This is a genomic window from Bacteriovorax sp. BSW11_IV (assembly GCF_000447755.1).
Taxonomy (GTDB): domain Bacteria; phylum Bdellovibrionota; class Bacteriovoracia; order Bacteriovoracales; family Bacteriovoracaceae; genus BSW11-IV.
Genome location: NZ_AUNE01000003.1, coordinates 1 through 109,780, shown reverse-complemented (window position 1 = coordinate 109,780; position 109,780 = coordinate 1). Strand labels below are relative to the sequence as shown.

The following is a 109,780-nucleotide window of genomic DNA, read 5'->3' as shown; positions in this document are numbered from 1 at the left end:
AAGAACAGAACATCTGAAGAGGCCCAGGCCCTGGCAAAGAAATTACCTCTTGCTCTCAAGATGATTGAAACTGGTCTGGAACCAGCTCGCCAAGTGACACAAACATTGAAGCGTTCATTAACAGATAAATTAATATTAGGCCTTGAGAAAATAGAAAAAAACCTGGAGAACAGCCGTTATGAAAAGTAGAATCGTCATCACCGGTGTGGGCCTTACTGCACCAAATGGAAATAATCTTCTAGAATTCAGAAATGCACTCCTAGAAGGAAAATCAGGAATTACACGTACCGAAATTCGTCACATGGGAATGTTGCCAGCAGGTCTATGTACTTTTGATGAAGGTAAGTACCAACCCAAGAAGATGAGAAAGCGCGGAACTCGTGCTGGTGCGATTGGGATTTACTGTGCAAATGAGGCCCTTGTAGATAGTGGTCTTGATTTTGAAAATTTTGATAAAGATAAAGTTGGTGTTTATATCGGAATTACTGAGCACGGTAACGTGGAAACAGAAAATGAAATCCATGAACTTTACCAAAATGATTTGAATGTTGAATTTTGGTCTCACCATCATAATCCGAGAACAGTTGCGAATAACCCAGCTGGTGAAGTTACTCTGAATCTTAGAATTACAGGACCACACTATACTATTGGAGCGGCCTGTGCCGCCGGAAACCTTGGTGTCATTCAAGCGGCCCAAATGCTTCAACTAGGTGAAGTCGATTTTGCTTTCGCCGGTGGTGTTTCAGAATCAACTGGGACATTTGGAATTTTTGCTGCTTTTAAAGCACAAGGTGCCCTTGGTGATCACGAAGATATTACGATGGCCTCTCGCCCGCTGGATTCAGAAAGAAACGGAATCGTTATTTCTGAGGGTGGATGTATCTATACTTTAGAAAGATTAGAAGATGCCCTTGCTCGCGGAGCAAAAATCTACGGTGAAGTAGTTGGTTATCACTCAAACTCTGATGCAACAGACTTTGTTCTTCCAAATACAACAAGACAAATTGAATGTATGCAAAAGGCCATGTCAAAAGCTGGTCTTACACCAGAGAATATCGACATCGTAAATATGCACGCAACAGGAACAGCTATGGGTGATATCCAAGAATGTGAAGCTGTTGCTAGCGTCTTCAATAACGAAACTACAAAAGTAAATTGCACAAAAGGATTCATCGGTCACACGATGGGTGCAGCAGGAGCTCTAGAACTTGCTGGAAACCTTCCTTCTTTTACAGACGGTATGATTCACCCATGTAAGAAGATTGAGAATGTAGATCCAAAATGCGCAATCCCTGGTCTTGTAAATGGTGTCCCTGTAAAACAAGACGTTAAATATATTTTAAATAATTCATTTGGAATGCTTGGAATAAACTCAAGTCTCATAATTAAAAAGTATTAAGGAGAAAAAATGACAAGAGAAGATGTAAGACAGGCCGTTGTAGATATTATCGCTGACATTGCACTAGATGACGATGTAAATGGGATCAATGATGAAGTTGCTCTAAGAGATCAACTTGACCTAGATTCAATGGACTTTTTAGATATCGTTATGGAACTAAAAAAGCGTCATAAAATTGAAGTTCCTCAAGAGGATTATCCTCAACTAGCTTCAATGAAAAGCTGTGTAGATTACCTACAACCAAAATTTCAATAAATAAAAATGGGCCCAGTCTCTGGGCCCTTGTATTTCCCTAAGGGCAATCATGACAAAGACATATGATGCAATTGTAATTGGCGCCGGAATGAGCGGTCTTGCAGCGGCCATTCGACTTGCCATGTACGACAAAAAAGTCTGCATCTTGGAAAAGCATACCATTAGCGGTGGGCTTAATTCATATTACCAGCGTGCCAAACGCCCCTTTGATGTGGGTCTTCATGCTATGACAAACTTTGTTCCAAAAGGAACGAAGGCTGCTCCCATGTCAAAACTCCTAAAACAACTTCGTATTCCCTACGAGGCCTTAGAGTTGAGCGAACAAAACTATTCAAAAATAACATTTCCCGACTACGAATTGTCGTTTTCAAATAATTTAGAGCTTCTTCTTAGTGAAATTGAAAAAAACTTTCCAGATGAAATTGACGGCTTCAATAAGCTTCTTCAAAAAATAAGAGAATTTAATGAAGTGGCCCTTGATAATGAAACCGTTATGGCAAAAGATGTGGTTTCACACTTTATTAAAAATGAATCACTCCTTGAAATGATTTTCTGCCCACTGCTCATTTACGGATCAGCATGGGAAAACGACATGGACTTCTCGCAATTTGTAATCATGTTCAAGTCAATTTATCTAGAAGGATTTTGCCGTCCAAAAAATGGAGTAAGAACTGTCATCAATCTTTTGCTTGAAAAGCTTGAAAATGTTGGTGGAGAAATACATTTCAGAACAGAAGTTGCGGCCATTAGAACTAATCATGATGGCGCTATTAGCGAAATTGAAACAAAAAAAGGTGAAATATATAAAGCTCCTGTAGTTCTTTCCAGTATGGGCTATCCAGAAACTATGAATGTTCTCGATGGTGAAAACAACTACTCTCCAAGAGTTGGTAAAATGACATTCACTGAGAGCATTATGCTGCTAGATAAAAAGCCTAGCGAAATGGGCCAGAATGCGACAATTATTTTCTATAATAATAGACCGAAGTATCTATATAGAAAACCCACAGAGATCTATGACAATCAAAGCGCTGTTGTCTGTTTTCCGAATAACTTTGGACACGACGATTACGAAGACGGTTGGATACGTATGACAAATATGGCCAACTATGAACTTTGGAAAGAGCTTGAAAGACCAGAATATCTTAAAGAAAAAGAGCGTGTCTTCAATGACAGCGTAGAGCTTGCAAAAAAATTAATTCCAAATTTTGATGCTAATATTTTAGTAAAGGATACTTTTAGTCCAACAACAATTGAGCGCTATACTGGTCATTTTGGTGGTACAGTTTATGGCTCCCCTGATAAGTCTCGAGACGGAAAAACTCCGGTAAAAGGACTTTATCTCATCGGTACAGATCAAGGGTTTCTAGGAATTGTGGGCTCTATGCTTAGCGGAATTAGTATGGCCAATTTGTATGGCCTAATGGAAAATTAAAAGGAAAATTTGTGAAATATACAAATGTGGCCATAAGAGACTATTCTTACCATTTAAGTGACAATATTGTTACGAGTGAGGATATCGAAACTCGACTTATGGAAGTTTATACAAGACTCAAACTCCCCCACGGACGTCTAGAATTGATGACGGGAATTAAAGAGAGAAGGATGTGGGCGCCAAAAACATTACCAAGTGATTTAAGTACAAAGGCGGCACTTAACCTTTTTGAGAAACAAAACGTTAATAAGGATGAGATTGACTTACTCATTCATGCCAGTGTTTGTCGTGATTTTCTAGAACCATCAACGGCCAGTATTGTTCACGGCAATCTAGGACTCAAAGAAGATTGTATGATCTATGATCTTTCCAACGCTTGCCTTGGTGTTATTAGTGCATGGGCCATGGCCGCCAATATGATCGAACTTGGGCAAATTAAAAATGCTCTCATTGTATCCGGTGAAAATGGTGGGCCTTTAATTGAAGAGACCATTCGTTTTTTAAATACGAATCCTGACATTAATAGAAAAAATATAAAGAAGTATATTGCCAATTTAACTATTGGCTCAGGTGCGGTTGCTTTTGTTCTATCAAGTAAGGATTTGGCCAAAGAGTCCCCTTGCATTGTTGGTGGTGCCGTTATGACAGACAGTACGGCCAATAAACTTTGCCAAGGAGATGGCGACCCTGGAAGTCTTATGATGGAAACGGATTCGGAAGAGCTATTACAACACGGAATTGTTCTTGCCTCAAAGACATGGAATAAGACTAAAGAAGTTTTAAATTGGACAAATGATGACGTGAATTGGGTCATTGGCCACCAAGTGGGAATTGCTCACGAGAAACTCGTTCTTGAGGCCCTAGGCCTTGCAAGTCATCCGACTCATATTACTTACGATTCGCTTGGCAATACGGGTTCAGCGGCCCTACCAATTACATTAATTAAACTCATTGAAGAAAATAAAGTTAAAAAGGGCGATAAAGTGGCCCTTGTTGGCATTGGCTCAGGACTTACGAGCTTAATGTTTGGAGTACAATGGTGAATACAGTGAAAATATCTGAAAACTTGAAAGAAGAATATCCATTTAAAGAAAATTACCTCATGTTAGGTCATTTAAAATTGCACTATGTTGATGAAGGTGACGGTGATCCGATTCTCTTTCTCCATGGAAACCCAACATGGTCTTTTTACTACAGAAATTTGATCAAAGAATTTTCTAAAAATTATCGCTGTATAGCACCCGACCATATTGGCTGCGGACTCTCATCTAAGCCACAAGATTATGAATATGAATTAGAAAATCATATTCAAAATATTGAGTCACTTATTACAAAACTGGACTTAAAAAATATTCGTCTCGTTGTTCATGACTGGGGCGGAGCCATTGGTATGGGAGTGGCCACACGCTACCCTGAAAGAATTAAAGGAATTGTCTTTTTAAATACAGCGGCCTTTAAGTCTCTTAGAATTCCAATGAGAATTGCTCTATGTAAGATTCCTGTTTTCGGGGAATGGATGGTGAGAACATTTAATGCCTTTGCCTACCCTGCAACATTTATGGCCTCAAGTAATGGTCTTTCAAAAGAAGCAAAAGAAGGACTACTGCTTCCCTATAACAATTACGAAAACAGAATTGCTACGGCACGTTTTGTAAAAGATATTCCATTACAAAAAAATCATCCTAGTTATATGACTCTTAGTGATATTGAAGACAAGCTCTTAACTCTAAAGATGCCAAAACTTTTCATTTGGGGTGCAAAAGACTTTTGCTTCAATATGCATTTTTTAAAAAGATGGCAGGATTTTTTTCCTGAAGCTAAATATCTTGTCTACGACAAAGCGAATCACTATGTAATTGAAGATGAAAAAGAGCGCGCCATCAATGACATGGAAGAGTTCTTTAATTCTCTAGCATAGGTAAAATGATGGACGATATTAAAAATATTGCAGCAAGAATAGATGAAAAGGCCCTTCAATTTCCAGAGAAGAAGGCCGTGGTCGCGTCGAGTAAAAAAGGTGGCCATGATTTTTTAACTTTTTTCGAACTTGTTGCTGAATCTAAAAACTATGCCGCCCATCTTAAAGAATTAGGTTTAAGACCCGGACACAAAGTCCTAGTCTTTGTAAGGCCTGGCATAGAATTTCCAGTTATTACATTTGCTCTTTTTAGAATGGGTGTCATTCCTGTATTTATTGATCCAGGAATGGGCAAAGAAAATCTTCTTCGTTCTATTAAAGAATTAAAACCAGAAGGGCTCATTGCGGTGCCTGAAGTTCATTTTCTAAGACTTTTCTACCCGAGTATTTTCAATAGTATTAAATTTTTTGTCACAACCGGTAAATTAACTTGGGGAAAAATGGTCTCAACAAAGACATGGCAAAAAAAGAAAAAAGATTTCAATGACAAAGTCTCTATAACAGCAGATCAAATGGCGGCCATTCTCTTTACCTCTGGAGGAACTGGTATTCCAAAAGGTGTTGTATACACTCATCGAATCTTCAATACTCAAACCGATATGCTGAAAGAACTCTTCAGTCTTAATGAAACTGAAGTCGATATTCCAGGGTTCCCTCTTTTTGCCTTTTTCACCATGGCCATGGGTATGACTTCTTGTATCCCAGATATGAATCCATCGAGACCGGCAAAAGCTGACCCTAAAGTTCTTGTAAAAAATATTCAAGATCACAAAGGAACTTTTGTTGCAGGCTCACCCGCTATTTGGGAAAAAGTTGCACGCTATTGTGTAGAAAATAATATAACTCTTCCCACAGTAAAGTATCTTGTTATGTTTGGAGCACCTGTATCACCGCTTATTCATGAAATGTTTCAAAAAGTTCTTCCCAATGGAACAACATATACTCCTTATGGAGCAACTGAATGCCTCCCTGTTGCCAATGTTGAAGGGCGATTTCTTTTAGAGAAGACTGTCAGTAAAACCAAACTAGGTGCCGGAACATGTGTAGGAAAAGTTGCGCCAGGAATACAGTTAAAAATTATTGCCATTACAGATGATGTAATTCCAACGATGGCCGAGGCCACAGAATTACCTCCCCTATCAATGGGCGAAATTCTTGTCACCGGTGACGTTGTCACAAAAGAATATTTCAATATGCCACAAAAAACTGCGGAAGCTAAAATCTATGATAATGGCATAGTTTGGCACCGTATGGGCGATATCGGTTACATAGACGAAGAAGGTCACCTTTGGTTTTGTGGTCGAAAAAGCTACAGAGTCCAAGCGAAGTCAGGACTTAAGAGTTCAATTCAATGTGAGGCCATCTTTAACGAGCACCCGCAAATTAAAAGAACGGCGCTTATAGGTTTAGGTCATCAAATGGAAAAAGACCTAGGTCTAGTTGTTGAGAGGTTTGATAAAAAAATTCTAAAAGGTGCCGATCGCGAAAAATTTATTGAAGAACTAAAGTTGCTTGCGAATTCGTATGAGCATACAAAAGATATTAAGCACTTTTATCAGAGTAATGCATTTCCAGTTGATGTTAGACACAATATCAAAATTGATCGACTAAAACTTGCCCAAATGGCCAATGAAGGAAAATTACAATGAATATTCTAGTGACAGGGGCCAGTGGCTTTCTGGGTTTTGAAATCGCAAAGGCCCTAAAAGACGAAGGCCATGTTGTTTTCAATTTTTCTAGAAATGCTTCAAACGAGCTTACTGAACTAGGCATTTCTACACGAAAGGGCAATTTAGATAATTACGATGATGTGTACAGGGCCTTAGAAGGGATCGACGCTGTTTTTCATGTGGGTGGAAAAGTCGCCATGTGGGGAAAATGGGAAGATTTCTATAATACTAACGTCATTGGTGCAAAGAATATTATTAGGGCCATGAAAGAGCGCAATATTGTAAAACTTGTTTTTACTAGCACGCCTTCCGTTGCTTATAGTAAAGAATCTATTGAAGGCAAAGACGAGTCCCACGGTCATGCAAAAGAGTTTTTGAGTCTCTATGCTAAAAGCAAGGCCATGGCCGAGTCACTTATTTTAGAGGCCTCTAAAGACGGTCTTCAAACCTGTGCCCTACGCCCACACCTCATTTTTGGTAAACGTGATAAGAATATTATTCCACGCCTAATAGAAGCGAGAAAACAAAATAAACTGAAAATCATAGGTGATGGAAAGAATATGGTGGATATCATCCATGTCAGCAATGCTGTTTATGCCCACCTATTGGCCTTTAAGGCACTATCAGCAGACTCTCCAGTAAATGGTAGTGCTTACTTCATTGGCCAAGAGCGCCCGGTGCCGCTGTGGGATTTTATCAATGATATTCTCGCAATAAAAGAGCAACAACCAGTCACAAAGAAAGTTCCTTTAAAGCTCGCCTATACCATTGGGGCTGTTATTGAATTATTTTTAAAAGTTTTTAGAATTTACAATGTACACCCACCGATGACGAGATTTGTTGCATTGCAAATGGGAACATCACACTACTTCTCCCATGCCAAGGCCGTAAATGACTTCAACTACAGACAAATAACATCTATTGAACAGGCCCTAGCAGATCTTAAATAAAACAATAGGGTGCAACTTAGAGTTGCGCTCTTTGATTTTTAAAAAATTGGGTTTATACTGCCCTCAACTGATTAAATGAGGAGTACATATATGTCTAAAACAATTGTTTGTTTATTCACAGTTCTTTTTGGTCTATCTAGTTTCGCTGGTGACGTTAAAAAAGGTGAGGCCGTATTTAAAAAAGTAAACTGTGCTCAATGCCACAATGCTGATGGTATGGGTAAGGCCCCTGCAGATAAAGTTGCTCTTTTAAAAGGTCCAAGAATCGCAGGTCTTGACGAAAAATACGTTGCTGAACAAGTAAGCGCTATTCAATCTGGAACAAGAAAAACAAAAGCGACTGCAATGATGCTTGCTAAAGTTAAATCTTTAAAAGCAGATGATATTGCAAACGTTGCAGCTTACGTTCACTCTTTATCAAAAGATAAAGTTAAAGGTATGCACCAATAGTTAGAGTATTCTCTCTAATGTGACTTCGGTGTCACCGCAATCGGCAGTGGTGCAAATGGTCTCTAACATTTGCGCCCTTGTTTTCCTAGTTCTTATTCCTTTAAAGGCCATTTTTATTTGCGTGTCGACATCAATGAGAAATGTTGCAGGACTCGCAATATCTATAAGCAGATGCTTAACTCCAAAACTATTAATGATCTCAGCATTTTCATCACTCGCAAATAAATAAGTCATGGGATTTTTATTCAACCAATGACGTAAATTTTCAGGGGGCTCACTCGAGATTATAAGCATTGTCACATTGCGATTTATTGTTTCTTGCCATGTTCTTATTTTCTTCAAATGGTTTGTACAAAAGGGGCACCATGTCCCCATTATGAAATTAATAACAACCGGTCCTCTTTTGAGGGAATTGTACAAATCAAAGGTTAAACCATTTAATAATTTAATTTCAAAATTATCGACAAACTCACCGTTATTCATATTCGCCCCTAGAGAACTTTATTAAAAAATGTTTCAAAAAAATAACAATAAACGATTATGGGAAGTGGTAAACCTAAGAGTGTCCCCATTATATAATTTTTTGCTCTCACTGAACTAAAGGCCAAAGCATAGTTAACAAATGGATTAGTTTGAAAAATTAGCCTAAGAACAGTCACTCCAAGTATTTCATTGTGTTGAAATTTTTTCATAATTTTTTGGATTTTTGGAACTTGAATTTCAGTCAAAGGGCGACCAAAAATCACTCTAAGAACAAAGAAAGAAAATAATGAAGAAATTATCGCAGCTAAAAAGACAAGCAACCCTCCATTAATTTTCCCAAAGAGATAAACACTTGTCGCTAAGAATATCCATCCGGGAATATAAGAAATATTGGCCAAGCAAAAAAGGATGATAAAAACACTTATCGCAAGAAATGAATTGTGATTGAAGAGATCTCTAATAAATACGGCATTTGCATACTCTTGAAGTTGGAATATCTTTATCAAAATGAATAAAAAAAAGACAAAAACAATCGAGTATAATAGCCTTGTTTTTGCTGAGGCCTGTATTAAATTATTCATAACTCATTATCTAGTGAGAATTAGTAGGCCACAATTCAATTTATCTTAAAGTTGCCAGAACCATTTTACCCCTTCATTCCAGATAGTTATGAATGCATAATATGTATATGAAGACTTTTCTCATAATGATCCTATTTACATTTGCCTCAAGTTCTTTTGCAAAACTTACTACGCAGCTTGGGTTCAATTACACAACTGATTCAGATACTCAAAAAAGCTTTGAGTATTCGAAGCTTAATGGGGCCCTTTTCATCGGGGCGTCTGTTGGAAAGAAGGATAAATTATATATAGGGCAAAACGTTTCTAAATATACCAGAACTGATAAGCAAGATGGGCTTGAGAGCGCTGAAATCGGTGTTTTAGAAATTGGTCCGAAAATACTCTACTATTTTAATGAAGACAAAAATATCTTCTTTTCTGCAACATGGAATCCCTATGCCAAAGGAGAGCGAAAAGATGCAAATACAAATAAAATATCTGGCTGGAGCTACAATGTGGCCCTTGGATACCATTTGAAAATTAATAGATTTTTCTATCTTGGAGCGAGTCTAAATTATCACAACTTAAATATTACGACTGAAACAGACAGCAGTAATCAAGAGACAGAGGTCTCTCAAACATTTACAAGTATCTTTCCTTTGATAGAACTGGTATTTCATTTTAGATAATATGAAAACACTATTATTTTTTCTTATATTATTATCTAATCTTTGTTTTGCATCGGATGTAAAGAAGGAGAAATATATAGTTGGATTAGAAAATATCAACTACCCTCCTTTTTCATACTCAAAGGCAGAAAAAGTAACAAGGTCCTACTTCAGAGATGTTTTAGATGCTTTTGCACAAACTGAGAATATTGAATTTAAATATAAAACCCTCCCCGTTAAAAGACTCTTTCAGGAATTTATTGAGAGAAAAATAGATTTTAAAATTCCAGATAATGAATATTGGTTCGCGAGCAAAAAGGGTGAGAGCGCTATCGCTTATAGTCAGTCTATTTACACAACAACTGAAGCTGTCTATACACAAAAAGATATTAAGACAGTATCAAGTATGGTTATCATCTTAGGATTTGCACCACCAATTCCATCAAATCTACATAAAGATATCAAAATTTATACGACTCCAAAGCTAGAATCGGCGATACAAATGATGACAGAAGGACGAGTACAATCAATTTTTATCAGCAAAGATGTTCTCAACAATAGTGCTCCAAATAACACCTTTGTTGAATCGCCTCATTTTCCCTCACGCGACACTGCATACAAATTATCATCTATTATACATCCTGAACTTGTGATGAAATTTGATAAATGGTTCTCAAATAATTCTGAAAAAATAAAGAAAATCAAATTGAAATATAATCTACTCTAAGTCGATTGAGGCCGGAGTTCTATAATTATTTTCAAGCATAAAGTTTTTAACAACTCCTACGCCATTAAATGTTCCATTTGTAAAATAGGTCTTAAACTCTGATCCTGTAGAGGAATTCGCGTAAAAACTACCATGAGAAAACAAATCAGAATTTCTAAAGTATTTTGTTAAATCGTCCTTATTATTCGCCTGATAAAATATTTCTCGAACAACATCTTTTAAACGCCACAGAGGAACTTCAGTTAAAATGGCCTCTTTTTTCGTTTTAGTCGAAAGACAGCCTTTACTCATATGTCTTTTAAAACGAAATCCTAAAAACTTGAATGACTTTGTACATTGTTTGAATTCTGTATATGAGTAGTTTTTCTGTCCCCATTCTCTTAGAAAACGATCATAACTTGTATAGAGGTTATTTTTACAACTACTAAAGAGACTTCTAATTCTCTTAAAAATATTTTTAGATTTCATGCCACATTGGTCTTTGATAATATTAAGGACTTCATCTTTATCTCTTTGGAGAAACACCTCGACACCCGACTTAGCGACTCTATAATGACCAGAAATATTTAATGGTCCAACGAGTCGTTCGTCTTCAACTGCGCTCTTTATACTATTATTAATCCCAGTAAAGGCCCCAAGTCCAGATATGGCGTATGACTTCACTTTTTTATTCATTGCTCCAGTTGTTTTTGCGGCATTGAATTCATAATTATAATGAAGAGACATATCTCCTTCATCATTTGTTAGATTAAAATCACTTCTTTGTTCAACAACGTCATTTGTTGATTTGTACTCAAACTCTAATTTTCTAACTTCATTATAGTCTTTTGTAGCAACAGTATTAATTCTAAGTATTGAACTAATTAAAGCATTAAACAGACGAGAGAATAAATTTTCTCGATAGCGAATCTTTTCGTAATTATGTCTAAAAAAGCTCTCTACTACACCATCCTTTACCAGTTCAATATGTGATGTTTTCGAATCACGTACGCCACCAAAAACAAGAGCAAAGTATTTTGTTTTCTTTGTTTCACTTAGAACTTTTTTATATGAAATAGCAAAGGGAGCAATGACTCTTGCATCAAAATCTTTAAAACGGAGTATATTTAATACTTCTTGAAACAGCGGCCCATCATGGTTATACAACGTAAACATATCGTCTTTTTTAAATGATAAGTATGTTCTGTTAGATTCAGATAATTCGTATGAAATATCATAAGAAAGCAAAGTGAGTTTTAAAAATGAGAAAAATTCTGCGACAAGAGCAACACTGGCCCCAGCTTCTATAGTTTTTTCTTTTTCAAAACTAATTTTAAATTTTTCATCAGAAAGATCGTCCTCTTCACCAATGGCCTGAATATCTACTTTCGCCACTTTTTCATATTTTATGAGACCACCAAATTGTAATCCTAGACCTGGCTGCACAGGAATATTTCCTGCTCCAACGGCCTTAACACCCAGAGAGTCTTCTTTTGTAACAAATTCATATGGGGCCATCTCAAAGAAATTTCCTTTTCTAAAAACAATAAAAGGAAAGAATAATTTCTTAACATCTGCGACAAGAGCATCGTTATATGAATCAGCAAAATGCACATAACGGTATTTTCTTTTGAAAGATATTCCAGCAAATGCAGCAATATCTTTTTGATCCATTGAAATCTTCCCTTCATCTTTTAAGTTTGAGAATAATTTAGAAGCTTCAATTACAATTTCCATTTCATCGGTCACGATATAGCGTGTGTCGTGAAAGAGATCCGGAGCTATGACACGATTATAGGCCACATAAAATTGTCCGAAGTCATGATTGTAACGATAACCAATTGTATTGAGTCCACCAAAGATTCCTGATTGCGCAACACTTTGGGCCTGTCTTCTCGCGATATCTTCATGGGAACTCTCAAGCTCTTGGAAAATTCTTTGATAAAGAGGATTCTCTTCATAAAATGGAAGTATATTAATCCCTGCCCCCCCAACTGTTGGAGAGCTAATAAGTTTTAGGTGTGGGAATTCTTGTGACTTTGCCGCAACTGAAAAGAAAATGCAAAAGACCAACAAGGATGTAAAAGTTTTCATTATTCAAACTTCCATTTAGGTCTTTCGAAATTTTAGTAAATACGTGCGGCGAATATTTCGAAATACAATGACCGTAAGGGATTACGATCTATTCGACAATCCTAACAATTCTCTAAAGTGGCATCTAGACCACTTCTTGTATTGCTAGTGACTTAGAATTCCAATATTTTTGGACCATTTATAACTTCTTTAAATCATTCCTTATTTTTATTAAATAAAAAGAAAAAATAAAAAACAGTAACAGGAAAAAAGTTTTGGAAATTCGCCAAGAATTTGTGCCATCATCAATAGTTGCACAGCTTCCTCCAAGTCCTGCGAGTTTCTTATCAAGAGGATAGAGCCAACTAATCCCCTTCATATCATCCTCGGCCAAAAACTCTTGATCCTTACCACCAACACTATAAAACATGAGTGCAAATTCAACAGAGGAATGACCTAATCCCAGCGCATGACCGAGCTCGTGAGCAAAAGTGGCCAGAACCACACTGTGACTGACACTCGCGAGATTTGTACCAGCTGCATCATTTAGGGCCACTGCCCCCTGGCAATATGAACTTGTACACTGCAGGCCTCCAACCCCTAAGATTGATCCATCTGAAAAACTCGAAATGCCACTATTACAACCGACAAGAATTTTATTGTGTGAGGCCAAATCGGCAATAGTTCCCAGTGTCGTAGCTCCAGAGACATCAATACTTCTTTGTTCGACAGTTAGCTTTAATCCACTTGTAGATACTGCATTCCAAAATTGAGAGACTGCTTCCTCCACTAAATCTTTGAGTTCATTAGAACTAAAACTTGTATTTGAACATGAACTTGTAGCAACTTCTACTACAACTTCATTAGTAGGAAAGCCTCTACGAGAAGAACTATTTAACGTCCAGGCCCAGACATCAAAACATAAAAAACAGAATGAAGTTATAATTAAAATTCTCATGAACGTTCCTAATAATAATTAACAGACAAAGTGTAATAAACAGAGCGAGCATCACTGGATAAAAATCTTGCAATATAAGTCTGAAAGCGGACACTGTAACGAGGTTTAAAAAAATATTCACCACCAAGATCTAATGAACTGACATAACTAGTCCTGGTTTCGTCAGGTGAGTAAAAGGTGGCCGTGGAATTTCCATTTCGAAGAGTCACTTCTTCCCCATCCCCCCCATTCATAAAAGCAAAGGTAGTTAAGCCATATCTTAAAATAAAAAGGTGATTGAGTTTATAAGTGAAGTTATAGGATACAAAAAGTGTGTGAGCACTAGTTTCATCGTCATTTTCAGTATGAAAGACGTAACCAATTTCTGGGTTGAAAAAATGATCCCCTCTAATAGGAACAATAGCATTTAATGCAACATAGGGATTAATAGCAAAAAACTCACGCCCACCCTCTGTGGAGACCTGGGCCTTAAAAGCATGGGGTACAAAAGTTCCAACACCCACGAGGGCACTAACATTGCTTGATAATAAAAAGAATAAAAGCTGAAGGATTTTTTTCATGGGAAAATTAAATAATTATAATTTTCCCATGAAAATACTAGATGCGTTAGATTAGAAATCGAACATTAGTTCAGGACCGCCGCGACCAGGCTCCATTCTCCATTTAGGAGCATTCGCAGGCCATGCTCCACCATCGAGTTCAGTTACAAGATAGAAATCGACGATACGGCCAAAATCAGAAGCACCAGGGTCATCATGAACAAGATTCCAGCTATCATTGTAAGGCATTGTTTCAAATTCAATTGGAGTGCGATAAAAATCGTTATAATCAAGCTCACGATTATTCATCTCTTGATCAACAAGTTTCCAAGCTCCTCCGTCATAGTAAACTTTGTCCCCAACATTTAAAGTAGGTGCACCATCAAGCCACGATACTGAAGCAACTGCGACATCCGTCTGATATAAGTCAAGCAGTGCAGGCACACCATTTGGAACCGTACCTGAATTTAAAGACGCTATATTTGGATAAAGCTGTCCAGTTAAGAGCTCAACATAACCAACTTCAATATTTGCAGTTCCCAAATCACAATCATCTGTATAAGAATCTGGAAGTTCAACAGAGAAAGTTGATCCAGAACCAGATGATACAGGTAAATGGCCAAAGACATGATTTTTGTTCGTGATATTAATATGAGTGACATGGGGAACAATAGTAGCACCGAGTGCAACATCAAGAGTGAAAATACACTGAGTGCCACTTCTAGTCCCAGCTATAATTTGATTATTTTCTAGATACTTCATACGCGGATTTTTATAATAGGATTCCGAGATTTGTCCTAAATTATTCGCGATGGCCCTAAAATTTGGAATTTCAGGAGTCAAGGCCTTATTTATAGCACGAACAATTTTCGCACCCGAAGCATTTCGTCCAGCGATACCGGCCAAATCAGTATGTGAGTCACTCAAACTAAAAAAGGAATTTGTTTGACTGCGTACTTCGACATCTTGAATTGTATTATTATTAGTTCCAGCAATGAAGCCAAAACGATTAACTGATACTCCGGCCAAAAATTGGTATCGTGAATCACTTACAACTTCGGAAATCACTCCTTGGTTAATTCCTGCGACAATTCCAAAATCATAAATTGTACTAGGTGAATTTTGAGCGCCACCAACATGGACACGCATTTTTTCAATACGACCACTGTTAAAACTCGTAATCCCGCCGACTTGATTTACTCCATTTAGGCCGCCAAAGACTTCGCCAAAACGAATTGTTCCAGTGGGCTCATTTTTAACGACTGCAAGGGCCACAGAGTTTTCACCACTAGACCTAATATTAGTAAAATCAACACCTGATATGAGACCATTGTTGATACCAATTACACCAGTTCCACTATGGGCTACAAATTGTGACAAAAAGTCTAAATTAGCAAATACTAGATTATTGAGTGAACCATTGTTTGTTCCAATTAAATTATTGGCCAAAGAAGGAGATGTTGTTTCTACTTTTTTATAATTATGGACAACTCTTCCCTCACCTTCTAAAGAACCATTAAACGTGGCCGGCCCCGAATAAAGGCCCTCTAAAAGATTAATATTATCTTTTAAAACATATGAGCCTGCATTCATACTTGCAAATTGAGCAGGTGTACAAATAACGATGGGATCACTTGCTCCACCACGACCATAAGAGGCCTGAGTTGAAACAGGGGCCAAGTTCTTTACATTTTCACAGGCCCTTAGCGGCTCAAAGCCCAAACGAGGATAATCCCCTTCTGTTTGTCGCCACAAAGTATAATCAGTAAAGCTTGGAGGTGCAGTAATTGTCGTAAAATTTTTCGATCTAAAGTCAGACTCTGAAACAGGTGTTCCATTGAAAACCCCGCCATAATCAACACCGGCCACGCCATCAACGACATATTGTTTAACACCAGTAGGAGCGGCTCCGCCTCCTTGAATATATCCCACAACATTCGAAGTTGGAGTTGGCCCAATATCAAAACTAAAAGATCCAGCGAAATAGACATTATTCAATGTGATAGCAGAGGCCCCACCAAATCCAACAATACCCCCGATATATTTTGCAGAATCAGATGTAAAACTTCCAATCATCATCGTACTATAAGAGTTTGAAATAGTACTTGCATTAAGATAAGCAACAATTCCACCAATCTTATTTTGAGATGAATTAATTCTTCCCTCACTTACAACTTGATCAATTATCATCGATTCGCCGTAGCCAACGATACCACCGACATAGGCACTATAAGGAGTCACAGATCCCTCAGAATAGGTTTCAATGAGGCCATTGAAATAGGCCTTCGAAACTGATCCTCCCGCGTTGGCCTGCCCCACAATTCCACCGACTTGGGTACCGCGTGAATCAAGACGAGAATTTATAACCTGAACATTTGTAATAGCTGCACTTGCCCCGATGACACCAACGACTCCACCAAGACCATAACTCGTTTCATCTCCACGTGCTTTTACAGTACTATTATCAATAATGACATTTTCGATTGTTCCTAAACTCTCACCTGCGATCATCCCAACTGCATTGATCCCCTCCACACTTGAGCGGACAACTTTTAAGTTTTTAACAACTCCTGATGGACCAAGTTTTCTAAAAAGACCTACGTTAGAGAAATCTTCCGATTCTAAATAAGCATTGATAAAGGCATATCCATTACCATTAAATACTTTGTTATATTGATTAATTGATAAAGGCGTTGGCAGTGGACAATTCACCTCATCGCCAGCTCCACCTTCAACAGTAAGTCCACCTACAGGAATGAATGAGTTACCAAGTGATGAACAAGGCAAAATATTGCTCCCTGAAGCAACGGGATTAAATGTATTTTTGAAATTTAAATCTCTCATAACGAGAAAATTATTTGTTAGGAAATTTTCTCTGATTTCACTAAATTGTCTTGCCGTACAAAGTCCGTGATAAAATGAATTAGCTGAACCAAAGGCAAATGGATGAGTGGCCGAAGCTGGAGCTAAATTTCTTGAGTCACGACAAACCTCTAAAGCGGTCACAGAGTTAAAAAGAACAACAGTATTGCTTGGATCATCCACAACTGTTTTCGTTTGAGCGGCCCCCATTAAAAGACCATTTTCATAATTAAAGTCGTGATATCCTTGTTCACTACCAGTTACACCACAATCTTCACTTGCATAAAATCCTCTTACAACAAGATGAAAAAGTTTTGAGGCCTCTCCATCAACAGGAATTTTTGCACCTGATGCAGTATTTGCAGTAAAAGCATCCGCGTACCCTACAACAGAACCTGTATTCATGGTATTATGAGCAATTGAATAGCAGGCTGACTTTAAACCATTATCAAAACGAACAGAATTCAAATTATTCATTTTATCGTAAGGAACAGCAATGACTTGGTAAGAAGAGAAGTACCCAGATTGTTCATCAATACAAATCTCACTGATCGATCCTTTATTTGCAACAGAATCCTTGCAACTTACAGGACGAATGCTTTTAAATAATGATGACCCTGCACTTGTAACGCAATTTGCCTGATTAAAATTTAAGACAACATCGACATCACTTCCATCAAGAAGATTACCAATACTTTTTGCACAACGAGTTTGTCCCGCCATATCAACGCCGTCGTAATTACCGTCACCATTGATATCGCCATCCCAAAGAATACCAAAAAAGTTCCAGTTATCATTTGGAAGTTCGAGAACCATATCCTGTGAGGGGATCACTCTATGAGAGAATCTTTCACCTTTACTACTAATTCCAAAGATCATTCCTCCTCCACTCGCATGGGGAGCAATACTGGCATCAAGAGCACTTGAGATTTTAAGACTGAAGGCCGCCCCAGTTTTTCCTTTTTTTCCGGAACAAGCTCCTAAGAAAAAACTAAGTCCTAAAATAATTAAAATAATGGTCTTATTCATGAAATAATCCTCGATGATACCAAGTCAAAACACATGAACTTATCGAATAAATTCAACTACATCTTGAGCATTCATTATATTTTTTAGATGGAGGCAAAGGAGTGTGAAAATGAGAAGTGAAGTGAAATAATCAACGATATTAACAAGTTAAAATACTATCTTTAAATACGGCCAAAAGACCGTATTTTTCACTCTGATAAAAATGTGAAAACAAATTGGGGCAAGTATTAAAATTTCATTAAAGGTGGAAAGGAAATTTGATACTTTTTCATGAGAAATTGATAGCGCTCAGAATTCTTAAAATCGTGTAAATGAGCATCAATATAGGCCCTTAAATCATCTGTACGCTTACCATTTTTTGGAGATAGACCTAACCAAAGCTCATCTTGCTTAATACAAGCATCACGTACAATAGATCTAATCCCCTTTTTCTTTAAATGATAAGCAACAGAATTCGCGGTGTCTAAAAAACTTTGCGCTCTACCTTTTTGCAAAAAAGTAATGGCACGATCAATATAATTTTCATCAAATGAAAATTCAAAATAATGATCAGTTTTATATTTGTTAAAGTAATCATTCAACAGTGTTCCATAGGGATGGTCACGGTAAACGACAAACTTTATACTTCCTAAACTATCTACTCCTGAAAAGTTCCATAGCGAGTCTTTTGATTTCCAAAAACAATGTGTTTGAAATGAGAGATTTTCTTTATGATAAATAAGGCCAGGGGCCTCATCTTTGGAGGGAGATAACAAGGCATCAGCATAGCCTCTTTCAACATTATAAATGGCCCTACTCCAAGGGAGATATTCAAACTCTAATTCATAGGGGCCACTCGAAAAGATATCTTTTATCATTTCCACTAAAAAACCGGGATTTAATTTATCTGTAGGACAAATTTGAGGGCACCAATCTATGGCCGCAATTTTAATTTTTGTTTTTGGCGCTTCTTTAGCAAATAAGGATGTGGATAATAAAAATACGAACAGCAATACTATTTTCATAAAATTATTAAATCATAAAAACAGCAGTAACAAAACTTTATTTACTCACAGATTTAAATTTTCTTTGTATGTTTTTAGACAGGCATAAAGGTCATCTTTTTTAACTGGTTTTTCAAGATATGCATTCATACCGAAAAAATGAGAAGCTTCATTTTCATTGAGAGTATTGGCCGAGTAGCCAATAATATAAAGTCCACAAATGGATAAATTCTTATTACTTCTAATTTTTTTAGTAACATCAATCCCACTAAGTCCCGGCATATTAACATCAAGAAAAACTAAACCATATGAAGGATCATTTTCAATTAATTTTAGCGCCTCAACACCATCATTGGCATAATGAATATCAAAATTATACTTTTTAAGCATAAGGCCAAGAACTTTCCTATTAATCTCATTATCATCGACAACAAGGGCCTTACAATTTGAAAATGTCAATTCTTCATCAAGATTGTTCTCTCTACTCAAATCAATTTTAGAGTCACGTTGAATAAATTTCAAAGGCAATAAAACATTTATATGTGTACCTGATTGTAAATTTGAATTAACTTCAATCTTTCCATTCATAAGCTCTACAAGGTCTTTTGTAATCGCAAGTCCTAACCCTGTACCTAGAGATGAAATATCATTTCGTTGATCGAGTTGCACAAAAGGTTTAAATAATCGTTCAATTTGATCAGCAGCAATTCCAACGCCAGTGTCGCTTACAGTTATATTCAAATAAACTCGATCTTCTACAAAAGATTGTTTGATGATAAATTTCACTTCGCCATGATCAGTGAATTTAATGGCATTTGAAATTAAATTATTAAAGATCTGAGTTATTCGAATATCGTCAGCATAGACTGTGAGATCTTTATCAACATTAGAATCGACAACAAATTTCAATCCTTTTTTATCTGCAAATTTTTCATAGAAGTGCGTGAGGTTTTCGACTGTTTCACAAAAATTAAAAGCTCTATTTTTGAGTTCAAATTTTTTGCGCTGAATTTTTGAAAAATCAAGAATATCATTCACAATATGTAAAAGTGTTTTTCCAGAGTACGAAATCATCTCTAGAAGATCTAAGTTCTCAGAGGACAAGTTCTCGCGACGCAGAGAATCTGCACCACAAATAATACCATTCAAGGGAGTTCTTAGTTCGTGAGTAATATTATGAAAAAAAAGATCTTTAACTTCATTTGCCTTTTCAAGCTCTAGAGTTCTTTTCTTGACCATAATTGCAAGTCGACGAGTATAGTAGAGTTGAAATAAAATAATCAATGCAACAATAAGTGAAACAGGCATAAGCCAGCGCATGGCCATTTTTTTCCATGATCTATTTTCAATAAAATTATCAAACAGAACATTTTCGATATTCTTTTCCGATATATTCTTATCATTGGGATTATAAATCTTAGCAATTCTATAAAAGCGATGAACACTCGGAGTTCCAATATCTATGGTATTGGGAAGAATCATTTTCTCAGTGGCCTTCCCTTCAAAGCGCAATTTTTCCAAGTCTGTTTTAGAATACTTTTGGACAATTTTTAAAGATTTTTCAAATTCATCAAAAGTGTAGCGCCATCCTTTTAACGATGCTCTTCTAAAGGCACGAACACGATCAGGGTTCTCTATCGCCTCTTCTTTTGTTGTAAATATCATATCCCCATAGAGATCGATTCCATAATTTTCAGGGTAGATAAGATGATACTGAATTCCCATTCTATCAAGATCATAAGGTTGATTAGTCGTATAAATACTTGTGGCATCGACCTTGCCCGAGATGAGATCATCTAATTTAAAGTTGTGATCTATAGATATGATATCGTCCCTTGAAAGGGAGAGACTATGAAACATGGCCGCTATAATGGCATCGTCCACATTTTTTTGATACATGACTTTTTTACCTTTCAGTTCTAGCGGACTCCAAAAATTATTTTTTTTGAGCGTTGCTAAAACGAGAGGTGAATGCTGGAAAATGGGGGCAACAACTAAAAACTCACTCCCCTCAAGATATTTTATGACAATACTAGAGTCAGAGATCCCATAACGGCCTGGCCCCTCACTTACTTTATCGATATGTGAGACACCTAATTCTCTTTCAACAATATTGACATCAAGCCCTTCGGCCTCATAATAACCTAACTCTTTGGCCACATAGAAACCGGCAAATTGAAATTGATGTTTCCATTTGAGAAACAAGTCCACACGCTCTCTAGCAGAAGCATTTGTTACGCAAATGAAAGTAAGAAAGAGGAGTATAATGGAGCGCATTTGCCCATTATACTCTAAAATATATAATATTGAATGACTTTAAGATTAATCTTAAGAAAAATCTGCTACTGTTTTAACAACACTTTCATCAAAATGATTACAACTCATACCAGCATCAACTAAAATGCCAGTTGCGTTTACACCACTTGAGCGCGGACTCATTAAGAAGGCCACTGTATTGGCCACTTCTTCGGTAGCTAATGCTTCTTTTCTCAAGGTAAGCTTTTCAGCGAAAATATAGTTATTAACGTAACCAGGAATACCTGCACTTGCCGATGTCTTAAGAGGACCTGAACCCACTGAATTAAAACGAACTCGAGAAAAACTTGAGAAAGACTTCGCAAGGTAAGCGACAGTCGCATCTAACATGGCCTTAACTGGGCCCATATAGCCATAGCTTGTGGCCCTTGTATCAGAAATGGAAATCGTTACAACTGAGGCGTCTTTAGCAAAAGAATCTTTTAAGGCATTACTCATTTGTACAAGAGAGAAGCATGAAATTTGCGTCGCTTGTTGAAAATCTTTTAGCGATGTTTCATGAAATGATTTTCCTTCTACTAAGTTGGCAAAAGCGATTGAATGAAGAAGGCCATCAATAGGAGTTCCTTTTTCTTTAATCTTTTGACCAAATCTTTGGATGTCTTCTTCATTTTCAACATCAAGAACAAAGACTTCACTATTTGGAAATAATTTTGAGACTCTTTCAAAATGGTCATTTGATTGGGCCGTAAAAATAATATTGGCACCAGCTTCAGCTAGAATTTTTGCACTAAAAAAAGCAACACTCTTTCTATTGGAAACACCTGCCACAACAAACGTTTTATCTTTTACGCCTAAAAAATCCATTTTCTATCCTTCAATTTTTGCACATGTAAATTCGACTTGTGCAACCGTTTTACCTAAAACTTTAGTCTTTCCAAGAAACATATAGGCGTTGGCCAGTTTTTCAATAAGTTCAACTTCCATAACCATTTCATCTTTAGGTCGGATCATACTCTTAAAGCGAGCACTTGAAACTTTGGTGACAACCCCTAGTCCCCCACCGGCTTCGCTGCCCATCAATAGGGCCCCTGATTGGAATAGGGCCTCTTGAATAAGCACACCTGGCATAACTGGATTTCCAGGAAAATGACCTTTAAAAAAATCTTCATCGCCTGTTAGTGTAAGACCTGTAATAATCTTATTTCCCTCTTGCTCGATAATTTTATCTACAAACAAAAAAGGGGGTCTTTGTGGAATTCTGGAGTAAATAATATCCATGCTCATAACTATAAACCACCCGTTACTTCTAAAGAGGCACCTGTGATGTAAGAAGCTTCTTTTGAGGCAAGAAATAAAACGGCGTGGGCCACTTCAGCTACTGTTCCAAATCTTTTGAGAGGAACTTGCTTTTTGTATTCTTTAACTTGTTCTTCAGGCAAATCGCCGATGAGCTCGGTATCGATAAAGCCCGGGCATACATTATTAATAGTAATACCTTTTTTCCCCACTTCCTTTGAAAGAGATTTACTCATGGCCACCTGTCCAGCTTTAGAAGCGGCATAGTTGGCCTGACCAGGAAGTCCAATATTACCTCCGACAGAACTCATATTTATCACACGACCGTAGCGCCCTTTCATGAATAAAGAGAGTGCGCCTTTAGTCATATAAAATGATCCTGATAAATTAATATCTAAAACTCTTTGCCAGTCTTCTTCTGGCATTAGCATACCAATATTATCTTTTCTAATGCCTGAGTTATTCACAAGGACCTCTAATGTATCGAATGTATTTTCATAATCAATGAAAAAGTCTTCAACTTCTGATGGTGAAGAAACATCAAATTTTCTTAGATGAAGATTATCCCCTAGCTCTCCAAGAGAATCTTTAAATGCAAAGGCCGCATCATCGTTTGATGCATAAGTTGCGATAACAATGGCCCCTGCATCAAGAAAGGCCTCAGTAATACCTTTACCAATTCCTCTTGTTCCGCCAGTTACAATGACGTGTTGTCCTTCAAAATCAAACATAGTATTTCCTTATTTCGATAAAAATGTTTCTACTTCATGGGATTGGATAACACCGTAATTGGCAGCTCCCAACCATCCCGACATAATAATCCCTACAGAACCAGAGTGGAAAAGTCCTGCAACTTGCTTGTGCATATTTTGAGAAATCTCTAATCCTTCAAACTTTGTTCCAAAGCTCGCACCAAAACGGTGATGAGTATATTTCTCAACAGTAAGTGGAGTCGAACAATCGATATAATCAATTTTATCTCTTACTCCGGGAATTAACTTTTCAAGAGCACTCAGCGCTCTTTCAATAACGTATTCTTTTTGTCTTTTATATTCTTCTTCTGACAAATTTTTCCAATCTTCATAGCGAGCATTTGATGAAGAAACAACAGCGTATCTCTCAGGCCTTTGCGGACGAATATCTGGGTAATACACAGAAAAAGTTTGTGACCCAACTTTAGGCGAAAGAATCAAATCGGTATTAAATTTTTCATCATCAGAGCAAAATACAAGTTCACCGATATCAGGAATCGACTCGCCTTCTTTAATACCCATGAAAACCTGACAGCTAGAAGTATTGAGACGAACCTTCTTCATCTGATCAGTAAAGTCTTGATCAAAATGTTCAGCGCCAACCATATTGAAAATAGTATTATATAAATTGGCATTAGATAAAACTGCGCGCGCTTTGATTTTTTGACCTTTAACGCTCACTCCTGTAACGGCACCATTTTCAACATCAATTTTTTCAACTAGTGAATGCATCTTGATGTCGACACCATTTTGAAGAAGCTCATCTTTCATCATTGAGATGAGCTCATCAGTTCCTCCTCTAAAAATATAAACTCCTTTGTTCATAAAGTTAGAGAAAACAATTCCATATGTAATAGCGGGATCTTCTAGCGTTGACCCATTGGCATAAACAATTGGCTCTAGAAGAAAACGAACAACGTCATTCCGTCCAGGGAAAAACTTTTCAAATAACTCTCCATTAGACATCTGAGTATTATCGTAAAAATTCATTTCTTCTAGTGCTTTAAAAAAACCGTGAACAACTTCTTGTGTTAAACCGAAGTGCTCAATAAGAATGCGGATATAATCCGTCTTAGTAAAATCTGTTTCAATATTAAACTGCGGATTGATAAGGCGAACTTTTTTCACTTGTACAATTCTATCTGCAATTTCTTTTGACCAGTACTTGCGACAAGTCTTAATCATTCCAACAGGGAAGCCGTGCAAGGATACATCAAAGATATGATCGCCCTTCGCTCTTTTAAACCAAGTCGCAAATCCACCAAGTTTATTATGTGATTCTAATAGAAGAACTTTTCTTCCATTCTTTGCCATTTTATTGGCAGCTGTTAGCCCAGCAAGACCAGAGCCCACTACGACAACATCGTATTCTTTTGTAATAACGTCTTTACTCTTATAAAGCATGAAAAACCCTTTTTAATAATCGCGAAAATGATACCCGATCAATATTTAAAGGGCAAAAGGTACCAGCAGTTTTTTGCAAAAAACCGCTGGTAAAATGACTCATTCAGCTAGAAAAAGGCCATGACCTAAATATTCGTTCTTATCTTTATCATAAAGTGTCGCCACAAAGGCCACTTTCGAATTGTTGTTAAGGTCCGGAGTGCCGTGAAAACCAGTGATTTGAGCGGTTTTAACGTCTGTCGTCACAAGATCACCTGTTTTTGCCACAACACGCACTCCCATCTTTGTCGCAATGGCAATGACCTTTGCTCCCTCATGATTTGTATAACGAAAGAGCACTTCTTCCTTGTTATTAACTCTTGGCGCAAAATAGTCTATCGAAGAAATGTCTAACTCACCTTCACGAATATACTCATTGTCATTGAAAAAGACTCCATATCTGCCATCAAAACCTAAAGCAACATAGGCGATATCCCCTTTATTATTAATCGCTGCAGAATTACGAAAGCCCTTCACTGGAGCGTTTGAATGATAATCATTGTCATAATAACGAATAATATTCTTATTATTCACATTGCTAAACAAAACATCAGGACGGGACTCGGCCCAATCCCCAGTGTGGCCAAGACGAGCTTTCACAACATACTTTCCTGAGCGAGAAATTATCGGTGTAAAAAGATAGCTAATCACTCCCTCTTTCTCAGACAATAAGGGTTGTGACTCATTTGATATATTGGAAAATTTTACGAGCTCTCTTTGGTTGTCTTTATCAAGGATGCGGGCGTAAGTGTAACCTTCATCATCGCTATAAGCATCACTAATGCCCAAAAGCTTGTGCTCAAAAGCATCCATGAGTTTTGCTACAGAAGAAGTCGACTTTTGATAACGGTACAATCCTTCTGCGAAACCATCACCAAGAAGATAGAAGCTAATGAGCCCTTTATTATTTAAGTGAACATCACTCACTGATAATTCACTTGGGGCAACATAAGGAATTGTGATTTTATTGTCTGAAAAAATAAAAATACCAGAGATCACACTGTCTTCAACACTCAAAATACGAGCGGCAATTTCATCGTGATCATTTAAGCTTGGTGATACATCTTGAAAGTAGCTTATATCAGGAACACCGTAAGAGCCTCCATCTGAGGCCCTAGCGATAAGTTTTAAATTAGGGTTTAAATCAAGGGCAAAACTAGATATTTGAATGAATGCCATAAGGGCAAAAAAAGTAGATTTCATTATTCAATCCTTCGAAAAATTATCTTATATAATCATTTCAAAGGAACAAGCATAAGGCAACTCTAAGAGCTTATTTTACGCTTCAAAACCTTTATCTTTTTTGATGATACTCATGGCAATTCTCACACCATCTACCGCGGCAGAAGTAATACCTCCCGCATAACCAGCTCCTTCACCACATGGGTAAAGTCCTGTATGCGACTCAGATTCTAACGTTTCTTTATTTCTTAAAATCGTCACAGGTGCCGATGTTCTTGTCTCTGGGGCCAAAAGAAGTGCCTTCTCTGAAACAAAACCATTCATTGAGCGGTCGAATTGTAAAAGAGCATTGGCCAAATGGTCTGTGATAAATTTTGGTAAAATATCTCTTAGTCTAGTGTCAAAAATCCCTGAAGGACATGAAGTCTTAGGCATCACACTACGACCATTTTTATCATCGAGAAAATCTTTTAACGTCTGAACGGGCACTTCTTTACCCGATGCCTTCTCGAGTGAAACTTTATAGGCCATTTGTTCAATATTTTTTTGGAATTCGTGACCTGCAAGAATGTCATCAAGTGGGTAATCCTCTCCGGCCTTAACTGACACAACGAGTGCACTATTAGACCAACGAGAATTTCTGGCATAATTACTCATTCCATTCACAACAATTCCATTCTCATCAGTACCAGAGCTTAGAACATATCCACCAGGACACATACAAAAGCTGTAAGTCCCTTTATGAGTAGATTTGTCTTCATAACTTAGACGATAGCGAGCAGCTCCAAGCTCAGCGGCATAATGGCCATATTGTATTTGATCAATAAGCTCACGGGGGTGCTCGATTCTCACTCCCACAGCAAAGTCTTTTGCTTTCATGGCCACATTATTTTCTTTAAGATGGTAGTAAATTTCTTTTGCCGAGTGTCCAGTGGCAAGAATCACATTAGATGAATAGATTTCTTTGCCATCATTTAAGCGAACGCCGATCACTTTAGTTGGAGTTTGCTTATCAAAAAGAAGTTCATCAACTCTTGTATTGTAGTGAATTTCACATTTGCGTCGAAGAAGCTCATCAGTAATCTGCGTAATTAGGGCGCGAATTTTATTCGATCCTAAATGCGGATTAGATACATAGGCCGTTTCCTTTGGTGCTCCAAAATCAACAAGACGATTCATGACATATTGTACATAAGGAGATTTCACTCTTGTAATCAATTTCCCGTCGGAAAAAAGACCGGCGCCACCTTCACCAAAACAAACATTATTTTCACGATCAAATTCACCATAACGCCAAAAACGTGCGATATGCTTCATTCGATTGTGGGCCCTCTCTCCTCTTTCGATGAGAATTGAGGGAATTCCATATTCAGACAGGCGTAATGCACAAAAAAGACCACCTGGACCAGCACCAATGATAATAGGTTTATCATTTAGGGCCCCAAGATCTTTATATACCTCTTCAAAGGCCTGGAATTTTTCACCGGGATAAATAATTTCTACGCTATAGTTGCAACGTGGTTTTTTCCCACGATTGGCCCCTCTAGCATCTAAGGCCTCTGAATGAATGCGATAGTCAGAAATGCCAGGATATTTAGAATTTAAATAGGCATCTAAATCGGCATCGTAATCCAAAATAAAATTAATCTTTTTACTCATGTATGCCTTATAAGATAGTTGGTATTAGTTGGCCAAAAGTATTTTGGTTGGTATAATTTTTTTAAAATACTACCTTACTTTACCAAAAGGTTCTCAATATGAATATTGGACTTCTCGTCATTGGAGACGAAATCTTAAATGGAAAAATCTCTGATCTGAACGCGGCCTGGCTCACACGCTTTGTCCAGCAAACACCTCTTGCACTTAAGAGCGTAATCTTTGTTAAAGACGATGAAAAAGAAATGATGGATGGCCTTAAATACTTAAGTGAAAGATCAGATATTATTTTAACGACAGGTGGAATTGGTCCAACAAAAGACGATAAAACTAAAGAAGTCATGGCCAAGTTTCATGGGAAGAAACTCATTGAAAACCAAGATGCAAAAAATTTAGCGATTAAACTTTATCAGAAAATTAATCGTGAATGGTCTGCAGATAAAAGCAACTATCATATGCTTCCCGAAGATTTTATCGCCACAGACAATCCGGGCGGTCTTGCCCCAGGTCTTGTTTTTCACACAGAAGACAAAATCTATATGAGTGCTCCTGGAGTTCCTCGAGAGTTTCAATTAATGTTTGAACAAGTATTCTTACCTATTATTCTCGATAAAGCAGGTGATGACAGAAAAGAATATGAAATTTTCAATATCAGAACATTTGGTATTCCAGAAGAGAAAATCTTTTTTGAACTGTGCCCAAATCTATGGGAAGAACTTGAGACTTTTGGAAAAGTTGCAAGCCTTCCCCAAGTGACAGGAGTGGATATTACTCTCGTTCTTGAAAAGAATAATGAAATTGAAAATAAGAAAAATAAAATCAAGGCCATTATAGAAAACAGTCCTCTTAAAGAAAGTATTTGGCAATATGGGATGCTCTCTTTACCTTCTTTCATTTTAGAAGTTGCCAAGAGTAAAAAACTAACATTTTCATTTGCAGAATCATGTACAGGTGGACTTAGCTCTTCACGCATAACAGATATCAGCGGTAGTTCTGCCGCTTTCTTAGGTGGAGTTGTCGCCTATGATAATCAAGTAAAAATAGATCTATTAGGAGTAAAAGAAAATACACTTAAAACTTATGGCGCAGTAAGTGCCCAAACTGCAAAAGAAATGGCAGAAGGTTGTCGCACTCATCTTAAAACTGATCTTGCCATCTCTTATAGTGGAATAGCTGGGCCAGGTGGCGGGAGCGTTGAAAAACCGGTGGGCACAGTGGCCATTGGTTGGGCCACGGCCAATGATAGCGGAAGTGATATTTATCACTTTCATGGCGATCGTGAAAAACTTAAAATGCGCTTTAGTGAAAAAGGCCTCTACAAACTGCTAGAGTTGATAAATACAATCAAGTAAAAAGTCTGTAAAAATAAGAGACAAATTGCCTCAAATAAAGGCCACTCACGGGTGGCCTTACTTCTCTCAAAAAACACATAATCAGTAACTTACCTATCCCCCTTAGTCCCTATAATCACTCTACTGTTAAAATATTCCTAATCTTTTAGTTGGATGAAGAACAACTTAATTTTTAAGGAAATAGCGTCGATAAGATCTGGGAAAAGGATTTTATGATTAGAAAGGGATTTTTTAATTATACATTTATTGTTCTCTCTTTCGTGCTTACTTTGCTCGTAAGCTCATGCGTTCCTTCATCTCCAAGTAGTTCAAGAAAAAACAGTGCAAGCAATTCAAGTGGTACCACAGACACAGACCCAGGTACTCCTGACTTTTCTGATTCAAATAATTATTTTCAAACACAAGAAACAACGACATCAAACTCATTGAGCTTGGCCATTGATTACAACAACAATGTTTACCTACGTGGAAAGCAAGTTGATTATTTTGTTAAAAATAATCCGAATGAAATTCAATGTCTTGTGGCCTACGTCCCAGGTGCAAATACAGCACAGGTTACAGTATTTGCAGCAACCCCAAAATATACAACAAATCTTGCAACTAATACTAGAGAGTACTATTACTCAATTGCAGTATCTGGCGAAGAAGTGAATAAAACATTCTGTCAAAAAACAGGACTCATTAATTCACTCTCGGCCACTTACGCGGCCGTGACAACTTATAAACTCTCAGGCATCTGTACAACATGTTCATCTTTAAATTTTGCTTCTAGAGAAATTAGACTCTATTCCAATTCTGGTAATATCATCAATGATGTGAAGCTCTCTAACCTTGTATTCAATATTAGAACTTCTACAACGGGTGATAGTACAAATACATGTAGTTCGAACACCACTTGTACGGCCCAAGGCTATAGCTGCTGTTTACAAGGACAATGTGTAAATGACAGAACTCTAAGATCTGGTGTCAACACATCATCGTCTGAATTTTTACAGGCCCTTCATGATATTTCGTTGAACTCAAATAATATCTACAAGTACCCAAACTTCTATAACCTTTGCGGTAGTGCCTCAACAGATCCAAGCGAAGGTCCTGGTGATGATGATGGCGACCCAGAAGATGAGGCCGTAACAAGATTAAATAATTTGAAAAATCTCTATAACTGCACGACTCCTATAGAAGGAGAAATGAGTGTCTGTACTCTAAGTTTTGCGAATGCAAGCAACGACTCAGACTTAACATTTCAAACTCAGGAAGACGACAGAAGCTTTGCATCTATAGTGCCAGCAAACACAACGAGTATCACAGAAATCCTATATCAAGGAAAAACTCTTTTTAATTCACAAACAGTCCCAGCAAGTGGTGTCACAATTGGGCCGGGTAATGATGATGTAGTCAACGTACAATCAATTGTTTTGACACAAACGAAAGACCCAAATATCACAGACGATACTCTCCTAATGAGATACATGATTGACGGATCATGTGAGAAGCTTAACAACTCGCTCGCTAAATGTACGAAGTATTACGTCCAAGGACAAAATCTTGGAAAAGTAACTGATCACTTCCCTGGAACAAATGATTTCGCACTACCTTTATACGCCGATTATACAAAGACCATAGAAGTTCGCGTTGATGGTCAACTAAGACAACAAGGAACTCACTTCACACTTATTCCAGGGGGCCCTTCAATTGTTCGTTTCTCAGGCAGTGGAACACAGGTTTTTGATCAGCAAGATGTTGAAATCATCTACTATGTCGATATCTCGATTCCTTCTAATCAAGGTATTCTAAAAGCAAAAATGGATGCACTAAGCGAAATTGATAAAATTTGCTCATGCCCAAATCTTGATTGTCGTCTTAAGCCCGTTTACAAAAATGATAATGAAAGTTTAGGCATCATCACAGACTTCACTTGTAAGTATAAAGACAATACAGTACCTGCCCCTCTTCAAGTCACAGTGAATCTTGATTCTCGAAGTGCACCACACCGTCACTTTGATATGTCTGGAACAGGAAGAAATAATTTAAAACTAAGTGACATTATTGAAACACCTTCACTTGAACAAGAAGGTAACGCCTTCATCTATACAGGTGGAAACAAATTTAAACCAAACAATGTTAGTCAATATATTGGTTTCAATGAAATTTACGGAAGCTTTACCTATAAAACAGGTTCTGGAATTGCGGCAAAAATGGTTGAGGTTGAAAAAGGTGTCACCTACGATATCACTGTTGGTAATGGGACATTCTCTAATTGTACGACTTGTGGAAATGACTATCATGCATTATTAAGACAAATTTTTCCAAAATCATTTGATGGTTATGGCGGTGGATATGTTCCAGACCAATACGAAACAAGTGCAAGTGGAACATCTAAATATAGGGCCGATGATCTGATTTTTGGTAGGGCCTGTTTTATGCCAGCTACGATGCTTCCATGGTCTCATGCTATAAATGCAGATGTACAATCACAGCGCCAAGATCGTCTTGCCGCTCAACACTTCTACTTTGCCAATGGTTATCAAAGAGATTGGTACGGTTTCGATTACGGTTCCGTTATTGGTTCATTTGATGGTGTTCGTTGGTTTTCTGTTGGAAATGCGAGAAGAATTGAAGCAAAATCTAATAAACTCTTCTTGGCCATAAATGCTTATTACTCAGATTTAACGATTCAAAACAATTTTCAAGTTCTGATTAGAGATTCAATTATTACCTCAAGTACTGACTTTCCTACAACTGATTTTGAAACGACAGGAGCACAATGTCAGGCACAGCATATTTGTACAGCGGACAGTGATTGTGCAGCAAAACTTGGTTGGGACTATGTGTGTGAATCAGTGACTAATATTAAGTCAAACTACCCTCGTTTTGATTCATCTGGAAACGAACTTCCAGAGATTTCATCAATTGAAAAACTTCTTTCTTTAAATGGAAGCTTTTCTGGTGAAGTAAAAAGATGTGTCTATAGAGGTAAAGGTGCTCCTTGTATTACAAACTATACAACAGGAGACGAGACAACAACTTTCAATGGTGCAAGTTCGCCGCGCCTACTAGGCTGTGCACCTAATTTTTATTGTCAGCCATTTTTTGAAAGTGGAACTTACCAAGCAAGATTCAATAATAAAATTGCTCGTTTTCCAATGAGTGTTATTGAGCAAAATGACAGTTCTGATGTTGCAGAGGATGATCTCGATAGCTTTGGAAAAGGTTCAAGAATTCTAGGCAGACCATATAAATTCATTGGGGATGAAATCATCAATACTTTTGCCAATGGAAATATCTCAAATAATGGGGTAAACGGTATTTGTCTGCCAGGACGCGAACCAGGAACAGCTGGCGAGAGTCTCGTGATGACCAATTATAAAAAACCAAGACCTACTGATCTTTCAGACCTAGTAAATGGGATTGGAATGACAGCAACTGATAATGGTCCAAATCGCGCTTACCTATCTAGTTGTGTAAATTTCGACCAAACAAATAATCAGATTCACTTCCAAAGCGGTTCCTATGGATTGGCCCATGATAATGCAAATATTGTTAATATTGCGGCCTCTCAATCTATCCCAACAAATTCTCTAAAAGTCTTAGAGTCGATTGCTGGTGTTGATATCTTAAAAGACTTTGAAAATGATCAAATTCTAGATATGGCCTTTCAAGAAAACCGTTGTTTAAGAGCTCCTGGTTCGACTTGTCATACTGACAACGATTGCGCGGCCAATCCTTATATTAGTGGTGCCCTATCGGGAATTGATCCTGATCTAGCGGGAGTGTTAAATCCATACGAAGTAAAATTTTGGCAAGAGACTCTCGTTTGCTCTCAACCTAAAAGACAGGGTGAAGAAGGATATGATCAAACATTGAATCGTTGTTGTCGACTTCCTGGCAATGAAATTACAATTCCGACAAGTATTGATGGCGACAATATTGTAAACGTTAGAGATGTTGCAGGCGTGGATATTGCTCTGAACTCTTCAACCCGCTACACTCGCAATTCAACTACATACTTTAAGAGAAATAACGCCGCAACCGCCAGTTCTTATCAACCGATGGAAGTTGCAGCTGACAACCAATGTAATACTGCATGTAAGAGTACGACAACGATCGCAAAGCAATTTAACACCGTCGACGAGGCGGCCGGAAGAACTTGTTGCTCAGAAAATTGGATTCGCAATTTTGCCGATGGCTCACATGAATGGGGTCCAACAAAGATGCAACGTAATATCCCATATGAAACACTTGAATGTTACAACTGGGTAGTTGATCCAAATAGACCTTCATTAACTTGTTCAGATATTGACAATATTAACGAGAACCCTGAGTGTCACGCACGCCAAGTTTCTACTTCAGATGCCTCTCCTATTCTTGAGTGGTTGGGCTCTATGGAATTAACGGGAATCCCACAAGTTGGAATCAAATCTAATGATTTCTCAGAACTTCGTTGCGTGGTCAATCCAACAAATAGTTCAGTAGCAGGAACTGAAGTACCGGCCATTTTTGTAGACACCGCAAAAGCTCGTGAATATACAAACGGCGCTCAAAGCTATTACTCTGCAAGTTTTAAAACAGATAATAACTTTATCTTCGAAGATGATAAGGCCAAGGTTTTCTCGGAAGACAGCTTCTCATGTTGCCAGCCAGCAGGAACACAAATGCAAGACGGTGATAGTCCAAGTCTATGTTGTACAGGTTATATCAACCCTGCAAATAAAAAGTGTGCTCTTAAAAACTATTCAAACGTTTCAGTTTATACAAACCGCTATGTTTCAAGTGAGGCCAAAGGTATTAATGAGGCCCAATTTGAGGAGCTCACAGGATTCATTAAAAGCCCTTCACTAACAATCCAACTTGCATGTGAAAAACAAATGTGTGCATCAGGACTATATGGTTATGGGGTTGTTTACGGTGAATATAAAATTCGCGGAAAAACTAGCGAAAATGACCCTACGATTTTACGTTTTTTCTCAAGTCGTACAGAAGATAATGATAGAGGACAAGCGAACTTTATCGATGAAGGTCTGCGTTGGAATAATCACGTCTACTGTATTCCAGAAGATTTTCAAGACTTAGAAGGAAGTGACAACTCTTACTTGAAAGTATTCTCTTGTAATTAGATATAATAATAAACAATAAGAGCTGCAAGTATTAGTCGGTAAATTCCAAATGAGACCAATCCTACATTTTTAATAAATTTCAAAAAGAAATGTATCGTTAAAAGACCAATTACAAAAGAGACAAAGATCCCAAAAACAACTAAACCTAAATCCATTTGATGAGGGCCGTGAATAAGCTCTGGTGTCTTGAGAATTGCGCCCCCAATGATAAGCGGAAGAGATAAAAGAAATGAGAAACGAGAGGCCTCTTCTCTAGTTAAATTCAAAAATCTACCGGCCGTAATTGTCACCCCAGACCTGCTCACTCCAGGAAAAAGAGCAAAACTTTGAACGAGTCCAATCGTAATGGCCTTTTTTAATTCCACATTCTTTATCATTGAAATATTAGAATCGGCCTTACAAAAGCGATCACTCAAGGCCAAGAGAATTCCAAAGAACGCCAAATTCATAGCAATAAACACTTCCCCTCGCCCGTAACTTTCGGCCACTTTCTTAAAAAGCAATGCCGTAACAACAGTACAACAAGTCGCGACAATATAATTATAGGTATAAGGAATTTCACTAAGGGACTTCTTTCTTCTTGCAAAGAGTGACAGATCAAAAGTCATTTTAATGATGTCTTTAAGAAAATAAAGACCAATGGCCATGGCCGTTCCCACGTGCATGGCCAAATCAAAGGCCACACCAGGATCTTTAATTTCAAGGAATTTGGGCAATAGTGCTAAGTGACCACTACTACTGACTGGAAGAAATTCTGTTAAACCTTGAATAAGACCATATATAAGAGCGCAAAAATAATCCATTTAGATATTAAAATATTTTCGTTCCTCTTTAGCAAGGGCCTTCATTAAATTAGTCAGTCTATTCTCGAATTTATCACTATAAATTGGATTTTCTTGATTCTGAAGATGCACAATTTCTTTGAGCCTCTCAAGAATTGAATACAATCGATTGCGCAAAGTGTGATCACCAACCAGTACACTGTTACGAGCGAGATTAAAGTAATAGCCATAGACATAATCTTCGAAATGAAGGCGCTGTTCATGACCGAGATCTTTATCTTTAAAATAATCTACAATAAACAAAGGATTCATCTCTTTACTAGAGCGCGGAAACGGAATCTTTTTACTGCTATCAAATTGCCAGCGGGCCTGGGCCAGAACTGAAGACTCAAACAAAGACTTACTCTCATCATTAAGCGGCCAGCGAAGCTCAAACAAAGGAGTCTTTAAAGACAATAAAGGCAAATAATAAGAGTGCTCCATCTTAGTGAGCTCACTTATTTTACTCACTCTTATAAAATCTCCATCTCCATATCTAACATGATCAAATTTAATTTCATCACCAATGTCGAGAATCTCAAGCAAGTTTTTACGAATCAAAAAGTGACCATAAGGGTATGGACCATAATGACGAAAGTCTTTATAAATCTTATTGAGATTGACTCCCATTGAATTTAGAATAATTTCTTTAAATTGGGCCTTTTCATTTTCTGAGAGCTGCTCTTTTCCACCCTCTAGTGCTTCATAGAGTTTCGCGTAACGTATTTGTAAAAATCGATCCAATTGAAAGGCCTTCTTAAAAAGAGGAACAAAATCAATATCACTTTTAAAAATAGAAAATTCTGAAAAGATTTTTTTCTTATTATTATAAATATTCACTTCTGGCGAAAAGCGAATGTACTTTCCAGATTTTTCTAATTTCAACGAAGGCAACAAAGTAAAGAGTCCATCACCTAAGGAAGAAAATGTGGAAAAATGCAAGACGTTGGACTGAATTGTTTCGTAGAGGTTGAAATGACTTTTATTCGAAAGCTTCTGGGGCCCAAATTCTTTATATTCAACTTGAACTTTATCAAAAATCGCCAAATTCCAAAAAGCAATACTTCCCGGCACCATACCCAGAAGACCAAGGATTAGAACCAAAGAGATCGCTCTCGGAACTTTACCTACTCTATATCTTATATCAAAAAGTATATCCCCAATTCCTCCATGACCTCGCGAAATAATGTCACTGGGTCCCAAAAGAAGAAAGATTGGCGACAACAGAAATCTCACACACAGACGGATTCTCTTACTAAATCTCCCCTTGCCAATAATTGACAGGCCACTAAACAAATGGCCAGGAGTTGTTGCAAAAAACAAAGCGAAATAAAAACGCATGACGAGATAAAGACAGTAGCTAACGACAATAAATGAAGCGCTACTTGGAAAGATTTCATAGACCGATTCAAAGAAGTTCATAAAACTTGGCAAAGTAAAAAGAATTCCCATGACAAGAAAACTTAATAGAAAATCGATTGAAAATGCCAAAATTCGATAGCTTAGTATCTCTTCTTGCTTTTTCTTCTTGGCCATATCCCCTACTTGCTAAGTTATGAAAATGGCAATGAACACCATATTTTTGTGGCACCCACTACCCATTTAAATTGACCCTGTTTACTTCCAGGCCATTCATTCAACTATCCGAAATCTAAGGATTATTTTAGCTCAGAGGGGCAAAAATAGGAAAAGTCGGCAATTTATACAGGAATATTTATGGAGTTTTTCACTCAAACATTACAATTAAGTTAACAGAAGAATTAACCGAAAAGCATAACATATTGGAATATTAGTTAAGATCGAGGAAAAAATGGCAAATTTAAAAAACGACAAACCATTTAAGAGATTCCTGCACAATTTGGTTTGTTACTCCACAAGCGTGGGACTGCTGCTTCCAGTAACATTCGTTGATGCTTTAGCCCAACAGAAAGTTGAAACCTATACACAACAAGGTGGACCAAGTGCTATCGAAAGCGGTATGCAAATGTTCAATCAGTTCACGCAACAGGCAGCTCAACAAATTCTTCAAGTTCGCCAGCAAGCTATGCAAGCACAAATGAATGCATCAATGATGCAATCACTGGGCGCTCCAAAGCCAACGCCTGCAAAATATTTCAATGATCCTAATTTCCACTTTTGTTATGTGGCCCCATCAAAATCATCTTTTCCAGAAGGAGTTTGTAGCTCTATCAATAGTCCACAAGAATTTAACCAAAGTGAAATCTATCGACAATATGCTCATACACAACTGGAATTTTATGACCAACTTATTACACAAGGTCAAAACTCAGCATTTCCAAAAGGTGTTCAATGTTTGAAAGAAGGTCAGAAAAAACTAGAAGCTGAGTTTCAAAATAAATTCAACTCTCTTCAGGCCCTTGCTGATTCAATCAAAAAAGATCTGCAAATGTTTAGAGAGCAAAATAAACAAATTAAAGAAAAAATGAGCGATCTTAACACTGAACTCACAGGTGGTAAGGCAAACAGTGTAGAAGACAAGGCCAAGGATCTAGCGTCATACTTTTCTAATGAATGTAAAAATATTATTGGCCCTGATATCCTAGCAAAATCTAAAACAAATGGCGGTCTTATTGGTGTTAAAGATAGCATGAGTGGTAATGTTCAAGCTGCGACCAATTTTACTGCAAACTCTGTGGCCTATGGAAAGAAGCTTGAAAAAAACATCCAAGACATTAGAACTCAAATTACGGATTATGGCCTCTCTTCATTGAATGAGAATTCATTCGATGGACCTTTTAAAGCAAAACTTCAAAAGATTTTTGCGAAAGAAGCACAAAAGATACAATCAGTTTATAAAGCGGCCAGTGATGAGATTTCAAAGCTTGGTTCAAAAAATAAGTACAAACTTCCAAACCTAGATAAAAACTTCAAAGTAAACCTTGCAACATTTGAGAAGAATGCAACAGAAGCGCTAAGAAGAGAATATATCAGAGACTGTGTCACAGGTGCGGAAAATGGTGTTGGTATTTCTCTTGACCAATTACTAGCTAGTCTTCGTTATACTGGAACAGGTGACGGTACAGGTGCTGTAAATTCAATTAGAATTCAAGTCCAAAATATAATTAACAATCAAAATATCACAATGGAAGAGAAGTTAAATCAACTGCAAGCAATTGAATCAAATGATAATAAAGATTCGGTAGTATTTACTTATACAGGTAACGAAGGAAGTCCAACAGCGGCCAATCCGTATGAATACTTTAAGCAGGCGACAGCTGCTTGTGATTCAAAGTATGAGTCAGATAAATCTGATGAAACATTAAGCACTCAAAAACAAAAAATTGATCACGTTAAAGCATACCTTACGGATTTGAAGAATCTAGAAAAAGAATTTTTACCTAACTTAACAAGAGTGGCGGCCAAGGAAATCATGTCTTGTAATGGAAATGATTTACAAACAGACACTTGTGACAAAGATGGAAAAATCTTCAACCCTAGCTCTGAAAGCTTTTGTATTTCGCATGCGACATTGTGTACTCAAAAAGTTAATTCTTGTTTCACGCAAGCAGATAAAATTGTTAAAACAAAAAAAGCTGAGCTTGATAAATATGCCGCTCAGTACAACATGAATGCTCGAACTTTAATAACAATGCAACAAGCAAAACTAAATCAAATTAAGCAAAAAGTTTTAGCTGATGCCAACTTTATTCAAAAATACTTTACAGGTGCTAAATTTGAAATGCCAGGAGACTTCTTTGTAAAGATGCCTGAAATGGGGCTTGCAAAAGATCTTGGTGTCGATCTTCTTGGCGGTGGAAACCTTGATGATCTTGAAAAACTGCCAGAGATCATTGAAACAAAAATTATTAAAATGCTTGCCAATCAAGCAAGTGAGGCCATCAACAACGTTGATGAATATATTGTGGCCCAACAAAAAAATCTTGAGCACAACAGATCGAAGTGGTCTAGCTTAGCTGATAATTGTTCAAATCAAATGGACAATTTCTCAAATACGATGGCAAAACAGGCATCTGAAGCTCAACAGAAACAACAAGAGGCACAGGGAGAAGTTAATGACTATTGTAACAAGCTCAAGTTTGTTGCAGCAAATCACCCTAATGCTGCTTGTGATATGAGTAATGGTCCAATGAAGCTCTCTGATGATGTTTCTAAAGTTATGAGCGCGGGTTTAAATCCTGAGATGCAATACTTAAATAGCGAACTCAACGCTATTTGTAACTCTTACGGTAATGAGAAGAACACTGATTCTGATTCTAAGTCAAAAACTCCAACTATCATTAGACTATGTCAGGATAATGACAATGATTGGGGAAGTGCTAAAGAAAGTGCAGCGCAGGCCATTGCTGCCAATACTCCTCTTGATGATGAGCAAAGAGATGCCCTTATTAAATTCATTACAGAAGGTGGAGATGTCCCATCTGGTATTGATGATGAAGAACTCCTTAAAAATCTGAAGAGTATAAGAGCAAAAATAGAAGAGGCCGAAAGCATTAAAACAGCTAATGGAGAAGAACCACTTAAGAACATTTCCATAGAAAATTGGTCAACAATCAAAGCTCGAATACTTGAAGAATCAGGACTATCTGAATCTGCAAAATATGAAGCTGGAGATGTATGTAAAAATATGGAGCTTGATACAAAAATTAGCATTATTCGAGGACTTAGTGGAGAAAGTGCTAAAGAAGCCGCAAAAGACTACAACGAGCAGTATGAGAAAAAAATGGAAAACGTGCCAGCTAAATATAAAAGTTTGGCCCGTTTGATCGATAAGCCAGTATCAAACTCTCGCTATAGTCAATGGCAAAAAGTTGGAGAGCGCGTAAACAGTATTGGATGTTTCGCAGGTAACGATATGCAAAGAGGATTCGGAGCATTCGGAGAGGCCGGACAAGGGATTGCTGATATTTTCAATTCTATGGGTCACTCTAGATAGAATCAGTCCTCTCATTTTAGAGAGACTCTTATGGAAAGAGAGAAGAAAAAGCGAATTTTACCATTAATTAGAAATATGGGCGGAGTCATTCTTGGAATGACTCTGCTTTCTTCATGCTTTCAACAAGCGTCATCTGGAAAAAGAACAAATAGCGATTTCGTGGTCAACTCACCTAGCTCAGTATCAACTGGGTACGGGCGTGTGCTTGAAGACAATCCTATAATTCTCTCAGGAAACGCCTCCCTTTCTCCTGAATACAACTTAGGACTTCTCCTGCGCTCAGGTCAGGAGTATATTTCTGAATCTCAATTTCTTGAAGGAAGTTGTCTCAATTTAGAAGACTGCTTTAGAGCAAGAGAGGCCTCAAACGTTGCTCTTATCCAAGCAACAGATAATAAGTGGGCCTTTCAAACAACAACGTCTTCTTTTTTACAAGTTCAAACATTTGCTCATATCAAACGTATATTGAATAAATTCCATTCTAATATTTCAACTCACTTTAGTCTTGTAAACGGTGGACTAAAATATAAGTCCGCTGTTCCTGATTTATTAATGGTTTCAAAATCATATTGGAAAAATGACAAAACCCTTGAAGGTTATGCCCTGTGTGATCTTGAAGACAATGCCTCTTTTTCTGCGGCCAATTACGAACTCTGTATGGGTTATGACAGTATCTACGAAAATTTGAAATTCTCTCAAGACAATACTGTTATATATCATGAAGTCGGTCATGCCATGGTCGATATCATGATGAATATGAGAAACAACAATCAAAATTATCTCGACTCTACTTTTGTTGAGCGCAGTGATCTTGGATATCTTTCTTATGATGAGGCCGGTGCTATAAACGAAGGGCTTGCGGATTATTTTAGTTATTTTATGAACCAAAGAACACACTTTGGAGAATGGGCGTTAGGTCGAGTTTCCTTTCAATCAAGACCAATGTCTGAAAGTGATCCAATTCATGCAGCGGGAATATCTACGGCCAGTAATGAGCGACTCTCCTATCCGACATACTTAAATTATGACCCAAATCAAAAGTCTAAAATTTTAGAAGATATTCACTACGCCGGACAAATTATGAGCCACTTTCTTGTCGCCTTCACACAAGACGTACAAGATCGTTGTAAACTAACAAACGAGAAGGCCATTGAATACACTCTTTTTAATATTACTGAATCTCTTGCAGAGCTTGGAGACTTAACAACAAAAGCAAGTGACCACTATAGCGCTAGCAATAATATAAATTTGAATAAAACCTACGCATCACTTTTTGTGAGTGCACTAAGACCAATAGACTATAGAAGCTTCTCACAAACATTTGCAAAAAACGTCATGAGAACTTTTGGCAATAGTGCAACGGGAATGTGTGCCGTGGCCTACCAACAAGATTATATCGAAAGTCTTTTAGATCAATATGGACTTCTCCTCTTTAGAAATTATAACGACTCTTTAAATGGTGATGGTGGAACAGGCCTTAGCGATCGCATCGTTATTGCAGGAAATAGAAAAAAATCTGAACTCATCTCAAAAAGTGTTCTAAAACTCGAAGACCGCACAGGAAAGGTTCAGGCCATCGTCGTTGATAGCCAAGAGAGTATGAAGGCCGTTAGAACCGCGCTTGTTGGTTCGGGACAAATTGCTCCCCTTTCTTCACGCATCGACTCAGATCTTGGTTATAACAATGCAAATGGAAAAATATCTCCAGGTGAATTTGTTGGACTTCTAGTGAATTTAAGAAATACCTCAAATTCAACTGTTTCTGGAGTGAGACTTATCGGTAGTGATTGGGCCCATTTTTATAAAGACACAACAACAGCTACGCCAACGGCCAAACCTTGTAATATCGATAGTTACCCAAATGCCGGTGCTGTGGGAACAGATACAAATGCCAATAGCAGTTGTGCCGATCTAACAATAGATGAACTTACAGATGGAACTGCAGCGAATACAGAGTATCTTACTTATAAGCACTTCCCTAGCTGTATGGTTCAGATTAATGATGCCAATGGGACAAGAATGGCCTCTCAAAAAGAACTTATGGAAAAGATCAGCTTAACTCAAAACAAGTGTCTTGATCCTAATGATCCTAAGAGCTGTTTTATTAGAATTCCTCGTGGTGGAGACTATGCATGGTACTCACGCATAGAAGCTGGCGCAACTTGGATTGAGCGCTTTGTCGACTCTTCTACAGGCAAGCCAAAAATTAAGACGGGAAATCTTATTTACTTAGAAGTTAGTCCAGATATCCCTGCGGGAACAGTTTTTAGCTGTCGCTTCAGAGCAAGCTTTACCAATTGCAGTGATTGCTTTGATAACGGGACAAACACAGATTTCAAAGACTCACATTATATGGAAGACGATCCTTATAAGATCATCAAATTTGAATTTACGGTTACAGATTAGGACAAACTATGCTTAAGCGCTTTGCGATTCTTATTACTTTTGTTTTTTCCGTAGTTCTTATCTACGAAGTCTATTTATCGAAAGAAAATGAAATTGCTAAGGATACCAAATGGCATGGTCTAAAAAAAGATATAGATAAACAAGTTGTAGGAACTCCTGTCCCCGAAAGAATTAATAAAGGACAAGGACATCAACATGAACATGGTCATAAAGCTCCTCGCGAAAATCAAAACCGCATGCCCGCTTCGCTACAAGAGCACTCGCCCTTTATAAGTGACGCTCCTGAGTGGAAAAGAGACTTAGGAGAAGAACTATTACAAAGTGAAGACTCTGATGCTGAAGTTTATATCAAAGAAGAAAAGAGAATTTCAAAAATTGAGCACAATAAAATGAACCACTACAGACATGTAACGATTCAAATTCTGAGAACACACTCTCCTAACACAAGTTATGAGGCCCTCATTGATCAAAATGGAAAGGTGACAAAGACATGGGCCCGTACAAAGTTTGAACCCGTAGGTGAAAATAGCGAAGTCTATATCGAGCTATAAAAAAGGCCAGCAATGCTGGCCATTTTTTATAAATCTAGTGGTAATGAGACACTAAGAAGAACTTCAGTCACATCGACTTCACTGTTTCCAGTTAATTTAGTTGTTGAACCTGTTGAGTTATCAAAAGATTCATCCCAAGTCAGTTGTCTAATTTCTAAGTTTAATGAAATGAAAGGCAGACCAGTGAAACCAACACCTAGTCCATATCCACTTCCTTTATACTTATCACCATCGATTGAACCTGTATCACCCTTTAGAGTATTACTTAGGTAGTAAGATGCCCAAGCTCTAAGTAGGATTGGGAAATCATATCCAACAAAAAGACCAAATGTATTAGATGTGTACTTATCTTTCGTTTCAACACCTGATGATTTCTCAGTAAGACTGAAATTTCCTAAACTAGTTGAATAATCAATACCGGCCATTAAACCAAGAAATTGATAACCAAGTCTTGCACCTAGTAGTGGTGAATTGTAAGAGTATTCTGTTTTTGGTGTGCTTGAGTTTTCTGCAGAACCAAAACGGTAACCAAGGTAAGGCTCAACTAAAAGTCCAGCGCTAGCACTAACTGACATAAAAAGCCCAACAAGGGCCAAAACCAATGATCTTTTCATATTTCCTCCATGAAACTGGCAACTAACTTCTTCTCCTCAATATTATCTCAATGTTCGGAAGATATGAAAATCACTAAGAAAAGAATTCCCCTAGCAGAGTCATATCCCATTAAAAATATTGAGTTCACTTGATTTTATGTGTTCTAACAACTATAACCTGCAACACAATTAAAGTCATAAATTTAACGAGGAAATCAATGAAATTACTTCTTCTTGGCATAGTACTTCTTAGCAATTCATACGCGGCCACTTTTAAAATCATTGGCCCATGCAGTGACACACCTGTTTACACGGGTGAGATCGAATCTAAAAACCTTAGAAAAAGCGTAGGAGAATACACTATTTCATATTTAGACCAAAACAACATCGCCTACGTTGGTAACGAACAAGGTTTAAATTCAATTATTGGAACTCCCATTGGTCTTGATGCCATGGAAATCCTAAGTGATGAGCAAATGAGATCCCATGGTTGGTGCTACAGTGTTGATGGAGAAATTCCAGATTCACTTGCCAATGAAGTACGCCTGAACAATGAAGACTCTGAAGTGGTATGGTTTTATGGTTATTCTTTTTATGATCGTGGCGAATGGTCTGAATACTGTACGCCAACTTATAAAGTAAAACCTGAACAATTTTGCAAATAAAAAAGGCCTCTTTAAGAGGCCTTTTTATTACTTACAATATTTTGAAATAACTTTTTTGATTTTCTTCATCTCACCTTTTTGCTCTAAGTAAGGAACAAAATTTCCGTAGAATGGGTGCGTAAATGAAGTATCCCCATCTCTATAGTTGTATTCAATTGGGTAGCTGTAATAATTCGAATCAATAATGAATAGATCATATCCACCTTTTACTTTCTTCATATCAACAACAAGCCAAGCGTGAGCTGTAATACCTTTGATTTGAAGTTTTTCATAAGCAATGTTGTTTTCTTTAACTACGTAGTTATAAAGCTCATCCATTTTCTTTTTAAGATTTTTTGGTTTTACTTCATGAGACCCAGCAAGACCAACAATCCAAGATTGTTTAATGAATCCATCAACGAGTTGCCAATTTTCAAGTTCAGATTGAATTAAAGCACTATATTGACGTGAAAATTCGCGAAAATTTGAAACACCAGGAATAACGATAACCTCATCCCCAGAGCGAATTTTTTCGATAATCTCTACCGCCTCATCAATTGTTGGAGCAGGCAGTTCTGGTTTGTAATATGTCAAATAAAGAGCTTTTCTAACAAAACGAGAGTGCCACCAACAAACACCACCATTAGCAATACCACCATGGTTAGTGAAAGACATATTACCTTCGTTTTCTAGTGCAAGTTCTTTAACATAGTCCTTGTCTTTTCTGTCGCTACAAAATTCTGCTTTTGAAAGAGATGCCGAAACGGCCATTGATGAAAAAGAGAATATAGTGAGGCCTACGGCCACAACGTGCTTAAGATTCATTTTTTTCCCCCCAGAATAAATGAAAAATTGTTCAGCACTCTTATCACCTGTCAAAATAATAGACAACCAAGAAAATGACACAGTGGTCAAAAACATCAAAAATAGCAAAAAATACTCAATAATGTCAGGAACTTAACAGGGGCCGTAAAAAATACAGGCCACCCCACTGGTCTGCCAAAAGTTCATTACAATCATATGAAACACGAGGAGAAAATCATGAAGCTAAAAAGCCTATTGGCCCTTTGTGCCGTTGTTACAACTTGTTTAAGCACAACTATTCGCGCAGACGAACAAAAAATAGATGAATGGCTATTCAATCCCGTATCACGTTTTGTGACAAAAGATCAGTGGCAAGACATCTTGGAAGACTCGCGAGAACAGCAACGAGAGAGATTATTTCAAAAGGCCAATATGATTACGATCGATACAAGAGATCAAAAATCATGTCGTGAAGTTCAAAGAAGATTAATTAATAATCCAGATGTCTCTAGAACAGATATTGCAACTCTGTGTGAGTATGATGAAGAAAACCCTTACTCAACAATTGTTGTAGTTGATGGAGAATATAGACGCCCTATTACACTTGAAAATCTGTCACCTGAGCAACAAAAAATTGTAAAGCAAACGAGAAACTTTACAGTCCTAGGTGCTGGAATGGTTGGGCTTCTTTATATGATGCCAGAAAGTGTAACGAAGTGGGATAAAGACGAAATTGGGAAAATTGGTAGTAAGTGGAAAGAAAACGTAAAAGAAGGACCTGTCGTTGATAAAGACGACTGGGCCATCAACTATATTGGCCACCCTTATTCTGGCGCTATTTATTATGTAGTTGCTAGACATGCTGGACTTAATAAGATGGCCTCTTTTGGCTATAGCGTTTTCATGTCAACAATCTTCTGGGAATATGGATTCGAGGCCACGGCAGAAGTGCCATCAATTCAGGACCTAATCGTAACGCCAATAATTGGATCACTTATGGGTGAACTTTTCATTCACTGGGAAAAACAGATTGAATCAAATAATGGCAAACTACTTGGAAGCAAGAAACTAGGTTCTGTGGCCATGGCCTTTATGGACCCAGCAGGCGCTTTGCTAGATGGCGTAAATAATGTTTTTGAAAAGACAGTTATTAAAGATGCAAAAACATATTGGTTTAACCGTCCTCATGTGTCCGACCCGATTAATGGCCCTCACTTCAGTGATAGTGGAATTCTCGGAATTGGAATTGAATTAAAATTTTAATAAAAAAAAAGGCCTCTTCAAAAGAGGCCTTTTTTATTAAATATACTTTTTATAATCATCCAAGCACTCAGGATTAGCTACGGCCTCAAGATTTGTCAGTTCCTTTTTATTAATAATTCTTGTCACAGCAAGCTCCATCTTTTTTCCACTTCTAGTATAGGGAATATCACTTACTTCAAAAATATCTTTAGGAACATGTCTTGGAGTCGTATTCTTTTTAATAAGAGATTTAATTTCTGTAATTCTCTCATGACTAAGAATTTCACCCTCTTTCATTTTAACAAATAAAAGAACGCTAACATCACCATCTTCTTGCTTACCGACACAAATAGAATCGATCAAATAACCAAGACCTTCTGTTTGACGATAGATTTCCGCCGTCCCAATACGAACACCACCAGGATTTAGTGTCGCATCTGAGCGGCCATAAACGATGACAGATCCGTAGTCTGTAATTGAGATAAAATCACCATGATGCCAAACTCCTTTAAACTCATCGAAGTAGGCCTTATTGATTTTTTCATTATTATCATCATTCAAAAAATAAATTGGTCTGCTTGGAAAAGTTTGCTTACACACAAGCTCCCCTTCCTTCCCTTTAAGGTCGTGACCATTATTATCAAAACAGGCCACATCCATTGCAAGACCAAGGCACTGAATTTCACCTCTATGTACAGGGAGCATTGGATTTCCTAGCATAAAGCAGCCAAGAATATCAGTTCCCCCACTAATACTTGAAAGATGAATATCTTTTTTAATTTTATTATAAACAAAGTCAAATTGCTCTGGAAGCAAAGGGGCACCAGTTGAGAGCATTGTCTCAAGACTAGGAAAATCACTAATCTCTTCACCGCTATCTTCAAGAGCACGTAAGTATTTTGGACTTGTTCCAAAAATATTAATTTTTTCAGAGTTAATGATATCTAAAAATCCACTTAGAGATGGTTTTGAAGGAGCTCCTTCATAAAGCGTTACTTTTGATCCAAAATAAAGTGAACTCACCAACCAATTCCACATCATCCATCCACAAGTGGTAAAGAACATAATATTCTTATCACTTGTTAAATCACTGTGAAGCCCAAGCTCTTTAATATGTTGAAGAAGGACTCCTCCAGTAGAGTGGACAATACACTTTGGTTTTCCTGTTGTTCCACTTGAATACATAATATAAAGAGGGTGAGCAAAATCAACTTTCGTGAAAGTTAATTCAAAATTATCAGATAAGAAATTATCCCACATTACGGCGTCTTCAATATCTGAGATGTCTGGATTCTTTCCAAGAAAATCAACAAGTACTATTTTTTCAATGAAAGGAAGCTCTTTTTTGATTGTTTTAATTTTTGGCAAACAATCAAAATACTTTCCGTTATAATCATAACCACAAGCGGCCACTAAAACCTTAGGTTTTGATTGTCCAAAACGATCTGTAACACCTTCAACACCAAAATCACTTGATGTAGAAGTAAATGTCGCCCCTAACCCTGTTGCAGCAAGCATTGAAATAACGGTTTCACATAGATTAGGCATATAACAGGCAAGGACATCGCCTTTTGACAAATAAGGCCTTAATGCATTTTGCAGTCTCGCCGTATCTTTTCTTAGGTCATTATAAGACATTTGTTTTTTTAGGCCTGATTCATGTACAAAATTCAAAGCAACATCTTCACCATGCCCAGCTCGCAAAAGATTCTCTGCAAAATTTAATTGCATATTTGGGAACCACGAATAGCTCTCGAAGCTGTTATCCAACAACACCGGTGCCATCTCCCCTATGAAAGAAACACCGAAGTAAGAAATTAGCTCCTGCCAAAATAGTTCTTTCTCGTTTATGCTAAAAGCGTGAAGCTCAGCGTATTCGTTTGATTGAATATGTCCTTTTTCTTTCATCTTATTTGCGAACAAGAACATTGTTGATCTTTCAATTCGCATTTTATCAGGTGAATAAAGGCAATTATTTGTCATGATCTTTCCCTAAAAAAAAATTGGGCCCAAACCTTAGGCCCAATAAGTCACAGCTAAAAATTAAAGATATTTCTTCAATTCTTCTTCTGACGATGCTTGTACTTTCTCGTGAAGTGAACCACCGTGAGCATCCATAGTAATTACAACAGGAAATTCTTCCACTGTTAATTCCCAGATCGCTTCAGGAGAACCTAAATCTTCCCAGTAAACGTTATCTACAGATTTAATCTTCTCGGCCAATACCTGTGCGGCCCCGCCGATTGCATGCATGTAAACACAACCGTAGTCACTACAACCTTTTAAAGTTTTCGGACCCATGCCACCTTTACCGATAACACCTACGATTCCATAATCACGCATAACTTCCCACTGATAAGGCTCTTCACGAATTGAAGTCGTTGGACCGGCAGCCTTAACTTCAAAACCTTTTTTCTTATCTCCGATCACAACTGGACCGCAGTGGTAAATGATTTGATTTTGTAAATCAACAGGAGATTTCACTCCATCGTGCAAACGCTTATGAACAGCATCGCGACCAGTAAAGAGCTTACCAGTGATAAGAACCATATCACCTACTCTTAAATCTAAAATATCTTCTTTTTTAAATGGGTAATCTAATTTTTTCACAAAACTCTCCTAGTATAACCACTTCGCGATTGAGTTATCACCTTTTAGGCTTACACCTTGGCGGCGGTAGGCCCAACACATATATGAAACAGAAACAAAAAACGAAGCAGGCAATCTGTTTAGTGTTCCAATCTTACAACCTAGTAAAGTTGTTTTCCCACCAAATCCCATAGGACCAATTCCTAGTTTATTAGCAGTTTCAACGATATCTTTTTCAAGCTTTTTAAGATCAGCAACTGAATTTTCATCATCTAACTTTCTTAGAAGTTGCTCTTTAGATTGAACGTATCCAGCACCTCTATCTCCACCGATACAAACACCTAGAACACCTGGGCCACAACCTTTACCTTGGGCCTTAACGATACAATCAAGAATGGCCTTTCTCACACCATCAAGATCACGTCCAGCACCTAGGGCCTGGTTTGGTAGAGAGTATTGAGCACCAACGTTCTCGCAACCACCACCTTTAAGCATCAGTTTAATCTCAACTGAATTCTTCTTATGCTCATGAAAGTGAATATCTGGGTGACCTGGACCAACGTTCATAGAATCATTCTTACCAGTAAGTGAATCTACTGAGTTTTGGCGAAGGAAACCAACTTCAGTTGCTTTTCTTACGGCCTTATGAACTGTTTTCGTAAATTCTGTTTGGTTGAATCCAACAGGGTGAGAAACGTAGAACAAAATAGTTCCCGTATCTTGGCAAAGAGGTTGAGACTTTTTCTTTGCAAGCTCAATATTTGCTTTGATGATATTCATTGCATATTCAGCAGTTGTATTTTTTTCTTCGCGGTGAAGGGCCTCAAGAATAACCTTTTGGATATCCCCAGGAATTTCAGCAGATGTTTTTCTGATAAGCTCTAAAAGAGAGTCAAAAAGTTGATCGCCACCTTTTTTCGCAAGAGTTTTTTTTACTGCAATCTTTTTTGCTGGGGCCTTTTTTGGTGCCGCTTTTTTTGCAACTTTCTTTGCAACTTTTTTTGCAACTTTTTTTGCAACTTTCTTTGCTACTTTTTTTGTCGCTTTCTTTGCTACAACTTTTTTAGCTGCAACTTTTTTTGTTGTTTTCTTAGTTGTTTTTTTAACGGCTTTTTTGGCCACAACTTTTTTTGCTTTAGCTTTCTTCTTAACCATGAAGAACTCCTTATGTTGTCAAAAATTAAATGTCTGGAATTGCTTAAAATTATATCGAATTTTAAATGTTCCGTCTGGCCAAAAATCTTTATCATTCACCCTGTAATGTTCATTGCCTCATGAACACTTTTTCTGTATTTTGTAGACATGATTTCACTCTCAGGACTAAACGACAAACAACGCGAAGCGGCCGAAACCATCGAAGGACCAGTATTAATTCTGGCCGGTGCTGGCAGCGGCAAGACTAGAACGCTTACTTACAGGATAGCGCACATGGTCGATAACCTCAATATTCCGTCAAAGAATATTTTGGCCGTTAGTTTTACCAACAAGGCCGCAAAAGAGATGAAGGAAAGGGTTCATGCCCTTTTAAACAAAAGGTTAACAAGAGGAATCACTCTTGCAACGTTCCATTCTTTAGGCCTAAAAATTCTTAAGAAAGAAATCGAAAAGCTAGGTTACCACAAAAACTTTTCCATTTATGATACAAGTGATCAGTTGGCCATTCTAAGAGAAGGCCTAAAACGATTTAATGCTGATAAAAACTTTAAAAAAGAAGATATCCTCTCGCGTATTGGTTTTCTAAAAAACCAAGGGGTTTCTTATGATGATTACGCTAATAGTGAGTTTTTTAACGACGAAGATCCCTATAGTCATGCAACACTTTATTGCTATGAATACTATCAAGAGAAGTTGAAATTTTTCAATGCAATCGACTTTGATGACATCTTGCTTTTAACAGTTAGACTATTCGATGAGCATCCCGATGTGGCCACCGCCTATTCAGAACAATTTCGCTATATCATGATTGATGAATATCAAGATACTAACACACTTCAGTTTAATCTCATCATGCATCTTACAAAAACACATAATAATCTTTGTGTCGTTGGCGATGATGATCAGGCCATCTATTCTTTTAGGGGTGCTGATATCACAAATATTTTGAGCTTTGAGAGAAATTTTCCGGGTGCAAAAGTTGTTAAACTTGAGCAAAACTACCGTTCAATCTTGCCTATCCTAAATCTTGCAAACAGAGTTATCAGCGAGAATAAACATAGAAGAGATAAAACACTTTGGAGTGAGTGGCAAAGTGACTTCAAGCCAATCCTTTGGCAAATGGCCGATACAGACCATGAATCACAAGTCGTTGTTGAAGAGATCGTTAATCATCAATCAAAAGGTGGACACCTTGGAGATATTGCAATTCTTTACAGAAGTAATACTCAAGTCCAACCTCTTGAAGATGAATTACGCCTAAGCCAAGTGCCCTACACTATCGTCGGTGGCCAAAAGCTATATGAGAAAAAAGAAGTCAAAGACCTCATGGCCTATCTCTTTCTTATTCTAAACCCCAATGATCAAATGGCACTTAGAAGAATACTCAATGTACCAAACCGTGGGATTGGAATTAAGACGCTAGAAAAATATATTGAAAAATCTAGCGAAGAAAATATTTCTTTATTTAAGGCCATGGAAGATTATCCCGCCCTTGATCCGAACAGAGAAGAAAAGATCAAAACGTTTATTGAGCTTATTCGTAAATACAAAGACGTCTTTGACAGAAGCTCGCTTGCTGAAAGTATATCGGGGATTGTTGAGGATATTTCGTATTTTGAATTTATTGCCAAGAACTACGATAACGTAAAACAAATTGAGCGCAGAAAAAATGACGTTATGAACTTCATTGAATCAGCGGCCCGTTTTACGGAAAGACAAAAAGAAAGTGCCACTCTAAAATCATTTGTAGAAAAACTTCTCCTGCAAGACTCTCAAGATACTTCAAAAGAAGACGAAGACTCTGATGTTAGAAAAAATGAAGTAACACTTATGACTCTTCACTCTTCTAAAGGACTTGAATTCGATACAGTCTATCTCATTGGTATGGAAGAAGAGCTTCTTCCTCACAAAAAAACGGTCAAGCAAGGTGAAGATATAAGTGAAGAAAGACGTTTATGCTATGTTGGAATAACAAGAGCTCAAAAGAAGCTCTTTATGACTTATTGTAAACAAAGAAAAATGTACGGGAACCTTACGCCTAGACATCCCTCTCGTTTTGTTCACGAACTCGACAAAGAAGGACTTCTTCTAATTCAAGACAGAACAAGTTTTGGGCATATGAGTGCTGACGAAGCAGAAACTTATAAAAAAGATTTCTTTCAGGGCCTAATGTCACTTTTAGATGAATAGTGTGAATTGATTAGAAAATAGGCCTAAAGCCTGTCGAACTTTTTTGTTTCTCAACGATATCACCGCCACCAAGAGAATCCATATGTCGAAACATTCTTTTAGGTCCAATATGAAGACGCTTAAGCTTTCCCTCAACGATATCAAACGTATCATATGAATTCATTTCATCGTACTCAGAAACTTCATTAGTCTCAAGATTGAAACTTAATGACATACTATCTGAACCTCTTTCATTTTGACGAAATTCAACAACAGGGATGTTATAATATTTGAGTGAATCGAAAATTTCCCCAAATGTATTTAATCTTGCTCCCTCAACTCCACCAAAAATTTTCGCCTTTGTTCCTTCACCTAAAAGAGTAATCATTTTTGATAATTCTTTCTTAGCTTTAATAGAAGCATCAAAATGAGCGATAATAGCATGACCATCTCCATTGAATAAGTAGACAGCAACGCAAGTATTAACCCCATATGTTTGAATATTAGGATGAACACTACGATGAGTGTAAATGAATTCACGCTGAAAAACTTCAGGCTCATTCCCTGTATCATTGGCAAATGAAGATAGTGAACTAATCAATATCCCCAACACAAGTATCATTTTCATAATACTCAATTAAAAGCAATTATCTTGCCAAGACTTAAGACATTAAACAGTTGAAAACACAGGGTAATCTAGCGAAATAGTGTCCTATATATAGACACTATTCATAACTCTTTACAGCGCTAGTGACCAATTCTTCGGCCTTCTTATTGATATTGGCCATAGTGGATTCATCAATGACTTCCCCACGCAGCTTAGGCATTAGAACATGTCGAGTAATATAGGCCTCGGCAATTTTTCCCTTATCCGATTCACGCACTTTTGACCAATTGAACGAATCAGACCCGTAGATCATTTTTCCAAAAAATCTTTTTACTGATCCCATTTGATTTATTTTATTTTGTACGCTTACACGAATAATTTCTTGCCCAAACTTATCTGACGTGGCGAGGGCCTCAGTAACTTTTTGAGTGATCTCCTTAGTTGCAGCACTAACTTTTTGTCCACTCATTTTTTCACCATCAACAAGAACTGGTCTTAAAACAGACTCTGCTACCATTTCTCTAATTTCAGCAGCAACTTTTCCTTTAAAAATAGAATCTAAGTTGGCCTTACTAGAAATTTTGTCTTTCACACTTTGAGGTATCTCACTATCAGAAACTGATTTTAAACCACCTTTAACTTTGTCCAACACAATGGCCTTAATAATTTGATCAAGAGCACCAGTTTCAACAAGTGTATCCACAAGGTTTCTCCTGGCCTCAAGAGAATCGCCTTCGTCGATATCTTTTAATAGAGTTTCAAGGACTTTAGGAAGATCTTCTCCAGCTTCTTTGATGTTGTAATCAAGATACTGACCAATCATAATCGCAACAGGTTTAAGGGCCGAGTCAACTTGCTTTTTTAAGTCTCCATCATAAGGAGATGCAGGCATGAGACCTGCGATACAAGGTAAACTTGCAGCAATAGCTTTATTAAAATCAGCAAATGGACTTGTTGTAGAAATCCATCCCGTTGCGACTTTTTTAACGATTCCTTCGGCCGTTTTTTGTAAAGTTCCGATACACTCAGTAACTCCAGCAGTTACTTCATTAACGTATTCTTTAGAATTTAATCGACGAAGACAATAGTCGTAGTCTTTAAGCATTGAATCTATTTCTTTTTTATTTGTCGCAAAATCTTCTGAGCCAAGTGTCGAATTAAGTACAGACTGAACTTTCATATTACCAAGGGCACTGGCAAATTTAATAGAAAAATTCTTAACACAACGATCTTGCGCTTTTTGATCACTCTTTGCTTGGATCATACACTTTTTGAATTCTTCCAGAATTGTTCCAAGATTCTTCGGCATCTCTTTTGTATTGAGCTGAAATTCAACCTCATTTTTTGCATATTGTTCAACGACTGCCTTAGTGGCCTCAGTTTTTAGACCCGAGATACATGTATCTTTTTTAGGCGCTGTATCGAGACATTCTTTGTAAGGAGCAAGAAGTGAAAGAGTAAGGGCCTCTCGTTGTTGTTTGCGGTCCACCCCAGGTTTATCTTTTAAGTTTTGCGTAAGAGCAAATTGAATTTGATCCCTTCCCATTGAGTACATCGTTTTCGAAGAAACTTCATTGGTACACGTTTTTAAGTTATCCATATATCCATTGAGATCGTAATCTTCGCCTTGTGCTCTATTCAAACACCCTCTGAAATTTCCTGTGAACTCTTCATGGAATATGTGCTGAACACTTTCACGACCTTTATACAATGTGCCTACACTAGCATTAAATTGATAATCACCCAGCGTCGTCGCCAAGTTGAAAACCTGTCCTTTAATACACTGATTAATTTGTGGCATTGGGTCTTTATCATTAATTTTTTCAAGACATGATGCCAAGTCTCTTTCAAGTTGGCTTTTCAATTTTTGAATATCTGACGTTTTGATGCCGAGTCTATCTTTACCACCATTTTCTTTAATAAATTTATCAATTTCAGCGCTGAAGCTTAGAATGGCAATATCGTGTGATGCATTTTTTTTCAAATTCGTAACACAACTAGAAAGAATTTCTTCTGTTGGTGCACTTCCAAGACAATGCTCTAAATCACGATAGACATGTTTATTTATAATTTGAACCTTTTCAGGGCCAGAAACTTTGTCCCCTATAATTTCAGACAACTGATACTCCGCAATTTTCATGGCCGAGTTTTTCGTTAACTCTGTAGCACAACCAGTTACTTTAGAACTCAAGTTTGGATCAGAAGCAATATCACCACTTAGACCCTTATCTAAACATCCTTCAAAGCCGGACATCAGTCCCATTCTTATCTTTTTCGTTTGCTCATTTTCTTTAGGTAACTCTTTCTTAATTTTTTCGTTGGCAATATCAATTGATAAAGTTGAAATTGAATCTTTGAGACACTTATTTTTCTCTTCTCCAGCAATTTTTTGATGCCAACACTGTTCTAGAAGGTCAGTGGCCTTTTTTGCAACACTGTCGGCAAGTCCTTTATTAATTGGCCCAAGATTTTTACGAGCATTACTATCAAAAATACTTAAAACAACAGACTTCGTAACATCATTAGTTATACGTGTTTCACATTCTTTAGAATCGATAGACCCGCCAACTCTTTGATCTTTTTTAACCATCTCATCAATACATTTTTTGAACTCTTCTTTTTTCTGAGGAACGAGTAAGCTTATCTGAGCAGAAGTTAAATTATTTGTAACCGCTGGATTCTCTCCAATTTTAACAGGAATTAAACCCTGTCCCACTGTTGATACAACCCCGTCTAAACATCTGTTGATTTGATAATCATAAGGCTTATTACGAGGAAGCCCCCTACCAATTTCCCCCATACATTTTTGAAATGGAGGCATACTCTTATTCATGATATCGCTATAAACTTTTGGATCAGTTGTTGTGGCATCAATGGTGTCACTTACCTTCTTTTTTGTTACAGCGATAACACCAACTTTTATAGAATCAAGAGCACAGCCCTTTACGGCCTCTGCATCTTTTTTTCTGTTGTTTAAAAAGCACAATCTGTAATCGCGCACACGCCCTTCGACAAATGTCTGACGTTGATCTTCAGGAAGTATTGGGGCAAGTTTTGACTTCGACATTTCGTGAGTCATGGCCAGGCCAACATTTGGAATCAATGCGGCCGTCAAACTACCGATACAACCCGCGCCATCATAGAGAAAATTACGAGACTCGTTGATACAACGATTAAAAGGACTTAATAATTTATCCTTCCACACTTTTCTTGCACTTTCATCTTTTATACCTTCGACTTCAAGTACTCTTTCAAATATTTTACCAATAAGCTCTCGCCCTAGGTATCTGGCCGTAGCAATTGCCCTCTGATCAGTGAGGTCATCTTTGATAATATTTTTATTTACAGCACTCATTGTTTCAGTGATGAGCTTATCCAAATCTTTCTGACTATAATATTTCGCAAGCGCAACTTCATAAGGAGCAAGCTTTTTGCGAATAGAGTTTTCAATACTTTTAAACTCACCAACAGTATCCACTAGAAACATTGACGTAGCAGTTGCAAAAAAACCTTTTTCTGGAGCATAGGGTTTAGGAATGATGAGCTCAACACTTTGCTCAGAGCTAGCAAAGATCCCACTAAATAGACCGAATAATGTCATCGTTGCGATGATTACTTTTCTCATTTTTCTCTCTCACAAGGCAAAATACCTCAAGAGCTTATCGGCTTGTCTATTTAATATCATGAGAATAAAGAGGGTGATTTTAGGTAATTGGAGCAAAAAGAAGGCCTTCCCTGGCCTTTAACCTATTCATCATGAAATCGGTTACTTAGTGGCCCATCCCTGGCCCGTAGACGTTCGTCCGTGACTTGTTTAATTTAAAATTTCAAATACAAGAGTTTTTGAGTTCACAAAAGGGATCACATTAAATAGCGCATCTAAAGCACTATATTTAATTTGAACCCCACCAATTCTTGTGCCTTCACAACCCAAATCATTTGCTAATAGGATATCTTTCAACTTGGATTTTTCATTTCCAAAGCTAATCTTTCGAACTTCTAGCCTTTGCTTCAACTGGCCATGAGGAGCGAGAGTTGATTTGAAACAACTTCCTCCAGATATTTTTGTTGAGCTCGCACAACTGTTTAAAAGACCCATGTGCAAAAAAATAAATGTAAAAAAATAAGTTTTCCTATTCACGAATCAACCCTTCATCAGAATGGGCCTCAACGAAATAGTGCACAGGCGTATAGAGTCCAAAAGAAAGGATGGCCATCCATGTATCTCTGGTCGTTTTATACGTCCCAAAAGAGATATTGGAAAATTCACTTCCCCCACTTTTAAGCAACTGTGAATCAACTTGTACCGTGTGCTTGGCGGGAATCATTCCCCATAGATAAAATTCTTTCACTCCTTCACTTTTCCTCGCCGTCGTGTGTTTTGGATTCACATCCAAGTTCAACTCTCCTACTCCAGTATTTTCAAAAACAAGAGTGGAGCACGAGGCGCAGAGAAGGCAAATGAAAAAAATTCTCTTCACTGAACATCCATGTAAAAATTAAAACTTATTAAAAGTGTCAGATGTCAGAGGAGTTCTGTCAACTTATAAGACAAACTTAATTTTTAAAAACTTCTGACATCTGGAGATGGGCCTAACGGCCCTTGAATTCTGGAGCTCTTTTTTCTTTCATGGCGCGTAGCCCTTCAAAGTGATCATCCGTTCTTTGAGCAATACCTTGATACATAGAAAGTACTTCTAGCTGGGCATTTAAGTCTTGAGTGCGGCCCATTTTAAGAGCTCTCTTAGTAAGAGCTAACCCAACTGGACCGATATGAGTAATCTTCATAGCAAGCTCTCTTGTCTTTTCTTTTAGATCCAAAAAAGAATGAACTTGATTAACAAGTCCCATTGCAAGGGCCGCGTTAGCATCATAGATATCAGCTGTTAAAATCATTTCCATGGCCTTGGCGTAACCTACGACACGTTGTAAGAAAAACGTCCCACCATCACCTGGCACCAAACCAAGCTTTGCAAAAGTTTCACCAAACTTGGCCTTATCACTGGCCACTCTCATATCGCACATACAAGCAAGGTCGCAACCGGCACCAATGGCAGCTCCGTTAACCATAGCAATTATTGGTTTTTGGAAAGACTCTAGGGCCCTTGGAATTCTTTGTATGCCTTCTTTATAGCGATTACCTAATTCAAACGACTCGCCCGCAAACATTCCTGTTTTCTTTTCCATGGCCTCAACATCACCGCCAGAACAAAAATTCTTTCCTGCTCCCGTAATAATCATGACACGAATTTCAGGATCGCTATCCGCAAGCTTTGAAACAGTCTCTAAGGAATCAATCATGCCATCAGTGATTGCATTCGAGGCCTTTTCATTATTGAGTGTAAGCCATAAAAGATGTTCATCTTTTTCAACGATTAAATCAGTGAAGTGTTGATTATATTGGCTCATGGATTTGCCTTTCTTGCCATATAGGCATTGTAAAATTTTGAAGAACTCTTTTTCTCTAATTTAGAAAGAATGAACTCGCTGGCCGTGGTTAATTTCTCCATATCAACACCTGTGTTTACACCGAGGCAATGTAATAAATTAACGACATCTTCAGTGGCCACATTGCCTGTGGCACCCTTTGCATAAGGGCAACCACCAAGACCGGCAGATGAAGAATCAAAATTAGTATGACCACAATCAAGGGCCGTAAGGATATTGGCAAGGGCCATTCCATTAGTATCATGCATGTGCATGGCAAAACGATCAAGTTTGAATTCTTTTTTAAGTTCATTCGTGATGGCCAAAACTTGTGCAGGATTTCCTACACCAATAGTGTCACCTAATGAAATTTCATAACAACCAATCTCATCTAAAAATCGAGTCACCTTCATCAAGTTTTCAATTGAAGTTTGACCTTCGTAAGGGCAGCCAAATACCGTTGAAATATAACCGCGAACTTTAATTCCACAATCAATCGCCATCTTTGCGACTGGTCTGATTCGTTCGAATGATTCTTCAATTGTGGCATTAATATTTTTCTTATTAAATGTATTGCTCGTTGCTGTGAAGACAGCAATTTCTTTAACTCCAATATCTAGTGCAGTCTCAAGTCCTGTTAGATTAGGAACCAAACAAGGAGCATGGATATCTGTCGGTAAAAAAGATTTAACCTTCTCAAACAAAGATACGGCATCACCCATTTGTGGAATTTTGTCCGCACGAACAAAACTTGTCACTTCAATAGTCTTAAGACCAGTTTGAGTCAAAAGCTTGATATAGTGGGCCTTATCATCTGTACTTAAAACTTTTTTTTCATTTTGAAGTCCATCACGAGGTCCAACCTCGATGATGCGAACATCAGTGGGAAGTGATTTTAACATTATGACTCCGCACTTTTTTCAAGATCAACAAGGGCCGCACCGGCCTCTACGAGTTGTCCTTCAGAAAAGTAAACTTTTTTCAATACACCATCATATGATGCCTTAATCGCATGTTCCATTTTCATGGCCTCCATAACAAGTAAGGACTCACCTTTTTGAACGCTTTGGCCAGGGGCCACAAGAACTTTTAAAATTTTACCAGGCATTGGTGCAGACATTCCAGCATCTACATCACTCTTACCTTTTGTACGTGATGTTCTAGGATTTTCAATTGATAAATCCTTGCCACCAACAAGAGCATTCTTCCCATCAAAAAGAACTTTATGATTAGAGCTACCATTTTTTAAGCTATAGCTTGTGGCATCGCTTGCTACTTTTTCAAAGAAATATTCTTTTCCTTTGTATAAAAATGAAACACTATGACCAGTTAGGTCCAAGAGTTGTACTTCTACTTTTTCACCATTTAATAAAATAACTTTTTTCATATTAACAATTCCTAAATCCGTGTAATTCACTCCATGGACCTGTACCAATAGTACCGGCTTTTCCTTTTCTCGATTCAAGTAAGAAAGTGGCAATTGCAAGGGCCTCTTCATCAGAGCTGACCTCACGTTTTAAGAGCTTGTCTTTGTAAGTTTCTACAAAGTGAGTATAAGTATTTCCAACTTTAAATTCTTCTGTCTCTAAAATTCTTCTTAAGTAATCGCGATTTGTCTTAACACCTAAAAAGGCCACATCACAAAGTGAGGCCAAAATTTTCTGTGTCGCAACCTCTCTGTTTTCTCCCCACGCAATGAGCTTCGCTAGCATTGGATCGAAGTTAATAGTAACTTCATTACCATCAACATAACCCGAATCCAATCTCGTCCCATTCAAAGTAGGATGACCGACGACAGAGATTTTACCAGTGGCAGGTAAGAACCCATTGTCAGGATCTTCAGAATAAAGACGTACTTCAATAGCATGACCTTTTTGAACAATTTCATCTTGAGTAATAAGGAGCTTATCACCTCTAGCAACTTCAATTTGCATTTTCACAAGATCAAGACCAGTTACCATTTCAGTCACAGGATGCTCAACTTGGAGCCTTGTATTCATTTCAAGAAAATAAAATTTCCCATCTTCATCAAGAATAAATTCTACAGTACCAGCTCCTTCATAATTAATGGCCGTCGTGATGGCCACTGCTGAAGCTGTAATATCTTGTCTCGTTTTTTCATCAAGAGCAGTTGAAGGGGTTTCTTCAACAATTTTTTGATGGCGTCTTTGGATAGAGCATTCTCTTTCAAAAAGATGAAGGTGATTTCCGTGACGATCACTCATTACCTGAACTTCAATATGGCGAGGATTTGTAATGTATTTTTCAACAAGTACAGTATCGTCACCAAAGGCATTCATGGCCTCTCTTTTGGCAGCTTCTAGTCCATCAATAAACTCAGCTTCACTCCTAACAACTCTCATCCCTTTACCACCACCTCCAGCAGAGGCCTTAATAAGTACAGGGTAGCCAATCTTCTTAGCTTCATCCTTCAAGAAGCTTGGGGCTTGTTCATTACCGTGGTAACCAGGAATTAAAGGAACACCAACTTCTTCCATTTTTTGTTTAGAAGTTTTCTTATCACCCATGATCAACATTGAATCAGAACTAGGGCCAATAAAAATAATTCCTTCGGCCCTTACTTTGTCAGCAAAGACACCATTTTCTGAAAGAAAGCCATACCCTGGGTGAATGGCATCTGCACCACACTTTTTTGCGAGCGCAATAATTTTTGCGTGATTTAAATATGTCTCACTTAAAGGACCATCTCCTAAAGAGTAAGATTCTGTAGCAGAGTACGCATGAGGATAATCAACTTCTTTATCAGTATAGAGTGAAACAGAAGCGATCCCCATTTCACGACAAGTTTTCATAACCCTAAGAGCAATCTCTCCACGATTTGCAATAAGAATTTTTTTAATTGTACTCACTATTTATCTCCCATCCAGTTCGGTCTTCTTTTTTCAAGAAGAGCACTCATCCCCTCTTGACCCTCACTGCTGGTACGAAGACGTGCAATTGTTTCACAAGTGTATTTTACCACACCTTCAAAAGGCTCATCATTTGTTAAGCGAATTACATTTTGAATTAATTTCTTTGTGGCCTGCTGGGCCTTTGGACCAGCTTGCAGTAATCGGGCCACGACTTCATCAACATCTTTTTCAAAGTAACGTGATAATGAAACTTGATGAATAAGCCCAATATTCATGGCCTTTTCAGGTCCAAATTTTTCACCAGTTAAAAACAGTGCTCTGGCATTTGATTCACCAATTTTGGCCATAACATAAGGAGAGATAACAGCAGGAGCAAGTCCTAAGAGAACTTCAGTTAATCCAAATTTAGCATCCTCTTTCGCTACAACATAGTCACATACGGCGACAAGCCCAACACCACCACCAAGGGCAGCGCCATTAACTTTTCCTACAACTGGTTTTGAAAGAGAGTTAATAGATTCAAAAAGCTTAGAGAGCTTTTTAGAGTCTTGAAAGTTTTCCTCATCAGAGTAATCTTTCATTTTCTTCATCCAATTCAAATCAGCTCCTGCACAAAATGAGCGGCCTTCACCCGTGAGAACAATCACGCGAACTTTGTCATTTAGCTCCCATTGCTCGCAAGCTGTTGTCATTGAGGCAATGAGTTCATCATTGAAGGCATTATGGAGTTCAGGACGATTGAGGGTTACGGTTAGTACGCCTTTGTCGTCAAGTTCTTGTGTAAATAATTTCGATTCATTCATCATTATATTTCCAATATTCCCAATTTTTTTCTAATGCTCGATCCTACATTCTGAAAACACCAAATTTTGATTCTTTAATCTCAGCATTTAAAGAAGCAGAAATCGCTAATCCAAGAATGTCACGAGTATGAGCAGGGTCTATAATTCCATCATCCCACAAACGAGCACTTGAATAGTAAGCACTTCCTTCGTTTTCATATTTATCTAAAATAGGTTTTTGAAACTCCCTAACTTCACTATCTGTCATAGGTGTTTTTCCACTAACACGCAGACCTTCTTGGCGTACAGTTGTGAGAACGCCCGCGGCCTGTTCTCCACCCATTACTGAAATTCTAGCATTTGGCCACATCCAAAGAAAACGAGGAGAATAGGCACGACCACACATTCCATAATTTCCTGCACCAAATGATCCACCAATAATAACTGTGAACTTAGGAACATCTACTGTAGAAACTGCGGTCACCATTTTTGCACCGTGCTTGGCAATTCCTTCAGACTCGTATTTCTTACCAACCATAAAACCAGTAATATTCTGCAAGAAAACAAGAGGAATTTTTCTTTGACCACACAGCTCAATAAAGTGGGCACCTTTAACTGCAGACTCAGAGAATAAAATACCATTATTGGCCACAATCCCTACTTGATGTCCGTGAATTCTTGCAAATCCACAAACGAGAGTTGTACCGTAGCGCTCTTTGAATTCATGAAATTGTGAACCATCTACTAAACGTGCGATAATTTCACGAACATCAAATGGTTTTTTAGTATCAAAAGGAACGATTCCATAAACTTCATCAATATCATAAAGCGGATCAGTAACAGTTTTGATAGACTTTTGACCTAGGATTTCTCCCACCGATTTATAATTCAAATTCTCAACAATATTACGAGTTATTATAAGTGCCTCTTCTTCATCTTCTGCAAAATGATCGGCCACACCACTGTCACTAGTATGAACTTTGGCACCTCCAAGATCCTCTGCAGAAACTTCTTCGCCTGTGGCCGCTTTTACAAGGGGTGGCCCACCAAGGAAAATTGTCCCGTTACCTTTTACAATAACAGACTCATCGGCCATTGCAGGAACATATGCACCACCAGCAGTACAAGAACCTAGGACAACGGCAATTTGAGGTATACCCATTGCAGACATTTGAGCTTGATTATAAAAAATGCGACCAAAGTGTTCCTTGTCTGGAAAGACTTCATCTTGCATTGGTAAGAAGGCCCCACCAGAGTCCACAAGATAAATACAAGGAAGTCGATTTTCACGAGCAATTTCTTGAGCACGTAAATGTTTTTTAACAGTTAAGGGAAAGTAAGTCCCCCCCTTTACTGTAGCATCGTTTGCAACAAACATACACTCAACACCGTGTACACGACCAACACCACAAATAATCCCTGCCGAAGGTACGTCTCCACCATACATTTCGCCAGCGGCCAAGGCCGATAGTTCGACAAAGGGAGAACCGTCATCGAGGATTCTCTCAATTCTTTCACGTGGTAAAAACTTTCCACGACTATGATGGCGATCAACAGACTTTTGTCCACCGCCTAATTTTGCTTCATCTAATTTTTTCTTGAGTTCATTTTTGAGGCCTAAGTGAAATTCTTTATTGGCCTTAAAGTCTTCAGAATTCACATCTATTTGTGAATGTAAAATATCCATCTGATCCCCATGGGTAAATGTCGTTGACAAAAAAATACGCTACGATTGTATTGAGGATAGTGCAGATAGACAAGTCGGAGCGGGCCATGCTTTTTTATTAAGACACGACCTGCAATAGCTTTGCGTTAGATATTAGCGAGACGCTTCGCGTGCACGTGCCTTTTCCATGGCCTGATAGGCCTGAACATAGCTCTGACAAATGCCACCAAGACTTTGAGCGAAATCTGGACCGAAAGACATTTTTGTACGCAATGCGTGAAGATAGTACATAAAAAAGTCCTTACTCATCAAATTAACGAGCTCATTGCCATCCCATTTCACAAAAACATCAAAAGTTCTCTTTTCTTTTAATGAACCTTGATAATAGTGACTCATTGCAAGAACGAGTGGTCTCTCCAAATAAAGATCACTTGGAAAGTTTGGAAACTCTTTTTTGAGCTGGCACTTATTAAAATAAGACTTTGAAAAATTGTTCTTTGTCTCTTGTTCTAAATTTCTCATAAGAGCTGCAACAGAGGCCTCCACTAAAATGGCCGTATTCAACGAAGCAAGTTGATCAATAGGATTAAAATGAAGCACAACATGGTTGCCATAAAAACTCGCAACAGGTGCTACATTTTTAGGCCACCATGCCAAGTGAATTTGGAGATCAAACTTTTTGTGTCCTAAAAATTTTTGCGAATCTTTAATTGTCTTTTGAACCATCTCTTTTGAAAATAATCTTTCAAGATCTTTAACCTTAGATTTAAACGCCTGAGACTCTTTGATCCACTCACTAAATTGAGGTTTAAAATGTTTTAGAACATCGGCGAGGAAAACAACATCATCTTTTTTAAGATCTTTACTTAATTTTCTAAGGGCCTCATCTACTGTTTGAGATTCATAAAAGGCCTTGGAAATAATATCTGTTCCAACATCTGTATTAGAGAAGCCTTCACTATTTTGAGAGTTTTTAGCTACATTCGCAAATCGTAAGCGAAATGATCGATAAACTTGAAAAAGTTCAATATCTTTATCTTTGAGACCAAATTTTTCTTGATAAGCGACACGATATTCTCTTTTAGCACCGTTGTGCCATTCAGAGAGATTATCTAAGATAGTAAAGACGTCGGCCGATTCTGAATAACCAAAAAATGATTTCGACGCGAATGCCTGACTCTGCCAAAATATGGCCAGTAAAAAGATAAAGAACAATTTCATAAAACCTACCGATTACTTTTTCTTAGACTGATCAATTTCTCTATTCAAATCATCTAATCGGTAAATTTTCCTTTTTCCTTCATCTTTTTCGTCAGATTCTTTAGGTTTAGCTGAGATCAGCTGCTTTTTACCTTTTTTAGCGTCTACTTTTACGATAATTTTCTTAAATAAAGGCACACCATCTTTAACAACGACATTTCCTTTTTCATCAACTATAGGTTCATACTTCTCAAATACACCTTCAGAAATTTGAAGCATGACAGGTACACCATTTGAATTGATTAGGGCCGCATAAACTTCAGTCTTATTAGCAACAACAACTGAGCCTTTGACTGTTTCTTTTAACGTTAAGCTTAAGGCACTACGTCCACTATTTCTTTGAACTAATGATGATGACGAAGATGAATTGCTAGCACTGCTTGAAGGAGCGCTTGATCCACCAGAAAGACTTGAAGAACCAGATCCTATTGCGGCTCCTTGTCTAAAATTAGCAGCAACAGCGCCCTGACCTGCTCCAGAAGATTGACGGGCCGAGTTTTTAGCTGATTTGACTTTACTAGAACTTGGACCTTGTACTGTTTGAGTGTTTTCAGCGTTTGCTTTAGCAAGCTGCTCACGTTTTTTATTATTCTCAGCACTTAAAACTTCCACTTTTTTAGTCATCGTTTCTAGTTTCTTCAAAAGTTCCGTTAACCTAGGATCGTCCTTGCTATCAGCACTATTCGTTTTTTTATTTGAATCACTAATTTCAAATTCTTTTTTTATCTTATCCAAATCTTCTTGCAAAGATGCTTTCAACTCACTATCGAAAGACTCTCCTAGAGTTTTCTCAATTGAATTTAATGCTTTTTTCGCCTGAATCATGTCTGTTGGGGCACTTACTACAGGTGGTGTAAATAAATTTGTACCTGTTGAGTCACTAGAAGTATTAGCATATTTCACGGCCTCAGCAAAAACACTATTATCCTGAAAAACTTCACTGAAGGCCTTTTTATCGTTACCTTCATTTTCAATTTTACCAAGGACTTCTTTCCCCTCAACTGTCTGTCCAAAAGAGTTTTTGAAAAAATCATTTGTCTTTTGTCTAAATGAGTAATCTGCTACGACAGGAACTTTATCATTCAGAAGATCCACTTTTCCATTCTCAAGTGTTGCAGCATAAATTGAACAATAGTATTGCATGGCCCCACTCTCAAATGCCGGGCGACCAATAGTAGGAACATCATTAACAGCATTTTGAAGAGCAGATAAAATTTCATTACCTCTAGTGAGGAAGTCTTCTGGAGTCACATTTGTTAATGGGCTTTGCATATTACAAGAATTAGAGAATTTCTTTCCAACATCAGCACAAGAGGCCATGGCCTTATCAAGTTCTTCATTCTCAATATCAGTTATAAACTTTTCGATATCCCCAATTCCGTTCATATCAAGTTTAACAGCTGCTTCTTGGTAGAAGCTCCCTAATGACTTCGTAGCATTAATGTCGTTAAACAAACCTTTGAAACGATCTCTTAAAAATGGACTTCGATAAATATGAGTCACCATTTCCATTGCTTGGACATAGTCACCTTGCATCTTTGTTCCCATCAAATGGGCTTCACTTTGCTTGAAAAGTCCTACTCCTTGAATGGCGGCCTTTTCTTTTTCATACTTTTTAATCGAATCAATAAAGGCCCTCATTTCCTCAGAACTTCTTGGATATGAAAACCAACGGCCACCTAAATCTGAAGCAGGTCTCTCTTTAAGATCTTTAATAAATTCATCAGCTGAAACCTGTGCAAACTCTTTATTGACGGCATTTTTTGAATCAAAAAACAATTCTCTTTGAGAAGCATCATACTTATCAACTAAGGTAGACCATGCATTATCTTTTTCACTTAGTTTTTGTATGTTAAGGGCATCTTTAAATTCATTCCACTCACCACATAATTGAGCATCGTCTTTTGCCAAGTTCTTTTCTGTCGAACACTTCTTATCTCTATTTACCAAACTAAGAGACAGCTTTTGCTTAATCTTTGAGTCACACTTATCTTTAGCAATAATTTCTTTGATCTTACCTGGAATACAAGCATGAGCACCTTTGTTTGCAAGAATTTTTGCCCTCTGCTCTTTTGTACCATTTGTTATGAAGTAGGCCAAAATTGTTGAATTTTTCGAATGTTGTCCCAAAGTATTCATAAACGCTGTTTTACCAGCGTTAGAGATAATTATATCATTCAGCCCATTACGTTCTGAATCAGAAATTTTTGGAATTCTCCCTGATTTAACAGCATTGTTGATACAATCACATCTATCTTCGATTTTATCGCTTACATTACAATTAGTAATAGCATCAACATTTTTGCTAAGTTGAGAAACAATACTTCTATCATCATCTACTTTACGACAATAGAAATCCAACGAGTTCATATTGAAGTCTCTACTAATGAGATTATTCAAAAAGCTAGATTGTGCGCCAGAAGTGATGGTTTTATAAATTTTCTTGGCCTGCTCAGCACCATTCACACTCATGTTACTTCTTCTACCTGAGAATGAAATTTCATTTAGACATTTAACGCTTGTTATAGAGGGATTTGAAGAAAACACTAGATTTTCACAACGAACATCATCAACTTTTTGTGGATGCAAAGTTACTTGCTTTGGCATTACAAACCCACCAAATTCTTGAGCGTACACATTACTACACAATATGAGTTGAAATATTAATGTCAGGTGGGTCAATAGTTTAAGCAAAAGATTATCCTTAGTAATTTCGTCTATCTTCTCGTCTAGACTTTGAATTATCTTTAGCTATTATGACCCCGAAGGGGGTCCGTAATACCTGCTTTATATCAGTAAAGAAATAAAAGTTTACTAAGTGAACAATAACACATTGAAATTAAGAAAATTGGTTAACCAATTTGTCCCATTTTTTTGAACACAAAATAAATTAAATTTGCCTCTTAAAAATGTCACTTTTCAAAATGACCCAAATGGATAAGGTGCGCTCTGATTGTTTTCATTGCATATTTTTCTAAATTAGCGGACAACCCCTCATATACAATTGCGAGAATTTCTTTCTCTGAGAGACCATCTTTATAGAGTTTGTCTATTTGCTCTTCCCTCATCTTTCTATGTTTGAGAGTTGTTCGAAGTTTCTCAATTCCACCTAGACCAATTCCATGTGAGGGGAAAATATAACTAGGCCTCATATCAATAACTTTTTCTAAACTCCTATAGTACTTGCCCATGTCACCCTCGTCACCGCCAATAACGACTGTTCCAATAGTTTGAATCAGATCACTAACAAGAACCCACTTTTTACTTTCTGGAAAAAGGGCCAATTGACCTTCATCATGACCGGGAACGGCCATGGCATATACATTCTCTCCCCTCCAGATAGTGACAACATCACCTTCTTGAATTTCACGATAGTCAATATCTTTAAAAAAAGAAGGATTGTAACGTTTTTCGATTCTGTTCTTTGTATCTGCACTACATAAAACGGGTACATTTAAAGTTCTGGCCAGAATATCGGCAAACTCATGGTGATCTGGATGATGGTGAGTAATAAATATTTTTTCGACAGGATAGTCATTCAAAGTATTCATCAGCTTTTGAAGCTCTTCTCCATCTTTTGGAGAAGGATCAACAAGAACATTATGAAATTTATCCCCAATAAAAAAACAATTCGTTCTATTGGCGGGTGGAAATGTATGGCTAAGAGGAAATAACATTACAAAATCTTTTACAGGCTCAATAAGAGGAATTTTGTCCTTTGGCGAAACATCCACAATATCTTCATTGCTAACATTAAAATCCATTTTAAATAATTTAATAATTGGAGGTACAGCTAGAGCATCGCCTTTATCATAGAGATTTAAAAATTCTTCACTTGTGAGCCAGTGGCCAGATTGAATTTCATGTTCCAAGAGAGTGAACTGAGGTTTTTCATGGACATGTGCTATATAAAAATGAGTTTTGAAACGATAGGGATTAAACTCAGGAGTCGTCGCATAGCAAAGATATTCAAGTGATATTACCTGATCTAAATCATGGCCAACTTCTTCCATAACTTCACGCTTTAAGGCCTCAAGAAGCCCCTCCCCTTCATCAACCTTCCCACCGACAAAGGCATGATAGCCAGGAAAAACAGAGAGTTTTTCACTGCGCTTAACGACAAAATATTCGTTAACACACTTAAATATAACGGCGCACGACTCTCTCATCCCTTATCTCCAGTAAATAACCCTATGCAATACAATCTAATTATATATCTAACTGACCCAAAGGCCCTTTACGAGTTGTAAATTATAAGAAAAAATGATGAATCTATTATGCCATTATAATTGAGAAGAAGGGAGTTAAAATGAACTCACAAATAAACGAAAAAAATCCCCTAGGGATTTTGGCCATTGATCACCTTGAATTTACATGTGATTCACTAGGCACAAAAACAAAAGAATTATTTTACACTATGGGCTTTGCAAAAACTGCTCAAAACACAGAACTTGAAACTGAGCTTTTCACGCAAGGACAAGTTCGTTTTCTTTTAAGTGCAAGCACTAACAAAGAAACACATTCAAGAAAGTATTTTGATCTACACGGCGAAGGTGTATCAACAATGAGTTTTCTTGTTGAAGACGCTGAACACGCTATCACTGAGGCAGCAAAAAGAGGGGCTGAAGTCGTTTCACCTCTTAAGACTGTTGAAACTGCTGACGGTGTTTTTAGAACAGCATCGATCAAAGGTTTTGGTGACGTTCTCAATGAATTTGTTGAAAGACCAAGAGAAAGCTTTAGACCAAATTACGAAAGCATTGAAAACGATCCAAAGGCCAAGCCTCTAAGATCGAGAGTCGCAAGAATTGACCACCTTACAAATAACGTACCGAAAGGTGAAATGACAAAATGGGTTGAGTTCTATAAAAGAGTTTATGGAATGGAAGTTACTCGCTACTTTGATATCAAAGGAGCTAAAACGGGTCTACAATCAGAAGTTGTTCAGCTTGCCAACAGCGCCGTTATTATTCCAATCAATGAACCAGATGCTGACAATGGAAAATCACAAATTCAAGAATTTCTAGACCTACACAAAGGTTCTGGAGTACAACATATTGCTCTAACTTGTGGTGATATTATTACAACAGTAATGGATCTTAGAGAAAGAGGAATGAAATTTTTGAATATTCCTCACACATATTATGAAGACATTCCAAAAAGAGGTCTTAACGTAACTGAAGACGTTAATGTTCTTGAAGAAGCACAACTTCTAGTTGATGGTGACAGTGAAGGATACCTAATTCAAAACTTCTCTGAAACATATGTTGGACCACTTTTCTTTGAGTATATTCAAAGAAAGAAACACTATGGCTTTGGAGAAGGAAATTTCCAGGCCCTATTTGATGCGATCGAACGCGATCAAATGAAACGTGGATATCTGTAATAACTATTACTAAAAATAAAGGCCTGCACCATGCGGGCCTTTTTTTCATGGAAGCATTATGAAAAGAGTCTATTTAACATACGCAAAAAGAACTCCCATTGGTAGAATTGGGGGAAGCTTAAAAGACGTCAGAGTTGACGACCTCCTTGCAGGTCTTTTCACAGACTTTAAAAACTCTCAATCATTTTCGATGGAAGAAATTGATGACGTTTTAGCTGGCTGTACAAATCAAGCAGGAGAAGATAACCGAAACGTTGCCAGGATGTCTCTCCTCCTTGCTGGTTTTCCTTACAGTGTTCCAGGAGCAACAATTAATAGACTTTGTGCATCTTCTCTTGATGCCATTATCGATGCTATGGGAAGAATAAATCTTGGCCTTTGTGATGCCGTTTTAGTTGGCGGAACAGAAAGTATGACCCGCTCCCCTTTTGTTATGAGCAAAGCAAGCTCGCCCTATGGGCGAGATTCACAAATGTTTGATTCAACATTTGGATGGCGCTTTGTAAATCCAAAGATGAAAAAATTATTTCCTCAATGGAGCATGGGAGAAACAGCAGAAGAATTAGCAAAGATTCACAATATTACACGCGATGCTCAAGATGAATTTGCATTAAACTCACATATGAAGGCCATCAAAAGCAGTTTTATTAATGAGATTGTTCCCGTAGTTCACACTCATAAAAAAGGTGAAACGATCATCAGTGAAGATGAGTGCCCTAGACCTGATACAACAATTGAAAAGCTTGGTAAACTTGCCGCAGTATTTCGTGAAAATGGTACGGTGACAGCAGGCAATGCTTCCCCAATGAATGATGGAGCAAGCTGTGTCTTCTTAGCGAGTGAAGAATTTCTAAAAAAACATAACCTAGAACCAATCCTTGAGATAACTGGTGTTGGTGTTGCGGGCGTACATCCAAATACAATGGGAATCGGCCCAGTAGAGTCGACAAAAGTACTTATGAAAAGATTTAATAAGAAAATTTCAGACTTCGATGTTTTCGAATTAAACGAGGCCTTTGCTGCGCAAGTGCTTTCTTGCACAAAAGAATTAGACATTGATCTAAACAAGGTCAATCTCAAAGGTGGTGCCATTGCACTCGGACACCCTCTTGGGGCAAGTGGAGCTAGAATTGTCACAACACTCACTCACATCATGAAAGAAAACCCGAATCTAAAAAAAGGTCTTGCTTCAATGTGTGTCGGTGTGGGACAAGGTGTTTCAGTAAGTTTTGAGAGATGTTAATTCAATAGACCAAAGGAGATCACATGAAAATTGTAAGCGCCTGTCTCGCTGGAGTTGAATGTCGCTTTGACTGCCAAAGTAAAGAGCGCCAATTTATCATTGATCTTGTAAAAGAGGGAAAGGCCATCCCCGTGTGCCCTGAGCAAATGGGTGGTCTTACAACTCCTCGTGACCCTTCAGAAATTCAAGGCGACAAAGTACTTTCCAACAAAGGAAAGGACGTAACAGCACAGTTCAACAAAGGTGCTCAGGAGGCCCTTAAAATGGCCCTGCTAACAGGAGCTGATGAGGCCTATCTAAAGTCAAAATCACCTATGTGCGGTTGCGATGAAATTTACGATGGCTCATTCTCTGGTGCTATCACCAATGGGGATGGAATATTCACGAAACTGCTCAAAGAACACGGAATAAAAGTAAATTCAGTAGATTAGACTTCGCCTAAAAGGGCCAAAAAAGACAGTAAATCTCCACTTGGCCCCAAAAAAAATCCTATATATTTATCCTACTAACGGCATGGAAAATGCATCAATCCCCCCAAAGAAGCATTTTTCATGCGTTGTTAGTTATTTGAATGATAATTTGATGTCAAAATTCTAGGCATCTGTTTAATGTTTGGGATTAGCTATAATGAAAAGTTTAATTATGATCCTATTTCTCTTCTCAAAATTTGCTCTCGCAAATAATGGGGATAAAAGCATTAGCTATCCTTATTTTACGGATAATGACATTTATACAAAAGTAGAATTAACAAATGACTTCAATCCTGATTTACCAGATATCTTTGATTATTCAGATGATCTTCAATGGTCCAATACTCAAATTTTAAATCCTCAACTTCATCGCTTTTTCAGAAATATGAAATATACATGGCAAGAAAAAGATGAAAGGGTTATCAAAGTCAACAAAGACTACTTAAACCGTGCAGTTGATTGGGAAATAATTGATGAATTGAATGAAAAGGCAAAATCGACTTGGGCAGAAGCTCTCGCCCTTTCAAAAGATGAATCGACATTAAAAAATGAGTACAAAGAATATATTGAATCAATAGTTGATGATCTGAAATTTGCTAAAGAAAAAAATCCCTATGAGAAAAAAGGTTTTTTTCAAGGAATTTTTAACAAAAAAAAGAAGAAGAAATTACCAAAATCAATGGCACCAATCAGTGAGTTTCGAAATGAAGTTTTCATCTTTCTAAGCTCTAGTGATATTTTACCAACACATGGGCTAACTTTAATAGAGAAGCTAAATCCTCTTTTTGTAGACACCTTAATGTCCTATATCTATCTCATGCAAATTGAAATCTTTGAGTCCAAGTATAGCAACTTCAATATTGAAGCAAATAAGAGAGAGATTATATATAATACAATTCATCAGCTTCTTCTCATTGCACCAGACAAAGTGAAGAGCGCATCGATTACTGTAGGAAGACAAGTCGAAAATATGACATTTAGTTTCACCGAAATAAAGGTGGCCTCATCATCTCTGATAATACTAGGACAAAGATTCAAAGAATGTTCAAATGGGATTCTAACAGATCTATACTATGGCCATCTCAAACGTGGTGTCGATTTCAGCTACCGAATGGTCTCTTGGAAAAATCTTAACGACTGGGTAAAAGTCGTTTATGACGTGTTCTATGCGGCTTCAAATAATTCAAAAATATTTTGTAAATAATTAGCCCGTAGCTTTTTCGGATGCCTAAGATTCTTCGCTACGCATCCTGCTACGCTCGAAGTTGTTCGGCCTCATCCGCTCCTGCGGATGCCTAAGATTCTTCGCTACGCATCCTGCTACGCTCGAAGTTGTTCGGCCTCATCCGCTCCTGCGGATGCCTAAGATTCTTCGCTACGCATCCTGCTACGCTCGAAGTTGTTCGGCGTCATCCGCTCCTGCGGATGCCGCCTCCAAAAAAAAAGGCCACTCATTCGAGTGGCCTTCAACCATATGCTTATACTTACTGTAATTAGCCAATTAGTTTTAGTGCAGCTTGTCCTTGTGCGTTTGATTGAGCAAGAACCGAAGTACCAGCATTTGTTAGAATGTCTAGCTTCGTCTTCTTAGCTGTCTCAGCAGCATAGTCAGTATCACGGATACGTGAGTTAGCAGCAGATAAGTTTTCAGAGTTAACTTGCAAGTTTTGAATCGTTGAAGTTAGTCTGTTTTGCTTCGCCCCTAGCTCCGCTCTTTGTCCCGATACCATTTGAATTGCATTATCAAGTGACTCAAGTCCAACTTGTGCATTTTCTTTCGATTCTACACCAAGTCCATCAATTCCAAGTTGAGAAATTGAAGAGTTAAGTTGAGCAGCATCAAATGAAATTCTATCTTGGAAATCATCGTTATTGATACCGATTTGGAAATCATACTTATCACCGGCACCATTTAATAGCTTCTTACCGTTGAATTCAGTAACTTGAGAAATTCTTTCAACCTCTTGCTTTAAGTTTTGATACTCAAGATCAGTAAACTTTCTTTCAGAATCACCTACTGTGTCTGAAGCAGATTGGATTGATAGTTCTCTTAGTCTTACTAAGATGTTTGAAATTTCACTTAGACCACCTTCAGCCGTTTGAATCATAGAGATACCGTCGTTCGCGTTTCTCTCAGCTTGGTTTGTTGATCTGATTTGTGCCTTTAACTTTTCAGAAATTGCTAGACCAGCAGCATCGTCAGCAGACTTAACAATTCTTGTCCCTGAAGATAGCTTTCCTAAAGTGTCAGCTTGTTGTGTGTTGTTAACGCCTAATGTTCTTTGTGCAGACAGAGAAGAGACGTTAGTGTTGATACGTAGACCCATTGAAATCCTCCTTGGTTCATCTTCTCCCCTCCTGGAGATAAGTCCTTCTACCTTGCGGACCAATGAGCGTACTGCTCTTAAAGAATTAAATTCTTTTTTGCCTTAACCACCGTGGTTAAGATTTGCAGATACCAATTCGGAGTTCTGTGTAAAAGCTTAAGAGAATTTTTTATTTTTTTTTGAAAATAATAACCGACAAAAACGCTCCCGACACGTGCCTCTTTATATCTCAAAATCAGTGTAAAATTCGTAAACTTGTGGACGCAAATTCCCGATAAATAAAGCATGAGTGCTAAGAAACCGCTTGTCTTCGTACTTCCTCTTACAGAGTCCCTGTCGAAATTAAAACAGGCCGTTGAAGAAGTCATTGACGAACTTGATGTAGAAATTTTTGAAGTTGATGAGATTATGGAAATCAACCAGCTCCTACCAACGATTGGTCAGGCCGTTATTTTATTCTCTTCTCCAAAAAAATGTGCACTTTCATTGCAAGCAAATAAAAAATTTATTCATAAGCTTCATTCAAAAGTATTGCTTCTCTCACCAACAAATTTACCTAGAAAAACCGTTGATAAGTTTACAAAACTTGGATTAACTGAATTCATTCCTGAACCAGTAAACCCTAAGACACTCATGTTTAAAGTTAAAATGCTTATTAACACGATCGTGATCAAAGAAGACAATGAGGAAGAAGAAAAAGTTTTCTCTCAAAACGATGCCTTCACAAAATCAGAATCAACGGGTGAAAAACAAAGAGTCGAAAAAGGAATCTTGGCCGAAGAAGATAGCGATGAAGAAGATATTTATGCAAAAGATAAAAAAGAAAAGATGCTCGAAATCTCTTCAGATGATGACGACACTAAAAAGAAAAACAAATATCAAGAAGACACAATAGCTACACATTGGAGTTCAAAGAAAAAAGCTTCAATAGAGCTAGATAATATCGAAGATGATGAAGAGGAAAAAAAGAAAAAGCGTGTTGAAGAAAATACAATTGATTCATACTACAAGGGAAATGTAAAAAAAGACGAAATAACCCTAAATTTTGACGACGAAGAATCAAAAAAGAAAAACAATCATTTTGAAGACGATGAAGACATCTATAAGTTAAAAGAAAGTGCAGGGCTTAATATTACATCTTCAGATGATGAAGACGAAGATGATATTCGTAGGAGTCTCCAACTTGAAATTCAGGACGAGAAGCACAAAAGAAAAGAAAACGGACTTTATGATGACGAAGAAGATGAAAAAAATGGTAAGAAGAACAGGTCTCTCCTACTAGAAGAAGATTCTAGTCACAACAACAAGAAAAAACAAACAGAACTAGAAACAGAAGAAGACAAGAGTAAAAAGCGAAAAGGATTTCAAGATCGTATAGATGATGAATATATGAGCACGAAAGATAGCGCTCAATCCCTTCAGCTTGATGAAGACGGTGATTCAAAAAGAAAAGAACAATCGGAAGATGAATTTGAAAATGAAAAGAAAAAGCGTGAACTAGAAAAAGGATTCAATCTTGAAGATGAAGAAGATCCAAACAACGCTAAGAAGAAAAATAAAGAACTTCAATTAAAAGATGAGAAAGAAAGAAATGACTCTCTCCATGAAGAAGAAAAAGAGCGCAAGCGTAAAAAAGAAGAACAACTTCTTTTAGATGAAGAAGATGAAAAAAGAAAGAAAAAGGCCACAGAATTAACAACATTGGCCGACAATAATCGCAACAATGAGCAAGAAGGTCTTGATCTAGATGCTCTAGATGATGAACAGCAAAATCAACATGAAGATAAACAGCTTGATGTCAAGCCCAATGATGAAAGTGAAAATGAAAATGCTCTTGATCTTGAGGCCGACGATGAAGACCAACACAATGGCGCTCTCAAAGAAATTGAAAACTCTGAAAAAGAGAAAAAAGATAAAGAAAAATCTCTTAACTTAGAAGAAGACGACTCTCATGGTAAGAAAAAGAAGAAAGAACAAACTGAACTGGAGTTTGAAAAAGATAAGTACAAGGCCCAAGACAAAGAGAAAGAATTAAATAAAAAGAACAATCAAGGAAACGGTCTTAACATCGAAGATGAAGACAATGGTCCAAAGATTGGAAAATCAAGCACAGAACATATTAAAACGTATATGGATAGCCGTGAGGGTATCAAACATAAGCAATATGACTGGAATTTGAAAAAAGATGAAAAAGGTTCTACTTTTAATCTCGACAAAAAAGATAAAAAAAATAATGTTGAAATTAATTTCAAAGAAAAGGTCGATCTTGGGGAACAGACAATTGATTACGGCCAATTAAAAAAAGAATTTGAAGATATCAGTATCTATGGAAGTGGCGGGACAAAGAAAAAGTTAGGTGCTGAATTTATCGGTGATGATAACGCAGAAACAGAAAAGACAAATGTCCTCTACCCTAGTGATCTTCTCGAAAAATATGATCTTCCAATTCCTGCAGAAAATCTACAAGACGATGTTGTCATAGATCGTTTTTTTAAAGTTGAATCCCATGGAATCGAAGTCGCATTAAAAGTTCTCGCTCGTTATGAACAAAGAAAAAATAATTTCGAAGACAATATCATCTTCATTGCTGAAGAACTATTTCTTCGATTTGGCGCTCACCTAGAATTTTACCAAACAGAACACGGTCAATCGTCACCGAAGAAGATTTATTCTCATTACAATGAATCAAAACTTTTTGAAGAAGATTTTTTGAAGAATAAAGAGATTGAATTAAAAACTAGGATAAATGAACTTGGCCCATTCAATATTCCAACATGGAAAGATGATAAATTTCTAACTGAAACAAATACATTTTATTTCCCATATTTAGAAGGCGTTGAAAAACTAGGATATGCTCTTATCGATTTCCCAAAAGGAACGAACGATCTTGCAAAAAAAGAACAAGGTGTTGTTATTGAGACTATGATTGAGTCTTTAAGAGGATTCGTTCTAGATCGTTACCACGGCGGTAATGAACGCCTAATCGAGTTTGAAACTCGAATGGCCAAGAAAGAAGAAAATCAAGATAAAGGAAAAGATAAAGATCAAAAACCACAGGCAAAAGTTCTGTCATTTTTCAATAAATGGTTTAAAGGAAAGAGTGCATGAAAACGCAAGGAACTTTCTTCGTAATTGAAAGAGAATTTTTAAAAACGGATAAGATATTTCCTTTTCATCTTTATGTTTTTAATCCTGGAACAAATCAATACTCACCTTTTCTATATGCGAATAGCCCGCTGACAAAAGATAAAGAGTTCTTTCTTAATTTTATTCTAGATAAGGGCGGAAAACTTGCGATCAATGAGAGTCAGGAAAAAACATTTTTCCGAGCAACGGGTGTTACAAAAGATCAGCTCCCTCAAAATCAAAAAAGAGAATTGGCCCCAGAAGAAGTTGAAAGAGACAGAAGAATAAAAGCATTAATGGCCAGAAGAGAAAATCCTGAAACTAACTTTGATTTTAAGCCAACTTTCAAAGAATGTGCTCAAAACGATGATTTCATGCCTATTATAAGAGAGGCCAGAGAAGAAATTATGACTTTTAGTCTCAATGCATCTCACACTGTAAGCTTGGCCTCTTTTCTTGGCGAAGAACTTCTTGTTGAAGATAATATTTATAACAGAATTATTTCGGTGAGCTACTTCTTTGCTAAAATTTGTAACATTAAAGATGAAACAAGCTTAGCAGATCTTGTTTGTGGGGCGTTTTTTGCCCACTTAGGACTCTCTCAAATGGATTGGTACCTCAATCATAAGCCACAAATAGAAATGAATGATGTTGAGAAGAAAAAGTTTAAAAAACATCCAGGCTACTCACATCACGTGATATTAAAATCAAAAATAGAGCTCTCTGAAAGAGTTAAAAATATCGTCTTTCAGCATCACGAGCGCCATGACGGCAGTGGCTTTCCTTCTTTCAAAAGAGGAGACTATATCGATCAGCTGGCCCTAATTATTGGCGCAATCTCACACATATTTGAGTATTCAATGGGTAAAGTGACTGGCATTAAGCAACCATTAAGATCGGTTATAATAAACCTTAAAAATAAAACACTTAGCGCTGGACTCGAATTGGAGTTTGGCGATAAAATAGTCGAAAATATAACCTATTTATTAGAGACGGATACAATATTACAGAACGAGCAAAAAGCTGCGTAATTTAATTTTTAGGAGACGGAAATGGCATTAAATGCAAACATGAAAATCCTAGTTGTTGATGATATGGCGACAATGAGAAAAATCATCAAGAATATGCTAGGCCAAATCGGCTTTAAGAATATCACAGAGGCCGATGATGGGGCCACGGCATGGCCAATGATTGAGAATGCCCTTCAAACTAATGAGCCCTATCAATTTATTGTTTCTGACTGGAACATGCCACAAATGACTGGTCTAGAACTTCTAAAAAAAGTAAGAGCAACAGAACAAACTCAAAAACTACCATTCCTAATGATTACAGCAGAAGCTGAACAAGGAAACGTTGTTATTGCAGTTAAAGCAGGTGTGAGTAACTTCATTGTTAAGCCATTTTCTGCGCAAGTTTTAAAAGAGAAGATTGATAAAATCTTCAACTAAGGATTGCCATGAGTCTTATCAATGATCCTTCAATGAGAGAAATAGTTATTGATTTTTGTGATGAATCAATCGAACTATTTAATCAGCTAGAGGAAGGACTGGAAATTCTTGAAGAAGATCCAACAAGATCAGAGGAATTAGAAAAGTTTGGTCAATTAATCGATAGAGTTATGGGAGCGGCCAAGTCTATCGGTGCAGATGAAATTGCAACATTCTGTGAGCTAGGAAAAGTGATTGGCTATAAGTCGAGTCAATCTACAGACACTGCCCTATTAGAAGTTGTTATTGCAATTCTTTTTGACTCTGTAGAACTTCTAAGAAAGATGGTTAATCAAATTAAAACAGGTAACGAGCAAGGCCTTAAAAGCCTAAACACTCAGGCCTTTGGTACAAGATTAAGTTGGTTGTCTGAGAAGTTTAAAGATATAGAAAGAGCATCATGCGCAGTAGAGCCACAGAGTAAAAATCTGTCGCAAACTTCAATTGATGATTTGATGTCAAGTTTAGGATTATAATTAAAAAATATGGAGTAATGATGACGGCAAAGAACAATTTTATAGAGTTTTCTAGGCCATTTATAGAAGCAGCAAAAAATGTTTTTGAAACAATGGTTTTTACTAAACTAGACCCTCAAAAACCAACGATCAAGCAAGACAATCGTTCAAAAGGCGATGTTTCAGCTGTACTCGGTCTTAATGGTGAAGTCGAAAAAGATGGTGAGAAAAGACCATATAGAGCAATGTTAGTTCTATCTTGGCCTTATGATACCTATTTCAAAGTGGCCAGTGCAATGCTTATGGATACTTTTACTGAGTACAACGATGAAATACAAGATGTAGGCGGCGAGATTGCAAATATGATTATGGGTAATGCTAAAAGAGATTTAGCAGGACTTGGATATTCATCAAATATGGCCATCCCTTCTATGATCGAAGGCTCAGGTCATACAATTAAATATCCAGATGGAACAATCGTTATCTTGATTCCAATTAACTCTGCCCATGGCCCGATGTACATGGAGCTTTGTTACTCAGAAGCTTAATTAGGTAAGTTCATTATACGGAAGGTTGCTAGTCCCCTTCCAATTATTAAGGGCCACTTCTAAACGTGGTCCTTTTTCTTTCCCTTCAACAATATCAACTGCTGCATAAGAAAGAATATCTTGGCCCTTACCAAAATCTAGATGATACATTTTCGTCCAAGTCCCAGTGTTTATAAATGTTTGACCAGATGAAAAAGTACGGATGATTGGCTCATGAGTATGTCCCACAATAAGGACTTTAACATCTTGATTATCACGCAGATAATTTTCTGTTAAGACTTCATAATCTTGAAAAAGCTCTAACTCTTTTTTTACCATCGAAGCAATTTTCTTTAAGTCTTTGGACTGCTTAAAAATATAGATTGAACGGACCATTATAAAGTAAAAAGCATTGGCCAACATAAATCGTAAAGTAAAAAAAGTGTCATAAATAAGACCATTGATTAAAAATTTTCGAATGGGTCTTACCGCATTGATATATGAACGCTCTTCTTTGAACTTATTTATGATTCGCGTAACATAATATGATCCCCATGGAGGAATAAAGTACTTCTCTCCTGTTTTTGATTCAATAATACTATTATTAACATCAAAACTATGGGCCATTTCATATTCATGACCATGTCTTAGAACAACACCTTCATGAGGTGTATAATTTGATTCGGGATTTAAAAGAATTTTAAAATTTTCACGAGATTTTTCACTAAAGCGAGAATAGATCAATTCTTGAACTGACTCAAATACAACTTCAGCATCGTGATTACCAATAATATAGGTTATCTTCTTTTTCTTCTTTGATGCAAACTCATCAAGGGCATTAATAACCTCTTTATGGGCATCTAAGATAATCTCAGTTTTCTTCAGGGCCGATTTTTCAGACCAATACTCATCATCAAAATACGGAACATAAGGAACAGCAAGGTGATCAAAAAGATCACCGTTAATAATTAACTCAACCTCACGCCCTAAATAATCACCAGAACTGTAGTATTCTAAAAAATCAACCAACTCTTCATCAAAATGAAAATCTTCAAGAAAATTTCTATGATCATTTATATATTGCCCAGCGCCCAAATGAATGTCGCTTATAACTAAAATTGTTTTTGATATTTTATCTTTTTGCAGGAATCTCATAGGCCTTCTTTCCAATCATTAGCTCTACACGCTGAAATGCAGGACTAAGTGGATAAAAATAGTATTTATGACCTTTTTTCAACGTAAGATCAATAGACTTCGAATGACCAGCTTCAATTGTCACAAATTCGACTTGATCTTTTTGTCCACTTTCTATTTTTCCAACTAACTTTGAGAGAGTTTTATTCTCAATAATAACTGCCACTGTTTGCGATTTTGTTATTCCTTTAAGACCCACAAGCGCAGATGGTCCAAGAACTTTATAGTAATCACCATGGGCCGTAATAATAAACGCAGATGACCTCTCTTGAGAAAAAGAGAGAAATGAAAATAAAAACAAGAAGAAAAACACTGATAACTTATTCATTGCATTAATATTATCAATAATTTGCTTTTTCAAAAAAGGGCACAAATTACCTTGGTCTTTTGCTCTGATTTATCAGTTCTTCTAGTGTTCCGATAAGTGTGATGGAGGCAGAAAATGTTCACACAACTGTTCAAAAAGCATCACTCAAAAAATAAAAATAACTTAGTGGAATTTAAAAAAAGAATTATCGAGCTCCCAGAGAACTCATGGATTCTGGAAGATCGTTTTATAATGGCCTCATTTAAAGATCTCTTTGAACGCATTCCTGACCAAGTTGCTGCGAAATTACTTAAAGATTTTCCAATAGCTTTTTTAAAGGCCTCAGGAAGATATGCGTGCGCACTAAGTGCTAATGATAGATTTCATATTATCATCCTCTTTCCAGAGGTTATTAAGTCCCTTAAAGGGCCAAGAAATTATGAAGGCCTTGCCATTCTTGCACATGAACTGGGTCATCTTTATCACGAACATTCAAAGAAAAATATTGACCCTCTCCTCGCCCAAATTGAAGCCGATCTGTTTGCCTGCAAACTGGGTCTAGGCCATGAATTGCAGGACTTTTTACTTGAAGGGGAAGAAAGCATAGAAAAAAGAGTTCGCGTGGCAAAAATTACGGCCTATCTTCTAACAAAAGAACATTAAAGCTTAGTAGAGCTCACTTATTGTTGAACTGATACCACTGTTATGATCCATTACATATGTCGTGTCGCCACAACCAACATAACGAACCTTTCCCATTTCACCGTTTGATAATTTATCGAAAATCACAACAGGATACCCAACATGAACAGGACAAAGAGATTGAAAGTTTTGACGGAGTTCAAATGAATCAAACTCATAAATCATATTATAAAGAGACTTTGAATTGATACTTACAAACTCACCACTTTTGATCAAGTCAATGACTGAATCAATATCAGCAATTTCAGTTGTGTTAACATAAGTGCGTCCCATGTTTGTGAATACGTCACTCATCTGAGCAGTATTGGCCACACAATTTTGACAAACTTCTTCTTTAACAACACAAAGACGTTCTTCATTGCATACTTCAAGACAGATTGACTCTTCTCCATAATCGCAATCGAGAACGAGCTCTTTTTCAAAAGACTGATTCCATTGATTATAAAAAACTAAAGAATAAGCATTGTGACTTAAGATCATGATAAATGAAAAAAGGAAAACTCTAATTAACGACATGCTCTCCCCTTTCTAAATTTCTTCACACAACGCTCAGGAATATAGCCATATTTCTTATAAGTATCATAGATATCTGATGGTACAGCTTCCCAATCTCTTGGAATATTATGAGGATCTTTAAGGGCCTTATACAAACGGACAAAGCCTCTTACTAGAAAATATATGGGTCCAACATTCTGTGCAACATGAGTTAAGGAAGTGGCCACTCCTTCAAAATTAATTTGGCATCCAGCACATGCTGAACGATCCTCAACAGGAAGGTCACTTACATCACTACCAGAGTTTGCGATTGTTGTGTGCTCTTCTTTGGAAGAACAAGTTCCAGCACTAATTCCGACAAATCGGAAGTTCTCATAAGGATTATTCGCCGTATTCGCAATTGAAATTTTACAAGGAACACCCAACAAAGGACCAAAGTCGGCAGCAAGTCCCGCAACAATTCGTTGTGGCTTCATTTGCGGATCATATTCAATCATGCCTTCTTTAACGAGTTGCTTAAATGAAACAACTCGCCCTGGTTGCAATCCTAATCTTCCATAAATCAAACCAGGAGTAGTGAAAGTAAGGGCCGCTTGACCAATATCTGAAACGAGATTGAAAATCATCGATTTCGTTTTAAACCATGGATCATAAACCTTACAGGCCAATCGTTCTGCATATGGGTTAAATCCACTGTTTGAAGCGATTTGATCTTTTTTCGCCCATAGGGAACTCGCATAAGTTACTGCTCTAAAAATTTCCACTACAGATGTCGCTAGTTCTCTTGCACAGTGTGAAGCATCTAAGCAGACAATATTGTCAAAAGTTGGATATGATTCAAACAATTTATAAGAAATAAGAGGCTGAACCCTTTTGCTCAGTTTCTCCAATTGTTTGGCCTTAAATTGAGATTGAATTCTTTTTTCTTTAGCAGTCTTATCAAGGTACCACTGGGCATAACCGGCCTTTTCAAGTTCAAATTCATCATCAAAAATTTCTTTCTGAGATAGTTTTGAACAAGCACCAATTACTTGCTTCGAAAAAATATCAAAATATGAAAAGAGTTCCGAAATATTCTTTTGGCTAAACCCTAAAACCATCTCATCTAGGATATTGGTCTTAGCTAGAACATCAAGATTTCCGCGTACAGAACTGAATGTTTCATGGGCCAAGAAATAATATTCAGAACATAAATAATAAAGTTCATTTTTGGCAGCGTTATTCCCCCCAGAATTCAAAATTGTTTGAAATTGCTTCTGGAACTCTACTTCAAACTTTTGAAGTGGGAAGTGACGAGACATAATATTAATGAAGTTAACTGCCTTAACAACATTATTCTTTATTGTATTTCTTGTACCACTTAAATTTGAAGTCATATTCTGTGCCCATTGAGAGGCAAGATCGAATTCTGAAAGATCTAAAATATCAGTATTAACTTCAGTGAAGGGGTCAGTTACAAGATCATCTTGTGGACCATTAGGAACACCGTCAAAGATATCTGCATCAAATGCCTGAGTTTTGAAATCAGATTGAGCGAATTCACGGATAGCTTTTTGCCCTAATAGATCGCTATTACATTTTGGAGCTTCAATACTTTTACAGCTATTTGGCATTAACATTACAAGATTTTCAATTTCAAGACCCTTGAAGATGCTGTAGTATTGATTAGAAAGCTCTCTTACAACAGAAGCATTTCTAAAGGCCCATGAAAAATAAGTCTTTAAACTATGCCAGTAATCAAATCCAAGTTCATTCCAATGCTTTTCTTTAACACCGGCTATATCAAATTGATAAGCTGCTACTTTTAAATTTTCATGATTATCAAATCGATCACACTCACCGAGGTAATCATCAATTTTATCTAGGGCCACAGCAAATTGCTCATAGGCCTTACGATTTGGTTTTGTTCCGTAAAGATGTGCTTGAAGTGGTGAAAACTTTTTCAAATAATGACAAAAAAGTTTTGGCCCCTCTTTTTCAAAGTTCTTTTCAACAAGATAATTATCTTTAGAGTGAAAGTTATCTAGTTCATAGTTCTTGATAACTTTAGATGCAGAACTCGTCTTTCTCTCTGAGTTTTCCCATAGAAATTGAATATAAGACTGCATTGACTTACAACTATTTTGACCAGAGCACTTTGCCGAAAACTTAGTATAATCATCAGGGAGATGTCTTTCTAATCTCGTTGTGTCTGATGGTAATAGTGGGAGCTCTCTGTTCAATAATTTATTGTGAATAATTTGAAAAAGATTGATCACCGTATAACGGAATACTTCAATCCCATTTTTTGTTACAACTTTTGGATCTGACCCTGTTAACTTCGCAAGCTTATAAAAAGCACGACCTGGATCAACATTATTGATAATCAGAAATACAGAGTCTGCAGGCATATTTGAATCAAGAGCACACTGTGCTCGATTCGTGAAACGAAGAGGGTTTAAATCAAATTCCTTCCCTAAAGTCGGAAGACTTATCGTCATGGCCAAGAATAGAGAAAATAGTATTTTAAACATCAATTTAAACCCGTCTTAAATTATTGCATCTGACAGCCAGAAGCTTTACTCATAATTGTTGTATAGAACATAATCATTGCTTCATCAGCTGGAGTGAAACCTCTTCTCGTTGCTCCACCTTCATCAATAAGACCATACATATAAGTATTGATGGCATAGTATACTGATTTAGGAACATTAATTGTTTGAGTACACTGACCTTTTTTATAACGAACTGTTACACCCCATGAGATTCCGTCATTACATGTATCACATGTATCATATCCGTCTTTGCCCCCTGTAATAATAACAGCGCCACCTGAAGAAGAATTACCTAGGTTCTCTCCTACTGTGAATTCAACTTCAAATCCACCGTAACGATTAGTTACTGAGTGAAGAGTACATAGTGATCCATAACAAGCTACGGCCGCATCACGGTCTACTTGCATTAGAATATCGGCATCAGAAAATCTATTTTGAAAATCAAATTGATCTTCACCACCACCAAAGAAATCATCTACGTCTCCAGCAAAAGCTGCAAGAGAAGCAACAAGCGTTAACATTGCTAAAAGTTTTTTCATATTCATCTCCCTAATTGGCACCATTCCCATGAATTGGGCCGCATGTATTATTACAAATTCCAACGTAATCGTGTTGATGTATTTTTAAAAATTCGTTTTGTTTCCCATAGGTCACGAGATAATGTCTCAAGTGATCTGTGTCGCGAAATTCAAGTTGTGTACAAGTATATCCATTATTTGAGAACTGAAACTTCATAACATCTGTCATTGGTGGTGTAGATTCAATCGTTCCATTCTTTTTATTGGCCTGAACATTACAAATTTGAATTGGTCCTTCATTGTACTCTTGAACTTCAGCCTTCATATTATTTTGAACCACGATCTTTTTAAGGTCATGTGGTCTTAAATATTCAGGCTTAGTTTCCATTAACTTTTGACGAAGTATACAATATTCAGCATTTTCAACTTTATAATTCATTCCAAAAAATGAACCTACTGAGAACGATGAGTAACCAGTATCTTTAACAAGTGTTAAAGAATTCGAATTATACTGACCATCAATATTGTAATCGCATAGCAATTGAAATTTAGTCACAAGCCCTGAAGCAACAGGATAGCTATCACCATTATGCTCAGCAGATTCAATAATTGAATTAATATTGAAATCAAGCGAGTATTGATCAACACCAGTCGTATTAACCCAACACATATCAACAAAATACTCTCCATTCATTCTTTCAGTACCAAGATTGAAGGACAAACCATTGTCTGTGATAAGTCTTGTCCATAGAGGATTAGAAGTTGCAACGTTGTAAGTATCTTTACCTGCTGACGTATTTTGAGTTCTTACATTTTGAATAGACTCATCAAAGGGATTAAAGTCCCCGAGAACATATGAAAAGAAGTCAAACTGGTTAGCGACTTCGGCCGGTGAACAATAACAATTATAAGAATCACCACATTCGTTCACATAATGAATCTCATCATTTTCAATTGTATAACAGACTTGAGTTTGAGCATCTTTATGTCTCATCCCTGCATTACATACGTAGGGATCTTTAAGATTCTTCAGTCGACATGGTCCATAATAGTCGTATTCGTCTGTTGTGAAATGCCCCCAAAGAGCGGAGAAGCTGACGCAAATGTCAACATAATGAGGGTTCACTGAGCTTCCGGCGTGACAAACTTGTGCCTTATACGAAGGACAACTATTGCCAGCGTGGGCCGTGAATGAAAAAATAAATAAAGCTACAATCAGTTTAAGCATAATTAAAAATCAAAATCCGGAAGTTCTTCTTCGTCGTCATTTGTTCCAAAGCCACAATCTTTTTTCGGAAACTGATAATTTTCATATCTTGTATTTCCAAAAAATGTTCCTTCGCGACTGAATGTATATTCACTAACTTTTAGTTTTTTATTTTTTTCTATTAATGTAAAATCTAGAATAAGCTTCCCAACATATTTATCGTTCTTAACACACGAGTTGCCATTACAAACTTCTTCAAAATACGGTGGCCAAAAAGAACTCTTAAAGAATCGTGATATAGAACGAAGAGCGTCTTTAACACCTGTGAAGCCTTTTCCGTTAAAGTAAATCCCTTGGATATCTTTAATCAACGGAAGTTTTCCAATTTCTCCAATATTATTGAATGTTGGAATCTCATTAATTGAAGTACCACCATGTCTCATTCCAGGAATTTGATTTGGATTCATTCTAATTTGTTTTTCGATTCTTCCCTTAAGCCCTAGATAGTTTAATTCTTGATCTTTAAAGTTGATTTCAACAGTATACTTAACTTCAGGAACAAGAAGTCCCTTTTGAAGTTTCGCCCCAACACCTTGCAAAATACCTTGCCAATTTGCAGGAGCAACCCCACCATCAAACCAAGCTGTTACAAGAGATTTTTTTCCCTTAACATTTTCATAAAGTGCGTACTCAGCAACTACTGGTTGTGAGTAATCACATGCTGATGAGCAAAGATCATTAACACATTTTCTTTCACAAATATTTGAGACAAAAATGGGAAAATAGATTTCATCATATGTCGTTGAAGAGTTAACAATTTTTGGTTCAGCTAAAAAGAGATTTGAAACGGGCCATGTTGTTGGCCATGTTGGTCTCTTATCACCGATATCACTATTTGTTTTTACAACATTTTCATCAGCATTTACTGACACTCTAAATGGAAGCTGTTTTAAGGCCGTTAAATCCGAACTCTTCCCACTTGCATCACCTGCTTCATAAATAGCAAGCATCCCAAGAGCATCAGATGTTTTAATTTTATTTGATCTGAAAAAGTCATAACTTAAACATTCAGGGGCCACATCAAAGCTAAGTACAATTGAGCTATCTACATTTGGCTTAAAAAAACAAAATGGTCCTTTAAAATTGGCCGCATTATTTGAAATACGCTCAACTGAACAACCTGGTTGTTTTTCGGGATAAACAAGTCCTGCTTTAGAGAAGTCAGTAACTTGATATACAATACAGCTATTAAGTAGATCTCTTCTATCTCTTAGTCTTTGATTGCGCTCATCTTTAGTTTGAAGTTTTTCAACTGGTGAATTCTTTAACGAACAAGAATCCCCTTGCATCGTTAAATCATCATTAATCGAGTAAGTTAGAAATTCATCAGATAAAACAAAGTTCTCTAGTGAAACGGCAAACATCAAGTACTTATTTGAAGCTGCTGTTTTGAAACAATTCTCTGCGCTTATACTTGGTCTGTCATGAATCGCTCTGAGATCATTATAGAAATAGAAAGATTCATTTTTAGGATCTAGGGCCATATTCAACTCGCTAGGAACCAACACATCAGTACATGCGAGAGCTTTAAATGATAAAAGAAAGCAAATAAGAATTCTAATCATAACGACCCATTTAATTGGCCCAAGGTTTCCCCTGGGCCATTTATTTATTTTGAAAATAAATTATTCAGCAACTTCGTTGAAAGAAGAGTAAGTACAAACTCTAGCTTGTTGCTTCTTCCACTTTCTTACACTTGTAAGACCTTCTCTGTTTGTCTCTTTGAAAGTGTAACGAACATAACAACCCTTAAGGTCTTTTGCCATGTTGTAACCTTTTACAAAGTTAGCAAGTTGACCAGCGTCGAAAGTTCTAGCACCGTATACTTTGCTGATGACTTCACCAGACTTAGTTTTACAGTAAAGAGTAGCTTCAGCTGTTAGACCAGCAAGTGTGTAGTATGGAGTTTGGTGGTATACTGTATCAGTAGTTCCAAGATCCCACTCATATGTGTCGTTATCACCTGCGATGTCAGTAATAGTTGCAGATAGATCTACACCCCAGTTAAGTTTGTCACTGTTGTTGTATGAACCTGGGTAAGTGATTTGTGGCGCTCTGAAACATACATCTACGTAGTACTCAGCACCATATCTTTCAGAACCTAGCTCGAAGCTTAGGTTAAGAAGTTGGTTAGAGAATTTATCAGCTTCTTCTACAACAGTATTGTACTGAGCTGTTGCAGCTGTTTTGTTGATATTTCTGATATTAGTTGGAAGTTCACCATTGTCTGACCAATTAGCAACACGAGCACTCATGAAATCAAGTCTGTACTCACCATCTCCGCGAGATGTATTTGTAGTAGCATCAAAACCACCTGTACAAACACAGTTACACGCTTGACCTTCCTCACAAAGAGCAGGGTTACAAGAAACAGTTGGGTTAGCTCTTTCATAACAAACTCTTGTTGAGTAACCAAGGTGCTTAAGACCTGCGTTACAAGCATAAAGAGATGTTCCTGAAGAAGAAACTTCGAATTTGAACGTTAAGCTAACGGCCTGTGCAGATAGAGCACTGAAAACCATTACGGCTGCCAATAAAAACTTTTTCATCGCGACTCCTTTAAAGTTGAGCGTTAAAGTTACGGGTAAATTATTTAGGAGGCTTATACATTTGCGTCATAGGAAAGAAAATGAGAATCATCACTTTTTCATGATTAAAATAATTTATTTTTGATATAATTTTAGGTGTTTAAATAAATTTAAATCACAATTCTTATGATATAAAAACTATTTAAATGTATGAAAAATTAAATAAATAACTATGAAAGGAGAAGTCTAGCTTCTTTTAATGACTTGATTTCATCACGAACTTCGGCGGCCTTTTCAAATTCCAAATCGCGAGAATATTCCTTCATTAAAATTTGAAGTTCAGCTATTTTTTGATCGAGAGAGTTCAGTGAAAGTACTTCTTTTTGAACATCTTTTTTGGATTTAGATTTTTTCTTATTGCCTCTAAGTGTTTCAATGACTCCACCAGAAACAGACTTTTTAACAGTTGTCGGCGTAATACCATGATCAGTATTGTACTGCTCTTGAATATCTCTTCTTCGCTTAGTTTCACTAATGGCGCGTGCCATACTTTTCGTTTCTTTATAAGCATAAAGAAGAACACGTCCCTCGCTATTTCTAGCAGCTCGTCCAATGGTCTGAATAAGTGATCTTTCAGAACGCAAAAACCCTTCTTTGTCTGCATCTAAAATACCAACAAGTGCCACTTCCGGAATATCTAATCCTTCTCGTAATAGATTGATTCCAACCAGAATATCGAACTCACCTAAGCGAAGATCGCGGATAATTTCCATTCTTTCAATTGTATCAATATCCGAGTGAAGGTAGCGAATGCGCATACCAACACTTTGGTAGTAACTGGTTAGTTCTTCGGCCAATTTTTTAGTTAAAGTCGTCACAAGAACTCTAAAGCCTTCTTTGATAACTTTTTTAGCTTCTACTAATAAGTCATCAACTTGGTCACTGGCATCGCGAACTTCAATATTAGGATCTAACAAACCAGTTGGTCTGATAATCTGTTCTACATACTCTCCACCCGAGTGCTCTAACTCATAATCTGCAGGAGTGGCAGAAACATAGAGAACATAATCTTTTCTCTCTTCAAATTCTTTGAAGTTTAATGGCCTATTGTCTAGAGCGCTTGGCAGACGAAAACCATAGTTCACAAGATTTTCTTTTCTCGCCCTATCCCCTCTGAACATACCTCCGACCTGAGAGACTGTTATGTGAGACTCATCAATTATAAGAAGGTAATCATCTTTGAAATAATCTATTAATGTTGGAGGTGGCTCACCAGCTTTAGAGCCAGTCATATGGCGAGAGTAGTTTTCAATCCCAGAACAAAAACCCATTTCTTCTAACATCTCAAGATCGAGCATCGTTCTTTGCTCAAGTCTTTGCCTTTCTACAAGTTTTTCTTGTTCTTGCAATTCAGTAAGTCTTTCACGAAGTTCAATTTTAATTGTCTCAATTGCTTCTTCTAATCTTTCCTCGCCAACAACATAATGTGATTTTGGATAGATTGAAATTTTCTTTAAAGGATTTAACACTCTCCCACGCAGTGGATCCACCATGGAGATTGATTCAATTTCATCATCAAAAAATTCTATACGAACAACATCACTTTCTTCGTGGGCCGGAAACACTTCTACAACATCTCCGCGAACTCTAAACTTACCACGAGAAAAATCCACATCGTTTCTTTCAAACTGAATGGCAACAAGACGCTTTAACAATTCGTCGCGATCGACAATATCACCAACAAATAAATCAATTCTTTGATTAAAATATTCTTCAGGAGAACCTATACCGTAGATACAACTCACACTGGCCACAATGATAACATCTTCACGCTCTAAAAGAGACCGAGTGGCCGCGTGACGAAGCTTATCAATTTCATCATTAATGGACGAATCTTTTTCAATGTAAGTATCTGACCCAGGCACATAGGCCTCGGGCTGATAATAGTCATAGTAAGAGACAAAGTATTCTACTGCATTTTCAGGAAAGAATTCTTTAAACTCAGCATAAAGCTGTGCGGCCAAAGTTTTGTTATGGGCCAACACCAAAGTTTTTTTGCCAAGTTTTTGGATGACATTGGCCATGGTAAACGTTTTACCAGAACCTGTTACACCTAGGAGTGTTTGCTCCTTTTTCCCCTCTTCAAATCCCTTTACAAGCGCACGAATGGCCTCAGGCTGGTCACCACAAGGATCGAACTTAGATTTTAATTTAAAGGGAGATTTTGTATTCACGAGACCATTTTAAAAGAAAGACATAAAAAAAGGCCACCTTTAAGTGGCCTTTAATTAATTAAAAAATGAATCGAGATTGCCGTCGACTTCTTTCTTATCGACTCCCTTTGATAGGGAAATTTCCTGGGAAATAAGATCACGACACTGCTCTAACATCTTCTTCTCGCCAAAGCTTAGATTCTTTTTTTGTTTAAGAAGAAACAGTGCTCTTAAGACGTCAGCGATCTCAATGATCGATCCCGTTTTAAGTTTTGTCATATAATCTCTATAACGACGATTCCAAGTTGAGTTATCAACTTTTACGTCATGGTCACCTAATAGCTCGTAAACAGCATCAATTTCACCATCGTCAACAAGACCGCGTACGCCAGTCTCGCTGTCAGTTGGCACCATAACAGTCATCCCATTGGCAATAATCTTGATGATATAGAAGTATTTCTTCTGCCCACCGAAGTCTCGCTCCTCGATATCACAAATTTGTCCCACACCATGGCCTGGACAAACAGCATGATCGCCAATTTTAAACATTTCGACCTCCATAACAGATAAATCGAATTTGTTATACCGCAACGCACCCCTCTTCTCAATGAAGTTTGAAAAGTTTACAGGACTGTAGAATTTAAATAGATGAAACGGCCATGACCTTGTTATAAGGGGCACTTTTTTCAAATACGCCCCATGAAAACAGTATGATATGACGCTACTCAAGGCCTAAAATGAGGCACTTTTTCGGTATGAAACATAAATAATATTTATGACAGCAACAAAAGCGAGCACCCAGCAGTAATAGGCCGTGGCCGTGACTTCAAATGGCGAGAGCTTAAATGAGCTCGCCACCAATAGGGCCTGGGCACCATAAGGTATAAGGCCTTGAAAAACACAGCTAAAGACATCCATTAAGCTCGCTGAGCGACGTGGGCTTAGGCCATGATTATCAACAATCTCTCTGGCCAATGGACCAGTGACAATAATGGCCACTGTATTATTAGCAGTACAAATATCAACAATCGATACCATAATACTAACCCCAAACTCTTTCACAAGATTAGAAAGTGGCCCTTTTTTGGCCGAAGCTTTAATGATGGCCTTTTCAATAGGATAAAGTAGAACCTTCATTCCTCCTTGCGATTTAACAATTGCACTCAATGCCCCAATAAACATGGAGAGAAGAAAAATCTCCTGCATTGATTTGAAGCCTTCAAAGATATCTTGAGAAAATTTCAGATAGCTATAATCTTTCACCCCAGACATGGCCACGATGCCCGCAAAGAGAACTCCCGTCATAAGCACCACGAAAACATTTATCCCCAGAAGTGCTAAGATTAAAATCGCCAGATATGGGGCAATTTTAATAAAGTGATAATCTTCGATTTTTAAAGATAAGTTTTCTACTGGAATTGTAAATAGAAAGAGAATTGTGATTATGGCCGCAGGAAGAGCAATATAAATATTCTCTCTAAACTTATCCTTCATAGCACAGCCCTGTGAACGAGTGGCTGCAATAGTTGTATCAGAAATTATCGATAAATTATCTCCAAACATTGAGCCACCTAAAACAACACCGGCCAGAAGACTCATGTCAATTCCCGTCTTCTCACCAAGAGCGTAAGCAATCGGTGAGATCGCAGCGATTGTTCCCATCGAAGTCCCCATAGCTGTTGACACGAAGGCAGCAATTACAAAAAGACCTGGAATGATAAATTGCAGAGGAATGATACTCAATCCAAAATTGACAGTGGAGTCCACTCCCCCTGAGGCCTTGGAAACAACGGCAAAGGCCCCGGCCAGAAGATAGATTAAGCACATTGAAATAATATCTTTATTTCCAGCTCCTCGAACTAGAGTATCAAGAGTTGAAGTTAAATCCTTCCCTCCTAAAATAACCGCCAAAATAAGAGCTGGGATAATCGCGACAGGTGCAGGGAATTGATAGAATGCATAGTCTACACCCTGAGCATGAAGGTAACTTCCCACTCCAATGAAAATAGCAAGAAACGTAAATATTGGTAGTAGTGATAGTTTTGCTTTCATGACATTGCCCTAATTTTAATTTGTCTTTTTCTCTAACAAATATTCTTTCATTGATATAAATTGAGGATCATCTTTTTCGTAGCCGAATATATCAGATAAAGTTGAAAACTTATTCACCCCTGAACTAAATTCAATATCGCTACCTTTAAACTGGCAAGGATGTTCATACCCGGCCGCATGTGAAAGTTGTAACAGCTCTTTGCGAAGATGATAAATATAATTTTTAAAGCTCACGCCTTTTTCTTCAACGTTTACTCCGGCCTCAAGCCATTTATTTTGAGTCGCAATTCCGGCCGGGCAGTGTCCAGTGTGGCACTTTTGCGCTTGAATACAACCTATACTTAACATCGCTTCTCTAGCTATATGAATAATATCACAACCTAAGGCCATGGCGATAATTGATCTATCGGGAAAACCCAATTTCCCAGAACCAATCCAAACAATGCGCTGACTAATCCCCTTCTTTTGAAATATCTGATAGACTCTTGAAAATCCAATTTTAAAAGGAAGGGAGACGTGATCTGCAAAAGTCAAAGGAGCGGCCCCCGTTCCCCCTTCTCCTCCATCAATTGTTATAAAGTCTGGTCCACAATTTCTCTCTTTCATAATATCAGCAAGTTCATACCAAAAATTATCTTGTCCAATGGCCGATTTAATTCCGACAGGAAGACCTGTAGCACTTGCAATTTTTTCGATGAAATCGACAAGTTCACTCGCATTAGAAAATTCGGTATGGGAGTTGGGAGACATACAATCCACACCCATAGGAATATCTCGCACTCTACTAATCTCAGGAGTTATTTTTGCTGCGGGAAGTATACCACCCTTACCAGGTTTTGCTCCTTGAGATAATTTGATTTCGATGGCCTTTATATTTGGAACTTCAGTGCAACGAGCGACAAGTTTTTCAAGTGAGAATGTCCCATCATGATTACGACAACCAAAATACCCCGTTCCAATTTGCCACATAATATCAGCTCCGTGCAGATGATAATCACTCACACTTCCCTCACCTGTATTGTGATAACATCCAGCAAGGAGAGCTCCCTTATTGAGAGCGCTAATGGCATTTTTTCCAAGGGAACCAAAACTCATTCCTGAAATATTTATGATTGATGAAGGTCGATACGCCTTTGCTCGCTTATTAAATTCCCCCAATGTCTTTAGACAAGGAATTCTAGTGGGATCCTCTTTTAACTTAAAGGCCTTTTGTTCTGGAAAAGGTATGCCTGCATTTTTAATAATGGGATAGCCCACCGAGTAGATGATCTCACTAGTCCCAAAACCGAAAGTGTTATTTTCATTATTTGCAGATGAATATATCCAGTCTCTTTCAGATCGGTTAAAGGGTTGCTCCTCCTTATCATTCGCAACCCAATACTGACGAAGTTCAGGTCCAATGAGCATAAGTAAATAGCGAAGGTGACCTACTATGGGAAAGTTGTGAATGATCGCGCGTTTTTTTTGAATGAAAACATCATAAAGAAAAATCAGCGCAAACACTGCAAGTATCCCAATAAGAATCTCCATACACTCTCCTTAATTCCTCTATTTTAGCGCTAATTTAATTTACACTTATGCAATATCAATAAATTAAGATTAAATTGAAAATTCCCTCTCTAAGTGTGAGGGAGTGCTTTAGAAAATGTGCAACTCCCTTCTCAAATGTGTAAAGCTTTTCACAATTAACTCCAGTTAAATTGAATAAAGTAAATGTAGTCAAAGTTGAAAAACCAGAGGAATTCTTAAAGGTCGCAGTTCTTATTGAAATGTGGTGATGTCTAAATTACTTAGGCCTTAATTTACTGAAATATAAACTCCTCCCCCTTCTCATCTCCATATAATCAAATAAAGATTGTGGGAGATCTTATGAAACTATTCCAGCTCATACTTCTTTGTTTTATCTTGGGTGCATGTGGAAAAATGCTAGAGGAAGGAGATGCGAAAGTTTCAAGCCATTACGTTTCGGCCTTTACAAGCTCTGATCCGACATTTGATAATTACAAAAATGATTTCGAGGACAACTACTACCAAGAGACAGGTCTTTCAATTAATACTTCAGCAATTAATATCAACTTTGTAGATTCAATTGAGGAAAATAGCTCTTTTATTGCTGTTTGTATTATTTGGGGTAATAGAAAAGATATCCTCGTCAAAACAACTTATTGGGATGCTGTAGGCGAAGATACTAAACAGTCAATCATCCACCATGAACTTGGCCATTGTGCTTTAGGAAAAGGACATAATAACGAAATCGATGAAAAAACGGGACGTCCTCTTTCTCTCATGCATTCAAATATTGTTAGCGGTACAATGTTCATGAGCTTCTTTGAAGAATATATCCAAGAGCTTTTCAACCAATGATCTGCACTTTTTATACGTAAAAAATTCAATTCTTTATGAAGTTGCCATGATTATGATAGATGAGTCCCATGAAGATCATCATCATTGCTCTATTGGCAATTACAAGCTCATTTGCGGCGATCTCCGAACAATCCTATACGGAACTATCAACGGAAGTCTTTGGCCTATTTAAGAATGAATTCTCGCGCTTAGATTACCCTGTAGAACTTGAGCTATTTTGGAAAGGTGGACTTCCCTTGGCCATCACAAGCTTTGAGCAAGAAGAGGACCCTGCGAATAATCATTATGCTATCTCACTATGGGGTGGGCTTGCTCGCCACAAGAATATGGATGAGAAGGGCTGGATATTTAGTGTTTGCCATGAGATTGGCCACATTATCGGTGGCGCACCTCATGTGCAGGACGAGAAAAACTCGTGGGGTTCTGTAGAGGGACAGGCCGATTTTTTTGCGACTTCTGTATGCTTGCCCAAATATTACAAAAATGCAGATGAGAATGAATTAAAGATTATTCGCTATGAAACGGCACAGAGTCTTGCTAATTTTTTTAATGAAAGTGATAGTGAACAATGGGCAAGTGTCGAGGTTCTTAGTAAAGAGATTGTGTTAGAAACAATCTTAGATGACTACCCATCAAATCAATGCCGTGTTGATACAATCAGATTAAACGAAAGATTAGAATGTTGGTTTAAAAAATAGAAAGGCCCGATCTCTCGGGCCTTTTTTATTTTAGATTTATTAGAATCTAGAAATAACTTCGTTCTTGTCGACCTAGCGAGGAGGGCCTCAAAGAGGGCCACCGGAGCGTAGGCTTTTTCGACAAAAAAAAAGCCTGGCATACACCAGGCTCTATTTCAACATATTAGAAACGTGAAATAACTTCGTTCTTGTCGAAAAAGTAGTTAATTTCTCTTTCAGCAGATTGAAGAGAGTCAGAACCGTGAACAGCGTTTTCACCGATTGACTTAGCGTAAAGCTTTCTAAGAGTTCCCTCAGCAGCTTCAGCTGGGTTAGTTGCACCCATGATTTGTCTGTTTTTATCAACTGCGTTTTCACCTTCAAGTGCCATAATTACTACAGGACCTGAAGTCATGAAAGAAACTAGCTCACCAAAGAAAGGTCTTTCTTTGTGCTCAATATAGAATCCTTCAGCTTTTTCTTTTGAAAGTACTGTAAGTTTACAAGCAGCAATTCTTAGACCTTCGTCTTCGAATTTCTTAATGATGTTACCAATATTGTTATCAATTGTAGCATTTGGCTTAATGATACTAAGTGTTCTTTCCATTTTTAAACCTCTCCTTAAAAAAGCTTATTAGTTTCTATTTTTTAAAACTTCTTCCATTTTTTGACCTAGTTCATTTGGTGAACGAGAAACAGTTACACCACATTCTTCTAGGATTTTGAACTTAGCTTCTGCTGTATCGTCTCCACCAGCGATAAGTGCACCAGCGTGACCCATTCTCTTACCTGCAGGAGCAGAAGCACCAGCGATGAAAGAAACAACAGGCTTAGTCATATTTTTCTGGATCCATCTAGCAGCATCAGCTTCAGCAGAACCACCGATTTCACCGATCATAATTACAGCTTCTGTATCAGGATCTTTTTCAAAAAGCTCTAGTACGTCGATGAAGTTTGTACCATTTACAGGGTCTCCACCGATACCAACACAAGTTGATTGACCGATATCTCTTTGAGTTAACTGATAAACAGCTTCATATGTAAGAGTACCTGAACGAGAAACAACACCTACTTTCCCTGGCATGTGGATGTGACCTGGCATAATACCGATCTTACACTCACCTGGAGTGATCACACCTGGACAGTTTGGTCCAATAAGTCTTGTCTTAGTTCCTTTTAGTGCGGCCTTTACTTTAACCATATCTAAAATAGGAATCCCTTCAGTGATCGCGATAACTAGTGGCATACCAGCATCAACACACTCAAGGATTGCGTCAGCAGCAAATGGAGGTGGAACCATAACCATAGCGGCATTAGCACCAGTTTTTTCCATAGCTTCTTTTACTGTATTAAAAACAGGGAAACCTTCATGAACAGTTCCACCCTTACCTGGAGTTACACCACCAACAAAGTTAGTACCGTAATCTCTTGATTGAAGAGAGTGAAAAGTTCCTTGCTTACCTGTAAAACCAATTGTGATTAGTTTTGTGTCTCTGTTAATTAGAATGGCCATGATTAAGCCTCCCCTTTTGCAGCAGCTACAACTTTCTGAGCAGCATCACCAAGATCGTCAGCAGCGATAATTTTCAGTCCAGACTCAGAAAGAAGTTTCTTTCCAAGTGCTACGTTTGTACCTTCAAGACGTACAACAAGTGGAACCTGAATTCCTAGTTCTTTAGCAGCAGCAACAACACCTTCAGCGATGATGTCACACTTCATAATTCCACCGAAAATGTTAACAAGAATTGCTTTTACATTATCGTCAGAAAGAATGATTGAGAATGCTTTTTGAACAGCTTCTTTAGTAGCTCCACCACCCACATCTAGGAAGTTAGCTGGCTCACCACCGTGAAGTTTAATAATATCCATAGTCCCCATCGCTAGACCGGCACCATTTACTAGACAACCAATATTTCCATCTAGAGAAATATATGAAAGTCCAAATTCCTTAGCTTCAAGTTCTTTTTCAGATTCTTCAGTTGGATCCATCATTGCTTCAACTTCAGGGTGTCTAAAAAGAGCGTTATCATCAAAGTTAAGTTTTGCATCTAGTGCAATGAAATTCCCTTGCTTAGTTTTAACAAGTGGATTGATCTCAGCAACAGAGCAATCATACTTCATATAAAGATCGTATAGACCTTTGAAGAATTTAGCAGCTTCTTTAACTTCGTTAGCATCTTTAATACCGATACCGTAAGCAAGTTTTCTACCAACGAATGGAGTGAAACCAGCTGCTGGATCGATAGCAACTTTAATGATTTTTTCAGGTGTTTCTTCTGCAACTTTTTCAATTTCAACACCACCCTCAGAAGAGGCCATCATTGTAACTTTACCAGTTCCTCTATCAAGAACGACACCAGCATAGTACTCGTGATCGATGTCACAACCTTCCTCAACAAGAAGAGTTAGAACCTTCTTACCTTCTGGTCCAGTTTGGTGAGTTACAAGTGTTTTACCAAGGATGTCTTCAGCGTGAAGTTTTACTTCATCTAATGACTTCGCTAGCTTTACACCACCAGCTTTTCCTCTACCACCTGCGTGAATTTGCGCCTTAACAACCCAAATGTTTCCACCGAGCTTCTTAGCTCCTTCAACTGCTTCGTCCACAGTCTTTGCGACCTGGCCGCCTAGGACACTGAGACCCATATTTCTCATTAGTTCCTTGGCCTGGTACTCGTGTACGTTCATAAAAAAACTCCTAAGATTTTTAATTTGGAATCAAATTTGTTCCCATAATAGTCGTGTCGCCATCATCATACTAGGAGCATCGCTTCATAACAAGTTGAATTCTCTTGATTTTTTTGCTCTACTATTCAGATTAGGTGTAAAATAGGGATAAAAGGACAATTTATATGACAAAATCTAAACAATATTACTGCTTACAACCGGCAAAATTTAAGCTCGACGGGGGTGCAATGTTTGGCATCATCCCAAAACCATTATGGAACAAAGTACATCCAAGCGATGAAGACAATCGTATTGATTTAGCGCTGCGTTTAGAGCTTATTAAAACAGAAAATAAAATCATTATTGTAGACACTGGAATCGGCGATTACCACGGAGACAAGTTTGATGGGCACTTTGATGTAAGAGGGGCCAAGTCTCCCCTCGTTAAGGCCCTAAACGAGATTGGCCTAAAAGCTGATGATGTAACAGACATCATTATTAGTCATATGCACTTTGATCATATCGGTGGTCTAGGTCAACAAACGCAAAATGGCATTGAGCCAGTATTTCAAAAAGCAAAACTTCACTTACATAAATCTCACTACGAGTATGCTCACAATCCAACAGAAAGAGATGCTGGTTCATTTCATATGCACTACTTTGATCCGATGATTGAGTGGTACAAAGAGCATAAGCTGGTGCAGTGGCATGACGGAGAAGAAGGAACAATTATTGCCATGGAAGAAGGTGACATCAAGTTCAAGTGCTCATTTGGACACACTCCTTGGTTGATGCACCCCTATGATGAAAAGTTTATTTATCTTTCGGACTTAATCCCAACTTCAAACCACATCCATATTCCATGGGTAATGGGCTATGACATCAACCCTGGTGTGACGACAGAGTACAAAAGAAAGTTCTTAGACTTTGTTTGCGATAATAAACTAACGGCCATATTCGAACACGATCCCGTTTATTGGGGAGCGAAAATTGAAAATGATGGAAAAAAATATGTGGCCTCAACAAGATATGAGGCGGCGGAGCTTTCGGTCTTTAAAATTGATTGATCTGCGACTCTAGATTTTGAATTTGTACCTGTGTCTTTTGAATGAGTTCATTGACACGGGTACGAAATGTTTCTTCCAGTTCTCTCTTGGCCTTTTTTCTTAGCCATTTTTTATTTCCAGTCATAGTTACCATATCACTAACCATTTCGCCGTAGGCCCTATAATCTTCGATAATCTGTTTAAAGTACTGAGCATCGCCATGAGAAACCCTTTCATACTCTAGCAATTTACGATTAGTCTCAAGGACAATATTTTGAAATAGCGGGGAAATCGAAGTGATATATTCCTTTTCAAATTCTTCGATACTCTGACCATTTAGCGCCTTTTCGAGAAAAGCAAAGTAGGATTTATCAGTTCTTTGAATCATACTAAGTAAAGTACGATACTTTTCAAGACGCTCTTTAAAAGGTCTCAGTTCTTTTTCTTTGATACGATCACGATAATTTTGTAAATCACGAAGAAAATCTTCATTCTCTTTCGGGTGAAGGAGAACTCTTAGCTTCTTAACAATTGGCGCGGAGTCTTTACCGAAGTTTTGAAGTTTTTCAAAAAAACTTCCCGTTTCAACAGTGACAACAGCATCGTATTCTCCAGGAATAATTTCAGTTCCCTTCGTAAAGTTCAATTTTTTGAATTCAGCGTAAGCACCCATGCCAGAGGCCTTAGATGTAAACTCCACAACACTAGGGCCTAAAATCTGTTTATCTACACTCTTGAATGTTGCCGTAAAGTTTTGGGCATTCATGATATTTGTCGCAAGCCAAATGGCATTTTTATCACGAGTAAGGGCCATATACATTTCTCTATCACCCGTTACGGCAACAGCTATTGTTTGCATTTTTTTAAGTTTTGCTACAGTGATATTTTTAGGAACAACACTTTGACTCTTAAAGTTTTGAGCAACATAAAAAGAATATAGAAGGACACCAACTGTGATGGTTGCACACACAAGAACAAAGACTGGATTGGTGGCCATACTTTTAACATCACTCAGACGACTTTTTTCAACGTGATCTTGAAGGGGGATTTTTTCTCCATCAAGGTCTAGGAGCTGAAGATTAGGTGCTGTGGTGTCGTGGTGTTCACTATAATCCTCGTCTTGGTCTGGCGCGGATTCAAAATCGTCTTCAAGATCTTCTTCAAATTCTTCATCGACATCTTCGTATACATCTTCGTCTTCCAGAGCACTTTCTAACTCAATCTCTTTCTCTATTTCAACTTCTAGCTCTTGAATTTGTTCAAACTCTGGCGTTTGAGGCATATCAGGAAACTCAGGTAGAGCAACGGCCGTGTCAAAAGGAAGAGGTGGCAATGGAGGAGGAAGATCCAGCGAATCATTATCAGTAAAAGGAAGTTCAGGCATAGAGAATAAATGTGAGAACTCCTCAGTGTTGGCCACTGAGACTTTCATTTGGGCACCACTTGGGCGAACCAAACCATTTCCATCAAGTTCACCACTATTGATCATATCAATAATTTGGGACCTGCTAAAAGGACCGACTTGATGCTTATTTTCTACGACAAACCAAACTTTTTCACTCATAATATCATTTAATAGTATACTGGCGCTTAAGTAATCACAAGTAATTACACGATATTTTTATTGTTGAAAGGATGAGCAAATGAACGAAGATTATAAAGGAATACCTGACCAACTTTCTTCGAGATCACAGGATAGACTTGAAAAATATTTCAAAGAAAGTGATCAAGGCCTTGCGCAATTTCTGTTAGCAAAAAGTGATATTGGTGTCTGTCGCAATGGTGGTCGTCGTGGAGCAAAGTATGGCCCAGATGCCATAATAAATGTCTTCAAAAAACTGGCCGATCATCTCGATAAAGAAACGACATTCAATTACTCAAATGTCATCAATGATAATTGCGATGACAATTTCGATGAGCTTCAAAAAATTGAAATAGAGAATATTAAAAATTCACTTTCAACTAAAAACTCTAAGAATGTCATACATATTGGTGGTGGACACGATCATATCTACCCTCTTTTAAAGGCCCTTGAGACTAAGCATGATAAAATCCTTGTACTCAATATTGATGCACATCTAGATACTCGTGTAGACCCTCTTTTTCATTCTGGCACACCTTTTAGACAATTTGCTAATGAAACAAAAAAAGACTTTAAACTCATCCAACTAGGAATCCATGATTTTGCTAACGCAAAAAGTAACTACAATGAACTTCCCGGCAAAGGGATGGATATTTATGAACAGTCATTGATGAAAGAATGGACAAAAAATTTCACCGAATCAATTGGTACTTACATGAATGCCATTACAGAAGACTATAGCGACTATACTTTTATTCTTAGTCTTGATTGTGATGCCATTTCGAGCGATGTCATGGATGCCGTTAGCGCTGTTAACCATCGCGGAATCCCTGGCCATACTGTAAGTGAAATATTTAATTGGTATAAACTAAGAAATCAAAATCAGCACTATTATGGCATCTACGAATACAATCCTCTCTTTGATACATTATCGCAAAAAGGTGCGCGTTATCTCAGTGCCTTAATTTATGAAGTTTTAACACAAAATTGACCTAGATCATGTTTATTTTATAACTAAGGCCTATTATCTTTTATGACAGACAACCGTCATAAAAGGATTATTTATGAAAAAATTATTTTACCTTCTTTTAATTGCGACTATTTCAGTTTCATGTGCATCTCAAACTAAGAAAGAAATTGAAGCAGAAAAAAATTCAATGCCACAAATTAAAACACGTGCAGAGATGATTTCTAAAATGAATGAAGTCCTAGAGCACGCCAAAGGAATTACTCCAGAGCAAAAAGAAAAATTTGCAAATATCCATGCCGATGTTCTTGTAAAAAATCAAGAGATCGAGCAAGACATTCGCAAATTGAAAGTTATTCTTTTTGAAGGGATCATGGCCGATAAGTATGATAATAAAAAAGTTTTTGAAACGAGAAAACAGCTAGAGAAACTTTACAAACAAAGATTAGATTTAATGTTTGATGCTTACAGCAAGGTTTCAAAAGTTCTTGGAAGAAATAAAACTGACTTTTTCAGCGATCGTATTAACGAACACGTTTTCCAAGAAATTCACTTCAGATATTAATTCTAATCTCTTAGGATGCAACAATATGTTGCATCCTCTTTTACTCTCATTTTTGCGATTATTCAGCACTTAAACGAATCGCAATCTAGGAGTAAATCAAATGAAAATCCTTTTTCTTTTTCTTTCAATTATCACAACATCTCACGCGGCCCTAATTGATGTTTGGACAAATGACATCTATCTTGGCATAGAGTATTACAACCACAGACCGACTGGAAATATCTGTGTCGTTCAAATAAATGAAGTCTCTGATCTAAGTTCAAAGGGACAACATTGCAACAAGCTTGTTATTGATTTTAAGTTCACAACAAATTCTGAGCAAATACAAACAAGAGAAGATGGCGTTTCTCTTTATTCGAGAATCACCAATTATCATCACACTAGATATAAAACAAACCCAAATTGTGCTGAAGCTATTGCAGATTTCAATAACAAGGGAGAACAAGTTGATATTTACAGTGAAGACGATGATTATCTTTATAATCAGTTATTTTCTAATGAAATAAAAATCAAGGGAGCAAGTCTTCATACCTTTTTGACATTTGATAAATCTAAAAGACCAACAATGCTAAAAGTTCATAGACTTTCATGGTTCAGTGAAAAAGACTGGGATTGTAAAAATCTAATAAATGCAAACCCACTTTAAAGACAAAAAAAAACCCGCGTTTGCAGACGCGGGCTTTTTTGAGAGACATTCGACGGAGGTTTGAAAAAATCCTTTTTTCTAAGCTCCTACACACACACCTATATATAAGCAAACCTCGTGCCAACTTTTTCACGAGGTCCAAATTACATAAGTGCATGATATTACACAAGTCAAACTTAGAAAACTATGTCAATTCAATGACTGACTCATCGCACTCTCGCGACGTTTTTCTGACATGCCAACTGAATTTTTGTCCATTTTGCCAAATTTTCTATTCCAAAAATTGAGAACATCAAATGAGCATTCAATAAAGGCAGGAAGTAAAACTAGCGTAAGAATTGTCGCAAAGCATAGCCCCCAACCTAGCGATAGGGCCAGAGCTTTAGAAAAACCAGCATCACCACCAATAGCATAGGCCATGGGAAGAACCCCACCAAGAGTTGAAATACTTGTGAGTAAAATTGGACGCAATCTCATGATGGCGGCGTTGATAATCACCTGTCTTGAGCGCTCACCAAGGGACCTTGTCAAATGATTGACTGTATCAACAAGAATAAGTGAATCATTAACAACAACACCGGCCATACCAATAATTCCAACGATGGCCATAACATTTATTGTTTCACCGTGTGCGTAAAAAGCGAGGATCACACCAATAAGTCCGAAAGGAATGGCCATGATAATTAATAATGGCTGGGCCACTGACTGAAGAATAAGTGCAAGCACAAAGAAAATGAGAGCAATACAAATGAAAACCATCTTTGACATTGATTCTTTATTCTTCTTTGCTTCAATATCTGCATCATCAGTTCTAATTACAGCAGTAGGAAATTTTGCTCTTAACTCAGGAAGCATCTTCAAAATGGCCTCATTGAATAATTCTTTCTTCGTAAGATCATCTTTAAACGATAATTCCCACTTCGAAGACTTAACAAGATTTTCATGTTCGATACGTGCAAAAGAGTTCTCTTCTTTCCATTCACCTAGTGAAGAAAGTGTGACTGTACGACCGTTAGGTAGAACAATTGATATACCAGAGAGCTCTTCGAAGGAAATCTCATCAGGATTTTCATTAAAATAAGTATAAACCTGAATTCTCTCGCCCTTCATTCTAAATTCTTCAACATTACTTTTTGCAATATGACCACGAATGTATAGGGCCAAATCAAAGCGAGATAAACCATAGCTACTTAGTACTTCTTCATTTGGATGAAACACCCAACCTTTGGCCATAAAGTTGGGGTCGCGATAAACGCGATCAAAGCCAGTAATATTTTGCGAAAGATCTCTAATTGTTTGATCAATTACATTTTCATTTAAATCGTCTTTTCCTTCGACGAAAAGATTAATAACGTGATCCTTGGCATTATCATGGCCACCACGTCTTGTTTCTAAACTAAGAATTTCAAACTCGTCTGTCTTAAGGGCCTCTAAGCGCTCTTTTAAAAACTTCTCAATGAACTCTTTGTCCTGAATATAATTCTCATGATTTTGGCTAAAATAGATATAGAAGCTTGAATACTTCTCTCCTTTTTTTCTCTCACCATTAACCCATGTTCTTCCTGTGATGCCACCCCAAACAGTGTAGCGAGAAGGATCAATTTCTTTAATCAAATTATAAATTGGTTTTAACTTCTCCTGTGTTTCTTCAATTGAAGCAGATTCTTTCAATACGGCCACAATTCGTAAACTTTCATTACCAATTCTCAAATCAAATTTTAAAGGAACTTTTTTCTGGGCCAACACAAAGGACCCAATCATAAGTGCCACGAAAGAAAAAATGGCAAGATATCTAAAGCGTAGAACTTTCGCCAAAAACTTGCGGTAAAAAGATTTAAATTTAACAAAGACACCCGACTCTTTGTGTTTTGGAGCTTTCTTAACATAATGAGCGAGGTGATTTGGTAAAATAAGAAAACATTCAAACCAACTCATCACAAGGGCCGAGATGACGACAAAAGGAATACCTTTTAAAACATTTCCAATTCCACTATCAGTAAGAAGAATCGGCAAAAAGGCCACAACTGTTGTTAGAACGGCACCTGTAATTGGAATAATTGTTTTACGAACGGCCTGATAAGCAGCATCTCGCGGTTCCATTCCCGCCTCTAGATACTGTGCATACTGTTCAGCAACAATAATGGCATCATCCACGAGAATCCCAATAACTAATAACATCCCTACAACCGAGATGATATCAAGGCCAACGCCAAAGTAGCTAAGAGTAATGAATGTTGTCATATAAGAAAGAGGTAAACCAATGGCCGTCATAAGAGCATTTTTCGCTCCTAGAAATACAAATAGTGTGACAAAAACAAGAATGAAACCAAGGATCCCGTTACTATTTAAAACAGTGAGTTGTCGTTGAATAAAATGGGCCCCATTTTCGGCCTCAATAATTTTCAGTCCCATCGGAGCTTCTTCATTAAACTTTTTAATAGTCTCTTGAAGTTTTTCGTTAATCTTTAAAACATCAGATTGACCATCTTTATAGAGACTTAGTTCAACAGAGGACACACCATTAACTGTTTGAGTAACAGAAACCTTTCCTTGCTTGAAACTAACTTTTGCAACATCTTTTAATCTAATTACGCGACCAGAAGAATTTCCACTGACCACCATATTATTTAGATCTTTGACATCGTTAAAATTTTGAGCGACCTCAACGTTGATTGTCTCTCCTCTTTTTTCAATTCGACCAATTGGTAAAAACTGGAAGTAGGAAACGATCTTGCTTTGGATACTTCTTAGGTCAAGATGAAATCGAGATAATTTATTCAAGTCGAACTTAACAAAAACCGCAGGCACCGGTGCAGAGTTATCGACCTTTATGACACCTGGGATTTTTTTAAAATCATCAGCAAGAGTATTCACTCTTAACCGATGGGCCTCATTTTGATAGTCATAGTTTAAAATATTAAGCTCGGCCAACCAGAACTCTGTCATTTTCATTTTCTTTACAGAAATATTCTCAACATCACTCGGAAGATTGGCCTTTACGTTTTCCACACTGTCTTTTACTAGTTCAACAAGTTCATCTACCTCTTTGTAACTCTCTTCAAGAATTATCTGGATAGAGGTAGACCCTGGTTGTGAATTTGATTTAATCTCAGAGATCCCAGGAAAGCTTGTTACACTTTCTTCAAGTGGATATGTTACAAAATACTCAACTTGCTTGGCCGTTGCTCCAGGTAAGCTCGCGCTAATTGTGATCATTTTCATTTCCCAAGGAGGAATGAAATCTCTTTTGACACTAAATAAACATAGCGCACCCACTAGCAATAGAAATGCTGTGATGAGATTAACAACGAATGAATTATCGATGAAGTAATAGATTACTTTTTTAAACACGGTGATCCCCAGGAAAATTAGTCAATTCCCCTTACCATAAGGCACTGTGTAAGTATCTAAGAAATGAAAAAAATTTAGTGTTTAAAAACTGATAAGTACTTAGAAAGTCGACTTACACCCTGATCGATGGCGTCTTCTTTGGACTCTCTATTATAAAGGATGTCCACATGGCGCCAAATCTTCTTCGACTCCTTAAGGACAATATCGATCTCAACGCTAAAAGAGTCACCCAACTTATTAATAGTTAGGCGACCTTCTAGATTTTCATTATTTGTCAGTGGGACAAAATAATCTAAGGGAAACTCATCGAGAATCTTAGAATAATTCACTAGGCCCCAACAATGCTGATACCAGAGTCAACGTAGATCGTTTGACCTGTAACACCATTTGAAAGTGAAGAAGCAAGGTAAACAGCAGTATTACCTACGTCATCTTGAGTTACGTTTCTTCTTAAAGGTGCTTTTTCTTCAACATCTTTTAAGAATTGCTTTAGGCCCGGAACACCTGAAGCTGCAAGAGTTCTAATCGGACCAGCAGAAATACAATTTACACGAACACCTTCTGGACCTAGGTCATCTGCAAGGTAGCGCATTGAAGATTCAAGTGCGGCCTTAGCAACACCCATTACGTTGTATCCTTTAAGAACTGCTACTGAGCCGTGGTAAGTCATGGCCATAATTGAAGCATCTTTTGCAAGGATATCGCGAAGAGCATTTGTAACACCAATTAGTGAGAATGCTGAAATGTCACAGGCCATCTTGAAGCCTTCTCTTGTTGTATCTGAAAATCTTGCTTTTAGATCTGACTTATCAGCAAAAGCAAGTGAGTGTACGATAACATCAACTTCTCCCCAATTATCAGCAACAACTTTTTTCATTGCTTCATAGTGAGAATCAACTGTTACATCCATTTCAAAAGTAAAGTCCGCGCCAATCTCATCAGCAAGTGGTTGAACACGTTTTTGAAGAGCTTCGTTTAAATAACTCATCCCAATTCTTGCTCCTTGGGCCTTCATTGCTTTTGCAATCCCCCAACCGATAGACATATCGTTAGCAACACCAAGAATGAGAACTTTCTTTCCACTCATTAAACTCATAAATATTCCCTTGAAATAAGTAAAAAATATGGAGTTAACCCTAACAGGCCACAGCTTTAATGACAATAGGAAATGAGGCGATTATTCGCCTTTTTGAGTTAGGGTTTAAAGATGTAACCTACCGATCTTATTGAGATAAAATGAGCTGGTTCACGTGGATCAACTTCAAAATAACGACGCAGTCTGACGATAAAATTGTCGATGGTTCGCGTTGATGTTTCTGCATCATATCCCCAACCGTATTCTAAGAGCTCTTTTCTTGAAAGTGGTCTTCCTGGATTTGAGAAAAACAAACGCAAGACCTGTGCTTCTTGAACTGTAAGTGTGAATTCGGCGCTTGGAGTTTTTGCCACAAGTTTTTCAAGATCAACACTACTTTGACCAAAGTGAAAAACTTTTAAGGCCTCATCAAATTGTGGACTACCTTCTTCAGGAATCGCACTATACCATTCTGATTGTTGGATAAGTCTTCTTACTCTAAGAAGGAATTCATCAAGGTCAAAAGGTTTAGCAATATAATCATCAACACCATCTAAAAGACAACTTACCTTATCCTTGGCCTGATCTTTGGCCGAAAGAACTAATATAGGTGCTCTTTGATCGATTTCGCGAATGGCCTTTAATATTTTGTGGCCATCAAGAGTTGGCAACATCAAATCGAGTACGAGAAGATCTGGTTTGTTGGCCTTCCAATGCATAAGGCCCTTCATGCCATCTCTTTCGACATAGACGTCATAACCTTGCAAAGACAAATTAAGTTTTAAACCTTCAGCAATATGTTTTTCATCCTCAATAACGAGAATTCTTTTTTTAGTCATTAAACTTCACCCTTGGCAGCGTGATAGTAAATAATGAACCACAATCTTTGCCTTCACTATCAACTTTAATATTTCCCTTGTGCATTTTAACAACCTGCCAGACAAAATAGAGACCTAGTCCTGATCCTTTTGCGCTTTTACCTACTTGAAAAAACTTCTTGAAAATCTTTTTATGAAATTTCTTATCAATCCCAATACCATTGTCTTTGAAGCTAAGGGTGATTTTTGCGCCCTCTCCTAAGACATCTACTTCTAAAAGACCAGAAGAAGACTGTTTATAGCGATCAGAATTAGAAATAAGATTGAGAACGAGGGCCTCAAATAATTTTCGATCGACATGACACCAATTCTCACCACTATTTTTAATTTTAATCTCTAAATCTTCGTGCAGGTGTCTCGCCTTTTCAATTAGGGATTCCATGAATTTTGAAAGATCCACAAGAGACATTTCCCCTTTATAAGATCGATCCTCTATGCGCCCGAGATAAAGAATTTGCTCCACATTGTCGGCCAATCTCTCCGTATCTCGTTTCATAAATTCAATATATTTCAACTGCTCTTGGCGCGGAAGTTCATGCTTATAAAAAGTATCTAAGAACAATCTCAATGATGCAATTGGCGTCTTAAGTTCATGGGTAAAACCGTTGATGAAATTTTGTTGCATACGATAGAGT

The 109,780-nt window shown here is 37.4% G+C and carries 89 protein-coding genes and 1 pseudogene; 35 read left to right on the top strand and 55 right to left on the bottom strand.

The features are described from left to right. From M899_RS18480 to M899_RS00815, 9 genes are all read left to right on the top strand, one after another. Positions 1-189 (top strand): hypothetical protein (locus M899_RS18480; protein ID WP_034727179.1); only part of this gene is annotated, 189 nt, incomplete at its 5' end. Continuing rightward, on the top strand, positions 179-1,399 hold the full coding sequence (locus tag M899_RS00850) for a beta-ketoacyl-[acyl-carrier-protein] synthase family protein (RefSeq protein WP_021269434.1): 1,221 nt from the start codon (positions 179-181) through the stop codon (positions 1,397-1,399). The genes M899_RS18480 and M899_RS00850, both read left to right, overlap by 11 nt. Positions 1,400-1,408: 9 nt before the next feature. Then, positions 1,409-1,654 (top strand): acyl carrier protein, encoded by a 246-nt coding sequence (locus M899_RS00845; protein ID WP_021269500.1) that lies wholly within the window; start codon positions 1,409-1,411, stop codon positions 1,652-1,654. A gap of 49 nt (positions 1,655-1,703) precedes the next feature. Beyond that, positions 1,704-3,089: a phytoene desaturase family protein gene (locus M899_RS00840; RefSeq protein WP_021269440.1), complete on the top strand. Its 1,386-nt coding sequence runs from the start codon at positions 1,704-1,706 to the stop codon at positions 3,087-3,089. A gap of 11 nt (positions 3,090-3,100) precedes the next feature. After that, positions 3,101-4,132, top strand: a complete 1,032-nt coding sequence (locus M899_RS00835; RefSeq protein WP_021269438.1) for a 3-oxoacyl-ACP synthase III — start codon at positions 3,101-3,103, stop codon at positions 4,130-4,132. Continuing rightward, on the top strand, positions 4,126-5,007 hold the full coding sequence (locus M899_RS00830; protein WP_021269492.1) for an alpha/beta fold hydrolase: 882 nt from the start codon (positions 4,126-4,128) through the stop codon (positions 5,005-5,007). The genes M899_RS00835 and M899_RS00830 overlap by 7 nt, the downstream gene beginning before the upstream one ends. Before the next feature lie 8 nt (positions 5,008-5,015). Next, a complete protein-coding gene (locus tag M899_RS00825) occupies positions 5,016-6,656 on the top strand; it encodes a fatty acid CoA ligase family protein (protein WP_021269443.1) in 1,641 nt (546 codons plus the stop codon). Further along, on the top strand, positions 6,653-7,627 hold the full coding sequence (locus M899_RS00820) for an NAD-dependent epimerase/dehydratase family protein (RefSeq protein WP_021269463.1): 975 nt from the start codon (positions 6,653-6,655) through the stop codon (positions 7,625-7,627). The genes M899_RS00825 and M899_RS00820 overlap by 4 nt, the downstream gene beginning before the upstream one ends. Before the next feature lie 90 nt (positions 7,628-7,717). Beyond that, entirely contained in the window at positions 7,718-8,077 is a 360-nt protein-coding gene (locus M899_RS00815) for a c-type cytochrome (RefSeq protein ID WP_021269421.1), read from the top strand. Here M899_RS00815 and M899_RS00810 read toward each other — a convergent pair whose 3' ends face one another. Both M899_RS00810 and M899_RS00805 read right to left on the bottom strand, forming a co-directional pair. Further along, positions 8,078-8,560, bottom strand: coding sequence for a peroxiredoxin family protein (locus tag M899_RS00810; protein ID WP_021269416.1), 483 nt, complete (start codon positions 8,558-8,560; stop codon positions 8,078-8,080). Between the two features lie 8 nt (positions 8,561-8,568). Further along, positions 8,569-9,141: a TVP38/TMEM64 family protein gene (locus M899_RS00805; protein WP_021269439.1), complete on the bottom strand. Its 573-nt coding sequence runs from the start codon at positions 9,139-9,141 to the stop codon at positions 8,569-8,571. Positions 9,142-9,248: 107 nt separating this feature from the next. On the opposite strand from M899_RS00805, the gene M899_RS00800 reads away from it, so the two are divergent. Both M899_RS00800 and M899_RS00795 read left to right on the top strand, forming a co-directional pair. After that, complete coding sequence (locus M899_RS00800) at positions 9,249-9,809, top strand: outer membrane beta-barrel protein (RefSeq protein ID WP_196801708.1); 561 nt, start codon at positions 9,249-9,251, stop codon at positions 9,807-9,809. Position 9,810: 1 nt separating this feature from the next. Beyond that, positions 9,811-10,515: a transporter substrate-binding domain-containing protein gene (locus tag M899_RS00795; RefSeq protein WP_021269487.1), complete on the top strand. Its 705-nt coding sequence runs from the start codon at positions 9,811-9,813 to the stop codon at positions 10,513-10,515. On the opposite strand, the gene M899_RS00790 is transcribed toward M899_RS00795, so the two are convergent. From M899_RS00790 to M899_RS00735, 12 genes are all read right to left on the bottom strand, one after another. Next, positions 10,507-12,588: a hypothetical protein gene (locus M899_RS00790; protein ID WP_021269486.1), complete on the bottom strand. Its 2,082-nt coding sequence runs from the start codon at positions 12,586-12,588 to the stop codon at positions 10,507-10,509. The genes M899_RS00795 and M899_RS00790 overlap by 9 nt on opposite strands. Before the next feature lie 178 nt (positions 12,589-12,766). Then, the gene (locus M899_RS17330) at positions 12,767-13,525 is read right to left on the bottom strand and encodes a matrixin family metalloprotease (protein WP_021269471.1); all 759 of its coding nucleotides are present in this window, start codon (positions 13,523-13,525) and stop codon (positions 12,767-12,769) included. A gap of 8 nt (positions 13,526-13,533) precedes the next feature. Then, the gene (locus tag M899_RS00780; protein ID WP_021269493.1) at positions 13,534-14,085 is read right to left on the bottom strand and encodes a transporter; all 552 of its coding nucleotides are present in this window, start codon (positions 14,083-14,085) and stop codon (positions 13,534-13,536) included. 51 nt (positions 14,086-14,136) lie between these two features. Next, complete coding sequence (locus tag M899_RS00775) at positions 14,137-17,955, bottom strand: hypothetical protein (RefSeq protein ID WP_021269458.1); 3,819 nt, start codon at positions 17,953-17,955, stop codon at positions 14,137-14,139. A 227-nt stretch (positions 17,956-18,182) separates the two neighbouring features. Continuing rightward, positions 18,183-18,959, bottom strand: coding sequence for a substrate-binding periplasmic protein (locus M899_RS00770; RefSeq protein ID WP_021269446.1), 777 nt, complete (start codon positions 18,957-18,959; stop codon positions 18,183-18,185). Between the two features lie 45 nt (positions 18,960-19,004). Beyond that, complete coding sequence (locus tag M899_RS17325) at positions 19,005-21,215, bottom strand: ABC transporter substrate-binding protein (RefSeq protein WP_021269488.1); 2,211 nt, start codon at positions 21,213-21,215, stop codon at positions 19,005-19,007. A 51-nt stretch (positions 21,216-21,266) separates the two neighbouring features. Beyond that, positions 21,267-22,061, bottom strand: a complete 795-nt coding sequence (locus M899_RS00760; RefSeq protein WP_021269495.1) for an enoyl-ACP reductase FabI — start codon at positions 22,059-22,061, stop codon at positions 21,267-21,269. 3 nt (positions 22,062-22,064) lie between these two features. Continuing rightward, positions 22,065-22,475 carry a 3-hydroxyacyl-ACP dehydratase FabZ family protein gene (locus tag M899_RS00755; protein WP_196801707.1) on the bottom strand — a complete coding sequence of 137 codons (411 nt, stop codon included), beginning with the start codon at positions 22,473-22,475 and terminating at the stop codon, positions 22,065-22,067. 8 nt (positions 22,476-22,483) lie between these two features. Continuing rightward, complete coding sequence (fabG, locus tag M899_RS00750; protein WP_021269437.1) at positions 22,484-23,224, bottom strand: 3-oxoacyl-ACP reductase FabG; 741 nt, start codon at positions 23,222-23,224, stop codon at positions 22,484-22,486. 9 nt (positions 23,225-23,233) lie between these two features. Continuing rightward, entirely contained in the window at positions 23,234-24,649 is a 1,416-nt protein-coding gene (locus M899_RS00745; RefSeq protein ID WP_021269489.1) for a phytoene desaturase family protein, read from the bottom strand. Between the two features lie 99 nt (positions 24,650-24,748). Further along, positions 24,749-25,891: a hypothetical protein gene (locus tag M899_RS00740; protein ID WP_021269473.1), complete on the bottom strand. Its 1,143-nt coding sequence runs from the start codon at positions 25,889-25,891 to the stop codon at positions 24,749-24,751. 75 nt (positions 25,892-25,966) lie between these two features. Then, positions 25,967-27,529: an NAD(P)/FAD-dependent oxidoreductase gene (locus M899_RS00735; protein ID WP_021269459.1), complete on the bottom strand. Its 1,563-nt coding sequence runs from the start codon at positions 27,527-27,529 to the stop codon at positions 25,967-25,969. A 98-nt stretch (positions 27,530-27,627) separates the two neighbouring features. Between M899_RS00735 and M899_RS00730 the strand changes: the two genes are divergently transcribed. Together M899_RS00730 and M899_RS00725 are read left to right on the top strand one after the other, a co-directional pair. After that, positions 27,628-28,878 (top strand): CinA family nicotinamide mononucleotide deamidase-related protein, encoded by a 1,251-nt coding sequence (locus tag M899_RS00730; protein ID WP_021269418.1) that lies wholly within the window; start codon positions 27,628-27,630, stop codon positions 28,876-28,878. Positions 28,879-29,090: 212 nt separating this feature from the next. Further along, positions 29,091-33,992, top strand: coding sequence for a hypothetical protein (locus M899_RS00725; RefSeq protein ID WP_021269432.1), 4,902 nt, complete (start codon positions 29,091-29,093; stop codon positions 33,990-33,992). Here M899_RS00725 and M899_RS00720 read toward each other — a convergent pair. After that, positions 33,989-34,795 carry an undecaprenyl-diphosphate phosphatase gene (locus M899_RS00720; protein WP_021269445.1) on the bottom strand — a complete coding sequence of 269 codons (807 nt, stop codon included), beginning with the start codon at positions 34,793-34,795 and terminating at the stop codon, positions 33,989-33,991. The genes M899_RS00725 and M899_RS00720 overlap by 4 nt on opposite strands. Then, the gene (locus M899_RS00715) at positions 34,796-36,349 is read right to left on the bottom strand and encodes an RDD family protein (protein ID WP_021269453.1); all 1,554 of its coding nucleotides are present in this window, start codon (positions 36,347-36,349) and stop codon (positions 34,796-34,798) included. It abuts the gene before it with no gap. A 274-nt stretch (positions 36,350-36,623) separates the two neighbouring features. On the opposite strand from M899_RS00715, the gene M899_RS00710 reads away from it, so the two are divergent. From M899_RS00710 to M899_RS00700, 3 genes are read left to right on the top strand one after another with little or no spacing between them, the layout of a single operon-like run. Next, entirely contained in the window at positions 36,624-39,728 is a 3,105-nt protein-coding gene (locus M899_RS00710) for a hypothetical protein (RefSeq protein ID WP_021269478.1), read from the top strand. Between the two features lie 30 nt (positions 39,729-39,758). Next, positions 39,759-42,134 (top strand): lipoprotein, encoded by a 2,376-nt coding sequence (locus tag M899_RS00705; RefSeq protein ID WP_021269447.1) that lies wholly within the window; start codon positions 39,759-39,761, stop codon positions 42,132-42,134. A gap of 8 nt (positions 42,135-42,142) precedes the next feature. After that, positions 42,143-42,685 carry a hypothetical protein gene (locus M899_RS00700; protein WP_021269464.1) on the top strand — a complete coding sequence of 181 codons (543 nt, stop codon included), beginning with the start codon at positions 42,143-42,145 and terminating at the stop codon, positions 42,683-42,685. Positions 42,686-42,711: 26 nt separating this feature from the next. On the opposite strand, the gene M899_RS00695 is transcribed toward M899_RS00700, so the two are convergent. Further along, positions 42,712-43,299, bottom strand: coding sequence for an outer membrane beta-barrel protein (locus M899_RS00695; RefSeq protein ID WP_021269442.1), 588 nt, complete (start codon positions 43,297-43,299; stop codon positions 42,712-42,714). Between the two features lie 197 nt (positions 43,300-43,496). Between M899_RS00695 and M899_RS00690 the strand changes: the two genes are divergently transcribed. Then, positions 43,497-43,943 (top strand): DUF4430 domain-containing protein, encoded by a 447-nt coding sequence (locus tag M899_RS00690; RefSeq protein WP_021269461.1) that lies wholly within the window; start codon positions 43,497-43,499, stop codon positions 43,941-43,943. 27 nt (positions 43,944-43,970) lie between these two features. On the opposite strand, the gene M899_RS17320 is transcribed toward M899_RS00690, so the two are convergent. Beyond that, positions 43,971-44,747, bottom strand: coding sequence for a hypothetical protein (locus M899_RS17320; protein ID WP_021269424.1), 777 nt, complete (start codon positions 44,745-44,747; stop codon positions 43,971-43,973). A 216-nt stretch (positions 44,748-44,963) separates the two neighbouring features. Here M899_RS17320 and M899_RS17315 point away from each other — a divergent pair, with 216 nt between their 5' ends. Then, positions 44,964-45,989, top strand: coding sequence for a DUF3943 domain-containing protein (locus M899_RS17315; protein WP_021269475.1), 1,026 nt, complete (start codon positions 44,964-44,966; stop codon positions 45,987-45,989). A gap of 36 nt (positions 45,990-46,025) precedes the next feature. Here the strand turns inward: M899_RS17315 and M899_RS00675 are convergent, their stop codons facing one another. Next, entirely contained in the window at positions 46,026-47,951 is a 1,926-nt protein-coding gene (locus M899_RS00675) for an acetoacetate--CoA ligase (protein WP_021269496.1), read from the bottom strand. Positions 47,952-48,011: 60 nt separating this feature from the next. After that, positions 48,012-49,499 (bottom strand): annotated as a pseudogene (locus M899_RS18765) (FumA C-terminus/TtdB family hydratase beta subunit). 360 nt (positions 49,500-49,859) lie between these two features. Between M899_RS18765 and M899_RS00660 the strand changes: the two are divergent. Then, positions 49,860-51,902 carry an ATP-dependent helicase gene (locus M899_RS00660; RefSeq protein ID WP_034727165.1) on the top strand — a complete coding sequence of 681 codons (2,043 nt, stop codon included), beginning with the start codon at positions 49,860-49,862 and terminating at the stop codon, positions 51,900-51,902. Between the two features lie 10 nt (positions 51,903-51,912). Here the strand turns inward: M899_RS00660 and M899_RS00655 are convergent, their stop codons facing one another. The 13 genes from M899_RS00655 to M899_RS17305 form a co-directional block, all read right to left on the bottom strand. Next, a complete protein-coding gene (locus M899_RS00655; RefSeq protein WP_021269467.1) occupies positions 51,913-52,509 on the bottom strand; it encodes a hypothetical protein in 597 nt (198 codons plus the stop codon). 97 nt (positions 52,510-52,606) lie between these two features. Continuing rightward, the gene (locus tag M899_RS00650; protein WP_021269491.1) at positions 52,607-56,113 is read right to left on the bottom strand and encodes a hypothetical protein; all 3,507 of its coding nucleotides are present in this window, start codon (positions 56,111-56,113) and stop codon (positions 52,607-52,609) included. 189 nt (positions 56,114-56,302) lie between these two features. Then, the gene (locus tag M899_RS00645; RefSeq protein WP_155897021.1) at positions 56,303-56,587 is read right to left on the bottom strand and encodes a hypothetical protein; all 285 of its coding nucleotides are present in this window, start codon (positions 56,585-56,587) and stop codon (positions 56,303-56,305) included. Between the two features lie 34 nt (positions 56,588-56,621). Beyond that, positions 56,622-56,840: a hypothetical protein gene (locus M899_RS18285; RefSeq protein WP_155897019.1), complete on the bottom strand. Its 219-nt coding sequence runs from the start codon at positions 56,838-56,840 to the stop codon at positions 56,622-56,624. 241 nt (positions 56,841-57,081) lie between these two features. Then, positions 57,082-57,897, bottom strand: coding sequence for an enoyl-CoA hydratase-related protein (locus M899_RS00635; RefSeq protein WP_021269498.1), 816 nt, complete (start codon positions 57,895-57,897; stop codon positions 57,082-57,084). Then, positions 57,894-58,817 carry a hydroxymethylglutaryl-CoA lyase gene (locus M899_RS00630; protein ID WP_021269426.1) on the bottom strand — a complete coding sequence of 308 codons (924 nt, stop codon included), beginning with the start codon at positions 58,815-58,817 and terminating at the stop codon, positions 57,894-57,896. The genes M899_RS00635 and M899_RS00630 overlap by 4 nt, the downstream gene beginning before the upstream one ends. Then, positions 58,817-59,302, bottom strand: coding sequence for an acetyl-CoA carboxylase biotin carboxyl carrier protein subunit (locus M899_RS17310; RefSeq protein WP_021269470.1), 486 nt, complete (start codon positions 59,300-59,302; stop codon positions 58,817-58,819). Before M899_RS17310 ends, M899_RS00630 begins: the two co-directional genes overlap by 1 nt. 1 nt (position 59,303) lies before the next feature. Beyond that, positions 59,304-60,785, bottom strand: a complete 1,482-nt coding sequence (locus M899_RS00620) for an acetyl-CoA carboxylase biotin carboxylase subunit (protein WP_021269457.1) — start codon at positions 60,783-60,785, stop codon at positions 59,304-59,306. Beyond that, positions 60,785-61,594, bottom strand: coding sequence for an enoyl-CoA hydratase-related protein (locus M899_RS00615; protein WP_231370242.1), 810 nt, complete (start codon positions 61,592-61,594; stop codon positions 60,785-60,787). Before M899_RS00615 ends, M899_RS00620 begins: the two co-directional genes overlap by 1 nt. A gap of 40 nt (positions 61,595-61,634) precedes the next feature. Further along, positions 61,635-63,257, bottom strand: coding sequence for a carboxyl transferase domain-containing protein (locus M899_RS00610; protein WP_021269450.1), 1,623 nt, complete (start codon positions 63,255-63,257; stop codon positions 61,635-61,637). 132 nt (positions 63,258-63,389) lie between these two features. Beyond that, positions 63,390-64,457, bottom strand: coding sequence for a hypothetical protein (locus M899_RS00605; protein ID WP_021269477.1), 1,068 nt, complete (start codon positions 64,455-64,457; stop codon positions 63,390-63,392). Between the two features lie 12 nt (positions 64,458-64,469). Further along, the gene (locus tag M899_RS00600) at positions 64,470-67,190 is read right to left on the bottom strand and encodes a hypothetical protein (protein ID WP_196801706.1); all 2,721 of its coding nucleotides are present in this window, start codon (positions 67,188-67,190) and stop codon (positions 64,470-64,472) included. A 218-nt stretch (positions 67,191-67,408) separates the two neighbouring features. After that, positions 67,409-68,665 carry an MBL fold metallo-hydrolase gene (locus M899_RS17305; RefSeq protein ID WP_021269501.1) on the bottom strand — a complete coding sequence of 419 codons (1,257 nt, stop codon included), beginning with the start codon at positions 68,663-68,665 and terminating at the stop codon, positions 67,409-67,411. Between the two features lie 140 nt (positions 68,666-68,805). Here M899_RS17305 and hppD point away from each other — a divergent pair, with 140 nt between their 5' ends. The 4 genes from hppD (at position 68,806) to M899_RS00575 (ending at position 72,799) form a co-directional block, all read left to right on the top strand. Further along, entirely contained in the window at positions 68,806-69,882 is a 1,077-nt protein-coding gene (gene hppD / locus M899_RS00590) for a 4-hydroxyphenylpyruvate dioxygenase (RefSeq protein WP_021269430.1), read from the top strand. Between the two features lie 58 nt (positions 69,883-69,940). Continuing rightward, the gene (locus M899_RS00585) at positions 69,941-71,125 is read left to right on the top strand and encodes a thiolase family protein (protein ID WP_021269481.1); all 1,185 of its coding nucleotides are present in this window, start codon (positions 69,941-69,943) and stop codon (positions 71,123-71,125) included. 23 nt (positions 71,126-71,148) lie between these two features. Beyond that, the gene (locus tag M899_RS00580) at positions 71,149-71,556 is read left to right on the top strand and encodes a DUF523 domain-containing protein (protein ID WP_021269482.1); all 408 of its coding nucleotides are present in this window, start codon (positions 71,149-71,151) and stop codon (positions 71,554-71,556) included. A gap of 196 nt (positions 71,557-71,752) precedes the next feature. Continuing rightward, complete coding sequence (locus M899_RS00575) at positions 71,753-72,799, top strand: hypothetical protein (RefSeq protein WP_021269465.1); 1,047 nt, start codon at positions 71,753-71,755, stop codon at positions 72,797-72,799. A gap of 289 nt (positions 72,800-73,088) precedes the next feature. Here the strand turns inward: M899_RS00575 and M899_RS00570 are convergent, their stop codons facing one another. After that, positions 73,089-73,922, bottom strand: a complete 834-nt coding sequence (locus M899_RS00570) for a flagellin N-terminal helical domain-containing protein (RefSeq protein WP_021269462.1) — start codon at positions 73,920-73,922, stop codon at positions 73,089-73,091. Between the two features lie 285 nt (positions 73,923-74,207). Here M899_RS00570 and M899_RS00560 point away from each other — a divergent pair, with 285 nt between their 5' ends. Genes M899_RS00560 through M899_RS00540 form a run of 5 tightly spaced genes read left to right on the top strand, consistent with a single transcriptional unit; the run spans position 74,208 to position 79,538 of the window. Continuing rightward, a complete protein-coding gene (locus tag M899_RS00560) occupies positions 74,208-77,030 on the top strand; it encodes a hypothetical protein (RefSeq protein WP_021269479.1) in 2,823 nt (940 codons plus the stop codon). Continuing rightward, positions 77,027-78,079 (top strand): HD-GYP domain-containing protein, encoded by a 1,053-nt coding sequence (locus M899_RS00555; RefSeq protein WP_021269494.1) that lies wholly within the window; start codon positions 77,027-77,029, stop codon positions 78,077-78,079. The genes M899_RS00560 and M899_RS00555 overlap by 4 nt, the downstream gene beginning before the upstream one ends. Positions 78,080-78,100: 21 nt before the next feature. Continuing rightward, on the top strand, positions 78,101-78,496 hold the full coding sequence (locus M899_RS00550; protein WP_021269431.1) for a response regulator: 396 nt from the start codon (positions 78,101-78,103) through the stop codon (positions 78,494-78,496). Between the two features lie 8 nt (positions 78,497-78,504). Next, positions 78,505-79,011 carry an Hpt domain protein gene (locus M899_RS00545; RefSeq protein ID WP_021269499.1) on the top strand — a complete coding sequence of 169 codons (507 nt, stop codon included), beginning with the start codon at positions 78,505-78,507 and terminating at the stop codon, positions 79,009-79,011. A gap of 17 nt (positions 79,012-79,028) precedes the next feature. Beyond that, a complete protein-coding gene (locus M899_RS00540) occupies positions 79,029-79,538 on the top strand; it encodes a chemotaxis protein CheX (RefSeq protein ID WP_081653679.1) in 510 nt (169 codons plus the stop codon). On the opposite strand, the gene M899_RS00535 is transcribed toward M899_RS00540, so the two are convergent. Together M899_RS00535 and M899_RS00530 are read right to left on the bottom strand one after the other, a co-directional pair. Then, positions 79,539-80,672 carry a metallophosphoesterase gene (locus tag M899_RS00535; RefSeq protein ID WP_034727145.1) on the bottom strand — a complete coding sequence of 378 codons (1,134 nt, stop codon included), beginning with the start codon at positions 80,670-80,672 and terminating at the stop codon, positions 79,539-79,541. Further along, positions 80,650-81,039, bottom strand: coding sequence for a hypothetical protein (locus M899_RS00530; protein WP_155897017.1), 390 nt, complete (start codon positions 81,037-81,039; stop codon positions 80,650-80,652). Before M899_RS00530 ends, M899_RS00535 begins: the two co-directional genes overlap by 23 nt. A gap of 114 nt (positions 81,040-81,153) precedes the next feature. On the opposite strand from M899_RS00530, the gene M899_RS00525 reads away from it, so the two are divergent. Further along, the gene (locus tag M899_RS00525) at positions 81,154-81,681 is read left to right on the top strand and encodes a M48 family metalloprotease (RefSeq protein WP_021269455.1); all 528 of its coding nucleotides are present in this window, start codon (positions 81,154-81,156) and stop codon (positions 81,679-81,681) included. 3 nt (positions 81,682-81,684) lie between these two features. On the opposite strand, the gene M899_RS00520 is transcribed toward M899_RS00525, so the two are convergent. From M899_RS00520 to M899_RS00475, 10 genes are all read right to left on the bottom strand, one after another. Beyond that, complete coding sequence (locus M899_RS00520; RefSeq protein WP_021269449.1) at positions 81,685-82,236, bottom strand: hypothetical protein; 552 nt, start codon at positions 82,234-82,236, stop codon at positions 81,685-81,687. Continuing rightward, positions 82,227-84,728, bottom strand: a complete 2,502-nt coding sequence (locus M899_RS00515) for a hypothetical protein (protein ID WP_021269423.1) — start codon at positions 84,726-84,728, stop codon at positions 82,227-82,229. The genes M899_RS00520 and M899_RS00515 overlap by 10 nt, the downstream gene beginning before the upstream one ends. 20 nt (positions 84,729-84,748) lie before the next feature. Beyond that, entirely contained in the window at positions 84,749-85,288 is a 540-nt protein-coding gene (locus tag M899_RS00510; protein WP_021269484.1) for a hypothetical protein, read from the bottom strand. Positions 85,289-85,298: 10 nt separating this feature from the next. Beyond that, entirely contained in the window at positions 85,299-86,495 is a 1,197-nt protein-coding gene (locus tag M899_RS00505) for a hypothetical protein (RefSeq protein WP_034727141.1), read from the bottom strand. A 2-nt stretch (positions 86,496-86,497) separates the two neighbouring features. Beyond that, entirely contained in the window at positions 86,498-88,099 is a 1,602-nt protein-coding gene (locus tag M899_RS00500; RefSeq protein ID WP_021269452.1) for a hypothetical protein, read from the bottom strand. 60 nt (positions 88,100-88,159) lie between these two features. Continuing rightward, positions 88,160-89,083, bottom strand: a complete 924-nt coding sequence (locus tag M899_RS00495; protein WP_021269460.1) for a hypothetical protein — start codon at positions 89,081-89,083, stop codon at positions 88,160-88,162. 209 nt (positions 89,084-89,292) lie between these two features. Then, on the bottom strand, positions 89,293-91,296 hold the full coding sequence (gene uvrB, locus M899_RS00490) for an excinuclease ABC subunit UvrB (protein WP_021269456.1): 2,004 nt from the start codon (positions 91,294-91,296) through the stop codon (positions 89,293-89,295). Between the two features lie 54 nt (positions 91,297-91,350). Then, complete coding sequence (locus M899_RS00485) at positions 91,351-91,824, bottom strand: CarD family transcriptional regulator (RefSeq protein WP_052610285.1); 474 nt, start codon at positions 91,822-91,824, stop codon at positions 91,351-91,353. Between the two features lie 183 nt (positions 91,825-92,007). Next, on the bottom strand, positions 92,008-93,327 hold the full coding sequence (locus M899_RS00480; RefSeq protein ID WP_021269497.1) for a Na+/H+ antiporter NhaC family protein: 1,320 nt from the start codon (positions 93,325-93,327) through the stop codon (positions 92,008-92,010). A gap of 15 nt (positions 93,328-93,342) precedes the next feature. Then, positions 93,343-94,857, bottom strand: a complete 1,515-nt coding sequence (locus tag M899_RS00475; protein WP_021269451.1) for an FMN-binding glutamate synthase family protein — start codon at positions 94,855-94,857, stop codon at positions 93,343-93,345. A gap of 339 nt (positions 94,858-95,196) precedes the next feature. Between M899_RS00475 and M899_RS00470 the strand changes: the two genes are divergently transcribed. Together M899_RS00470 and M899_RS00465 are read left to right on the top strand one after the other, a co-directional pair. Continuing rightward, positions 95,197-95,691: a hypothetical protein gene (locus M899_RS00470; protein ID WP_021269433.1), complete on the top strand. Its 495-nt coding sequence runs from the start codon at positions 95,197-95,199 to the stop codon at positions 95,689-95,691. A 68-nt stretch (positions 95,692-95,759) separates the two neighbouring features. Continuing rightward, positions 95,760-96,389 (top strand): ImmA/IrrE family metallo-endopeptidase, encoded by a 630-nt coding sequence (locus M899_RS00465; RefSeq protein WP_021269422.1) that lies wholly within the window; start codon positions 95,760-95,762, stop codon positions 96,387-96,389. 163 nt (positions 96,390-96,552) lie between these two features. Here the strand turns inward: M899_RS00465 and ndk are convergent, their stop codons facing one another. The 3 genes from ndk to sucC are packed head-to-tail and all read right to left on the bottom strand — an operon-like array spanning position 96,553 to position 99,056. After that, positions 96,553-96,975 (bottom strand): nucleoside-diphosphate kinase, encoded by a 423-nt coding sequence (gene ndk / locus M899_RS00460; RefSeq protein WP_021269419.1) that lies wholly within the window; start codon positions 96,973-96,975, stop codon positions 96,553-96,555. 27 nt (positions 96,976-97,002) lie between these two features. Next, positions 97,003-97,881, bottom strand: a complete 879-nt coding sequence (sucD, locus tag M899_RS00455; protein ID WP_021269485.1) for a succinate--CoA ligase subunit alpha — start codon at positions 97,879-97,881, stop codon at positions 97,003-97,005. Between the two features lie 2 nt (positions 97,882-97,883). Further along, the gene (gene sucC, locus M899_RS00450) at positions 97,884-99,056 is read right to left on the bottom strand and encodes an ADP-forming succinate--CoA ligase subunit beta (RefSeq protein WP_021269480.1); all 1,173 of its coding nucleotides are present in this window, start codon (positions 99,054-99,056) and stop codon (positions 97,884-97,886) included. 164 nt (positions 99,057-99,220) lie between these two features. Here sucC and M899_RS00445 point away from each other — a divergent pair, with 164 nt between their 5' ends. Continuing rightward, complete coding sequence (locus M899_RS00445) at positions 99,221-100,102, top strand: MBL fold metallo-hydrolase (protein ID WP_021269448.1); 882 nt, start codon at positions 99,221-99,223, stop codon at positions 100,100-100,102. Here the strand turns inward: M899_RS00445 and M899_RS00440 are convergent. Continuing rightward, positions 100,089-101,645 carry a DUF4339 domain-containing protein gene (locus tag M899_RS00440; RefSeq protein WP_021269502.1) on the bottom strand — a complete coding sequence of 519 codons (1,557 nt, stop codon included), beginning with the start codon at positions 101,643-101,645 and terminating at the stop codon, positions 100,089-100,091. The two genes, M899_RS00445 and M899_RS00440, sit on opposite strands and share 14 nt — an antisense overlap. Positions 101,646-101,724: 79 nt before the next feature. Here M899_RS00440 and M899_RS00435 point away from each other — a divergent pair, with 79 nt between their 5' ends. From M899_RS00435 to M899_RS00425, 3 genes are all read left to right on the top strand, one after another. Beyond that, positions 101,725-102,654, top strand: a complete 930-nt coding sequence (locus M899_RS00435) for an arginase family protein (RefSeq protein WP_021269415.1) — start codon at positions 101,725-101,727, stop codon at positions 102,652-102,654. Positions 102,655-102,727: 73 nt separating this feature from the next. Next, positions 102,728-103,195 (top strand): Spy/CpxP family protein refolding chaperone, encoded by a 468-nt coding sequence (locus M899_RS00430; RefSeq protein ID WP_021269417.1) that lies wholly within the window; start codon positions 102,728-102,730, stop codon positions 103,193-103,195. Positions 103,196-103,295: 100 nt separating this feature from the next. Next, positions 103,296-103,841, top strand: coding sequence for a hypothetical protein (locus M899_RS00425; protein WP_021269425.1), 546 nt, complete (start codon positions 103,296-103,298; stop codon positions 103,839-103,841). Between the two features lie 189 nt (positions 103,842-104,030). On the opposite strand, the gene M899_RS00420 is transcribed toward M899_RS00425, so the two are convergent. The 5 genes from M899_RS00420 to M899_RS00400 all read right to left on the bottom strand — a co-directional run. Beyond that, complete coding sequence (locus tag M899_RS00420) at positions 104,031-107,192, bottom strand: efflux RND transporter permease subunit (RefSeq protein WP_021269476.1); 3,162 nt, start codon at positions 107,190-107,192, stop codon at positions 104,031-104,033. A gap of 74 nt (positions 107,193-107,266) precedes the next feature. Next, positions 107,267-107,521, bottom strand: a complete 255-nt coding sequence (locus M899_RS00415; protein ID WP_021269444.1) for a hypothetical protein — start codon at positions 107,519-107,521, stop codon at positions 107,267-107,269. Continuing rightward, on the bottom strand, positions 107,521-108,288 hold the full coding sequence (locus tag M899_RS00410) for an enoyl-ACP reductase FabI (RefSeq protein ID WP_021269429.1): 768 nt from the start codon (positions 108,286-108,288) through the stop codon (positions 107,521-107,523). The genes M899_RS00415 and M899_RS00410 overlap by 1 nt, the downstream gene beginning before the upstream one ends. 98 nt (positions 108,289-108,386) lie before the next feature. Next, positions 108,387-109,106, bottom strand: a complete 720-nt coding sequence (locus M899_RS00405; protein WP_021269428.1) for a response regulator transcription factor — start codon at positions 109,104-109,106, stop codon at positions 108,387-108,389. Beyond that, positions 109,099-109,780 (bottom strand): sensor histidine kinase (locus tag M899_RS00400; RefSeq protein WP_034727133.1); only part of this gene is annotated, 682 nt, incomplete at its 5' end. The genes M899_RS00400 and M899_RS00405, both read right to left, overlap by 8 nt.

Excerpts from the sequence above, each read along its gene's own strand:
- M899_RS00790 (WP_021269486.1), bottom strand. The coding sequence starts at position 12,588 with ATGAAAACTTTTACATCCTTGTTGGTCTTTTGCATTTTCTTTTCAGTT.
- M899_RS00795 (WP_021269487.1), top strand. The coding sequence starts at position 9,811 with ATGAAAACACTATTATTTTTTCTTATATTATTATCTAATCTTTGTTTT.
- M899_RS00545 (WP_021269499.1), top strand. The coding sequence starts at position 78,505 with ATGAGTCTTATCAATGATCCTTCAATGAGAGAAATAGTTATTGATTTT.
- M899_RS00725 (WP_021269432.1), top strand. The coding sequence starts at position 29,091 with ATGATTAGAAAGGGATTTTTTAATTATACATTTATTGTTCTCTCTTTC.
- M899_RS00660 (WP_034727165.1), top strand. The coding sequence starts at position 49,860 with ATGATTTCACTCTCAGGACTAAACGACAAACAACGCGAAGCGGCCGAA.
- M899_RS17315 (WP_021269475.1), top strand. The coding sequence starts at position 44,964 with ATGAAGCTAAAAAGCCTATTGGCCCTTTGTGCCGTTGTTACAACTTGT.
- M899_RS00605 (WP_021269477.1), bottom strand. The coding sequence starts at position 64,457 with ATGAAATTGTTCTTTATCTTTTTACTGGCCATATTTTGGCAGAGTCAG.
- hppD (WP_021269430.1), top strand. The coding sequence starts at position 68,806 with ATGAACTCACAAATAAACGAAAAAAATCCCCTAGGGATTTTGGCCATT.
- M899_RS00700 (WP_021269464.1), top strand. The coding sequence starts at position 42,143 with ATGCTTAAGCGCTTTGCGATTCTTATTACTTTTGTTTTTTCCGTAGTT.
- M899_RS00710 (WP_021269478.1), top strand. The coding sequence starts at position 36,624 with ATGGCAAATTTAAAAAACGACAAACCATTTAAGAGATTCCTGCACAAT.
- M899_RS17310 (WP_021269470.1), bottom strand. The coding sequence starts at position 59,302 with ATGAAAAAAGTTATTTTATTAAATGGTGAAAAAGTAGAAGTACAACTC.
- M899_RS00440 (WP_021269502.1), bottom strand. The coding sequence starts at position 101,645 with ATGAGTGAAAAAGTTTGGTTTGTCGTAGAAAATAAGCATCAAGTCGGT.
- ndk (WP_021269419.1), bottom strand. The coding sequence starts at position 96,975 with ATGGAAAGAACACTTAGTATCATTAAGCCAAATGCTACAATTGATAAC.
- M899_RS00740 (WP_021269473.1), bottom strand. The coding sequence starts at position 25,891 with ATGAAATCTACTTTTTTTGCCCTTATGGCATTCATTCAAATATCTAGT.
- M899_RS00805 (WP_021269439.1), bottom strand. The coding sequence starts at position 9,141 with ATGAATAATTTAATACAGGCCTCAGCAAAAACAAGGCTATTATACTCG.
- M899_RS00555 (WP_021269494.1), top strand. The coding sequence starts at position 77,027 with ATGAAAACGCAAGGAACTTTCTTCGTAATTGAAAGAGAATTTTTAAAA.
- M899_RS00770 (WP_021269446.1), bottom strand. The coding sequence starts at position 18,959 with ATGAAAATAGTATTGCTGTTCGTATTTTTATTATCCACATCCTTATTT.
- M899_RS00760 (WP_021269495.1), bottom strand. The coding sequence starts at position 22,061 with ATGGATTTTTTAGGCGTAAAAGATAAAACGTTTGTTGTGGCAGGTGTT.
- M899_RS00675 (WP_021269496.1), bottom strand. The coding sequence starts at position 47,951 with ATGACAAATAATTGCCTTTATTCACCTGATAAAATGCGAATTGAAAGA.
- M899_RS17325 (WP_021269488.1), bottom strand. The coding sequence starts at position 21,215 with ATGCGCTCCATTATACTCCTCTTTCTTACTTTCATTTGCGTAACAAAT.
- M899_RS00745 (WP_021269489.1), bottom strand. The coding sequence starts at position 24,649 with ATGCTTTATAAGAGTAAAGACGTTATTACAAAAGAATACGATGTTGTC.
- M899_RS00575 (WP_021269465.1), top strand. The coding sequence starts at position 71,753 with ATGAAAAGTTTAATTATGATCCTATTTCTCTTCTCAAAATTTGCTCTC.
- M899_RS00850 (WP_021269434.1), top strand. The coding sequence starts at position 179 with ATGAAAAGTAGAATCGTCATCACCGGTGTGGGCCTTACTGCACCAAAT.
- fabG (WP_021269437.1), bottom strand. The coding sequence starts at position 23,224 with ATGTTTGATTTTGAAGGACAACACGTCATTGTAACTGGCGGAACAAGA.
- M899_RS00610 (WP_021269450.1), bottom strand. The coding sequence starts at position 63,257 with ATGGATATTTTACATTCACAAATAGATGTGAATTCTGAAGACTTTAAG.
- M899_RS00560 (WP_021269479.1), top strand. The coding sequence starts at position 74,208 with ATGAGTGCTAAGAAACCGCTTGTCTTCGTACTTCCTCTTACAGAGTCC.
- M899_RS00445 (WP_021269448.1), top strand. The coding sequence starts at position 99,221 with ATGACAAAATCTAAACAATATTACTGCTTACAACCGGCAAAATTTAAG.
- M899_RS00480 (WP_021269497.1), bottom strand. The coding sequence starts at position 93,327 with ATGAAAGCAAAACTATCACTACTACCAATATTTACGTTTCTTGCTATT.
- M899_RS00520 (WP_021269449.1), bottom strand. The coding sequence starts at position 82,236 with ATGTCGTTAATTAGAGTTTTCCTTTTTTCATTTATCATGATCTTAAGT.
- M899_RS00635 (WP_021269498.1), bottom strand. The coding sequence starts at position 57,897 with ATGAGCCAATATAATCAACACTTCACTGATTTAATCGTTGAAAAAGAT.
- M899_RS00830 (WP_021269492.1), top strand. The coding sequence starts at position 4,126 with ATGGTGAATACAGTGAAAATATCTGAAAACTTGAAAGAAGAATATCCA.
- M899_RS00690 (WP_021269461.1), top strand. The coding sequence starts at position 43,497 with ATGAAATTACTTCTTCTTGGCATAGTACTTCTTAGCAATTCATACGCG.
- M899_RS00705 (WP_021269447.1), top strand. The coding sequence starts at position 39,759 with ATGGAAAGAGAGAAGAAAAAGCGAATTTTACCATTAATTAGAAATATG.
- M899_RS00510 (WP_021269484.1), bottom strand. The coding sequence starts at position 85,288 with ATGAAAAAACTTTTAGCAATGTTAACGCTTGTTGCTTCTCTTGCAGCT.
- M899_RS00655 (WP_021269467.1), bottom strand. The coding sequence starts at position 52,509 with ATGAAAATGATACTTGTGTTGGGGATATTGATTAGTTCACTATCTTCA.
- M899_RS00815 (WP_021269421.1), top strand. The coding sequence starts at position 7,718 with ATGTCTAAAACAATTGTTTGTTTATTCACAGTTCTTTTTGGTCTATCT.
- M899_RS00500 (WP_021269452.1), bottom strand. The coding sequence starts at position 88,099 with ATGATTAGAATTCTTATTTGCTTTCTTTTATCATTTAAAGCTCTCGCA.
- M899_RS00775 (WP_021269458.1), bottom strand. The coding sequence starts at position 17,955 with ATGAATAAGACCATTATTTTAATTATTTTAGGACTTAGTTTTTTCTTA.
- M899_RS00570 (WP_021269462.1), bottom strand. The coding sequence starts at position 73,922 with ATGGGTCTACGTATCAACACTAACGTCTCTTCTCTGTCTGCACAAAGA.
- M899_RS00405 (WP_021269428.1), bottom strand. The coding sequence starts at position 109,106 with ATGACTAAAAAAAGAATTCTCGTTATTGAGGATGAAAAACATATTGCT.
- M899_RS00465 (WP_021269422.1), top strand. The coding sequence starts at position 95,760 with ATGAAGATCATCATCATTGCTCTATTGGCAATTACAAGCTCATTTGCG.
- M899_RS00530 (WP_155897017.1), bottom strand. The coding sequence starts at position 81,039 with ATGAATAAGTTATCAGTGTTTTTCTTCTTGTTTTTATTTTCATTTCTC.
- M899_RS00800 (WP_196801708.1), top strand. The coding sequence starts at position 9,249 with ATGAAGACTTTTCTCATAATGATCCTATTTACATTTGCCTCAAGTTCT.
- M899_RS00430 (WP_021269417.1), top strand. The coding sequence starts at position 102,728 with ATGAAAAAATTATTTTACCTTCTTTTAATTGCGACTATTTCAGTTTCA.
- M899_RS00505 (WP_034727141.1), bottom strand. The coding sequence starts at position 86,495 with ATGCTTAAACTGATTGTAGCTTTATTTATTTTTTCATTCACGGCCCAC.
- M899_RS00755 (WP_196801707.1), bottom strand. The coding sequence starts at position 22,475 with ATGGATATTATTTACTCCAGAATTCCACAAAGACCCCCTTTTTTGTTT.
- M899_RS00730 (WP_021269418.1), top strand. The coding sequence starts at position 27,628 with ATGAATATTGGACTTCTCGTCATTGGAGACGAAATCTTAAATGGAAAA.
- M899_RS00525 (WP_021269455.1), top strand. The coding sequence starts at position 81,154 with ATGTTCACACAACTGTTCAAAAAGCATCACTCAAAAAATAAAAATAAC.
- M899_RS00485 (WP_052610285.1), bottom strand. The coding sequence starts at position 91,824 with ATGTTTAAAATTGGCGATCATGCTGTTTGTCCAGGCCATGGTGTGGGA.
- M899_RS17330 (WP_021269471.1), bottom strand. The coding sequence starts at position 13,525 with ATGAGAATTTTAATTATAACTTCATTCTGTTTTTTATGTTTTGATGTC.
- M899_RS00695 (WP_021269442.1), bottom strand. The coding sequence starts at position 43,299 with ATGAAAAGATCATTGGTTTTGGCCCTTGTTGGGCTTTTTATGTCAGTT.
- M899_RS00475 (WP_021269451.1), bottom strand. The coding sequence starts at position 94,857 with ATGGAGATTCTTATTGGGATACTTGCAGTGTTTGCGCTGATTTTTCTT.
- M899_RS00435 (WP_021269415.1), top strand. The coding sequence starts at position 101,725 with ATGAACGAAGATTATAAAGGAATACCTGACCAACTTTCTTCGAGATCA.
- M899_RS17320 (WP_021269424.1), bottom strand. The coding sequence starts at position 44,747 with ATGAATCTTAAGCACGTTGTGGCCGTAGGCCTCACTATATTCTCTTTT.
- M899_RS00735 (WP_021269459.1), bottom strand. The coding sequence starts at position 27,529 with ATGAGTAAAAAGATTAATTTTATTTTGGATTACGATGCCGATTTAGAT.
- M899_RS00585 (WP_021269481.1), top strand. The coding sequence starts at position 69,941 with ATGAAAAGAGTCTATTTAACATACGCAAAAAGAACTCCCATTGGTAGA.
- M899_RS00470 (WP_021269433.1), top strand. The coding sequence starts at position 95,197 with ATGAAACTATTCCAGCTCATACTTCTTTGTTTTATCTTGGGTGCATGT.
- M899_RS00540 (WP_081653679.1), top strand. The coding sequence starts at position 79,029 with ATGATGACGGCAAAGAACAATTTTATAGAGTTTTCTAGGCCATTTATA.
- M899_RS00715 (WP_021269453.1), bottom strand. The coding sequence starts at position 36,349 with ATGGCCAAGAAGAAAAAGCAAGAAGAGATACTAAGCTATCGAATTTTG.
- M899_RS00425 (WP_021269425.1), top strand. The coding sequence starts at position 103,296 with ATGAAAATCCTTTTTCTTTTTCTTTCAATTATCACAACATCTCACGCG.
- M899_RS00580 (WP_021269482.1), top strand. The coding sequence starts at position 71,149 with ATGAAAATTGTAAGCGCCTGTCTCGCTGGAGTTGAATGTCGCTTTGAC.
- M899_RS00650 (WP_021269491.1), bottom strand. The coding sequence starts at position 56,113 with ATGAGAAAAGTAATCATCGCAACGATGACATTATTCGGTCTATTTAGT.
- M899_RS00410 (WP_021269429.1), bottom strand. The coding sequence starts at position 108,288 with ATGAGTTTAATGAGTGGAAAGAAAGTTCTCATTCTTGGTGTTGCTAAC.
- sucD (WP_021269485.1), bottom strand. The coding sequence starts at position 97,881 with ATGGCCATTCTAATTAACAGAGACACAAAACTAATCACAATTGGTTTT.
- M899_RS00720 (WP_021269445.1), bottom strand. The coding sequence starts at position 34,795 with ATGGATTATTTTTGCGCTCTTATATATGGTCTTATTCAAGGTTTAACA.
- M899_RS00810 (WP_021269416.1), bottom strand. The coding sequence starts at position 8,560 with ATGAATAACGGTGAGTTTGTCGATAATTTTGAAATTAAATTATTAAAT.
- M899_RS00780 (WP_021269493.1), bottom strand. The coding sequence starts at position 14,085 with ATGAAAAAAATCCTTCAGCTTTTATTCTTTTTATTATCAAGCAATGTT.
- M899_RS00495 (WP_021269460.1), bottom strand. The coding sequence starts at position 89,083 with ATGAAAAAGTTTTTATTGGCAGCCGTAATGGTTTTCAGTGCTCTATCT.
- M899_RS00535 (WP_034727145.1), bottom strand. The coding sequence starts at position 80,672 with ATGAGATTCCTGCAAAAAGATAAAATATCAAAAACAATTTTAGTTATA.
- M899_RS00820 (WP_021269463.1), top strand. The coding sequence starts at position 6,653 with ATGAATATTCTAGTGACAGGGGCCAGTGGCTTTCTGGGTTTTGAAATC.
- M899_RS00630 (WP_021269426.1), bottom strand. The coding sequence starts at position 58,817 with ATGTTAAAATCACTTCCCACTGATGTTCGCATCATCGAGGTTGGACCT.
- M899_RS00550 (WP_021269431.1), top strand. The coding sequence starts at position 78,101 with ATGGCATTAAATGCAAACATGAAAATCCTAGTTGTTGATGATATGGCG.
- M899_RS00515 (WP_021269423.1), bottom strand. The coding sequence starts at position 84,728 with ATGTTTAAAATACTATTTTCTCTATTCTTGGCCATGACGATAAGTCTT.
- sucC (WP_021269480.1), bottom strand. The coding sequence starts at position 99,056 with ATGAACGTACACGAGTACCAGGCCAAGGAACTAATGAGAAATATGGGT.
- M899_RS00845 (WP_021269500.1), top strand. The coding sequence starts at position 1,409 with ATGACAAGAGAAGATGTAAGACAGGCCGTTGTAGATATTATCGCTGAC.
- M899_RS00615 (WP_231370242.1), bottom strand. The coding sequence starts at position 61,594 with ATGATGAATGAATCGAAATTATTTACACAAGAACTTGACGACAAAGGC.
- M899_RS00840 (WP_021269440.1), top strand. The coding sequence starts at position 1,704 with ATGACAAAGACATATGATGCAATTGTAATTGGCGCCGGAATGAGCGGT.
- M899_RS17305 (WP_021269501.1), bottom strand. The coding sequence starts at position 68,665 with ATGAGAGAGTCGTGCGCCGTTATATTTAAGTGTGTTAACGAATATTTT.
- M899_RS00645 (WP_155897021.1), bottom strand. The coding sequence starts at position 56,587 with ATGGGTCTTTTAAACAGTTGTGCGAGCTCAACAAAAATATCTGGAGGA.
- M899_RS00825 (WP_021269443.1), top strand. The coding sequence starts at position 5,016 with ATGGACGATATTAAAAATATTGCAGCAAGAATAGATGAAAAGGCCCTT.